The organism is Gryllotalpicola protaetiae (assembly GCF_003627055.1).
GTDB classification, from domain to species: Bacteria; Actinomycetota; Actinomycetes; order Actinomycetales; family Microbacteriaceae; genus Gryllotalpicola; species Gryllotalpicola protaetiae.
In genome coordinates this window covers 3,271,331-3,386,673 of record NZ_CP032624.1, presented here as the reverse complement: position 1 = coordinate 3,386,673, position 115,343 = coordinate 3,271,331, and the positions used below count along the sequence as shown (strand labels likewise).

Annotated in this window: 106 protein-coding genes and 1 tRNA gene (2 of these 107 running past the window's edge); 87 read left to right on the top strand and 20 right to left on the bottom strand. The window is 69.9% G+C overall.

Annotated features, from left to right (window positions below; all coding sequences use genetic code 11):
• The 3 genes in view from secD to D7I44_RS16465 are tightly spaced (at most 22 nt apart) and all read left to right on the top strand, a layout consistent with a single transcriptional unit that may run on beyond the window.
• Positions 1 to 1,673, top strand: partial view of a protein translocase subunit SecD gene (secD, locus tag D7I44_RS16475; RefSeq protein WP_120790489.1) — the 3' portion only. Its footprint begins 73 nt before the window's first position; the window shows 1,673 of its 1,746 coding nt (coding positions 74-1,746); its start codon lies beyond the left edge, outside the window; it ends in the stop codon at positions 1,671 to 1,673.
• Positions 1,673 to 2,686: a protein translocase subunit SecF gene (gene secF / locus D7I44_RS16470; RefSeq protein ID WP_120790488.1), complete on the top strand. Its 1,014-nt coding sequence runs from the start codon at positions 1,673 to 1,675 to the stop codon at positions 2,684 to 2,686. Before secD ends, secF begins: the two co-directional genes overlap by 1 nt.
• A gap of 22 nt (positions 2,687 to 2,708) precedes the next feature.
• Positions 2,709 to 4,958: a RelA/SpoT family protein gene (locus tag D7I44_RS16465; RefSeq protein WP_120790487.1), complete on the top strand. Its 2,250-nt coding sequence runs from the start codon at positions 2,709 to 2,711 to the stop codon at positions 4,956 to 4,958.
• A gap of 85 nt (positions 4,959 to 5,043) precedes the next feature.
• Here D7I44_RS16465 and D7I44_RS16460 read toward each other — a convergent pair whose 3' ends face one another.
• The 3 genes from D7I44_RS16460 to D7I44_RS16450 form a co-directional block, all read right to left on the bottom strand.
• A complete protein-coding gene (locus tag D7I44_RS16460; RefSeq protein ID WP_120790486.1) occupies positions 5,044 to 5,580 on the bottom strand; it encodes a hypothetical protein in 537 nt (178 codons plus the stop codon).
• Between the two features lie 64 nt (positions 5,581 to 5,644).
• On the bottom strand, positions 5,645 to 6,874 hold the full coding sequence (locus D7I44_RS16455) for a DUF349 domain-containing protein (RefSeq protein WP_120790485.1): 1,230 nt from the start codon (positions 6,872 to 6,874) through the stop codon (positions 5,645 to 5,647).
• Between the two features lie 93 nt (positions 6,875 to 6,967).
• Positions 6,968 to 7,789 (bottom strand): peptidylprolyl isomerase, encoded by an 822-nt coding sequence (locus D7I44_RS16450; protein WP_120790484.1) that lies wholly within the window; start codon positions 7,787 to 7,789, stop codon positions 6,968 to 6,970.
• Between the two features lie 63 nt (positions 7,790 to 7,852).
• On the opposite strand from D7I44_RS16450, the gene D7I44_RS16445 reads away from it, so the two are divergent.
• Entirely contained in the window at positions 7,853 to 9,175 is a 1,323-nt protein-coding gene (locus tag D7I44_RS16445; protein WP_120790483.1) for a replication-associated recombination protein A, read from the top strand.
• A gap of 5 nt (positions 9,176 to 9,180) precedes the next feature.
• Here D7I44_RS16445 and gap (D7I44_RS16440) read toward each other — a convergent pair whose 3' ends face one another.
• Entirely contained in the window at positions 9,181 to 10,179 is a 999-nt protein-coding gene (gene gap, locus D7I44_RS16440) for a type I glyceraldehyde-3-phosphate dehydrogenase (RefSeq protein ID WP_120790482.1), read from the bottom strand.
• A 113-nt stretch (positions 10,180 to 10,292) separates the two neighbouring features.
• The gene (locus D7I44_RS16435) at positions 10,293 to 11,246 is read right to left on the bottom strand and encodes a GlxA family transcriptional regulator (protein WP_120790481.1); all 954 of its coding nucleotides are present in this window, start codon (positions 11,244 to 11,246) and stop codon (positions 10,293 to 10,295) included.
• A gap of 146 nt (positions 11,247 to 11,392) precedes the next feature.
• Between D7I44_RS16435 and rpsD the strand changes: the two genes are divergently transcribed.
• The 33 genes from rpsD to D7I44_RS16270 all read left to right on the top strand — a co-directional run bounded on the left by rpsD (position 11,393) and on the right by D7I44_RS16270 (position 45,147).
• Entirely contained in the window at positions 11,393 to 12,016 is a 624-nt protein-coding gene (rpsD, locus tag D7I44_RS16430) for a 30S ribosomal protein S4 (RefSeq protein WP_120790480.1), read from the top strand.
• Positions 12,017 to 12,097: 81 nt separating this feature from the next.
• Positions 12,098 to 12,283, top strand: coding sequence for a hypothetical protein (locus D7I44_RS16425; protein WP_120790479.1), 186 nt, complete (start codon positions 12,098 to 12,100; stop codon positions 12,281 to 12,283).
• A gap of 54 nt (positions 12,284 to 12,337) precedes the next feature.
• Positions 12,338 to 14,992, top strand: coding sequence for an alanine--tRNA ligase (gene alaS, locus D7I44_RS16420; protein WP_120790478.1), 2,655 nt, complete (start codon positions 12,338 to 12,340; stop codon positions 14,990 to 14,992).
• Positions 14,993 to 14,999: 7 nt separating this feature from the next.
• Positions 15,000 to 15,464: a Holliday junction resolvase RuvX gene (ruvX, locus tag D7I44_RS16415; protein ID WP_120790477.1), complete on the top strand. Its 465-nt coding sequence runs from the start codon at positions 15,000 to 15,002 to the stop codon at positions 15,462 to 15,464.
• A gap of 23 nt (positions 15,465 to 15,487) precedes the next feature.
• Entirely contained in the window at positions 15,488 to 16,981 is a 1,494-nt protein-coding gene (gene mltG, locus D7I44_RS16410) for an endolytic transglycosylase MltG (RefSeq protein ID WP_162940334.1), read from the top strand.
• A complete protein-coding gene (locus D7I44_RS16405) occupies positions 16,978 to 17,859 on the top strand; it encodes a shikimate dehydrogenase (RefSeq protein ID WP_120790475.1) in 882 nt (293 codons plus the stop codon). Before mltG ends, D7I44_RS16405 begins: the two co-directional genes overlap by 4 nt.
• A 10-nt stretch (positions 17,860 to 17,869) precedes the next feature.
• Positions 17,870 to 19,084, top strand: coding sequence for a chorismate synthase (gene aroC / locus D7I44_RS16400; RefSeq protein WP_120790474.1), 1,215 nt, complete (start codon positions 17,870 to 17,872; stop codon positions 19,082 to 19,084).
• A gap of 2 nt (positions 19,085 to 19,086) precedes the next feature.
• Positions 19,087 to 19,590, top strand: a complete 504-nt coding sequence (locus tag D7I44_RS16395) for a shikimate kinase (RefSeq protein ID WP_120790473.1) — start codon at positions 19,087 to 19,089, stop codon at positions 19,588 to 19,590.
• Positions 19,587 to 20,663: a 3-dehydroquinate synthase gene (aroB, locus tag D7I44_RS16390; RefSeq protein ID WP_120790472.1), complete on the top strand. Its 1,077-nt coding sequence runs from the start codon at positions 19,587 to 19,589 to the stop codon at positions 20,661 to 20,663. Before D7I44_RS16395 ends, aroB begins: the two co-directional genes overlap by 4 nt.
• 26 nt (positions 20,664 to 20,689) lie before the next feature.
• Positions 20,690 to 21,343, top strand: coding sequence for a hypothetical protein (locus D7I44_RS16385; protein WP_162940333.1), 654 nt, complete (start codon positions 20,690 to 20,692; stop codon positions 21,341 to 21,343).
• Between the two features lie 71 nt (positions 21,344 to 21,414).
• Positions 21,415 to 22,065 (top strand): TetR/AcrR family transcriptional regulator, encoded by a 651-nt coding sequence (locus tag D7I44_RS16380; protein ID WP_120790470.1) that lies wholly within the window; start codon positions 21,415 to 21,417, stop codon positions 22,063 to 22,065.
• Complete coding sequence (locus tag D7I44_RS16375; RefSeq protein ID WP_120790469.1) at positions 22,062 to 22,562, top strand: hypothetical protein; 501 nt, start codon at positions 22,062 to 22,064, stop codon at positions 22,560 to 22,562. The genes D7I44_RS16380 and D7I44_RS16375 overlap by 4 nt, the downstream gene beginning before the upstream one ends.
• Positions 22,563 to 22,585: 23 nt before the next feature.
• Positions 22,586 to 22,984, top strand: coding sequence for a hypothetical protein (locus tag D7I44_RS16370; protein ID WP_120790468.1), 399 nt, complete (start codon positions 22,586 to 22,588; stop codon positions 22,982 to 22,984).
• Positions 22,981 to 23,415, top strand: coding sequence for a type II 3-dehydroquinate dehydratase (gene aroQ, locus D7I44_RS16365; protein WP_120790467.1), 435 nt, complete (start codon positions 22,981 to 22,983; stop codon positions 23,413 to 23,415). The genes D7I44_RS16370 and aroQ overlap by 4 nt, the downstream gene beginning before the upstream one ends.
• A gap of 97 nt (positions 23,416 to 23,512) precedes the next feature.
• Positions 23,513 to 24,076, top strand: a complete 564-nt coding sequence (gene efp, locus D7I44_RS16360) for an elongation factor P (RefSeq protein WP_120790466.1) — start codon at positions 23,513 to 23,515, stop codon at positions 24,074 to 24,076.
• Positions 24,076 to 24,534 carry a transcription antitermination factor NusB gene (gene nusB / locus D7I44_RS16355; protein WP_120790465.1) on the top strand — a complete coding sequence of 153 codons (459 nt, stop codon included), beginning with the start codon at positions 24,076 to 24,078 and terminating at the stop codon, positions 24,532 to 24,534. The genes efp and nusB overlap by 1 nt, the downstream gene beginning before the upstream one ends.
• Before the next feature lie 120 nt (positions 24,535 to 24,654).
• Positions 24,655 to 25,026: a VOC family protein gene (locus D7I44_RS16350; protein WP_120790464.1), complete on the top strand. Its 372-nt coding sequence runs from the start codon at positions 24,655 to 24,657 to the stop codon at positions 25,024 to 25,026.
• A gap of 150 nt (positions 25,027 to 25,176) precedes the next feature.
• Positions 25,177 to 27,096 (top strand): M3 family metallopeptidase, encoded by a 1,920-nt coding sequence (locus tag D7I44_RS16345; protein ID WP_120790463.1) that lies wholly within the window; start codon positions 25,177 to 25,179, stop codon positions 27,094 to 27,096.
• Between the two features lie 67 nt (positions 27,097 to 27,163).
• Complete coding sequence (gene pyrR, locus D7I44_RS16340; protein WP_120790462.1) at positions 27,164 to 27,715, top strand: bifunctional pyr operon transcriptional regulator/uracil phosphoribosyltransferase PyrR; 552 nt, start codon at positions 27,164 to 27,166, stop codon at positions 27,713 to 27,715.
• Entirely contained in the window at positions 27,712 to 28,659 is a 948-nt protein-coding gene (locus D7I44_RS16335; RefSeq protein ID WP_120790461.1) for an aspartate carbamoyltransferase catalytic subunit, read from the top strand. Before pyrR ends, D7I44_RS16335 begins: the two co-directional genes overlap by 4 nt.
• A complete protein-coding gene (locus tag D7I44_RS16330) occupies positions 28,656 to 29,966 on the top strand; it encodes a dihydroorotase (RefSeq protein ID WP_181445579.1) in 1,311 nt (436 codons plus the stop codon). Before D7I44_RS16335 ends, D7I44_RS16330 begins: the two co-directional genes overlap by 4 nt.
• The gene (locus tag D7I44_RS16325) at positions 29,959 to 30,486 is read left to right on the top strand and encodes a PH-like domain-containing protein (RefSeq protein WP_120790460.1); all 528 of its coding nucleotides are present in this window, start codon (positions 29,959 to 29,961) and stop codon (positions 30,484 to 30,486) included. Before D7I44_RS16330 ends, D7I44_RS16325 begins: the two co-directional genes overlap by 8 nt.
• A gap of 1 nt (position 30,487) precedes the next feature.
• Complete coding sequence (carA, locus tag D7I44_RS16320; RefSeq protein WP_120790459.1) at positions 30,488 to 31,636, top strand: glutamine-hydrolyzing carbamoyl-phosphate synthase small subunit; 1,149 nt, start codon at positions 30,488 to 30,490, stop codon at positions 31,634 to 31,636.
• Between the two features lie 3 nt (positions 31,637 to 31,639).
• A complete protein-coding gene (gene carB / locus D7I44_RS16315; RefSeq protein WP_120790458.1) occupies positions 31,640 to 34,939 on the top strand; it encodes a carbamoyl-phosphate synthase large subunit in 3,300 nt (1,099 codons plus the stop codon).
• The gene (gene pyrF / locus D7I44_RS16310; RefSeq protein WP_120790457.1) at positions 34,936 to 35,850 is read left to right on the top strand and encodes an orotidine-5'-phosphate decarboxylase; all 915 of its coding nucleotides are present in this window, start codon (positions 34,936 to 34,938) and stop codon (positions 35,848 to 35,850) included. Before carB ends, pyrF begins: the two co-directional genes overlap by 4 nt.
• Before the next feature lie 7 nt (positions 35,851 to 35,857).
• Positions 35,858 to 36,808, top strand: a complete 951-nt coding sequence (gene gmk, locus D7I44_RS16305; RefSeq protein WP_120791023.1) for a guanylate kinase — start codon at positions 35,858 to 35,860, stop codon at positions 36,806 to 36,808.
• Positions 36,809 to 36,861: 53 nt separating this feature from the next.
• Positions 36,862 to 37,125, top strand: coding sequence for a DNA-directed RNA polymerase subunit omega (rpoZ, locus tag D7I44_RS16300; RefSeq protein WP_120790456.1), 264 nt, complete (start codon positions 36,862 to 36,864; stop codon positions 37,123 to 37,125).
• A gap of 48 nt (positions 37,126 to 37,173) precedes the next feature.
• On the top strand, positions 37,174 to 38,457 hold the full coding sequence (locus D7I44_RS16295) for a bifunctional phosphopantothenoylcysteine decarboxylase/phosphopantothenate synthase (RefSeq protein WP_120791022.1): 1,284 nt from the start codon (positions 37,174 to 37,176) through the stop codon (positions 38,455 to 38,457).
• A 56-nt stretch (positions 38,458 to 38,513) separates the two neighbouring features.
• Positions 38,514 to 39,707 carry a methionine adenosyltransferase gene (gene metK / locus D7I44_RS16290; RefSeq protein WP_120790455.1) on the top strand — a complete coding sequence of 398 codons (1,194 nt, stop codon included), beginning with the start codon at positions 38,514 to 38,516 and terminating at the stop codon, positions 39,705 to 39,707.
• A gap of 15 nt (positions 39,708 to 39,722) precedes the next feature.
• Positions 39,723 to 41,795, top strand: coding sequence for a primosomal protein N' family DNA-binding protein (locus D7I44_RS16285; protein WP_162940332.1), 2,073 nt, complete (start codon positions 39,723 to 39,725; stop codon positions 41,793 to 41,795).
• A 43-nt stretch (positions 41,796 to 41,838) separates the two neighbouring features.
• Positions 41,839 to 42,759, top strand: coding sequence for a methionyl-tRNA formyltransferase (fmt, locus tag D7I44_RS16280; protein WP_120791020.1), 921 nt, complete (start codon positions 41,839 to 41,841; stop codon positions 42,757 to 42,759).
• A complete protein-coding gene (locus D7I44_RS16275; protein ID WP_120790454.1) occupies positions 42,756 to 44,138 on the top strand; it encodes an RsmB/NOP family class I SAM-dependent RNA methyltransferase in 1,383 nt (460 codons plus the stop codon). Before fmt ends, D7I44_RS16275 begins: the two co-directional genes overlap by 4 nt.
• A 7-nt stretch (positions 44,139 to 44,145) precedes the next feature.
• On the top strand, positions 44,146 to 45,147 hold the full coding sequence (locus D7I44_RS16270) for a phosphotransferase enzyme family protein (RefSeq protein ID WP_120791019.1): 1,002 nt from the start codon (positions 44,146 to 44,148) through the stop codon (positions 45,145 to 45,147).
• Positions 45,148 to 45,230: 83 nt separating this feature from the next.
• Here D7I44_RS16270 and D7I44_RS16265 read toward each other — a convergent pair whose 3' ends face one another.
• The gene (locus D7I44_RS16265) at positions 45,231 to 45,728 is read right to left on the bottom strand and encodes a DUF2087 domain-containing protein (RefSeq protein ID WP_120790453.1); all 498 of its coding nucleotides are present in this window, start codon (positions 45,726 to 45,728) and stop codon (positions 45,231 to 45,233) included.
• A gap of 23 nt (positions 45,729 to 45,751) precedes the next feature.
• On the opposite strand from D7I44_RS16265, the gene rpe reads away from it, so the two are divergent.
• From rpe to D7I44_RS16230, 7 genes are read left to right on the top strand one after another with little or no spacing between them, the layout of a single operon-like run.
• Positions 45,752 to 46,414 carry a ribulose-phosphate 3-epimerase gene (gene rpe / locus D7I44_RS16260; protein WP_120790452.1) on the top strand — a complete coding sequence of 221 codons (663 nt, stop codon included), beginning with the start codon at positions 45,752 to 45,754 and terminating at the stop codon, positions 46,412 to 46,414.
• A 13-nt stretch (positions 46,415 to 46,427) separates the two neighbouring features.
• On the top strand, positions 46,428 to 46,691 hold the full coding sequence (locus D7I44_RS16255) for a phosphoribosyl-ATP diphosphatase (protein ID WP_120790451.1): 264 nt from the start codon (positions 46,428 to 46,430) through the stop codon (positions 46,689 to 46,691).
• A 51-nt stretch (positions 46,692 to 46,742) separates the two neighbouring features.
• Complete coding sequence (gene hisG / locus D7I44_RS16250) at positions 46,743 to 47,582, top strand: ATP phosphoribosyltransferase (protein ID WP_120790450.1); 840 nt, start codon at positions 46,743 to 46,745, stop codon at positions 47,580 to 47,582.
• A gap of 1 nt (position 47,583) precedes the next feature.
• Complete coding sequence (gene hisF, locus D7I44_RS16245) at positions 47,584 to 48,348, top strand: imidazole glycerol phosphate synthase subunit HisF (RefSeq protein ID WP_120790449.1); 765 nt, start codon at positions 47,584 to 47,586, stop codon at positions 48,346 to 48,348.
• A complete protein-coding gene (hisI, locus tag D7I44_RS16240) occupies positions 48,345 to 48,728 on the top strand; it encodes a phosphoribosyl-AMP cyclohydrolase (protein WP_120790448.1) in 384 nt (127 codons plus the stop codon). Before hisF ends, hisI begins: the two co-directional genes overlap by 4 nt.
• Positions 48,725 to 50,251, top strand: a complete 1,527-nt coding sequence (locus D7I44_RS16235; protein WP_120790447.1) for an anthranilate synthase component I — start codon at positions 48,725 to 48,727, stop codon at positions 50,249 to 50,251. Before hisI ends, D7I44_RS16235 begins: the two co-directional genes overlap by 4 nt.
• Complete coding sequence (locus D7I44_RS16230; RefSeq protein WP_162940331.1) at positions 50,248 to 50,874, top strand: Trp biosynthesis-associated membrane protein; 627 nt, start codon at positions 50,248 to 50,250, stop codon at positions 50,872 to 50,874. Before D7I44_RS16235 ends, D7I44_RS16230 begins: the two co-directional genes overlap by 4 nt.
• 11 nt (positions 50,875 to 50,885) lie before the next feature.
• Here D7I44_RS16230 and D7I44_RS16225 read toward each other — a convergent pair whose 3' ends face one another.
• Positions 50,886 to 53,633, bottom strand: a complete 2,748-nt coding sequence (locus D7I44_RS16225) for an AAA family ATPase (protein WP_120790445.1) — start codon at positions 53,631 to 53,633, stop codon at positions 50,886 to 50,888.
• A gap of 165 nt (positions 53,634 to 53,798) precedes the next feature.
• Between D7I44_RS16225 and D7I44_RS16220 the strand changes: the two genes are divergently transcribed.
• The 10 genes from D7I44_RS16220 to pyk all read left to right on the top strand — a co-directional run bounded on the left by D7I44_RS16220 (position 53,799) and on the right by pyk (position 67,684).
• Complete coding sequence (locus D7I44_RS16220) at positions 53,799 to 54,827, top strand: DUF4331 family protein (RefSeq protein WP_120790444.1); 1,029 nt, start codon at positions 53,799 to 53,801, stop codon at positions 54,825 to 54,827.
• 70 nt (positions 54,828 to 54,897) lie between these two features.
• Positions 54,898 to 55,941, top strand: a complete 1,044-nt coding sequence (gene nicT, locus D7I44_RS16215; protein ID WP_220093791.1) for a Nickel transporter NicT — start codon at positions 54,898 to 54,900, stop codon at positions 55,939 to 55,941.
• Entirely contained in the window at positions 55,938 to 56,186 is a 249-nt protein-coding gene (locus D7I44_RS16210; protein WP_120790442.1) for an HGxxPAAW family protein, read from the top strand. Before nicT ends, D7I44_RS16210 begins: the two co-directional genes overlap by 4 nt.
• A complete protein-coding gene (gene trpC, locus D7I44_RS16205) occupies positions 56,186 to 56,965 on the top strand; it encodes an indole-3-glycerol phosphate synthase TrpC (RefSeq protein ID WP_120790441.1) in 780 nt (259 codons plus the stop codon). The genes D7I44_RS16210 and trpC overlap by 1 nt, the downstream gene beginning before the upstream one ends.
• Before the next feature lie 9 nt (positions 56,966 to 56,974).
• Positions 56,975 to 58,189, top strand: a complete 1,215-nt coding sequence (trpB, locus tag D7I44_RS16200) for a tryptophan synthase subunit beta (protein WP_120790440.1) — start codon at positions 56,975 to 56,977, stop codon at positions 58,187 to 58,189.
• The gene (trpA, locus tag D7I44_RS16195; RefSeq protein ID WP_120790439.1) at positions 58,186 to 58,983 is read left to right on the top strand and encodes a tryptophan synthase subunit alpha; all 798 of its coding nucleotides are present in this window, start codon (positions 58,186 to 58,188) and stop codon (positions 58,981 to 58,983) included. Before trpB ends, trpA begins: the two co-directional genes overlap by 4 nt.
• A 94-nt stretch (positions 58,984 to 59,077) precedes the next feature.
• Complete coding sequence (lgt, locus tag D7I44_RS16190) at positions 59,078 to 60,049, top strand: prolipoprotein diacylglyceryl transferase (RefSeq protein WP_120790438.1); 972 nt, start codon at positions 59,078 to 59,080, stop codon at positions 60,047 to 60,049.
• 109 nt (positions 60,050 to 60,158) lie between these two features.
• On the top strand, positions 60,159 to 64,715 hold the full coding sequence (gltB, locus tag D7I44_RS16185) for a glutamate synthase large subunit (protein WP_245979756.1): 4,557 nt from the start codon (positions 60,159 to 60,161) through the stop codon (positions 64,713 to 64,715).
• Complete coding sequence (locus tag D7I44_RS16180; protein ID WP_120790436.1) at positions 64,708 to 66,165, top strand: glutamate synthase subunit beta; 1,458 nt, start codon at positions 64,708 to 64,710, stop codon at positions 66,163 to 66,165. Before gltB ends, D7I44_RS16180 begins: the two co-directional genes overlap by 8 nt.
• Before the next feature lie 73 nt (positions 66,166 to 66,238).
• Complete coding sequence (gene pyk, locus D7I44_RS16175; RefSeq protein WP_120790435.1) at positions 66,239 to 67,684, top strand: pyruvate kinase; 1,446 nt, start codon at positions 66,239 to 66,241, stop codon at positions 67,682 to 67,684.
• Here pyk and D7I44_RS16170 read toward each other — a convergent pair.
• Positions 67,648 to 68,127: a phosphoribosyltransferase family protein gene (locus tag D7I44_RS16170; RefSeq protein WP_220093790.1), complete on the bottom strand. Its 480-nt coding sequence runs from the start codon at positions 68,125 to 68,127 to the stop codon at positions 67,648 to 67,650. The two genes, pyk and D7I44_RS16170, sit on opposite strands and share 37 nt — an antisense overlap.
• A gap of 9 nt (positions 68,128 to 68,136) precedes the next feature.
• Positions 68,137 to 69,024, bottom strand: a complete 888-nt coding sequence (locus D7I44_RS16165; RefSeq protein ID WP_120791017.1) for an EamA family transporter — start codon at positions 69,022 to 69,024, stop codon at positions 68,137 to 68,139.
• Positions 69,025 to 69,080: 56 nt separating this feature from the next.
• Between D7I44_RS16165 and D7I44_RS16160 the strand changes: the two genes are divergently transcribed.
• The 3 genes from D7I44_RS16160 (at position 69,081) to D7I44_RS16150 (ending at position 70,967) form a co-directional block, all read left to right on the top strand.
• Positions 69,081 to 69,740, top strand: a complete 660-nt coding sequence (locus D7I44_RS16160) for a histidine phosphatase family protein (RefSeq protein WP_120790434.1) — start codon at positions 69,081 to 69,083, stop codon at positions 69,738 to 69,740.
• Between the two features lie 87 nt (positions 69,741 to 69,827).
• Positions 69,828 to 70,217, top strand: coding sequence for a hypothetical protein (locus tag D7I44_RS16155; protein ID WP_120790433.1), 390 nt, complete (start codon positions 69,828 to 69,830; stop codon positions 70,215 to 70,217).
• Positions 70,218 to 70,253: 36 nt separating this feature from the next.
• The gene (locus D7I44_RS16150) at positions 70,254 to 70,967 is read left to right on the top strand and encodes an HAD family hydrolase (RefSeq protein WP_120790432.1); all 714 of its coding nucleotides are present in this window, start codon (positions 70,254 to 70,256) and stop codon (positions 70,965 to 70,967) included.
• On the opposite strand, the gene rlmN is transcribed toward D7I44_RS16150, so the two are convergent.
• Entirely contained in the window at positions 70,968 to 72,179 is a 1,212-nt protein-coding gene (rlmN, locus tag D7I44_RS16145; RefSeq protein WP_120790431.1) for a dual-specificity RNA methyltransferase RlmN, read from the bottom strand. It lies immediately after the preceding gene.
• A 144-nt stretch (positions 72,180 to 72,323) separates the two neighbouring features.
• Between rlmN and D7I44_RS16140 the strand changes: the two genes are divergently transcribed.
• Both D7I44_RS16140 and D7I44_RS18320 read left to right on the top strand, forming a co-directional pair.
• Entirely contained in the window at positions 72,324 to 72,524 is a 201-nt protein-coding gene (locus tag D7I44_RS16140; RefSeq protein WP_120790430.1) for a hypothetical protein, read from the top strand.
• A complete protein-coding gene (locus D7I44_RS18320) occupies positions 72,521 to 72,844 on the top strand; it encodes a hypothetical protein (RefSeq protein WP_162940330.1) in 324 nt (107 codons plus the stop codon). Before D7I44_RS16140 ends, D7I44_RS18320 begins: the two co-directional genes overlap by 4 nt.
• 215 nt (positions 72,845 to 73,059) lie before the next feature.
• Here D7I44_RS18320 and D7I44_RS16130 read toward each other — a convergent pair whose 3' ends face one another.
• Positions 73,060 to 73,944: an aldo/keto reductase gene (locus D7I44_RS16130; RefSeq protein WP_120790429.1), complete on the bottom strand. Its 885-nt coding sequence runs from the start codon at positions 73,942 to 73,944 to the stop codon at positions 73,060 to 73,062.
• Between the two features lie 152 nt (positions 73,945 to 74,096).
• Positions 74,097 to 74,179: transfer RNA gene (locus D7I44_RS16125), tRNA-Leu, on the bottom strand.
• A 65-nt stretch (positions 74,180 to 74,244) separates the two neighbouring features.
• On the opposite strand from D7I44_RS16125, the gene D7I44_RS16120 reads away from it, so the two are divergent.
• Positions 74,245 to 74,856: an ANTAR domain-containing response regulator gene (locus D7I44_RS16120; protein WP_120790428.1), complete on the top strand. Its 612-nt coding sequence runs from the start codon at positions 74,245 to 74,247 to the stop codon at positions 74,854 to 74,856.
• A 49-nt stretch (positions 74,857 to 74,905) separates the two neighbouring features.
• On the opposite strand, the gene D7I44_RS16115 is transcribed toward D7I44_RS16120, so the two are convergent.
• The 4 genes from D7I44_RS16115 to D7I44_RS16100 are packed head-to-tail and all read right to left on the bottom strand — an operon-like array spanning position 74,906 to position 77,415.
• Positions 74,906 to 75,823 (bottom strand): bifunctional methylenetetrahydrofolate dehydrogenase/methenyltetrahydrofolate cyclohydrolase, encoded by a 918-nt coding sequence (locus D7I44_RS16115; protein ID WP_120790427.1) that lies wholly within the window; start codon positions 75,821 to 75,823, stop codon positions 74,906 to 74,908.
• The gene (locus D7I44_RS16110) at positions 75,820 to 76,401 is read right to left on the bottom strand and encodes a cyclodeaminase/cyclohydrolase family protein (protein ID WP_120790426.1); all 582 of its coding nucleotides are present in this window, start codon (positions 76,399 to 76,401) and stop codon (positions 75,820 to 75,822) included. The genes D7I44_RS16115 and D7I44_RS16110 overlap by 4 nt, the downstream gene beginning before the upstream one ends.
• A 10-nt stretch (positions 76,402 to 76,411) precedes the next feature.
• Entirely contained in the window at positions 76,412 to 77,053 is a 642-nt protein-coding gene (locus D7I44_RS16105; RefSeq protein WP_245979755.1) for a YdcF family protein, read from the bottom strand.
• Positions 77,054 to 77,058: 5 nt separating this feature from the next.
• Positions 77,059 to 77,415, bottom strand: coding sequence for a PaaI family thioesterase (locus D7I44_RS16100; protein ID WP_120791016.1), 357 nt, complete (start codon positions 77,413 to 77,415; stop codon positions 77,059 to 77,061).
• A gap of 114 nt (positions 77,416 to 77,529) precedes the next feature.
• Between D7I44_RS16100 and polA the strand changes: the two genes are divergently transcribed.
• The 6 genes from polA (at position 77,530) to D7I44_RS16070 (ending at position 85,803) form a co-directional block, all read left to right on the top strand.
• Positions 77,530 to 80,217, top strand: a complete 2,688-nt coding sequence (gene polA, locus D7I44_RS16095; protein WP_120790424.1) for a DNA polymerase I — start codon at positions 77,530 to 77,532, stop codon at positions 80,215 to 80,217.
• Positions 80,218 to 80,226: 9 nt separating this feature from the next.
• Positions 80,227 to 81,900, top strand: coding sequence for a DUF885 domain-containing protein (locus tag D7I44_RS16090; RefSeq protein ID WP_120790423.1), 1,674 nt, complete (start codon positions 80,227 to 80,229; stop codon positions 81,898 to 81,900).
• A 17-nt stretch (positions 81,901 to 81,917) separates the two neighbouring features.
• Positions 81,918 to 82,892: an epimerase gene (locus D7I44_RS16085; RefSeq protein WP_120790422.1), complete on the top strand. Its 975-nt coding sequence runs from the start codon at positions 81,918 to 81,920 to the stop codon at positions 82,890 to 82,892.
• 148 nt (positions 82,893 to 83,040) lie between these two features.
• Positions 83,041 to 84,489 (top strand): 30S ribosomal protein S1, encoded by a 1,449-nt coding sequence (rpsA, locus tag D7I44_RS16080; RefSeq protein WP_120790421.1) that lies wholly within the window; start codon positions 83,041 to 83,043, stop codon positions 84,487 to 84,489.
• A 235-nt stretch (positions 84,490 to 84,724) separates the two neighbouring features.
• Complete coding sequence (gene coaE / locus D7I44_RS16075; protein ID WP_120791015.1) at positions 84,725 to 85,327, top strand: dephospho-CoA kinase; 603 nt, start codon at positions 84,725 to 84,727, stop codon at positions 85,325 to 85,327.
• The gene (locus D7I44_RS16070) at positions 85,324 to 85,803 is read left to right on the top strand and encodes an ASCH domain-containing protein (RefSeq protein WP_120790420.1); all 480 of its coding nucleotides are present in this window, start codon (positions 85,324 to 85,326) and stop codon (positions 85,801 to 85,803) included. Before coaE ends, D7I44_RS16070 begins: the two co-directional genes overlap by 4 nt.
• 105 nt (positions 85,804 to 85,908) lie before the next feature.
• Here D7I44_RS16070 and D7I44_RS16065 read toward each other — a convergent pair whose 3' ends face one another.
• Both D7I44_RS16065 and D7I44_RS16060 read right to left on the bottom strand, forming a co-directional pair.
• Complete coding sequence (locus D7I44_RS16065; protein ID WP_245979753.1) at positions 85,909 to 86,595, bottom strand: M56 family metallopeptidase; 687 nt, start codon at positions 86,593 to 86,595, stop codon at positions 85,909 to 85,911.
• 12 nt (positions 86,596 to 86,607) lie between these two features.
• Positions 86,608 to 86,949 (bottom strand): BlaI/MecI/CopY family transcriptional regulator, encoded by a 342-nt coding sequence (locus tag D7I44_RS16060; RefSeq protein WP_120790419.1) that lies wholly within the window; start codon positions 86,947 to 86,949, stop codon positions 86,608 to 86,610.
• 131 nt (positions 86,950 to 87,080) lie between these two features.
• Between D7I44_RS16060 and D7I44_RS16055 the strand changes: the two genes are divergently transcribed.
• Genes D7I44_RS16055 through D7I44_RS16015 form a run of 9 tightly spaced genes read left to right on the top strand, consistent with a single transcriptional unit; the run spans position 87,081 to position 99,207 of the window.
• Positions 87,081 to 88,631, top strand: coding sequence for a cytochrome ubiquinol oxidase subunit I (locus D7I44_RS16055; RefSeq protein WP_120791013.1), 1,551 nt, complete (start codon positions 87,081 to 87,083; stop codon positions 88,629 to 88,631).
• A gap of 17 nt (positions 88,632 to 88,648) precedes the next feature.
• Positions 88,649 to 89,722, top strand: coding sequence for a cytochrome d ubiquinol oxidase subunit II (gene cydB, locus D7I44_RS16050; RefSeq protein WP_120790418.1), 1,074 nt, complete (start codon positions 88,649 to 88,651; stop codon positions 89,720 to 89,722).
• A complete protein-coding gene (cydC, locus tag D7I44_RS16045; RefSeq protein WP_162940329.1) occupies positions 89,719 to 93,087 on the top strand; it encodes a thiol reductant ABC exporter subunit CydC in 3,369 nt (1,122 codons plus the stop codon). The genes cydB and cydC overlap by 4 nt, the downstream gene beginning before the upstream one ends.
• Positions 93,088 to 93,096: 9 nt before the next feature.
• Positions 93,097 to 95,169: an excinuclease ABC subunit UvrB gene (uvrB, locus tag D7I44_RS16040; RefSeq protein ID WP_120790416.1), complete on the top strand. Its 2,073-nt coding sequence runs from the start codon at positions 93,097 to 93,099 to the stop codon at positions 95,167 to 95,169.
• A 38-nt stretch (positions 95,170 to 95,207) separates the two neighbouring features.
• On the top strand, positions 95,208 to 95,894 hold the full coding sequence (locus tag D7I44_RS16035) for a DUF4129 domain-containing protein (RefSeq protein ID WP_120790415.1): 687 nt from the start codon (positions 95,208 to 95,210) through the stop codon (positions 95,892 to 95,894).
• Entirely contained in the window at positions 95,861 to 96,364 is a 504-nt protein-coding gene (locus D7I44_RS16030) for a hypothetical protein (RefSeq protein ID WP_120790414.1), read from the top strand. Before D7I44_RS16035 ends, D7I44_RS16030 begins: the two co-directional genes overlap by 34 nt.
• 10 nt (positions 96,365 to 96,374) lie before the next feature.
• Positions 96,375 to 97,355 (top strand): AAA family ATPase, encoded by a 981-nt coding sequence (locus tag D7I44_RS16025; protein WP_120790413.1) that lies wholly within the window; start codon positions 96,375 to 96,377, stop codon positions 97,353 to 97,355.
• Positions 97,352 to 98,719, top strand: a complete 1,368-nt coding sequence (locus D7I44_RS16020) for a DUF58 domain-containing protein (RefSeq protein ID WP_162940328.1) — start codon at positions 97,352 to 97,354, stop codon at positions 98,717 to 98,719. The genes D7I44_RS16025 and D7I44_RS16020 overlap by 4 nt, the downstream gene beginning before the upstream one ends.
• Complete coding sequence (locus tag D7I44_RS16015) at positions 98,716 to 99,207, top strand: hypothetical protein (protein ID WP_120790411.1); 492 nt, start codon at positions 98,716 to 98,718, stop codon at positions 99,205 to 99,207. The genes D7I44_RS16020 and D7I44_RS16015 overlap by 4 nt, the downstream gene beginning before the upstream one ends.
• 13 nt (positions 99,208 to 99,220) lie before the next feature.
• Here D7I44_RS16015 and D7I44_RS16010 read toward each other — a convergent pair whose 3' ends face one another.
• On the bottom strand, positions 99,221 to 100,789 hold the full coding sequence (locus tag D7I44_RS16010) for an ABC-F family ATP-binding cassette domain-containing protein (RefSeq protein ID WP_120790410.1): 1,569 nt from the start codon (positions 100,787 to 100,789) through the stop codon (positions 99,221 to 99,223).
• A gap of 186 nt (positions 100,790 to 100,975) precedes the next feature.
• Here D7I44_RS16010 and D7I44_RS16005 point away from each other — a divergent pair, with 186 nt between their 5' ends.
• Together D7I44_RS16005 and D7I44_RS16000 are read left to right on the top strand one after the other, a co-directional pair.
• Entirely contained in the window at positions 100,976 to 101,530 is a 555-nt protein-coding gene (locus D7I44_RS16005) for an adenylyl-sulfate kinase (protein WP_120790409.1), read from the top strand.
• Positions 101,531 to 101,586: 56 nt separating this feature from the next.
• The gene (locus tag D7I44_RS16000) at positions 101,587 to 103,122 is read left to right on the top strand and encodes an HNH endonuclease signature motif containing protein (RefSeq protein ID WP_120790408.1); all 1,536 of its coding nucleotides are present in this window, start codon (positions 101,587 to 101,589) and stop codon (positions 103,120 to 103,122) included.
• 17 nt (positions 103,123 to 103,139) lie between these two features.
• Here D7I44_RS16000 and add read toward each other — a convergent pair whose 3' ends face one another.
• The gene (gene add, locus D7I44_RS15995) at positions 103,140 to 104,180 is read right to left on the bottom strand and encodes an adenosine deaminase (protein WP_162940327.1); all 1,041 of its coding nucleotides are present in this window, start codon (positions 104,178 to 104,180) and stop codon (positions 103,140 to 103,142) included.
• A gap of 117 nt (positions 104,181 to 104,297) precedes the next feature.
• On the opposite strand from add, the gene uvrA reads away from it, so the two are divergent.
• The 10 genes from uvrA to D7I44_RS15945 all read left to right on the top strand — a co-directional run.
• On the top strand, positions 104,298 to 107,192 hold the full coding sequence (uvrA, locus tag D7I44_RS15990; RefSeq protein WP_120790406.1) for an excinuclease ABC subunit UvrA: 2,895 nt from the start codon (positions 104,298 to 104,300) through the stop codon (positions 107,190 to 107,192).
• A 2-nt stretch (positions 107,193 to 107,194) separates the two neighbouring features.
• A complete protein-coding gene (gene uvrC, locus D7I44_RS15985; protein ID WP_245979750.1) occupies positions 107,195 to 109,153 on the top strand; it encodes an excinuclease ABC subunit UvrC in 1,959 nt (652 codons plus the stop codon).
• The gene (rapZ, locus tag D7I44_RS15980; RefSeq protein ID WP_120790405.1) at positions 109,134 to 110,045 is read left to right on the top strand and encodes an RNase adapter RapZ; all 912 of its coding nucleotides are present in this window, start codon (positions 109,134 to 109,136) and stop codon (positions 110,043 to 110,045) included. The genes uvrC and rapZ overlap by 20 nt, the downstream gene beginning before the upstream one ends.
• 23 nt (positions 110,046 to 110,068) lie before the next feature.
• Positions 110,069 to 111,046 carry a DNA-binding protein WhiA gene (gene whiA / locus D7I44_RS15975; protein WP_120790404.1) on the top strand — a complete coding sequence of 326 codons (978 nt, stop codon included), beginning with the start codon at positions 110,069 to 110,071 and terminating at the stop codon, positions 111,044 to 111,046.
• A gap of 74 nt (positions 111,047 to 111,120) precedes the next feature.
• Positions 111,121 to 111,744: a superoxide dismutase gene (locus D7I44_RS15970; RefSeq protein ID WP_120790403.1), complete on the top strand. Its 624-nt coding sequence runs from the start codon at positions 111,121 to 111,123 to the stop codon at positions 111,742 to 111,744.
• A gap of 102 nt (positions 111,745 to 111,846) precedes the next feature.
• Positions 111,847 to 112,851 carry a type I glyceraldehyde-3-phosphate dehydrogenase gene (gene gap / locus D7I44_RS15965; protein WP_120790402.1) on the top strand — a complete coding sequence of 335 codons (1,005 nt, stop codon included), beginning with the start codon at positions 111,847 to 111,849 and terminating at the stop codon, positions 112,849 to 112,851.
• 27 nt (positions 112,852 to 112,878) lie between these two features.
• Positions 112,879 to 114,102 carry a phosphoglycerate kinase gene (locus D7I44_RS15960; protein WP_120790401.1) on the top strand — a complete coding sequence of 408 codons (1,224 nt, stop codon included), beginning with the start codon at positions 112,879 to 112,881 and terminating at the stop codon, positions 114,100 to 114,102.
• 38 nt (positions 114,103 to 114,140) lie between these two features.
• Positions 114,141 to 114,887: a triose-phosphate isomerase gene (gene tpiA, locus D7I44_RS15955; protein WP_245980339.1), complete on the top strand. Its 747-nt coding sequence runs from the start codon at positions 114,141 to 114,143 to the stop codon at positions 114,885 to 114,887.
• Between the two features lie 95 nt (positions 114,888 to 114,982).
• Positions 114,983 to 115,228, top strand: a complete 246-nt coding sequence (secG, locus tag D7I44_RS15950) for a preprotein translocase subunit SecG (RefSeq protein ID WP_120790399.1) — start codon at positions 114,983 to 114,985, stop codon at positions 115,226 to 115,228.
• A gap of 50 nt (positions 115,229 to 115,278) precedes the next feature.
• Positions 115,279 to 115,343 carry the 5' end (the start) of an RNA polymerase-binding protein RbpA gene (locus D7I44_RS15945; protein WP_120790398.1) on the top strand. The gene runs 298 nt beyond the window's last position, so 65 of the gene's 363 nt are visible here — the first part of the coding sequence; the start codon lies at positions 115,279 to 115,281; its stop codon lies off the right edge, out of view.

The window sequence follows — 115,343 nt, the reverse complement described above, 5'->3', positions numbered from 1 at the left end:
CCGCCGCGCTCACCAGCGGCGTGCTCTGGGGCAGCGCGACCGTCGCCCCCAAGCTCGGCCTCGACTTGCAGGGCGGCACCGAGGTCATCCTGACCCCGGCGCTCGCGGGCAACCAGCAGATCACGAGCGACGAGCTCGACCAGGCGGTCTCGATCATCCGCCAGCGCGTCAACGCCTCGGGTGTCTCGGAGGCCACCGTCTCGACTCAGGGCAACACGAACATCGTCGTCGACGTGCCCGGCCGCCTCGACGACGCCACGAAGCAGCGCATCGAGGCCTCGTCGAAGATGGAGCTGCGGCCGGTGCTGCTGGCCGAGAGCCCCGCGACGACCTCCTTCACCGGGCAGGACGGCAAGCAGACGCCGTACCCGACACCCGCGCCGACCCTCGCGAACACGCCGACGGCGAAGCCGACCGATGCGAGCGACCCCAGCTGGGTCACGCCGTACCTGCAGGCCAAGTACGACGCGTTCGACTGCGCGACCCTGAAGGACGCCACGACCAACGTCGCCCCCGCGGGCGAGCCGCTCGTCACCTGCGATGACGCGGGCCAGACCAAGTACCTGCTCGGCCCGGTCGAGGTGCAGGGCAGCGACATCACGAACGCCACGGCGGGCATGATCTCGAGCCAGCAGGGCGTCACCACCGGCCAGTGGGGCGTCAACCTGACGTTCAACTCGACGGGCGCGAAGGCGTTCGACAAGGTCAGTCAGCGCCTCAACGGCTACTACGTCGCCGCGCAGTCGGCCGGCACCAACGACCCTCGCTCGCAGTTCGCGTTCGTGCTCGACGGCCGGGTGCTCGAGGCGCCGCAGATGCAGGGCATCATCACCGGCAACACCTCGCAGATCACGGGCAGCTTCACCCAGGCGAGCGCTCAGACGCTCGCCAACCAGCTCAAGTTCGGCGCGCTGCCGGTGAGCTTCAAGGTGCAGAGCTCCAACACGATCTCGGCGACGCTCGGCTCCGCCCAGCTGCTCTCGGGCGTGATCGCCGGCGCGATCGGCCTGCTGCTGGTCTTCATCTACACGCTGTTCCAGTACCGCACGCTCGGCTTCGTGACGATCGCGTCGCTCGTGATCGCGGCGGCGCTCAGCTACCTGACGATCTCGCTGCTGTCGTGGCAGATGGGCTACCGGCTCTCGCTCGCCGGCGTCGCCGGCCTCATCGTCGCGATCGGCTTCACCGCCGACTCGTTCATCGTGTACTTCGAGCGAATACGCGACGAGCTGCGCGAGGGCAGGGGTCTCGAATCCGCCGTCGAGGCGGGCTGGAAGCGCGCCCGCCGCACGGTGTACGCCGCGAAGACCACGAACCTGCTCGCGGCCGTCGTGCTCTACATCTTCGCCGTCGGCGACGTGCAGGGCTTCGCCTTCACGCTCGGCCTCACGACGATCCTCGACGTGATCATCGTGGTGCTCTTCACGCACCCGATCATGCAGCTGTTCGCGCGCACCGAGTTCTTCGCCTCAGGGCACAAGCTCTCCGGCCTCGACCCGACGGCGCTCGGCGCCGTCTACCGTGGCGCCGGCCAGTTCCGGCCCTCCACGGCGGTCGGCGCGGGCAAGCTCGCCTCGAGCAGCCGTGAAGCCGCCAAGCGCCAGACCATCGCCGAGCGGAAGGCCGCGGAGCTCGCGGCCGCCGGCACCCGTCGTAACGGAAAGGACGACTGATGCCCTCCCCATTCCAGCGGTTCGGCAACGACCTCTTCACGGGCGCCCGTTCGGTCAAGTTCGTCCAGCGCAAGAATCTGTGGCTCGGCATCTCGGCCGTGCTCATGATCCTCTGCATCCTCATCCCCGTCGTGCGCGGGTTCAACTGGGGCATCGACTTCCGCGGCGGGTCGCAGTTCCAGATCTCCAACGTGCACACCACCGACCAGTCGGTCGCGACACAGGCGGTGCACGAGGTCAAGTCGGGCGCCGTTGTCCAGGTGTCGGTCGTCAACCGCACCGGCATCCGCGTCACCACCGACCAGCTGACCACCGGCCAGACCAAGCAGGTGACGAACAACCTCGCCGCGGCGTACGACGTCAGCGCCGACGAGATCACCTCGTCGTTCATCGGGCCGGCCTGGGGCCAGGACGTGTCGCGGAAGGCCCTCGAGGGCCTCGGCGTCTTCCTCGCCCTCGCGTTCATCGGCATGGCGCTGTACTTCCGCACCTGGAAGATGTCGCTGTCGGCGATCATCACGCTGTTCCACGACCTGATCTTCACGGCCGGCGTATACGCCCTCACCGGGTTCGAGATCACCCCGGCCACGGTGATCGGCTTCCTCACGATCCTCGGCTATTCGCTCTACGACACCGTCGTCGTCTTCGACAAGGTTCGCGAGAACACGACGGAGGACGTCGAGAAGCTCGCCCGCACCTTCGGCGAGTCGGTGAACCTCGCGGTCAACCAGACGCTCGTGCGCTCGATCAACACCGCGGTCATCGCGGCGCTGCCAGTCGCCGGCATCCTCTTCATCGGCGGTTTCGTGCTGAACGCGACCACCCTCGAAGACATCTCGCTCGCGCTCTTCACCGGCATCCTGATCGGCACCTACTCGACCGTCTTCGTGGCCGCACCGTTGTACGCGTGGCTGCGGCAGGGCGAGCCGGCGATCGCGAAACATGACAAGCGCGTGCTCGCTGCCCGTGCAAAGGCCCCCGTCGGCGCGGAGAACGTGGCAGTCACGCGATAATGGCCTAAAGGAGGCGGTGCTGATGGTCGATACCACGACGAGCAACCAGACCGCCTCACTGCGCCGTCTCGTGCCTCGCCTGTTCTCCCGTTCGGTGCAGAACGGCGCGCTCGACACGCTGCTGCGCACCGTGCGCCAGCACCACCCGCGCGCAGACATCGCGCTGATCGAGCGGGCGTATGCCACGGCGGAGAAGGCGCACGCCGGGCAGACCCGCCGCAGCGGGGAGCCGTACATCACGCATCCGCTTGCCGTCGCCCAGATCCTCGCCGATCTCGGCATCGGCTCGAAGACCGTCGCGGCGGCGCTGCTGCACGACACCGTCGAGGACACCGACTACGGCCTCGATCAGCTCACCGCGGATTTCGGCACCGAGATCGCGATGCTGGTCGACGGCGTCACGAAGCTCGACAAGGTCAAGTACGGCGACAGCGCCCAGGCCGAGACGGTGCGGAAGATGATCATCGCGATGTCGAAGGACATCCGCGTGCTGGTGATCAAGCTCGCCGACCGTCTGCACAACGCTCGCACCTGGGGCTTCATGCCGACCGCCAACGCCGAGCGGAAGGCGAAGGAGACCCTCGAGATCTACGCGCCGCTCGCGCACCGCCTCGGAATCCAGACCATCAAGTCCGAGCTCGAAGACCTGAGCTTCGCGGTGCTGCAGCCGAAGCTCTACGTCGAGATCGAGAACCTCGTGAAGCAGCGCTCGCCCGAGCGCGAGCGGGTCGTTCAGCAGGTGATCGACGCGATCGACGAGGACCTGCGCGGCGCGCGCATCCGCGGCAAGGTCGTCGGGCGGCCGAAGCAGTACTACTCGATCTACCAGAAGATGGTCGTGCGCGGGCGCGAGTTCGACGAGATCTACGACCTCGTCGGCATCCGCGTGCTCGTCAACACGGTGCGGGACTGCTACGCGGTGCTCGGCCAGATCCACGCCAGGTGGACCCCGATGCCGGGCCGCTTCAAGGACTACATCGCGACGCCGAAGTACAACCTGTACCAGTCGCTGCACACGACCGTGATCGGCCCGGGCGGCCGCGCCGTCGAGATCCAGATCCGCACGGAGGAGATGCACCAGCGCGCCGAGTACGGCGTCGCGGCGCACTTCAAGTACAAAGAGCGCGCGGCGGGCGGCAAAGACGACAAGACCAACGCGGATGCCGACCTGACCTGGCTCGCGCACATCACCGACTGGCAGGCCGAGACCGAGGACCCGAGCGAGTTCCTCGACTCGCTGCGCTACGAGATCGGTGCGAAAGAGGTCTACGTCTTCACCCCGAAGGGCAAGGTCATCGGTCTGCCGCAGGGTGCGACGCCGGTCGACTTCGCGTACGCGGTGCACACCGAGGTGGGCCACCGCACCATGGGCGCGAAGGTCAACGGGCGGCTCGTGCCGCTCGACTCCGGCCTGTCGACGGGCGACGTCGTCGAGGTGTTCACCTCGAAGAACCCGGACGCCGGCCCCAGTCAGGACTGGCTGAACTTCGTCCAGAGCCCGCGCGCGCGCAGCAAGATCAAGCAGTGGTTCACGAAAGAGCGCCGCGATGAGGCGATCGAGCAGGGCAAAGACGCGATCGCGCGCGCCATGCGCAAGCAGAACCTGCCGCTCACCAGGCTGATGAGCGCGGATTCTTTGGCCGACGTCGCCCAGACCCTGCACCTCGAGGGTGTCGAGGCGCTGTATGCGGCGGTCGGCGAGGGCCATGTGTCGACCCAGTCGGTGCTCGAGAAGCTCGTCAGCGGCCTGCAGACCGAGACCGAGAGCACGGTCGCCGAGGCCGCACCGATCGTCCGCGGCCGGCGGCCGCGCAGCTCGAGCGACTCCGGAGTGCTCGTGCGCGGTGCGCCCGACATCCTCGTCAAGCTCGCGAAATGCTGCACGCCGGTGCCCGGCGACGAGATCGTCGGCTTCATCACCCGAGGCGCGGGCGTCTCGGTGCACCAGGCCAGCTGCCAGAACGTCAAGAGCCTGATGGATCAGCCCGAGCGCATGATCGACGTCGAGTGGGCCGAAGAGAACAAGGGTGTCTTCCTGGTGCAGATCCAGGTCGAGGCGCTTGACCGCTCCGGGCTGCTGTCCGACATCACGCGGGTGCTGTCGGAGCACCACGTCAACATCCTGTCGGCGACGGTCTCGACTTCGCAGGACCGGCTCGCGCTCTCGCGATATGTGTTCGAGATGGGCGACACAACCCACCTCGACCGCGTGCTGAACGCCGTGCGCCGCATCGACGCCGTCTACGACGTCTATCGGGTCTCTGCTGGCTAGTCCCGCCGCTCCTCGCGCGGCGTGAGTCGTTGCGCGAGGCGCCATACACGCCGCCGCGTCGCTGTGGCCGAGCCATGCGCGGACGTCACGCACCCCACTCCCTAAGGCGTTCGAGGGCGCGGAGCTTGCCCGGAGTGTGGCCGAGGCCGAGCGCGATCGTGATGGACTCGGCCACCACCGCAGGGGAGCGCAGCAGCCCGCGCGCGGCCGCCTCGCGCTCGGCCGACACAGCGTCGAGCAGCGCGACATCGACCGCGGTACGGCCGCGCGAGGTGAGGCGGATGCCGGCGAGCGAGACGAGGTCCTCGTCGGGCACGGTCGTCTCGCGCAGAGTGATGCGCGTCGTCGACAGCAGACGACCTCGAGCGTCACGGCGGATCGAGCCGGTGTGGACGAGGGGTGGCCGGTCCAGGCATCCATACACCCAGAGCGCAGTGTCGAGCTCGGCCACCATGCGCGCGCTGAACAGGCCCGCGAGCGCGGCTGCGCGATTCACCGCGAGCTCGGGCTCGTCGACGGCGATCACGGCCTCGTCGAGCGCGAACGCCTCGCCGTCGAGCCGCAGTGCGGACAGCTCGGCGACAGGGAAGTCGAGGCGCGTGAGCACGGGGGAGTAGCGCATAGCGGCAAGCCTCCCAGGTGCAGAAAAGGCCCGGGCGAACCCGGGCCCTTCTGTGGAGAACTGCCTATCGAAGCGCGTTCAGCCACGCCTTGCGAGCGTCGATGGCCTCCTGCGCGTCGGCGATCGCCTTCGTGTCGCCTGAGGCCTGCGCGTCGGCGAGCTCCGACTCGAGCCGCTCGATCGCTTCGGTGAGCTGGGCCGCGAGGCCGGCGCTGCGCGCCTGCTTCTCTGGATTGTTCGCGCGCCAGTGCTCCTCGTCGAGCTTGCGCACGGCGGCCTCGACGCGGCGCAGGCGGTCTTCGATCGGGCGCACCTGCTCGCGCGGCACGCGGCCGATCTCGTCCCATCGGCGCTGGATGTCGAGCAGCTTCGCCTTCGCGACGTCGCGGTCGCTCTCGCCGGCGAGCGGCTCGGCCTCGGCGAGCAGCGCGAGCTTGGCGTCGAGGTTCGCGGAGTACTCCTCGTTCTCGATCGTGTCGGCCTCTGCCTTGGCCGCGTAGATCTGGTCGCCGGCTGCCTTGAAGCGGGCCCACAGCGCGTCGTCGTCGCGCTTGCCTGCGCGGCCCGCGCGCTTCCACTCGTCGAGCAGCTCCCGGTACTGCGGGATGCCGTCGATTCCGCGCGGCACGAGCGCCTCTGCGCGCTCGATCAGCGTCGCCTTGATGGTGCGCGCATCGCGGTGCTGCGAGTCGAGCTCTGCGAAGAACGCCTTGCGGTTGCGCTCGATCACCGAACGCGCGCCCCTGAAGCGCTTCCACAGCTCGTTGGCCTCGTTCTTGGGAAGACGGGGTCCGTCCTTCTGGTGCTGCTGCCAGCGCCCGAACAGCTCGTCGAGCTGTGCGCTGGTGCGCTTCCACTGGGTCTTCGCCGGGTCCTCTGCGGCCAGGGCCTCGACCTCGACGACGATCTGCTCGCGCACGGCGAGGGCGTCCGCGAGGGCCGCCTTGGCCTCTGCGCTCTGCTGCTCGGTGAGCTCTTCGACCGCGCCGCCCAGCTTGTCGAGCCGCGCCTCGAGCGAGGCCAGATCGCCGACGGCGCTCGCGCCGACGATGCTCGACTTCAGCGTCGCCACCGACTTCGCGACGTCCGCGGCTGGGGCGCCACGCCGCGCACGCTGCTCGAGGATCGACACCTGGCCGGCGAGGTCGGCGAACTTCCGCTCGTAATACGCCAGAGCCTCTTCTGCGGTTGCACCGGGGAACTCGCCGACGGCGCGCTCACCGTCGCCTTCGCGCACGTAGACGGTGCCGTCCTCGGCCACACGGCCCCAGGGCTGCTGTTGGGAATCGGACAAGATGCTCCACCTTGCTCACGGATCGGCCCAGGGGAAGGCCGATGCTGACACTCGCCCGCCAGCCTATTGCACCCCACCCCGGGGTGTCGCGGCCTACTTGATCGTGAACCCGGTGATGGTCGTCGGCACGGTCGGAACGCCGTCGCCCTGCCCGTTGCTGTTGTCCTGGCCCTTGTCGGCGATGTCGCTGATCAGCTTGTCGAGGCCGCTCGTGACCTGGCCCACGACCGTGTATCCGCCCGCGGAGTCCGCCGGGATCGTCGTGTCGCCGTAGACGATGAAGAACTGGCTGCCGTTGCTGTACGCATTGCCGCTCTGGCGAGCGAGCGCGATGACGCCCTTCTTGTAGACGTTGTCGCTCGGCGCGTTCTCGATCGGCCCGAAGCTGAAGCCGGGGCCGCCCGTCGGACCGTCTGCCACGGTCTTCGCGCCGCCGCACTGCAGCACTTTGAAGTCGTCGCCCGTGGTCAGGCGGTGACACACCGTGCCGGCGTAGAAGCCGTTCTGAATCAGGCTGATCACGGCCGACGCGCCCTGCGGCGCCGCCTTGCCGTCGAGCGTGACCCCCAACGGGATGTCGCTGTTGAGCGTCAGCGTCCCCGTCCAGTCGCGGCCGTCGGCGATCGACTTGTCAGGGACGTCGCCCTGGTTGGCGTTGGTGGCAGTCGGGGTGGGCGTAGGCGTCGCCGTGGCGGTCGATGCGGGCTTGGCCTCCGGCTTTCCGGGACCCACTCCGAAATAGGCGAGCTGCGCGCCGATCGCCGCAGCAGCCACGATGACGATCGCGATGCCGGCGATCAGGTTGTCGCGGCGGCGGCGCTTCCGGCCCGTCTCGTGAACGGTCTGCCTGGCCTGGTACGCACGCAGTCGCTCGCGGGCGATGCGGGCGTCGCGGTCGTTCTTCGAGGGTGCCACCCGCGCACTTTATCGGGTGTGGATATGTACGTCGAAATCGACGGACACTCGTAAGCTTGTTCTATGTCTGACACACGGGTGGGTCTGCGCAGCGGCGCCACCCCGCTCGCGGTGCGCATGCGGCCGAAGAGCCTCGACGAGGTCGCCGGTCAGCACCACCTGCTCACGCCCGGCTCGCCGCTCGTCGCGCTCGCCAACGACAAGACGGGCGAGCGCGGCTCGGTCTCCGTCATCCTCTGGGGGCCGCCCGGCACGGGCAAGACCACGCTGGCACAGGTCATCGCGCATTCGTCCGGCCGGCGATTCGTCGAGCTCTCTGCCGTGACGGCCGGCGTGCGCGACGTGCGCCAGGTGATGGACGAGGCGATGTCGAACCGCGACCTCTACGGCATCTCGACGGTCCTCTTCCTCGACGAGATCCACCGGTTCACGAAGGCCCAGCAGGACGCGCTGCTCCCCGGCGTCGAGAACGGCTGGGTCATCCTGGTCGCCGCCACCACCGAGAATCCGTCTTTCTCCGTCATCTCGCCGCTGCTGTCGCGCTCGCTGCTGCTCACCCTCGAGACGCTGACCGCCGACGATCTCGGCACGCTCGTCGACAGGGCCGTCGCCGACCCGCGCGGGCTCGCCGGCCGTTTCGAGCTCGAGCAGGAGGCCAGGGCTGCGATCGTCCAGCTGTCATCGGGCGACGCGCGGCGCGCGCTGACGGCGCTCGAGGCGGCGTCCATCACGGCCGACTCCGAACAGCAGACCGTCATCACAGCCGAGCAGGTGTCTCGGGCGGTCGACCGCGCCCTGCTGCGCTACGACCGCCAGGGCGACGAGCACTACGACGTCATCAGCGCGTTCATCAAGTCGATCAGGGGGTCCGACGCGGATGCCGCGCTGCACTACCTGGCGCGCATGATCGAGGCGGGGGAGGACCCGCGGTTCATCGCCCGCCGCCTCATCGTCTCGGCGTCAGAGGACATCGGCATGGCAGACCCGACGGCGCTCGGCGTGGCGGTCGCCGCGGCGGATGCCGTGCAGTACATCGGGATGCCCGAGGGGCGCATCCCGCTCGCGCAGGCCACGGTGCACCTGGCCACCGCGCCGAAGTCGAACGCCAGCTACATGGCGCTCGACGCCGCCATCGCCGACGTGCGGGCGGGCAAGGCCGGCCGCGTGCCCAAGCACCTCCGTGACGCGCATTATGCGGGCGCGAAGAAGCTCGGGCACGGCAAGGGGTATGTCTACCCGCACGACGACGAGCTGGGGGTGGTCACGCAGCAGTACCTGCCCGACACGCTGAAGAACGTCGAGTACTACCGGCCGACCGATCACGGCAACGAGCGCGACATCGCCTCCCGGTGGGAGAAGCTGAAGCGCATCATCCGACGGCGCTGAGTCGCTCAGTCGCGCGCGAGCAGCTCCAGCGTGTCGACGACGCGGTTGGAGAATCCCCACTCGTTGTCATACCAGGCGACGACCTTGACGTTGCGACCGTCGACGCGGGTGAGCGCAGAGTCGAAGACCGAGGATGCTGCGACGCCGACGATGTCGGACGACACCAGCGCGTCCTCCGAGTACTCGAGGATGCCGGCGAGCTTCCCGTCTGCCGCCGCCCGGTAGGCGGCGAGCACCTGGTCGCGCGTCACGTCGCGGGCGACCACGGTGTTGAGCTCGACGATCGAGCCGACGGGAACGGGCACGCGGATCGAGTCGCCCGACAGCCTGCCGTCGAGCTGCGGAAGCACGAGTCCGATGGCCTTGGCGGCGCCGGTGGTCGTCGGCACGATGTTGACGCCGGCGGCGCGGGCGCGACGGGCGTCGCGGTGCGGGCCATCCTGCAGGTTCTGCTCCTGCGTGTACGCGTGCACCGTCGTCATGAAGCCGTGCTCGATGCCGGCGAGCTCGTCGAGCACGGCCGCCAGCGGCGCGAGCGCATTCGTCGTGCAGGACGCGTTCGACACGATGGCGTGGGTCGCAGGGTCGTAGGCGTCGGTGTTGACGCCGTAGGCGAGCGTCACGTCGGCGCCGTCGGACGGGGCACTGACGAGAACGCGCTTCGCACCGGCCTCGAGATGGGCGCGCGCAGCCGCAGCCGAGGTGAAGCGGCCCGTCGACTCGAGCACGATGTCGACACCGAGCTCGGCCCACGGCAGCTTTGCCGGCTCACGTTCGGCGGTGACGCGGATGCGGCGGCCGTCGACGACGAGCACGTCGCCGTCCACGCTGACGGGACGGCCGAGCCGGCCTGCAGTGGAGTCGAAAGCGAGCAGGCGGGCGAGCGCCGCCGGCTCGGTGAGGTCGTTGACGGCGACGACCTCGAGTTCGCTGTCACGCGCGAGCAGCGCGCGCAGCACGTTGCGGCCGATGCGTCCGAAGCCGTTGATGGCGATGCGGGTCATGGGTGGTTTCCTTTCCGGAATCCACGATCACTCCGACTGCGCAGCCGTGGCATAGGCGCGGGCGCCATGGTCCGCAAGGATCGCGCCAAGCATCCGTATGCGTCGGACGCCGCCTACTCGCCCTTCGAGAACGTGCGCCGGTACTCGCTCGGCGTCGTGCCCAGAATGCGCTGGAAGTGCAGTCGGAGATTCGCCGCCGTGCCGAGCCCGACGCCCGCCGCGATCTGCTCGACGCTCTGCTCCGACCGCTCGAGCAGCTCGCGGGCCACGTCGACTCTGGCCCGCATCACCCACTGCATCGGCGTGTAGCCGGTGTCCTCGACGAAACGGCGCGAGAAGGTCCGCGGCGACACCGCGGCATGCCGCGCGAGCGCCTCGAGGGTCAGCGGGTCGCCGAGCCGCCGCAGCGCCCACTCGCGCGTCGCCGCGAACCGCTCGCCCAGCGGCTCGGGCACGCTGCGCGGCACGTACTGCGCTTGGCCGCCGCTGCGGTACGGCGCCGCGACAAGGCGACGCGCGGCGTGATTCGAGACGGCCACGCCCTGCTCGCCACGCAGGATATGGAGGCACAGGTCGATGCCCGATGCCGCGCCGGCCGAGGTCAGCACGGTTCCCTCGTCCACGAACAGCACGTTCTCATCGACGGTGACGAGCGGATGCCTCGCCGCCAGCGCCCGCGTGTAGTGCCAGTGCGTCGTCGCGCGCTTCCCGTCGAGCAGGCCGGTGGCCGCGAGAGCGAAGGCGCCTGTCGAGATCGCGGCCAGCTTCGCGCCGCGGTCGTGCGCGCGCTGCAGCGCCTCGACGGCCGCAGTCGGCGGGTCTTCGCGATCGGGGAAGCGGTACCCGGGCACGAACACCAGATCGGCCCACTCGAGCGCCTCGAGCCCGTGGGCGACGTGGTACGACAGACCGTCGCCACCCGCGACGAGACCGGGCGCCGGGCCGCAGACTCGCACCTCGTACGGCATGCTGGCACGCGTCGTGAACACCTGCGCCGGAATGCCGACGTCGAGCGGTTTCGCGCCCTCGAGCACGAGCACGGCGACGCGGCGCAACGGTTCGGGCACGTCTGGTAATCTAGTCAGGTTGCCTGAGGCGCCTAATGCGCTGCAACGAATCCCATTAGACGATGACCGCTCTCCGTTAGGGCGGTTCACGTGCGCTTCGAACGCACGCGCTCCGGTCAGGAGATCACAGAATCGAAAGGAAACACGTGTCCTCACAGTCACGTAGCAAGACCCGCCTCTCCCGTGCACTCGGCATCCCGCTCACTCCCAAGGCTGCGCGCTACCTCGAGAAGCGCCCCTACGCCCCCGGTGAGCATGGCCGCACCAAGCGCAAGGCCGACAGCGACTATGCCGTCCGTCTTCGCGAGAAGCAGCGCCTCCGCGCCCAGTACGGCCTCGGTGAGAAGCAGCTCCGCATCGCGTTCAACGACGCCCACCGCCGCGCCGGCATGACCGGTGACAACCTGGTCGAGGCCCTCGAGACGCGTCTCGACGCGCTGGTGCTCCGCGCCGGCTTCGCCCGCACCACCTCGCAGGCCCGCCAGTTCGTGACCCACCGCCACATCCTCGTCGACGGCAAGATCGTCGACCGCCCGTCGTTCAAGGTGAAGCCGGGTCAGCTCATCCACGTCAAGGCCAAGTCCGAGGGCACCGAGCCCTTCCAGGTCGCGGCCGCCGGCGGCCACCTCGATGTGCTGCCGAAGACCCCGGGCTACCTCGAGGTCGAGATCGACAAGCTGCAGGCCCGTCTGGTCCGCGCCCCGAAGCGCGCCGAGGTGCCGATCCAGTGCGAGACCCAGCTGGTGGTCGAGTACTACGCAGCTCGCTAAGCGGCACTGCCTATACGCTGGGGAGCGGGGTCCATTGTGGCCCCGCTCTTCCGCGTTAACGGGACCAATCGGAGCTTTGATATGAAGACCTTCCTCGCCCTCGTCGTCGGTGTCGTGCTCGGATTCGTGGCGGCGCACCAGTTCAACCGCACCGAGCAGGGTCAGCGCTTCTTCGGCGACCTCGACGCGAAGGCGCGTGAGTTCGGCGCGGCCGTGGCCGACGGCTACCACGCGCGCGAGGCCGAGCTGCGCTCGCCAGAAGCCTGAACCCCGCCCAGACCCACCCGCACGCCCTCGCACCCCAGGTAGAACCCCTCCTCGATGCTCACTTCTGAGATCCACCGCCGCTTCCTCGACTTCTTCGCGCAGCGCGACCACACGATCATGCCGTCCGCCTCGCTGATCAGCGACGACCCGTCGCTGCTGTTCACGATCGCCGGCATGGTGCCGTGGGTGCCGTATCTGACCGGCATCGTCCCTGCGCCGTACCCGCGCATCGCCGACGTGCAGAAGTGCATCCGCACGCTCGACATCGAAGAGGTCGGCAAGACTCCGCGGCACGGCACCTTCTTCCAGATGCTCGGCAACTGGTCGTTCGGCGACTACTTCAAGGCCGAGGCCATCACGTACGCCTGGGACCTTCTGCTGACGCCCGAGAACCAGGGCGGCCTGGGCTTCGACGAGAAGGACCTCTGGTTCACCGTCTACGAAGACGACGACGAGGCCTACAACGAGTGGCTGAAGGTCGGGGCATCCGCCAGCCGCATTCAACGGCTCGGCAAGGACACCAACTACTGGTCGACCGGGCAGCCCGGGCCGGCCGGCCCCTGCTCGGAGATCTTCTTCGACCGCGGGCCCGCGTACGGCATCGACGGCGGCCCGGCCACCGACGACGACCGCTATGTCGAGATCTGGAACCTCGTGTTCATGCAGTACCTCATCAAGGACGTGAAGTCGAAGTACGACTTCACCGTCGTGGGCGAGCTGCCGCAGAAGAACATCGACACGGGCGCCGGCCTCGAGCGCATCGCGTTCATCAAGCAGGGCGTCGGCAACTTCTACGAGATCGACCAGGTGCGCCCGGTGCTCGACCGCGCCGCCGCGATCGCGGGCAAGAGCTACGGAGCGAACCACGAGGACGATGTGCGGCTGCGCGTCGTCTCCGACCATGTGCGCTCCTCGCTCATGCTGATCAGCGACGGCGTCACGCCGTCGAACGACGGCCGCGGCTACATCCTGCGCCGCCTGCTGCGCCGCACGGTGCGCGCGATGCGCCTGATGGGCGTCGACACCGCGGTCTTCCCCGAGCTGTTCACGGCGAGCCGCGACGCGATGAAGGGCGCCTACCCCGAGGTCGAGACCGACTTCAGCCGCATCTCGCACACGGCGTACGCCGAAGAGGAGACCTTCCTGCGCACGCTCGCGGGCGGCACCACGATCCTCGACACGGCCGTCGCCGACACCAAGGCGGCGGGCAAGTCGCAGCTCTCCGGCGACACCGCGTTCCTCCTGCACGACACGTGGGGCTTCCCGATCGACCTGACGCTCGAGATCGCCGACGAGGCGGGCCTCGCGGTCGACCGCACCGCGTTCGACACGCTCATGAAGGAGCAGCGCGATCGCGCAAAGGCGGACGCCCGCGCGAAGAAGGGCCAGATCGCCGACCTCACGGTCTACAGCCCGTTCCGCACGCTCGGCGAGACCGTGTTCACCGGCTACTCCGACTTCACGACGGATTCCGAGGTGCTGGGCGTCATCGTCGACGGCAGGGCCGTCGACCGCGCTCGCGAGGGCGAGGTCGCCGAGGTGATCCTGAAGGAGACCGCCCTGTACGCGGAGTCCGGCGGCCAGGACGCCGACCAGGGCACCATCGTCGGCCCGGGCTACGAGCTCGAGGTGCTCGACGTGCAGCGCCCGGTCGCTGGCCTCATCAGCCACACCGTGCGTGTCAGCGTCGGCGAGGTCGGCGTGGGCGCCAAGGCGACCAGTGTCGTCGACCAGGAGTACCGCCGTGGCGCGAACCAGGCGCACTCGGGCACGCACATCGTGCACGCCGCGCTGCGTCAGCTGCTCGGCTCGAACGCGCACCAGTCCGGCTCGTACAACAAGGCCGGTTACCTGCGCCTCGACTTCTCATGGAACAAGCCGCTGTCGGCCGAGACGAAGAGCGAGCTCGAGGAGATCTCGAACAACGCGATCCGCGAGAACCTGCAGGTGACCACGCGCGTGCTGCCGCTTGCCGACGCCAAGGCGCTCGGCGCCATGGCGCTGTTCGGCGAGAAGTACGGCGATCGGGTGCGCATGGTCGAGATCGGCGGCGCGTGGAGCCGTGAGCTGTGCGGCGGCACCCACGTCGGCGGCTCCAGCGAGATCGGCATGATCAATCTCATCGGCGAGTCCTCCGTCGGCTCGACCAACCGCCGCGTCGAGTCCCTCGTCGGCATCGAGGCGTTCCGCGACCTGGCCGCCGAGCGCGCGATCGTCACCGAGCTCACCTCGAACCTCAAGACGCCCCGTGAGAAGCTGCCAGAGCGCATCTCCGAGCTCGTCGCGAATCTCAAGACCGCCGAGAAGAAGATCGCGCAGTTCGAGGCGAAGCAGTTGCTCGAGCGCGTGCCCGCCCTGGTCGAGACCGCGTCGCGTGTGGGCGCGGTGCGCCTCGTCGCGCAGGACGCAGGCGAGCTGCGCGGCGGCGACGAGCTGCGCCAGCTCGCGATGAGCGTGCGCGAGCGCCTCGGCAGCGATCCCGCCGTCGTCGCACTGACCGCGACGGTGTCCGAACGGCCGATCGTGCTCGTGGCGACCAACCAGGCCGCCAGGGATGCCGGCGCGAAGGCCGGCGCGCTCGTGTCCGTCGCCGCCGGCATGCTCGGCGGCCGCGGCGGTGGCAAGGACGACCTCGCCCAGGGCGGCGGCGCCGACGCGGCGGCGACCCCGGCCGCGCTCGCGGCGATCGCCGACGCGCTCGGCGCGTAGGGGCGGCGTGCGCACCGGCATCCGCCTCGGCATCGACGTCGGCACCGTGCGCATCGGCGTGAGCCGCTCCGACCCGTCCGGCTTCCTCGCCTCGCCCCTCGAGACCGTGGCGAGGGCGGATGACGGGTCGGACGTCGCCCGCATCGTGCAGCTCGTCACCGAGCATGAGGCGATCGAGCTCGTCGTCGGCCTTCCGCTCGCCCTGTCGGGTCGCCGCACGGCGAGCACCGAGGACGCCGTCGGATTCGCCGAACGGCTCGCGGGCGCGGTCGCGGTGCCCGTGCGGCTCGTCGACGAGCGACTCTCGACCGTGACCGCGACCGTGTCGCTGCGCCAGTCAGGCAAGAACTCAAGGAAGTCGCGTAGCGTGGTAGACCAGTCTGCGGCTGCGGTGATTCTGCAGCACGCGCTCGACGCCGAGCGGTCAAGTGGCCGGCCGGCGGGCAGCGACGTCTCGCCGCCGAGTGCCTGACCCCCGTAAGGAGCGCCCCCCACGTGACTTTCCGAGCCACGCCCGACCATCGACCTGACCCGAATCAGGCCGGCGGGCAGACCCGGCAGCCGCTGACGCGCCGAGAAGCACGGGAGATGGCGGCGCGCGCCGAGGCTGAGCAGGCGGCACAGACGGCGTCGGCCGAGACTGCGGCCGCCGCCGCGCCCGAGCCGGTCCGTGCGCCCGAGGAGCCCGCGCCGACGGGCGCCGCAGTCTGGGCCGCAGCGCCGGTGACCGCACAGACGCCGGTCGTTCCCGGGGCGGCGCGACCTGAGCCGCAGGCATCCGTCGCCCCCGAAACCGATCACGCGCACTCCGATTTCGCATGGCTGCACGCCGCCACTCATCATCATGACGACGACCACGGCGGGCGCCGCGGCGGCGGGAAGCCGCCAAAGCCGCCACGCTCGGGGCGCCGCGGCCGACGGGCCGCGACCTGGATCATCTCGATCATCGTGATCCTCGGCCTGATCGGCGGTGGCGCGCTGTACGCATGGAAGACCTTCCAGCCGCAGGTGAACGCCGCAATCTCGCGCTTCGACCCGCAGCCGACCGACTACAAGGGCGACGGCACCGGTTCGGCGCAGATCACGATCAAGCAGGGCGACACCGGCTCGACGATCGCGAAGACCCTCGCCGACGCGGGCGTCACGATGACGCCGCAGGCGTTCTACCAGCTGCTGCTCTCGACCAAGCCCGACCCGGTGTTCCAGCCGGGCGTCTATCAGTTGCGCAAGCACATGAGCGCGTCGGCGGCTCTGACGCTGCTGCAGGACCCGAAGTCGCACCTCGAGCACACCCTGCTGATCAGGGAGGGCGACCGCGAGGTCACCGTGCTCCAGAACGCTTCGACCGCGACCGGCATCCCGCTCGCCCAGCTGCAGGCATCGGCCGCGAATCTCGCACCGTACGGGCTTCCGCCCCAGGCGAAGACGCTCGAGGGCTTCCTGTTCCCGGCCACCTACACCTTCGACCCCGGGGTGACGCCCGACCAGGTGATCGCCGCCCTCGTGAACCGCGCGAAGCAGGCGTTCGCCGACGACGGCCTGCCGACCGACCCGACCAAGCTGTGGAACACCGTCATCCTCGCGTCGATCGTGCAGTCGGAGGCGGGGTCGAACCCCGACGACCTGCCCAAGATCGCGGGCGTCTTCCAGAACCGGCTCAACCAGAACATGGCGCTCGAATCCGACGCGACCGTGACGTACGGCCTCGGCAAGTTCGCCGTGTTCACGAGCGACGCGCAGCGCGCCGACGCCTCGAACCTCTACAACACCTATGCGCACAAGGGGCTCACGCCGGGGCCGATCGGGAACCCGGGCGACGCGGCGCTCGAGGCCGCGATGAACCCGCAGGGCGATTACCTGTTCTTCACGGTCGTCAACCTGCAGACCGGCGAGACCGCGTTCTCGGAGACGGCGGACGAGCAGAGCGCCAACGTCGCGAAACTGCACGCCTGGTGCCAGGACCCCGCGAACAAGAGCTACTGCCAGTGAGCGCGCCCGTCGCAGACACCCGGCTGGCCGTGCTCGGCAAGCCGATCGGTCATTCGAAGTCGCCTACGCTGCACGCCGCGGCCTACGAGGTACTCGGGCTGCAGTGGATCTACGAGCGCCACGAGGTCGACGAGTCGACGCTCGCGTCGTTCGTGAAGTCGCGGGATTCGTCATGGCGCGGGCTCTCGCTCACGATGCCGCTGAAGCAGACGATCCAGCCGCATCTCGACCAGGTCGACCGTATCGGCGAGCTCACCGGCGCCGTGAACACCGTGCTGTTCGAGTGGGGCGGCGACACAGTGCACCGCTCGGGCTTCAACACTGACGTGCCCGGCATCGTGCGCGCGCTCGGGGCCGCGAGTGTCGGCTCGGTGCGGCGGGTGCACGTGCTGGGCGGGGGAGCGACGGCGGCCTCCGCGATCGTCGCCGCGAGCGAGCTCGGCGCCGAGAGCGCTCTCGTGAGCGTCCGCGCGCCGGAGCGCGCCGCGGGGCTCGTGCCGCTTGCGGCATCCGTCGGCCTCACCATCGACCTCGCTCCGTTCGACGCGCCGCGCGACGACGAGGCGACCGAGCTGCTGGTCAGCACGTTGCCGGGCGGCGTCGAGGCGCCGCTCGACTTCTCCGCCGCATTCCGGGCGCGCGTGCCGCTCTTGGACGTCGCCTATGAGCCGTGGCCGACGACGCTCGGGCAGGCATGGGCGGATGCCGGGGGAGTCGTGCTCGGCGGGCTGGCCATGCTCGTGCACCAGGCGCTCCTTCAGGTGCGCATCTTCGTCGCGGGCGACCCGTTCGCGCCGCTTCCCGACGAGGAATCCGTGCTCGCCGCCATGCTCGCGGCGGTCGGTCTCGCGGCCGATGGGACTCCGCTCGCCCGGTAATCTTGTGCATATGCTTCGTTGGCTCACCGCAGGGGAATCGCACGGACCCGAACTGATCGCCATGCTCGAGGGTCTTCCCGCCGGGGTGCCGGTCAAGCTCGATGAGATCCAGGGCGACCTCGCCCGCCGCAAGCTCGGCTACGGCCGCGGGGCGCGCATGAAGTTCGAGCAGGACGAGCTGACGCTCTCCGGCGGCGTGCGCCACGGATTCAGCATGGGCGGCCCGATCGCGCTGCGCGTGGGCAACACCGAGTGGCCCAAATGGGTCGACGTGATGAACCCCGAGCCGGTCGACCCCGCCGTGCTCAGCGGCGGCCGCGGCGCGCCCCTCACCCGCCCGCGCCCGGGGCACGCCGACCTGGTCGGCATGCAGAAGTACGGCTTCGACGAGGCCCGGCCGGTGCTCGAGCGGGCAAGCGCCCGTGAGACGGCGGCCCGCGTCGCGCTCGGCGCGATCGCGAAGTCGTTCCTGCGCGAGCTCGGCATCCAGACCGTCGCACACACGCTCTCGATCGGCCCGGTGCGTGTGCCGGACGGTGCGGCGCTGCCGCTGCCCGGCGACGTCGAGGCGCTCGACGCCGACCCGCTGCGCTGCTTCGACGCCGCGACGAGCGCGCTGATGGTCGCCGAGGTCGACGCGGCCCACAAGGACGGCGACACGCTCGGGGGCATCGTCGAGGTGCTCGCCTACGGCGTGCCGGTCGGACTCGGCTCGCACGTGCAGTGGGACCGCAAGCTCGACGGCCGTCTCGCGCAGGCGATCATGAGCATCCAGGCGATCAAGGGCGTCGAGATCGGCGACGGCTTCGAGACCACCCGCCGCCGCGGCTCGCAGGCGCACGACGAGCTCGTCGTCGAAGACGGCCTTATCGAGCGCACGAGCGACAAGGCAGGCGGCACGGAGGGCGGCATGTCGACGGGCACCGTGCTGCGCGTCCGCGCCGGCATGAAGCCGATCGCGACGGTGCCGCACGCGCTGCGCTCGATCGACGTGTCGACCGGCGAGGCCGCCCCCGCCCACCACCAGCGCTCTGACGTCTCCGCCGTGCCGGCCGCCGGCGTGGTGGCCGAGGCGATGGTCGCGCTCGTGCTTGCCGACGCCGTGCTCGAGAAGTTCGGCGGCGACTCGCTCGCCGAGACGAAGCGCAACCTCGCCGCATACCTCACCGCGATCCCCGCGACGCTGCGCACGGCCGTGGCGAGCCCCAGCGGCGCCGAGGCGTAGGCGTGGCGATCGTCCTCATCGGACCGCCCGCGGCGGGCAAGTCGAAGGTCGGCAAGAAGCTCGCACGGCTGCTCGACAAGGACTTCGTCGACACCGACGCGATCGTCGTGCGCGACCACGGCCCGATCACCGAGATCTTCGCCGAGCATGGCGAGCCGTACTTCCGGCGCCTCGAGCGCGCCGCGGTGATCGAGGCGCTCGCGCAGGACGCGATCATCTCGTTCGGCGGCGGCGCGGTGCTCGACGAGGACACCCAGCGCGACCTCGAGGCCCACGTCGTGGTGCTGCTCGACGTCGACCCCGAGCACGTCGAGGGCCGCATCACGGCGGACGGCAAACGGCCGCTCGCCCCCGACCTCGAGTCGTGGAAGGCGCTGGTCGCCGCCCGCCGCCCGCTCTACGAGCGTCTCGCCGATCGGCGGGTCGAGACCGCGAATCGCCCGCGCGACCAGATCGCAGCAGACCTCGCCGTGTGGATTCGATCAGGAAAAGAGTTCAGCGAATGAGCGACATCACCGAGATCCACGTGCCGGGCCTCGACCCGTATACGGTGACGGTCGGCTACGGCATCCGCAACTCTCTCGCCGACAAGCTCGGCGACGACGTCTCGAAGGTGCTGATCGTGCATCCGCCGACGCTCGCGGCTGCGGCATCCGAGCTGCGCGAATCGCTCGCCGGGAAATACCAGGTGCTGCTCGCCGAGGTGCCCGACGGGGAGGCCGCCAAGCGCGTCGAGGTCGCCGCGTTCTGCTGGCAGATCATGGGGCAGGCCGACTTCACCCGCTCCGACGCCGTGATCGGCTTCGGCGGCGGCGCGGCCACCGACCTCGCCGGCTTCGTCGCGGCGACCTGGCTGCGCGGCGTCAAGCTGATCCAGGTGCCGACCACGGTGCTCGGCATGGTCGACGCAGCGGTCGGCGGCAAGACGGGCATCAACACGGCGGAGGGCAAGAACCTCGTCGGCTCGTTCTACGCGCCGGCCGCCGTCGTCGCCGACCTCGACACCATCTCGAGCCTGCCGCGCAACGACCTGCTCGCCGGCTTCGCCGAGATCGTGAAGTGCGGCTTCATCGCCGAGCCCGAGATCCTCGAGATCGTCGAGGCGGGCGTCGAGAGGGCGACGGATGCTTCGAGCGATGAATTCCGCCGCGTCGTCGAACTGTCGATCGCCCTCAAGGCGCGCGTCGTGGGGGAGGACTTCAAGGAATCCGGCCTGCGCGAGATCCTCAACTACGGCCACACCCTCGGCCACGCGATCGAGCACGCCGAGCGCTACCAGTGGCGGCACGGCGCGGCGATCTCGGTCGGCATGGTCTATGCGGCCGAGTTGTCGAGGCTGGCGGGCAGGCTGTCGGATGCCGCGGCCGACCGGCACCGCAGCATCCTCACGTCCTTGACCCTGCCGACCACCTACCCACTCGGCCGCTGGCAGATGCTGCTTGCGACCATGCGTCGCGACAAGAAGGCCCGAGGGGCGATGATGCGCTTCATCGTGCTCGACGACATCGCGCGGCCGACCGTGCTGCGCGGGCCTGACGAGTCGCTGCTGTTCGCCGCCTATCAGGAGGTCGGCGTCTAGCTGCCGCACGCGGGTAGCGTCGACGCATGACTGAAGCGCGCCGTCGCACCGGGGTGCTGCTGTGGTGCGCGGTTGCCGCTGCCGTGCTGGCCGTCGTCGCGCTGCTGCTGACCGGCCGGCTCAACGCACCCCTGCTGCCGCACACCGTCGCGAAGCCCGCGCCGCTGTCCGTGCAGTGCTTCGACACCGACGGCGAGCTGATCTCAGGGTGGACTGCGCACGCATCCGACCCCTCGAACGTGCCGCGCGTGGACCCACTCAGCGTCTGCACCGCGATCGAGGAGGACGCCCAGGCGGTGGCGCAGCTGGATCAGATCGCGGTGCAGCAGCGCACACTCGGCAACGGCTGCGTCACCTTCTCGGCGAGCGACGGCGGCCGGTGGGCCTTGACCGATGTGGTCTCCGCTAACGGCACCTACACGGCGAGCGGCGGCCCGGCCCCCGGCAGGCTGCCGAGCTTCGGCGAGGTCGAGCAGCCCGCGCCGATCGCGAAGCTCGCGCCGCTGCCCGCGCAGCTCGACGGGTGCGTCGAGCTGCCGAAGCTGACCTGGAAGCTCGCGCTGCCACCGCTCGCCGCCTGCACCGCCGACGGCCTCACCGTGTCGGTCTACCCGCGCAAGTCCGGCCAAAGCGCCGCCGCCGCGTGCGCCGCCAAGGACCTGGTCGTCGCCGCCGGCTGATCTCCGCTCTCTCTTGCCCGCGATGGCTTGTCGGACTAGTTTTTGAACATGTTCAAGAAACGGATGCGGCGATGAAGTCCGAACAGACACGCGAGCTGATCAGAGGAGTGGCGCTCCAGTCGTTCCGCGAGCAGGGCTTCGACGCGACGACCATGCGCTCCATCGCAACGCAGTCGGGCGTCTCGCTCGGGAACGCGTACTACTACTTCCCGACGAAGAACCACCTCGTGCAGGAGCTGTACCTCGAGGTACAGGAAGCCCATCGGGCCGCGGCCGTGCCGCTGCTCGCCGACGTCGGCGAGCTGACCGCGCGCCTCGGTGTCGTGCTGCGCACCGGGCTCGACCAGCTCGCTCCATTCCACGAGTACGCGGCCGGATTCCTGACCGCAATGGTCGCCCCAGCGTCGCCGCTCAACCCCATGTCGCCCGAGTCGGCACCCGCTCGGGCGATCGTCGTCGCGCTGTTCCGCGAGGCCGTCGACGGGGCGAAGCAAACGCTGCCGGCCGACTTCGCGTCGCGGCTGCCGAAGGCCCTCTGGCTCGCGTACCTGCTGCTGTGCCTGTTCTGGAGCTACGACCGCTCACCCGGGCAGCGCAACACCACCCGGCTGGTCGACCAGGGTCTCAAGCTGTTCAAGGCGGCCCTGCCGCTGCTGCGCGTTCCCGGCGTTCGCGCTCCGCTGCGCACCCTGCTCGACCTCGTCGGAGAGGTCGGCGCATGAGCGCGCTTGAGACCCGCTACGAGAAGAGGTCGGTGCGCGCCGTCGACTTGCCCCGCGCTTTCACCTTCGGCGAGTTCACCCGCGGGGCGGCGCTGGCGTGGGCGTGGTTCCAGCCGTGCGTCATTGCCACCGGCGCAATCATCGGCGCGTTCACCGAAGGACCTTCCGGTGTCACGCTCGGACTGCTGCCGGTGGTCATCGGCCTGCCGTTCACCGTCGTCACGACGGTCGTGGGGTCGCCGATCGCATACTTACTCGGTCGCGCACTCGAGCGACGGCGCGGCGACGTGATTCACCTGGCGGCTTTCGCTGCGTACGGCATGGTGCTCGGCGCCGTTGTGCCGATGATTGTCTTAGGGAGCCCTCTGGGTGGCGACGCCATTGCCTTGATGTGTGGAACCGCCGGGGCTTTCGCTCTGCCGCTGGGATGGTGGACCACCTCGCGGATAGCGCTGCGCGATGATCGCCGAGGCGCCATGAGTGACATGTCGGGGTGATGAGCCACGATAGGTTTCTGCGCATGGCCGACACCGTCGCTGAGCACCTCCAGGTCAAGAAGGGCGAGAGCATCGCCATCGTCGGGGCGACGGCCGAACAGCGGGCGCTGCTGCTCCCGCTGCCGGAGGGTTCGACCGAGGCATCCGTCGCCGACGCCGACGCGGTGTTCGCGTTCTCGCCCGATCTCGATCAGCTGCACCGCGATCTCGCCGACCTTCTGCCGCAGCTCGTCAACACCCGCGTGGTCTGGCTCGGTTATCTCAAGGGCGGGAAGGGGCCGCTGAACCGTGACATCATCGCGCGCGCCGTCCTCGAACACGGCTGGCGCGCCATAGGCAACCGGCCGCTCAACGACGAGTGGTCTGCCGTGCGCGTGCGCCCGTTGAAGAACGACGAAGACCCGCTAGCGTTGCGACCGTGACCCACGTCCTTGTCTTGAACGGCCCCAACCTCGGCACCCTCGGCACCCGTGAGCCCGAGATCTACGGAAGCGACACGCTCGACGACCTGCGCGCGCTGCTCGAGGCCGATGCCGTGACGCTCGGCGCCACCCTCGAGGTCAGGCAGACCGACCACGAGGGCGAGCTGCTCGGCTGGCTGCACGCAGCCGCGCAGTCGAAGACTCCGGTCGTGCTGAACGCCGGGGCGTGGACCCACTACTCGATCGCCCTGCACGACGCCGTGCAGTACGTCACCAGCTCCGGAGTGCCGCTGATCGAGGTGCACATCTCGAACCCGCACGCGCGCGAGGAGTTCCGCCACACGAGCGTCGTCACCGCCGTCGCCACCGGGGTCATCGCGGGCTTCGGCTTCGACTCCTACCGGCTGGCACTTGCGCAGCTCGCGCGCTGATCAGGGCCTGAAAGTGGCGCGCGGACCCGCTGATAGAATTCCCCTTGGCCCATTCGGGCCCCGCTGCTGACTTTTCGCAATATCGATCGGATTCCTCATGGCTTCAACCGCTGACATCAAGAACGGCGTCGTCCTCAACATCGACGGCCAGCTCTGGACCATCATCGAGTTCCAGCACGTCAAGCCGGGCAAGGGCGGCGCGTTCGTCCGCACGAAGATGAAGAACATCCTGACCGGCAAGGTCGTCGACAAGACGTACAACGCGGGCACCAAGATCGACATCGAGACCGTCGACCGCCGCGACTACCAGTACCTGTACAACGACGGCGAGTCCTTCGTCTTCATGGACCAGACGGACTACGACCAGATCAACGTGCCCGCCACCATCGTCGGCGACGCGGCCCACTTCATGCTCGAGAACCAGATCGCGACGATCGCGATGAACAACGGCAACCCGCTGTATGTCGAGCTTCCCGCCTCGGTCGTGCTCGAGGTCACCTACACCGAGCCCGGTCTTCAGGGCGACCGTTCGAGCGCCGGCACCAAGCCCGCGACGCTCGAGACGGGTTACGAGATCCAGGTGCCGCTCTTCCTGGAGAACAACACCAAGGTCAAGGTCGACACCCGCACGGGCGACTACCTCGGCCGTGTGAACGACTAGTGAGCGCACGCACGAAGGCCCGCAAGCGGGCTCTCGACATCCTCTACGTCGCCGACCTGCGGGGCATCCCGATCGCCCAGGCCCTGGCCACGGAGGCCGAGCGCGCGGCGAACGAACCGGCGCGCGAGGCATCCTGGCTGTACGCCCGCGACATCGTCGACGGCGTCAACGACCACCGCGCCGAGATCGACGAGCTGATCGAGACCTACGCGCACGGGTGGACGCTGGCGCGCATGCCCATCGTCGACCGCGCCATCGTGCGCATCGGCGTGTGGGAGCTCCTGTACAACCCGGAGGTGCCGACCGGCGTCGCGATCTCCGAGGCCGTCGAGGCGGCCACCGTGCTGTCGACGGAGGACTCGTCCGGCTTCATCAACGGCCTGCTCGCCAAGATCGCGCAGACAGCGGGCGATGACGATGCGACGGATGCCCCGGCCGAGGCGCCCGCAGGAGAGTAAGCCCTGCTTCCGTGAAGGTCCCACGCCGAGACGGCGACTATCTACGGCCAGCTCGTCTGTCGTGCTTCATATGAGGATCCTGCTGCGGGCCGGCGTCGCGGTGCGGCCTATTGTCGGAGCGTGGAGAGAGAGCACCCTTCGCTATCCATCGTCGCAATCTCTCTTGACTGCGCCGATCACGACGAGCTCGCTGGTTTCTATGCCGGCCTCCTTGACGGTGCGGTCATCTGGCGCACCGAATCGGCGGCGGCCGTTCGGATCGGGCCATTCGCATTGATCGCACAACGCGTCGATCCATATGCGAGGCCGACGTGGCCGGGCGCATCCGTCGTGCACCTGGATATCAGCTGCCCTGACATCCGGCTTGAAGATCAGACAGACTTCGCCGTCGCCCAGGGCGCGACCATTGCCGGATTCCAGCCGGATCCCCGCTGGGTCGTCATGCTCGATCCAGCCGGGCACCCGTTCTGCCTCACACCGTACACACCCTGAGCGGCGCCGCAAACCGGTCCCTCGCCGCGCGTTCTGGTCCGCGGTTCGGCTCCAGGCCGAACCTGTTTGCAGCGATGCACGACGCTGACCTCCGCTGCGCGGAGAGCCGGGGTCGAGGTCGTCGGCGCCTGACCCCGGTAGCTTGGCAGCATGCCCCTGTCTCCGCTTGAGCTGCCCGCGACCGACTCCGACTGGCTGGCATGGGGTGAGAGCTATACTGCGGGGCTGATCGACACGTTCCGGGCGAGCGTCGCCGCTCTCAAGGACGGCTCGACGTACGGTGCGGCCGAGGTACTCGCGCTGTGGAACGACGGTGACACGGCGATCGGCGACGTTGCCGCAGCATCCGAGCTGCTCAGCGAAGTGCACCCTGACGAAGCGGTGCGCAAGCTCTTCGAGGACCGCGCCCGCGAGGCCGACAAGCTCGCCACCGAGCGTCAGCAAGATGTCGAGCTGTACGCGCTCGTCACCGGTCTCGACGGCGCGGGGCTCTCGAGCGAGGCCGCGCGCCGCCTCGCTCGGCTGCTGCGCGACTTCCGGCTCGCCGGCGTGCATCTCGACACGGCTGCGCGCGCCGAGGTCGCCGCCCTGGAACACCGCATCACCGAGCTGTCGCAGGAGTTCAGCCGCAACATCCGCGACGACGTGCGCAGCGTTCGGCTCGCCCCCGAGCGACTCGAAGGCCTGCCCGCAGACTGGGTCGCCGCCCATCCCGTCGACGAAGACGGCCTGGTGACGGTCACCACCGACTACCCCGACGTCGTGCCGTTCCGCACCTACGCCGTCGACGCCGACGCGCGCCGAGAACTCACCGTCGCATCCCAGAACCGCGCCTGGCCCGCCAACGACGGCGTGCTCGCCGAGCTGCTCGAGCTGCGGGCGAAGAAGGCGGCGCTGCTCGGCTTCGACAGCTGGGCAGAGCTCGACGCGCAGACGAAGATGACCGGATCGGCGACCGCGATCGAGGAGTTCATCGCGCGGCTGCACGAGACGGTGGGGCCGCAGGCGCAGGCGGACTGCGGCGTGCTGCTGGCGGCCCTGCGGGCCGAGGACCCGGAGCAGACATCCGTCGATTTCTCGGCCAATATGCACGCACTCGAGCTCGTGCGCCGCGAGCGGTTCGACGTCGACACTCAGCTCGCGCGCCGCTATCTCGACATCGCGAAGGTGCGACAGGGGCTGCTCGACGTGACAGCGCGGCTGTTCGGGCTGCAGTACCGCGAGGTGGCCGACGCCCCGCGCTGGCACCCCGAGGTGCACGTCTACGACGTCGCGCTCGACGGTGCAGAGCTCGGCCGCATCTACCTCGACCTGCACCCGCGCGACGGCAAGTTCAAGCATGCGGCGGCGTTCGTGCTGCGGCACGGCGTCGCGGGTCGCCAGCTCGGCTCCGCCGCGCTCGCCTGCAACTTCAACCGAGGTCCGCTGCTGCACTCCGAGGCGGTGACGCTGTTCCACGAGTTCGGGCATCTGGTGCACCAGCTCGTCGCCTCCCGCCACGAGTTCGCCGCGCTCTCGGGCATCGCAACCGAATGGGACTTCGTCGAGGCGCCCAGCCAGCTGCTCGAAGAGTGGGCGTGGGATGCCGCCGTGCTGCAGACCTTCGCGACGGATGACGACGGTCTGCCGATCCCCACAGACCTCGTCGAGCGGATGCGGGCGGCCAACGCGTTCGGCCGCGGGCAGTGGGCCGCACGGCAGCTCTACTACACGGCCGCCTCCTACTTCCTGCACCGCGACCGACCCGCAGACCGCACGGCACGCGCCGCGGAGCTGCAGGCCGAGTACGACGTGCTCGCGCCGCTGCCCGACGATCACGGGCACACGTCCTTCGGGCATCTGACCGGCTATTCGAGCGCGTACTACACCTACCTCTGGAGCAAGGTCATCGCCGCCGACCTCTTCACCGCGTTCGATCGCGGCGATCTGTTCGAGGAATCCGTCGCACACCGCTACCGCGACCTGGTGCTCGCACCGGGCGGCGCGAAGGATGCCGCGCAGCTCGTCGAGGACTTCCTGGGCCGGCCTTACTCGTTCGGCGCGTTCGGAGATTGGCTCGCCGGCCGCTGATAAGGTTGGCTCTTGTAAGTAGGCACTCTTTAAGACCGTCCCGTGAGGCGGAGAAGGGAGTCGGCGGATGAGCACGAGAATCGTGCTGAGTGAGGCTGACATCGCCCGTGCGTTGACGCGGATCTCTCACGAGATCCTCGAGTCGAACCGGGGAACGGAAGGTCTCGTCGTCCTCGGCATCCCGACCCGCGGTGTGGCGCTGGCGCAGCGCATCGCCGCGAACATCGCCCGCATCGAGCCGGGCAGCGAGGTCTTCGCCGGCAGCCTCGACGTGACCATGTACCGCGACGATCTCGCCCACACCCGCACCCGCACGCCGGGGCGCACGAGCGTTCCTGCCTCGATCGACGGCGCGACCGTGGTGCTCGTCGACGACGTGCTGTTCTCGGGCCGCACGATCAGGGCTGCGCTGGACGCACTGAATGACCTGGGACGCCCCCGCATCGTGCGCTTGGCCGCCCTCGTCGACCGCGGGCACCGTGAGCTGCCGATCAGGGCCGATTTCGTCGGCAAGAACCTGCCGTCGGCGTACGACGAGCGGATCAACGTGCACCTCGTCGAGAACGACGGCGACGAGTTCGTCGCGATCGAGAGCAAGCGAGAGGAGAGCGCGGAATGAGGCACCTGCTCTCCACCAAGGATCTCTCGCGGGAATCCGCGATCCGCCTCCTCGACATTGCCGAGGACATGGCCGAGGTGCAGAACCGCGAGGTCAAGAAGCTGCCGACACTGCGCGGCAAGACCGTCGTCAACCTGTTCTTCGAGGATTCGACCCGCACCCGGATCAGCTTCGAGGCCGCGGCGAAGCGCCTCTCGGCCGACGTCATCAACTTCAGCGCGAAGGGCTCGAGCGTCTCCAAGGGCGAGAGCCTCAAGGACACCGCGCAGACCCTGCAGGCGATGGGCGCCGACGGCGTCGTGATCCGCCACCAGTCCTCCGGCGCGCCGTTCACCCTGGCGACCAGCGGGTGGATCGACGCGGGCGTCATCAATGCGGGCGACGGCATGCACGAGCATCCGACCCAGGCGCTGCTCGACGCCTTCACGATGCGCCGCCGACTGCACGGCGAGGCGAGCCGCGGCAAGGCGCTCGACGGCGTCGCGGTGACGATCGTCGGCGACATCCTGCACTCCCGCGTCGCGCGCTCCAACGTGTGGCTGCTCGACACTCTCGGCGCGGAGGTCACCCTGGTCGCGCCGCCGACCCTTGTGCCCGTCGACGTCTCGGGCTGGCCGGTCGCGGTCGGCTACGACCTCGACGAGGCGATCGACGACGGTGTGCCCGACGTGCTCATGATGCTGCGCATCCAGGGCGAGCGGATGCATGCCGCGTTCTTCCCGAACGAGCGCGAGTACTCGCGCACCTGGGGTCTCGACGACGAGCGCCTCGCGCGCCTCGCGGGCGACACCATCGTCATGCATCCCGGCCCGATGAACCGCGGGCTCGAGATCTCGGCGGCCGCCGCCGACTCGCCCCGCTCGACCGTGCGCGAGCAGGTCGCCAACGGGGTATCGGTTCGCATGGCGGCGCTGTATCTGCTTCTGGCCGGAGAGGAATCATGAGCTCGTATCTGATCGAAGGCGCCACGCTGCCCGGCGGCGAGCGCGCCGACCTGCTCATCGAGGACGGTGTCATCGTCGAGTCGGGCACGAACGTCAGCGCGACGGATGCCGAGGTGATCGACGCCGACGGCCTGATCGCCCTGCCGGGCCTGGTCGACCTGCACACGCACCTGCGCGAGCCGGGCTACGAGCAGTCCGAGACGGTGCTCACGGGAACCCGTGCGGCGGCGGCCGGCGGCTACACGGCCGTGTTCGCGATGGCGAACACCTCGCCCGTCTCCGACACCGCGGGCGTCGTCGAGCAGGTGCTGTCGCTCGGCGAGGCCGCCGGCTTCGCGACGGTGCGGCCCATCGGCGCGGTCACCGTCGGCCTCAAGGGCGAGCGGCTCGCGGAGCTCGGCGCCATGGCCCGCAGCCGCGCGCGGGTGCGCGTGTTCAGCGACGACGGATTCTGCGTCGCAGACCCGTTGCTGATGCGTCGCGCACTCGAGTACGTGAAGGCGTTCGGCGGCGTCATCGCCCAGCACGCGCAGGAACCGCGCCTGACACAGGGTGCCCAGATGAACGAGGGCGCGCTCTCGGGCGAGCTGGGGCTGGCGGGCTGGCCGGCGGTGGCCGAGGAATCCGTCATCGCCCGCGATGTGCTGCTCGCCGAGCACGTCGGCAGCCGCCTGCATGTCTGCCACGTCTCGACGGCGGGCTCTGTCGAGGTGATCCGCTGGGCGAAGTCGCGCGGCATCGACGTGACCGCCGAGGTCACCCCGCACCACCTGCTGCTCACGGAGGACCTGGTGCGCGGCTACGACGCCCGCTACAAGGTGAACCCGCCGCTGCGGACCCGCGACGACGTGGAGGCGCTGCGCGCGGCGCTCGTCGACGGCACCATCGACATCGTCGCCACCGACCACGCCCCGCACCCCGTCGAGGCGAAGGACACCGAGTGGGATGCCGCGGCGAACGGCATGGTCGGGCTCGAGTCGGCTCTCTCGGTCGTTCATGCGGCGCTCGTCGCCGACGGCCGCCTCGACTGGGCAGACGTCGCCCGCGTCATGAGTGCGAAGCCCGCCGAGATCGGCGCGCTCGCGGGGTACTCCGACGGGCTCGCCGTCGGCGCGGCCGCCAATGTCACGCTCTACGACCCCGAGGCGTCGCGCTCGTTCTCGACGGCCGACCTCGCCGGCAAGGGCGTCAACTCGCCGTATCTGGGGCTCGAGCTGCCGGGGCGGGTGCTGCACACCTTCCACAACGGCCGGCGCACCGTCGCCGACGGGGCCGTGCTCGACAGTGCGGAGGTGGCGAATGCCTGAGTGGGCCTCGACGATCATCGTCGCCCTCGTTCTGCTGCTGGTCCTGTTCGGGATGTGGCAGGGCTGGCGTGCGATGGTGCGCCGGGCGGCGCACCTCACCCCGTCGCACGACGTGCCGACGGGGCTCGGGCAGCCGATCGCTGCGACCACGACGTTCTATGTCGCGACGACAACGCACGAGAAGCCCCTCGAGCGGCTTGCGATCGCAGGGCTCGGATTCCGCGCGCACGGCGCCGTCGCCGTGTATGACGCCGGCCTCGTGCTGACCGTCACCGGCACGGAGGACGTCTGGGTACCGGCATCCGCCGTCATCGCCGTGCACCCTGCGACCGTCGCGATCGACAAGGTGGTCGAGAAGGACGGGCTGCTCGCCCTGTCCTGGAACCTCGGCGACACGCTCGTCGACAGCTACTTCCGCGTCACCGAGCCCGAGAAGACGGGCGCGCTGTTCGACGCCATCGAATCCATCGCTGTTTCAGCACACCCTGCAACCAGCGCCAACGCAGAAAGCGAGGTCTGACGTGCCTGTTCCTTCCCCCGCCGTCCTGGTACTTGAGGACGGGACCCGCTACGAGGGCCGCGCCTACGGCGCGGAGGGCCGCACGCTCGGCGAGCTCGTCTTCGCGACGGGCATGACCGGCTACCAGGAGACCCTGACCGACCCGTCGTACGCGGGCCAGATCGTCATCCAGACGGCGCCGCACATCGGCAACACCGGCATGAACGACGAGGACATGGAGTCGCGGCGCATCTGGGTCGCCGGCTACGTGGTGCGGGACCCTAGCCGCGTTGTCTCGAACTTCCGAAGCATCCGCAGCCTCGACGACGAGCTCGTCTCGACCGACATCGTGGGCATCTCAGGCATCGACACGCGCGCGGTGACCAGGCACATCCGCGACCTCGGCGCCATGCGCGCCGGGATCTTCTCGGGCGGCGACGCGACGCTGTCGCAGTACGAGCAGCTCGAGCTGGTGCGCGCCGGCGACGAGATGGCAGGCCTCAACCTGTCGGCGCAGGTGTCGGTCACCGAGAACACCGTGACCCCGGCCGTGGGCGAGAAGATCGGCAACCTCGCGGTGCTCGACCTCGGCGTCAAGCAGTCGACGATCGTGAACCTCGCGAACCGCGGCTTCGAGGTGCACGTCCTTCCGCAGGACTCGACCCTCGAGCAGATCCTCGCCATCGAGCCGGTTGCGGCCTTCTACTCGAACGGCCCCGGCGACCCGTCCGCCTCAGAAGGCCAAGTGCAGGTGCTGCGCGGGGTGCTGGACGCAGGCCTGCCGTTCTTCGGCATCTGCTTCGGCAACCAGCTGCTCGGCCGCGCGCTCGGCCTCGACACGTACAAGCTGCCGTTCGGCCACCGCGGCATCAACCAGCCGGTCGTCGACAAGTCCACCGGCCGCGTCGAGATCACGGCGCACAACCACGGCTTCGCAGTGAAGGCGCCGTCGAACGATGAGCCGTTCGACTCGCCGAACGGCTACGGCCGCGTCGAGGTGAGCCACGTCGATCTCAACGACGACGTGGTCGAGGGCCTCAACGCCCTCGACATCCCGGCGTTCTCGGTGCAGTACCACCCTGAGGCGGCGGCCGGCCCGCACGACGCCAACTACCTCTTCGACCGCTTCCGCGAGCTCGTGCTCGACCAGACCAAGAAGGACGCCGAGTAAGACATGCCCAAGCGCCCCGACATCAACAGCGTCCTCGTCATCGGCTCAGGGCCGATCGTCATCGGCCAGGCGGTCGAGTTCGACTACTCGGGCACCCAGGCGTGCCGCGTGCTGCGGGCAGAGGGGGTGCGCGTCATCCTCGTCAACTCGAACCCCGCGACGATCATGACCGATCCCGACTTCGCCGACGCGACCTACGTCGAGCCCATCACGCCCGAGGTGATCGAGACGATCATCCAGAAGGAGAAGCCGGACGCGATCCTGCCGACCCTCGGCGGGCAGACCGCGCTCAATGCCGCGATGGCACTGCACGAGCAGGGCATCCTCGAGAAGTACGGCGTCGAGCTGATCGGCGCCAAGGTCGACGCGATCCGCAAGGGTGAGGACCGGCAGGTCTTCAAGGAGCTCGTTCTCGAAGCGGGGGCCGACGTCGCGGCATCCGTCATCTGCCACACCGTGGACGACCTGCTGGCCGGCGCCGAGAAGCTCGGCTACCCGCTCGTCGTGCGCCCCTCGTTCACGATGGGCGGCCTGGGCTCCGGCTTCGCCTACAACGAAGAGGACCTGCGTCGCATCGGCGGCGCGGGCCTGCACGACTCGCCCACGCACGAGGTGCTGCTCGAGGAGTCGATCCTCGGGTGGAAGGAGTACGAGCTCGAGCTCATGCGCGACACGGCCGACAACACCGTCGTCGTCTGCTCGATCGAGAACGTCGACCCCGTCGGCGTGCACACAGGCGACTCGATCACCGTCGCGCCGGCGCTCACGCTGACCGACCGCGAGTTCCAGAACCTTCGCAACATCGGCATCGAGATCATCCGCCGCGTCGGCGTCGACACCGGCGGCTGCAACATCCAGTTCGCGATCGACCCGGCGAACGGCCGGGTCATCGTGATCGAGATGAACCCGCGCGTCTCGCGGTCTTCCGCACTGGCATCGAAGGCGACCGGATTCCCCATCGCGAAGATCGCCGCCAAGCTCGCGATCGGCTACCGACTCGACGAGATCCCCAACGACATCACCCGCGTCACCCCGGCGAGCTTCGAGCCGACGCTCGACTACATCGTCGTCAAGGTGCCGCGCTTCGCGTTCGAGAAGTTCCCTGCGGCGGACCCGACGCTCACCACGACCATGAAGTCGGTCGGGGAGGCGATGGCGATCGGCCGCAACTTCTCGACCGCGCTGCAGAAGGCGCTGCGCAGCCTCGAGAAGCGCGGCTCGTCGTTCCACTGGGACGAGGAGGAGCGCACGGTCGACGAACTGCTCGAGCTCGCCGCGACCCCGACCGACGGCCGCATCGTGCTCGTGCAGCAGGCGCTGCGCAAGGGCGCGACGGTCGAGCAGGCGTTCGACGCGACCAAGATCGACCCGTGGTTCCTCGACCAGATCGCGCTGATCAACGAGGTCGCCGAGGATGTGCGCAGCGCGCCGACCCTCGACACCGCGACGATGGTGTGGGCGAAGGAGCACGGCTTCTCCGACGCGCAGATCGGGCAGCTGCGCGGCTTCCGCGAGGCCGACGTGCGCGAGGTGCGCCACATCCTCGGCGTACGCCCCGTCTACAAGACGGTCGACACCTGCGCGGGCGAGTTCCCGGCGCTCACCCCGTACCACTACTCGAGCTACGACCTCGAGACCGAGGTCGAGCCGTCGAGCAAGCGCAAGGTCGTCATCCTCGGATCCGGCCCGAACCGCATCGGCCAGGGCGTCGAATTCGACTACTCGTGCGTGCACGCCTCGTTCGCGCTGCACGACGCCGGCTTCGAGACGATCATGATCAACTGCAACCCGGAGACCGTGTCGACCGACTACGACACCTCGGACCGCCTGTACTTCGAGCCGCTGACGCTCGAGGACGTCCTCGAGGTGATCCACGCCGAGTCGAAGTCCGGTGAGCTCGTCGGCGTCGTCGTCCAGCTCGGCGGCCAGACCGCGCTCGGTCTCGCGACCGGCCTCAAGGAGGCGGGGGTCACGATCCTCGGCACGAGCCCCGAGGCGATCGACCTCGCCGAGGAGCGCGGGCTGTTCGCCGGCATCCTCGAAGACGCGGGGCTCCTCGCGCCGCGCAACGGCATCGCCTACGAGCTCGACGGCGCCAAGCAGGTCGCCGGCGAGATCGGTTACCCGGTGCTCGTGCGCCCGAGCTACGTGCTCGGCGGCCGCGGCATGGAGATCGTGTTCGGCGAGGACCAGCTGGTCGACTACTTCGACCGCATCGAGGGGCAGGGCATCGTCGGCCCCGGCCATCCGCTGCTCGTCGACCGCTTCCTCGACGACGCGACCGAGATCGACGTCGACGCGCTCTACGACGGCGAGCGGCTCTACATCGGCGGCGTCATGGAGCACATCGAAGAGGCCGGCGTGCACTCCGGCGACTCGAGCTGCACCCTGCCGCCCGTGACCCTCGGCCGCTCCGACATCGCGAAGGTGATCGACGCCACCGGCAAGATCGCCGAAGGAATCGGGGTGCGCGGGCTGCTCAACGTGCAGTTCGCGATCAGCGCGGGCGTGCTCTACGTGCTCGAGGCGAACCCGCGCGCCAGCCGCACCGTGCCGTTCGTGAGCAAGGCGCTGGGGATTCCGCTCGCGAAGGCCGCCAGCCGCGTGATGGCGGGCGCGACCATCGCCGAGCTCATCGCGGAGGGCCTGCTGCCCGCCGCCGACGGGTCGGCGGTGCCGCTCGACGCGCCCGTCGCCGTGAAGGAGGCCGTGCTGCCGTTCAAGCGCTTCCGCAACAAGGCGGGACAGGTCGTCGACTCGCTGCTCGGGCCCGAGATGCGCTCGACCGGCGAGGTCATGGGCATCGACCGCGACTTCCCGCGCGCGTTCGCGAAGAGCCAAGCGGCGGCATACGGTGGCATCCCGTCCTCCGGCACCGTCTTCGTCTCGGTGGCGGACCGCGACAAGCGCAACATCATCCTGCCGATCCTCCGGCTCACCGAGCTCGGCTACCGCGTGGTCGCCACGGAAGGCACCGGTGAGGTGCTCGCCCGCAACGGCATCGCGAGCGAGACCGTGCGGAAGTTCTCGGAGAGCGAGCTCGCCGGCGAGTCGGTCGTCGACATGCTGAACCGCGGCGAGGTCGACATGGTCGTGAACACCCCGACCGGCGGCTCGACCCGGCACGACGGCTACGAGATCCGTGCCGCCGCGGTCGCCGCCGACAAGCCGCTGTTCACCACGATCAGCGAGCTGTCGGCCGCCGTCGCCTCGATCGAGGCGGTGCGCGCCGGGTTCGAGGTGAAGAGCCTGCAGGACTACCAGCGCGAGCGCGACGCCAGGCTCGAGGGGAGCCTCGCATGAGCGACACCGGGTTCGGACTGGGGTTCGGCTTCGGGGGAGTGCTGCAGTCGGCCCTCGAGGCCTTCGGGCCGCTGTGCGTCGGCATCGACCCGCACGACTTCCTGCTCGACGAGTGGGGCCTGCCGTCCTCGGCGGCCGGCGTGCGCGAATTCGGGCTGAAGGCGGTGGATGCCGCGGCCGGCCGCGCCGGCATCGTGAAGCCGCAGGTGGCGTTCTTCGAGCGTTTCGGCTCTGCCGGGTATGCCGCACTGGAAGAGGTACTGGCCGCGGCGCGCTCGGCCGGCCTCATCACCATCGCCGATGCGAAGCGCGGCGACATCGACACCTCGCTCGCGGGCTACGCCGAGGCGTGGCTCACCCCCGGCGCGCCGCTCGAAGCGGACGCCGTCACGATCAACCCGTTCCAGGGCGTCGGCTCCCTCGCCTCCGCGATGGAGTACGCGACGGCGAACGGCAAGGGGATGTTCGTGCTGGCCGCGACCTCGAACCCCGAGGCCGCGCGGCTGCAGAGCGCACGCGTGCAGCAGGCGAACACGACGAGTTCCGGCTCTGATCAGGCATCCCTTGCCATCCCGACCGTCTCTCGTGCCATCATCGATGATGTGAGCGCATTCAATGCGGGTCGCGTCGGAGAAGGGCCGGTCGGCTCGATCGGCGTCGTCATCGGTGCCACCATCGACTTCGCCGCGCTCGGGGTCGACGTGCACACGGCGCACTCGCCCGCTCTGCCCGTGCTCGCGCCGGGCTTCGGGCACCAGGGGGCTCTGGGGACCGACGTGCGGAGGCTGTTCGGGTCGCTCGCGCCGTACACGCTCGTCTCGGAATCCCGCAGCCTGCTGCAGGCGGGCCCACGCGGCCTCGCGACTGCGATCGACGCCCGCGCCGCCGAGTTGCGAGCCGCCCTTGTCTGAGCTCGAGGTGAGCGAGTCGGCCGAGGGCACGCGCGGGGCCGCGCGTCCCACGCCACCCGACGTCGACCGCGCCGCGGCATCCCGCGCAGCCGTCGCCGCGCGGCGCGCCCGTGCCGACCTCAAGGCTCAGATCGCCTCAGGCAAGCGCAGCGCGGAATCCGTCCTCGACGAGGGCGCGCGCGACCCCAACGGGCCGGCGGGCACGCTGCGGGTCACGGACTTCCTGCTCGCGATCCCCGCGATCGGCGTGACGAAGATGAAGGCGACGCTCGATCGGCTCGAGATCTCGCAGGTGAAACGCGTCGGCGGCCTCGGCCGGCACCAGCGCGAGCGGCTGCGCGAGTTCCTGCGCGAGCGGGCGCGGCTGTCTGCGCGCGGGCACGGGGCCGGCCGTCTCGTCGTGCTCGCCGGGCCCACGGCGGTCGGCAAGGGCAGCGTGTCGTCCTACATCCGCGAGAACTACCCGGAGGTGATGTTCTCGGTCTCTGCAACGACGCGGAAGCCGCGACCCGGCGAGGTCGACGGCGTGCACTACTACTTCGTCGACGACGCCGAGTTCGACCGCATGATCGCGGCCGGCGAGTTCCTCGAGTGGGCGACGGTTCACAACCTGAGCCGCTACGGAACACCCCGCGGGCCCGTCGACGGTGCGCTCGCGGCCGGCCGCAACGTGCTGCTCGAGATCGACCTGCAGGGCGCCCGCCAGGTGCGGGCCAACGATCCGGCTGCGCTGCTCGTGTTCCTCGCACCGCCCACCTGGGACGAGCTCGTGCGCCGTCTCGTCGGACGCGGCACCGAGACTCCCGAAGAGCAGCGGCGCAGGCTCGAGACCGCCAAGGTCGAGCTCGCCTCTGAAGACGAGTTCGACCGCACCGTCGTCAACACCACCGTGCCGGAGGCCGCGCGCGAAGTCGTAGACTTGATGTCTGTGCCGATTCGCGCGCAAACGCGCGACTGACCGCGGCACCCCCGACCAATCCCTGGTCGACACAGACCCGTTAGGAGCACCCCATGGCGACGTCCCAGAAGGGCATCATCGACCCGCCGATCGACGAGCTGCTGAGCAAGGTCGAGTCGAAGTACGCGCTGGTCATCTTCGCGAGCAAGCGCGCTCGCCAGATCAACGACTACTACGCCGACCTGCACGAGGGCAGCCTGTTCGACAACGTCGGCCCGCTGGTCGACTCGTCCGTCGACGACAAGCCGCTGTCGGTCGCCCTTCACGAGATCAACGAGGACAAGCTCGTCGTGAAGCCGATCGCCGAGCAGGCCTAGTCCTCGAACGCCGCGCACGTGACCTCCGATGCCGCCGAGGCGCCCCGTCTGACCATCGTCGTCGGGGTGACCGGCGGCATCGCCGCATACAAGACCGTCTCGCTGGTGCGCGGCTTCGTGCTCGCGGGCCACGACGTGCACGTGGTGCCGACCGAGGCGGCGCTGAGATTCGTCGGCACGCCGACGTGGGAGGCGGTCAGCCGCAACCCGGTCACCGCCGACCTATACGACGGCGTCGACGAGGTGCGCCACGTGGCCCTCGGCCAGAAAGCCGACCTGATCGTCATCGCCCCTGCGACCGCGAATACCATCGCGAAGCTCGCGCACGGAATCGCCGACGACCTGCTCACCAACACCGTGCTCGCCTCGAAGGCCCCCGTCGTGATCGCCCCCGCGATGCACACCGGAATGTGGCAGGCGCCCGCGACGCAGGCGAATGTGCGCACGCTGCGCGAGCGCGGAGTCGTCGTGGTCGGGCCTGCCTCCGGTCAGCTCACCGGCAGCGACTCCGGCCCCGGCCGGATGGAGGAGCCCGACGACATCGCACGGGCAGCGCTCACGCACGTCCTCGGCCAAGCGCCCGCGACGCAAGGAAGCGCCGCCCCGGCATCCGCCGCCCGTTCGCGCCGCGCCCGTGTCGACAGCGCGAGCGCCGGCACCCGACTCGACCTCGACGGCCTGCGCGTCGTCGTGACCGCGGGCGGCACGCGCGAGCCATTCGACCCGGTGCGCTTCATGGGCAACCGCTCGAGCGGGAAGCAGGGCATGGCGATCGCCGCTGCCGCCGCTGCTCGCGGCGCCGTCGTCACGCTGATCGCGGCGAACGTCGGGACCGATGCGGTGCCGGACGGGATCGCTGTGGAATCCGTCAGCACCACGCTCGAGCTCGAGAAGGCCGTGACGGATGCCGCGGGCGATGCCGACGTCGTCATCATGGCGGCCGCCGTGGCCGACTACCGGCCTGCGCAGGTGCAGCAGGGGAAGATCAAGAAGGAGCACACGGGCGACCGGCTCACGGTCGAGTTCGTCGTGAACCCCGACATCCTCGCCGAGCTGTCGGCCGCGCGCCCCGAAGGGCAGCTGGTCATCGGCTTCGCCGCCGAGACCGAGAAGGACCCTGCGACGCTGCTCGAGCTGGGCCGGTCGAAGATCGCGCGAAAGGGCTGCGACTTCCTGGTCGTCAACAACGTGGGCTGGAACCACGGATTCGCAACAGATGACAACGACGTCATCGTGTTGAACAGGGCGGGCGATATCGTGATGGAGGCCTCGGGAACGAAGTTGTCGGTGGCCGATCGTATTCTCGACGCGACGCTGTCCCGCGTCCCGTAGAGAATCAACCGCCTGACGCGAACCAGACGCATACGGCCCCGAAACTAGGGAGACTCATGTCCGCTTTGCGCCTTTTCACCTCGGAGTCCGTGACCGAGGGCCACCCCGACAAGATCTGCGACCAGATCTCCGACGCGATCCTCGACGCGCTGCTCGCCGTCGACCCGAACGCCCGCGTCGCGGTCGAGACGCTGGTCACCACCGGTCAGGTCCACGTCGCCGGCGAGGTCACGACCTCGGGCTACGTCGAGATCCCGGCGATCGTGCGAGAGAAGATCACCTCCATCGGCTACACGTCCTCCGACGTGTGGTTCGACGGCCGCTCGTGCGGCGTGTCGATCTCGATCGGTGCGCAGTCGCCCGACATCGCCCAGGGCGTCGACGACGCATTCGAGACGCGCGAGGGCACCAGCGTCGACGCACTCGACCACCAGGGCGCGGGCGACCAGGGCATCATGTTCGGCTTCGCGACGACCGAGACCCCGCAGCTCATGCCCCTCCCGGTGTGGCTCGCCCACCGCCTCTCCGAGCGACTCACGGCGGTGCGCAAGTCAGGCGAGCTCGACTTCCTGCGCCCCGACGGCAAGACCCAGGTGACCATCGGCTACGAGGGATTCACCCCGAAGACCATCGACACCGTCGTGCTCTCGACCCAGCATTCGCCGGCGATCGGCCTCGCCGAGCTGCGCGAGGCCGTCGAGCGCGTCGTGATCCGCCCCGTCCTCGAGACGGTCGACCTCGACACCTCGGAGCTCAAGCTGCTGATCAATCCCACCGGGAAGTTCGAGATCGGCGGACCGCATGGCGACGCCGGCCTGACCGGCCGCAAGATCATCGTCGACACCTACGGCGGCGCGAGCCGGCACGGCGGCGGCGCGTTCAGCGGCAAGGACCCGTCGAAGGTCGACCGCTCTGCCGCCTACGCCATGCGCTGGGTTGCGAAGAACGCGGTCGCGGCAGGGCTCGCCGACCGACTCGAGGTGCAGGTCGCCTACGCCATCGGCGCCGCGCACCCCGTCGGCCTCTACGTCGAGGCCTTCGGCACTGAGAAGGTGCCGGTCGAGACCATCACGAGCGCCATCCAGCAGGTCTTCGACCTGCGCCCGGCCGCGATCATCCGCGATCTCGATCTCCTGCGACCGATCTATTCGCAGACCGCCGCCTACGGCCACTTCGGCCGCGAGCTGCCCGACTTCACGTGGGAGCGGCTCGACCGCGTCGACGCGCTGCGCGCCGCCGCCGGCCTGTAGAGGGAAGGCGCGGCTATGACCGGACCGAGCGGCGAGACGCCGCTCGGCGGCAGCGGCGCGCAGCCGGAAACGGCTGCGCGGTCTGCGGGCGCCCCGCGCGTGGCGCGCGTCGTCCTCGACACGCCGCTGCCGCAGCTCGACCGACTGTTCGACTACGCGATCCCGCCTGCGATCGCCGAGCAGGTCGTTCCCGGCGTCCGCGTGACGGCTCCTCTACGCGCAGAGGGGCGGCTCGCCGACGGGCTCGTCGTCGACGTCGGTGACACGACGGAGTTCGACGGGGCGCTGACGCCCCTGGAATCCGTCGTGTCGCCCGCGCGCGTGCTCGCGCCCGAGGTGTGGTCGCTCGCACGACGCGTGAGCGACCGGCAGGCAGGCAGCGCGAACGACGTGCTGCGCCTCGCGATCCCGCGGCGCTCGGTCGCGGTCGAGCGCAAGTGGCTCGCGCAGGGCTCGCCGCGCGACGTGCCGCAGCTGGCGCACCCGGTCGCCGGCTATGAGGGCGGCCTCATCGAGTCGGCCGTCGACGGCGGCGGCCGACTCGCCCTGCGATCGCTGCCCGGCGTGGTGGAGCTGTCCGACGGCGCGTGGGTCGGCCGATGGGCGGTGACGCTCGCACAGGCGGCTGTCCGTGCGGTGATCTCTGGGCGCAGCGCGATCATCGCCGTGCCCGACTACCGCGACCAGGAGCAGCTCGAGGCGGTGCTGCGCACCGTCGCGCCGGCCGGCTCTGTCGCGTCGCTCGACGCGCGCCGCACTAACGCGCAGCGCTACGCCGCTTTCCTGTCCTGCCTGCCGCAGCCCGATGACGGCGTGAGCACGCCGCGCATCATCGTCGGCAACCGGTCGGTGCTCTACGCTCCTGCGGCGAAGCTCGGGCTGATCGCCCTCTACGACGACGGCGATCCTCTGTTCGCCGAGCCGCTCGCCCCATACGCGCACGCCCGAGACGTCGCACTGGTGCGCCAGCAGCAGCAGGAGTGCGCCGTCATCTTCGCCGGCCATACCCGCACGGTCGAGGTGCAGCGCCTCGTCGAGCTCGGCTACCTGAGCGACGTCGCCCCGGTGCCGCTCGTCACACCGAAGGTGGTGCCGACGGCGGCGCAGCAGAGGCAGCAGGCGGGCGACGGCGGCCGCGTGCCGTCCGCGGCGTTCCGCACCGCGGCCGAGGCGCTGCTCGCCGGCCCCGTTCTGGTGCAGGTCGCGCGCCCCGGCTACGTCTCGCTGCTGGCCTGCCGCCGCTGCGGCCAGGCAGCGCGGTGCACGAACTGTGCAGGCCCCTTGCAGCTCGCCTCGTCGCACGCCGTGCCGAGCTGCGCATGGTGCGGCCGGCTCGTGGGGGACTGGGCCTGCAGCGAATGCAACAACACGACGTACCGCATGGTGACACGCGGCTCGGGCCGCACGGCTGAAGAGCTCGGGCGCGCCTTCCCCGGCACGCGGGTCGTGGTGAGCGACGGCGAGCGGCCGCTCACCCGGGTCGACGACGAGCCCCGCACGCTGGTGGTCGCGACCCGGGGGGCTGAGCCGATCGCGGCGGGCGGCTATGCGGCGATCATCCTGCTCGACGGCGAGCGGATGCTTCAGCGCGAGAGCCTGCACGTCGGTGACGACTGCCTGCGCTGGTGGTCGAACGCGGCGGCTCTCGCGGCCCCCGGCGCGCCGACCGTGCTCGCCGGAGTCGGCGGCCCGCTCGCGCAAGCGCTCACGCTCTGGCAGCAGCACAGCTACGCGGCCGCGCAGCTGCAGGACCGGCGCGCGCTCGGCTTTCCGCCCGCGCTACGCGTGGCATCCGTCACCGGGCGGCCGGCCGCGGTGCAGGCGGCTCTCGATGCGGCCGAGCACGTGCCGATCCGCGACGTGCTCGGCCCTGCGCCGGTGCCGGCCGACGGGCCGCGCACCCTCGACGACGACCAGGTGCGCGCCATCGTGCGCTTCGAGTACGCCCACGGCGATGCGGTCGCCGCCGCGCTGCGCGGCGTGATCGTGCGGCAGGCGACCGGCGCGCGCAGGCCGCCTGCCGGACGCAGACGGGGCCGTCCCGCTCCTACACTGAGGGTCAAGCTGGACGACCCCGAGATCCTCTAGATACGTAGGAAAACCGCACGACATGCCGAGCAACGCACCTTCCCTGCGCATCGTTTTCGCAGGCACCCCGCCCGTGGCCGTTCCCACCCTCGACGCGCTCACGGAGAGCAGGCACGACGTCGTCGGCGTCGTCACCCGCGCCGACGCGCCACTCGGCCGCAAGCGCGAACTGACCCCTTCGCCGGTCGCTGCGCGTGCAGCAGAGCTCGCGCTGCCGACCATCAAGGCGAACCGGCTGCGCGACGCCGAGACCGACGCGGTCGCCGCCCTCGAACCCGACCTCGGGGTCATCGTCGCCTACGGCGGCCTGCTGCGCGCTCCGATGCTCGCAGCTCCGCGACTCGGCTGGATCAACCTGCACTTCTCTCTGCTTCCGCGCTGGCGCGGCGCCGCCCCGGTGCAGCGGGCCGTCATGGCGGGCGACTCAGAGACCGGCTCGGCCGTCTTCCAGCTCGTCGAAGAGCTCGACGCGGGCGACGTCTTCTCGCTCGAACGGCGGCCGATCGGCGGCGACGAGACCTCGGGCGACGTGCTCGAGGCGCTCTCGGTGAGCGGCGCCGCTCAACTGGCATCCGTCGTCGATCAGATCGCCGACGGGCGCGCGGTCGCGACCGCGCAGACCGGCACCCCAACGCTGGCAGCCAAGCTCACGCTCGACGACGCGCGACTGGTGCTGACGGATGCCGGTGACGAGGTGTACGCCCGCCTGCGCGGCGTCACGCCCGAGCCGGGCGCCTTCGTGCTCGTCGGCGGCGAGCGGTTCAAGATCCACGCCGCGCGCCTCGCCCGCGGCGCCGAGCGGCTCGCGCCCGGGGGGTTCGGCGCGCGTGCCGGGCGCGTCTATCTCGGCACGGCGACCCACCCGCTCGAGCTGCTCACCGTGCAGCCCGCCGGCAAGAAGGCCATGGCCGCGGCCGACTGGTGGCGCGGCCAGAAGCTCACGGAAGGACTGGTGGCGGAATGAACGACCTGCCTCGCACTCCGAGCCCTCGGCGTATCGCGTACGACGTGCTGGCCGCAGTGCGTGAATCGGATGCCTACGCGAACCTGCTTCTGCCAGTGAGGCTCGAGCGCTCCGGCCTCTCATCGGCCGATGCGGCGCTCGCGACCGAGCTCACCTATGGCACGCTGCGCATGCAGGGGTACTACGACGCCGTCATCCGCATCGCCGCGCACCGAGAGATCGACCAGATCGAGCCAGCCGTGCGCGATGTGCTGCGCCTCGGCGCGCATCAGCTGCTCTCGATGCGCGTCCCGTCGCACGCGGCCGTCAACGAGACCGTCAGCGTCGCCGCGCAGGCGCTCGGCCGGGGCCGTGTCGGCTTCGTCAACGGCGTCCTGCGCGGCATCGCACGCACCAAGCCCGACACGTGGCGCGAGCGGGTGCTCGCCGATGCTGGCACCCGCGACGAGGCGATCGCCGAGCTCGGCTCCCACCCGGTGTGGATCGTGCGGGCGCTGCGCCAGTCGCTCACGGCCGAGCGCCGGCCAGGGACCGACGTCGAGGCCGAGCTCGAGGCGCTGCTCGAGGCCGACAATGCGGCCCCGCGGGTGAACCTCGTAGCGCTGCCGGGCGGCGAAGGCGTGCCCGAGGGCGCCGAGCCCGACCCGTACTCCCCGTACGGCTTCACGCTTTCCGGCGACCCGTTCAGGCACGTCCGCGACTCGGGCGGCTGGGTCCGTGTGCAGGACGAGGGATCGCAGCTCGCCGCCCTCGCTCTCATCGCCGCCCGACCCGTGCGCTCGGGGGAGCGCTGGCTCGACCTGTGCGCCGGCCCCGGCGGGAAGGCGGCGCTGCTCGGTGCGGAGGCGCGGCGCGGCGGCGCGACCCTGGTCGCGAACGAGATCGTCCCGACGAGAGCGGGACTCGTGCGCAACGCCGTCGCCCCGCTCGGTGACGCGGTCGAGGTCGTCGAGGGCGACGGGCGCGGCATCCCCGCCGAGCACTCTGGAGAGTTCGACCGGGTCCTGCTCGACGCTCCGTGCACCGGCCTCGGCGCACTGCGCCGCCGCCCAGAGTCGCGCTGGCGGAAGCACCCGCGCGACGTCGCGGAACTCACCCGCCTGCAGGCCTCGCTGATCGACGCTGCCGTCGACGCGCTGCGCTCAGGTGGCATCCTGGCGTACGTCACCTGCTCTCCCCACCTCGGCGAGACGCGCATCGCCGTCGCCGAGGCGCTGAAGCGCCACCCCGGCGTGCTCGAAGAGCTGCCGACGCAGGAGATCCTGCAGGGCGCCGTCAAGACGCCCCTCGACCTCGCGGGCGACCCCGCCCAGGTGCAGCTGTGGCCGCACCGCCACAACACCGATGCGATGTTCATCGCGCTGCTTCGGAAAGCCTGAGGTGCGCATGGCCGAGCCGAACGCCACCGCGGTGAAGATGCTGTGGGAGGCGGACAGCCCTCACGAAGTCCTCGAGTCCCGGTTCGGCTTCGCAAACCCTGGGGCGGCCTCCCGATGGGTGATCGATGCGCTGAACGACAACTGGGGCATACGAGCGGATGCCTGCGAACGGATCGTCATGAGCGGCCGCAACGCCCTCGCGTGGGTCAGTTCGGAATCTGGGCCACTGCTGCTCAAGTGGTCGGTCGCGCCGGAGCGCTTCGCGCGCCTCGCCGCGGTGGCCCAGCTCACGAACGGGCTGGCGTCGCGCGGCATCCCGGTCTCTGCACTGGTGCCGGCACTCGACGGAGAGATCCAGCTCGAGCTCGGCGGGGCCTCGCTTGGCCTGCAACGCAAGGCGCCCGGGGAGCTGCTCGACGTGGACGATCCGGAGCAGGTTTTTGCCGCGGGCGCCGCGCTTGCACGGCTGCACGAGTCGCTCGGCTCAGTCCCGGCGGACTCGCTGCCGAGCATCGAGGCGCCGACGCAGCCACTCGCGAAGCGGGTGTCGGACTGGCTCGCGTCCAGCCCCGGCCACCTGCCTGCCGACGGCCGCGAGACCTTGCAGCGTCTCATCGCCGCGGCGGGCGCCGAGCCACTGCCGCTCCAACTCGTGCACGGCGACTACCGTGCGGCCAACATCCTCGTCGAAGGCGGTGAGATCAGCGCGATCCTCGATTTCGAAGAGGCCTGGCTCGACCATCGTATCGTCGAGCTCGCGCGCTCGTCCGTCTTGCTGGGCACGCTCTTCCACGACTGGGGCCCGGTCTCGGGCGAGGTGCGCAGGCAGTATCGCGCCGGCTACGAGTCCGTGCGCGAGCTCACCGAGACGGAGGCCGGCTGGTGGGACGCGCTCGTGCTGTGGATCTCGCTGGCGATGATCCCTGCGGGCGACGACCCGCAAGGCTGGCGCGACGCCGCGCTGGCTCAACTAGCCCGGCTCGACGAGAGCGCCCGCCGGGAGCCCTGACCGCAAGACACCGATTCTGTCGCAGAGGCGCGCCCGTGCGGCGTGTCAGGCACGCGAGGACCGAATCGGTGTCGCTCGGAACGTCACTCGACGGATTCGTCCGCCAGCGCGTAGGACGAGCCGGAGCGGGTGCGCACTAGCAGGCCGAAGTCGACCAGGTAGCGGCGCAGCACTGCGACGTCATCGTGGAACCGCGCCAGCCGCTCGTTGACCTCGCGCTCGTCGAGCACCTCGCTTGAGCCGAACGCGCGGGAAGCGACCAGCGCGAGAAGTTCGGCGCGCTCGCTCTGCGACGCGGGGTACTGCGTGATGCGCCCGTCGCGCAGGAACCTCTCGGGCCCCTTCGGCTGCACGGGCACCGGGGCTGCGGCGAGCGCCTCGGCGAACACAGTGGCACGCGGAGCGAACGACTCGTCGACGAGCCCTGCGCCGCGCAATCCGTCGAGCACCTTGCGCCGCCGCGCGGGGGAGAGGCCGGCCGTGGCATCCGCCTCGCCTGCCCCCAAGACGAGCCGCGCCCACGTGAGCCGCAGATCAGGGTTCGCGAGCGCGGCGATCACGCGCCGCCATTCGTCAGCCATGGCCCAAGGCTAGGCTCGAGGTCATGGCCGCCCGCATCAACCCGAGCATCCTCTCCGCTGATTTCGCCAACATGCAGCGCGACCTCGAGCGCATCAGCACGGCCGACTACGTGCACGTCGACGTGATGGACAACCACTTCGTGCCGAACCTCACCTTCGGGCCGCAGATGGTCGAGCGGGTGCAGGCGACGAGCCCGGTGCCGCTCGATGTGCACCTGATGATCGAAGACCCCGACCGGTGGGCGCCGCAGTACGCCGAGCTCGGCTGCTTCTCGGTCACGTTCCATGCGGAGGCCGCGACCGCGCCGATCACCCTCGCGCGCACCCTGCGGAAGCTCGGCGCGCGCGCGGGCATCGCGCTGAGCCCGAAGACCGACGTCGGCGCCTATCTCGAGCTGCTGCCCGAATTCGACCAGGTGCTCGTCATGACGGTCGAGCCGGGCTTCGGCGGCCAATCGTTCCTGCCGCATGTGATGCCGAAGCTCACCGCCCTGCGGCAGGCTGCGACGAGGCAGGGCACGGATGTCTGGCTGCAGGTCGACGGCGGCGTCACGCTCGACACGATCACCATCGCGGCGGATGCCGGCGCCGACACCTTCGTCGCAGGCTCGAGCGTCTTCGGGGCAGACGACGCGGGGGCTGCCATCGCGGGGCTGCGGTCTGCGGCATCCGCTCACCTCCACTAGCTAGGCTGAGAGGGTGAAGACCTTCGACGACCTTTTCGCCGAGCTGAGCGAGAAGGCCAAGACCCGCCCTGAGGGCTCCCGCACGGTGGCAGAGCTCGACGCGGGCATCCATCAGATCGGGAAGAAGATCGTCGAAGAGGCCGCCGAGGTGTGGATGGCAGCCGAGTACCAGAGCGACGACGAGTTCGCCGAAGAGGCGAGCCAGCTGCTCTATCACCTGCAGGTCGCGCTGATCGCGAAGGGCCTGACCCTCGAGGACGTCTACCGACATCTGTGAATCGGATGCCTGACCTGACCTCACCTCGACCCTGAAAGCGAACCCCACCCCATGCTCAGAATCGCCGTGCCCAACAAGGGCGCCCTCGCCGAGACCGCTGCGGAATACCTCAAGGAAGCCGGCTACAACGGCCGCCGCGACCCCAAAGAGCTGATCGTCTCCGACCCGAAGAACGACGTCGAGTTCTTCTATCTGCGCCCGCGCGACATCGCGACCTACGTCGGAAGCGGCGCGCTCGACGTCGGCATCACCGGCCGCGACTTGCTGATCGACTCGGGCTCCGACGCCCACGAGGACGAGCCCCTCGGCTTCGCCGTCTCCACCTTCCGCTTCGCGGGCCCCGCCGGGCAGTTCGCCGCGCTCGACGACCTGCGCGGCAAGCGGCTGGCCACCAGCTACCCGGTGCTCGTCGGCGGCTACCTCGCTGAGCGCGGCATCGATGTGCACCTCGTGAAGCTCGACGGCGCGGTCGAATCCGCGATCCGCCTCGGCGTCGCCGACGTGATCGCCGACGTCGTCGAGACGGGAACCACGCTGCGCAAGCAGGGCCTTGAGATCTTCGGCGAGCCGATCCTGCGCTCGGAGGCCGTGCTCATCGCCGGCCCGAACGAGGCGCCGGGCCTCGACACGCTGCACCGCCGCCTCGAGGGCGTCATGGTCGCCCGCCGCTACGTGCTGATGGACTACGACCTGCCGAGCGAGCTGATCGAGCAGGCGACAGCGATCGCCTCCGGCATGGAGTCGCCGACGATCTCGCCGACCCGCGACGCGGCCTGGGTCGCGGTACGCGTCATGATCCCCCGCGAGGAGATCAACCACATCATGGACGCGCTCTACGAGCTCGGCGCCCGAGCGATCCTCGTCACGCCGATCCACGCGGCGAGGCTCTGACGTGGGCGTCGCAGTCCGCGTCATCCCGTGTCTCGACGTGGCAGACGGTCGCGTCGTCAAAGGTGTCAACTTCCTGAATCTGGCGGATGCCGGCGATCCCGTCGAGCTCGCCAGGAAGTACTACGAGCAGGGCGCAGACGAAGTCACCTTCCTCGACGTCACCGCGACCGTCGAGGGCCGAGCCACGACGTACGACATGGTGCGCCGCACCGCGGAGCAGGTGTTCGTGCCGCTGACCGTCGGCGGGGGAGTCCGCTCACCCGAGGACGTCGCCAAGCTGCTCGCGCACGGCGCCGACAAGGTCGGCGTGAACTCGGCCGCCATCGCACGCCCCGAGCTGATCGGCGAGATCGCCGACCGCTTCGGCGCGCAGGTGCTCGTGCTCTCCCTCGACATCACACGTAGCCCGCGCACACCGTCCGGCTTCGTTGTGACCACGCACGGCGGCCGCACCGAGACAGACCTCGACGCCCTCGCCTGGGCGCGCGAGGCCATCGAGCGGGGGGCGGGCGAGTTGCTCGTCAACTCGATCGACGCCGACGGCACCAAGGCCGGATACGACCTCGAGCTCACCCAGCTCATGCGCGAACTGTCGCGCGTCCCCGTGATCGCGAGCGGCGGCGCCGGCAAGCTCGCCGACTTCGCCCCGGCGATCCAGGCGGGAGCCGACGCCGTGCTCGCCGCCTCGGTGTTCCACTACGGCGAGCTCACCATCGGCGATGTGAAGGGCGAGCTGCGCGCCGCCGGGCTGGAGGTACGGCCATGACGACCCCCGACGTGACCAAGATCCCTGATGTCGACAGCATCCTGACCCGTGTGCGATTCGGCGCCGACGGGCTGATGCCGGCGATCATCCAGCAGCACGACACCCGCGAGGTGCTCATGCTCGGCTACATGGACGCCGAGGCGCTGCGCCGCACGCTCACCGAGGGCCGCGTGACGTTCTGGTCGCGCTCTCGGCAGGAGTACTGGCGCAAGGGCGATACCAGCGGCCACGTGCAGTACGTGCACCAGGCTGCGCTCGACTGCGACGGCGACACGCTGCTCGTCGAGGTCGACCAGATCGGCGCGGCCTGCCACACGGGCGACCGCACCTGCTTCGACGCCGACCAGCTCGACCCGGTCGAAGGCGCGGCCGCCGAATGACGGGCACCTCGCGCTCGGCGTTCAACGCGCTGCTTGACGGCCATCGCGTCGTCCCCGTCGTGCGCGAGCTCTTCGCCGACGGCGAGACCCCGGTCGGCATCTACCGCAAGCTCGCGACCGGCCGGCCGGGCACCTTCCTGCTGGAATCCGCAGAGCAGGGAGGCATCTGGTCGCGCTACTCGTTCGTCGGCGCCAACGCGTTCGGGGTGCTCACGCAGACGGGCGAATCGGCGCAGTGGCAGAGCAACGGTCTGTCCGCGCAGCGCGCGCTCGGGGCATCCGTCGATTCCAGTGCCGCGCCGCTCGACGTGCTCGCCGCGCTCTACGCGCGCTGGCAGACACCGCGCATCCCCGGTCTGCCACCTCTCACGGGCGGCCTGGTCGGCTTCATCGGGTGGGAGGCCGTCCGTCAGCTCGAGCGCCTGCCTCACCAGCCGCCCGCCGATTTCGACGTGCCGGGCCTCGCCTTCAGCTTCGTCGCCGAGCTGGTCGTGATCGACCACCGCACGGGTGTGGTGCAGCTGATCGCGAATGCGTTGAACGACGGCGAGGCGGATGCCGACGGGCTGTGGTCTGACGCGCAGGCACGTCTCGACCGCCTGCAGTCGCAGCTCGCCCAGCCGCTCGACGCGCAGCTCGCGGTCGTCGACCTGGCGGCCGAGCCGAACGCCGAGAACCGCACGCCGCGTGACGACTACCTCGCCGCTGTCGAGCGCTCGAAGGACTTCATCACCGCGGGCGACGTGTTCCAGGTCGTCATCTCGCAGCGGTTCCAGCAGCCGGTCACCGCCGACCCGGTCGACGTCTACCGGGTGCTGCGCAGCCTCAACCCGAGCCCGTACATGTATCTGCTGCAGCTCGCGACCCCGGCCGGCGAGCCGTACACGGTCGTCGGCTCGAGTCCCGAGGCGCTCGTCAAGGTCGAGGACGGCCGGGCATACTCGCACCCGATCGCCGGCAGCCGCCCGCGCGGCGCGGCGCCCGAGGCCGACGCCGAGCTCGAGGCGAGCCTCATCGCCGACCCGAAGGAGCGCGCGGAGCACCTGATGCTCGTCGATCTCGCCCGCAACGACCTCGCCAAGGTCTGCCGCGCCGGCTCGGTCGAGGTCACCGAGTTCATGCGGGTCGAGCGGTTCAGCCACATCATGCACCTCGTCTCGAGCGTCGAGGGCGATGTGCGGCCGGATGCCTCGGCCGTCGACGTCTTCCGCGCGACCTTCCCGGCAGGCACGCTCTCGGGCGCTCCGAAGCCGCGCGCACTCGAGATCATCGACGAGCTCGAGCCGGCGCAGCGCGGCGTCTACGGGGGAGTGGTCGGCTACTTCGGCTTCGCCGGCGACGCCGACCTCGCGATCGCGATCCGCACCGCGACGCTCATCGGCGGCATGGCCTATGTGCAGGCCGGCGCCGGCCTCGTCGCCGACTCGGATCCCGCGAGCGAGTACGAGGAGTGCCGCAACAAAGCCGCAGCACCGCTGCGCGCCGTCGCGGTCGCCAACGCCATGCGAAGGGTCACGGCGTGACCGGCGGCCGTCTCAAGCTCCTGACGATCCTCGTGGTCGTGATCGGCGCGGGCCTCGGCCTCGCCGGTGCGACGCAGACCTGGTTCACCGTCACGCTCACGCATGCCGCAGGGCACCCTGCACCCGTCGTCGTCACGGGATCTGATGCTTCGCCCGCCCTCACCGCGCTGTCGCTGGCCGCCCTTGCGCTCGCCCTCGCATTCGCCATCGCGGGCCGGGTGGCCCGCATCATCGTGGGCGTCATCGGCGTGATCCTCGGCGCGACGGTGATCTTCGCCTCGGCGGGAGACCCGAAGACCTCGCTCGGGGTGCGCAACGCGGTCTCGACGGCCACGGGCATCACCGGCGACTCGTCCGTGCACGCGCTCATCGCCACCGTCGCCGCGAGTGCCTGGCCGACGCTGGCGCTCATCGGCGGCATCCTCATCGCCCTCGGCTCTCTCGCGGCCCTCGTCACCGGCGGCCGCTGGCCGGGCGGGTCGCGCCGCTACAACGCGGTCCGTTTCGAAGAAGCCGACGGCAAGGCGTCCGCGACCTCGAAGAGGCCGGAAGAGCGACCTGGTGACAGCGCCGTCGACGACTGGGACGAGCTGACCCGCGGCGACGACCCGACTGCGGACTGAGACGCCGCCCCCTAGTCCTTGCGCTCCTTCGTCAGGGCGTCGCGCAGGCCGGCGCGCGCGGTCACACCGAGCTTCGGGAACAGCCGATAGAGGTGCGTACTCACCGTGCGGTGGGAGAGGTGCAGCCGCGCCCCGATCTCCTTGTTGCTGTACCCCTGCGCGGCGAGCTGGGCGATCTGGAGCTCTTGTGCGGTGAGACCGGCGACCGCGTCGGGCCCTGGCGCCGAGGGGCCGGATCGCACCACGCGCAGCTCGCGAAGCGCAAGCGCCACCCACGGCCGCGCGCCGAGCTTATCGAAGGTCGCGTGAGCAGCTTGCAAGACGGCACGTGCCTCGAGGCGCGCCCCGGCGCGCGCGAGACGCCGACCGTAGGCCAGCTGGACCCGGGCCTTCTCGAACGGCCAGCGGTCGGCCGCACCGACCGCAAGAGCGCGCTCGAACGCTGCGCGCGCGGCGCCTTCGTCGGATGCCGCGACTCCGGCTGCGCCGCATGCCAACAGCATCAGGCGGGGTGAGAGCTCGCCGAGCCTCGCGGCCTCGATCGCAGCCACGTGCGCCTTCGCCGCATCGAGGCGCCCGGAGAGAGCTGCGGCGACCACGAGGTCGAAGCACACCCAGAGCGCAGTCGCTTCATAAGGAGGGAAAGTACCGGGCGCGCTGATCGCGGCCGCGTACTGATACGCCTCTTCGACGTCGCCTCTGCCCAGCGCATCCACGGTCCGAGCATGCCAGGCGAAGACCTGGCCGAGTCGCGCGCCGCGCGCCGAGCCCCACGCGATCAGCTCGTCGGTCAGGCGCGCCGTCTCGGAGTGGTCTCCGCGCGCCGCGGCGAGCATGGCCAGCTGGAAGCCGCTGATCTGCGCGTACAGGCCGGCGCCGGCCGCGATGCACTCGTCCAACCCGTCTTGCGCGAGTTGCTGCGCCTCATCCCAGCGCCCGCTTCCGAACGCGTCGACCCAGAGGTTCATGCGGGCCACGGCGATGCGCGCGGTCGCGCCGCTGCCGCCGGTGTCGGCGATCTGACGGCGCAGAGCATCACGGCAGCCCGCCAGACGGTCGACGTACACGGCCGCCGTGGGGATGCGCAGCAGCTCTTCCGGGTCGACCTGGTCGTTCAGCGCGACGATGGCCCGATCCAGCTCGTCGAGTGCCGCATGTGCCGTGCGCGCGGGGTCGAACTGCGTCATGGCCTGAAGGCGCAGGCCGAGGGGCGGCTCTGGCGACATACGGCCGAGTGCAGCGACGCACGCCGGCCACAGATTCGGCTTGCCGGCGAAGATGCACAGCATGGTCAGCGAGCCGACCGCGGCCCGCAACCCCTCACTCGACGTGTCGTAGTCGCCGGCGTGCGCCTCGATCGCGGCGACGAGCAGGCGGTGGGTGGCTTCGAAGTCGTAGTCGCCGTTCGCCATGATGACGGCAGCAGCCGCAGCGAGCAGAAGCGCGGAACCCGGATCGAGCTGGGTGTCCCTGGTCTGATCCAGCAATTCGGCCATGGCGTTGAACTGCCAGGCCATGTCACTGCCGATGAACGCCGCCCGAGCAAGGCGTCTGCTGCGATCTGCGGCGTGAGGACTGAGGTCGGCCGCCCTGGTCAGCGCCGTCACCGCCGAGGTCGCCTCACCGCGGTGCGCGAGATGCTGCGCACAGCTCTCGAGCTGCCCGGCCACTTCCTCGTCAGGCTTGTCGACCGAAGCGGCGAGGTGCGGTGCCCGTCGGAGAGGCTGTTCTGCCAAAGCGCGCGCCAGTGCGGCATGGGCCGCCCGGCGCTGAGCCGCCGTCGAGAGCTCTATGACCGCGGATCGCGTGAGCGGGTGTCTGAAATCGATGCGGTGGCGTTCGTTGTCGACCTGGACGAGCCGGTCGCGTTCGGCGGGGCCGAGATCTTTGAGCACATCGGCACTCGTTGAGGCGGCGGCCAGGACCATCAGGTCAGAGGTGCCGTCGAGAGCCGCGAGCAGCAGGAGCTCCCTCGTCTGCTCAGGGAGCTGTGCGATCCGTGACGCGAACACCGCCTGCAGCCGTTCGCTCATGGGGAGGATGCTCGGCAGAGCCTCGACTGCCGCGCGCTGGGGGCCGCTCAGCGCCGGCGGCAGCTCGAGGAGGGCGAGTGGGTTCCCCTGCGCCTCGATCACGACGCGGCGCACGACACGGTCTGCGAGGTTGGGGAAACGGGAGCGGATGAGCGACTCCGCCGCCTCCGTGTTCAGGGCCGCGATGTCAAGACGGGGGATGCCGGGCAGGTTGACGCTCTCCACGGCGGGCGTTCTCGCTGCCGCGACGATACCCACCCGGCCACCGCCCACACGCTGCGCAAGGAATCGCAGGACTTCGCCACTGTACGGGTCCAGCCACTGCGCATCATCGACGAGGAAGAGAACCTGCGAGTCCGTGGCGGCCGCCATCAGCAGCATGAGCAGAGCTTGGCCGACGACCGCCGGGCGGGCGAGCCGGCCGTCCGTCAAACCGGCCGCGATGGAGATCGCTTCACGGTGCGCGTCCGCCAGCTCGCCCGCGTACGCCATCAGCGGCATGACGGCCGGCGTCAGACTGGACAGGCTGATATCGGAGACCTCAGAGCCGACTCCGCGGACGACACGAGCCCCGCTGGTGCGCGCTTCGCGCGCGACCTCCTGCAGAAGCGCCGTCTTCCCCACGCCGGGGTCACCGGCGAGGACCAGTGCCTCTCCGGCCGCAGACGATCGCCTGAGCAGGTCGAATACGAACGCCAGCTCGGCGTCCCTGCCGACGAGGACCATGCGCAACACCTCCACCGCCGCGTGCGAGCGCGCAGTGTTCTGGCAGGAGGCTACCGCCGTGAGTCGAATCACGTAATGCGCCCAGAGACGTCATTTGACGCTGGCTCGGGCCGCTCGGGCTGCGCGACCGTGAGGACATCCACCTCCACGGAAGAAGGAGCCGAAATGTCCCACCACCTCGCCGCAGCCCGCGCCGGCACGATCGGGCAGCTCTACATCGACGACATGTACGTGTTCCCCGGCCGCGACAGCACGGTCTTCATCATGAACGTCAACTCCAATGTCACTCAGGAGCGGGCGGAGCCGTCGTTCCTTCCGGAGACGCGCTACGAGTTCAAGATCCATCTCGCGGACGCGCCCCACGAGTCGCTCGCGTACCGCTTCGTATTCGGCCAGGCGGCGGAAGACGGTGCGCAGGACTTCGAGCTGAGCGTGCTCACCGACGACGACGCCGCCAGCGACGAGGCCACAGGAGCTGTGGCGGTCACAGGGCGCACAGGGCAGCTCGCTGAGGCGAACGGTCTCAGAGTGTGGGCCGGACGCAGCGCGGACTCGTTCTACATCGACCTCTCGCTGCTCGGGCTGGTCAACGGCGCCGTACGCAGCGGGACCGCGCTCGACCTGTCGACGTGGCATCCCGACGCCGCGACCAACAGCTTCGCGAACACCACGGTCGACACCATCGTGCTCGAAGTGCCGAACATCTCGGCTCCACTTCAGCCGGGCACCGAGATCGCCGTGTGGTGCTCGACGAAGATCGACGAGGGCGACGGCTGGCACCAGATCAATCGCTTCGGGCACCCGATGCTGTGGCCGATCTTCTGGCCGGACGACATCCAGTTCACCCATCCGGCCAACAGCCGTCATCCCTCGGTGGATTTCGAGCAGGACGGAGAGGAGCTGGCCGGCCTGATCTCCCAGACCGTCGCCGCGTCCGGGACCGCCGGCGACCCTGACGCCTACGGCCGCGCCGTCGCGCACATCCTGCTGCCCGACGTCATGCGCTACGTCGTCGGCACGCCCGCCGGATACGGCTTCGCCGGACGCAACGGCCGGTCCATGGCGGACAACGCCCCTGAGGCGATGCTCAGCCTCGTCACCGGCACCGCCGTCGCCTCGGGGCTCAAGGCCTCGGTCTCCGAGCATCTGCGTGCGGCCCAGTTCCCCTACGTCGTCCCCGTGCCCGGCCTCTAGGCGCCGGCCTGGTCTCGCGATGAAGTTCTGGCGCTCCCTCACCGGTGCCGAACGGCGCAGAGTCGGCCGCATGGCCGGTCTCGTCGTCCTTCTGCATGTGATCGGCTTCGGCTTGCTCATCATCGCCGTCGCACCGGAGCACTACCGGCTCGGCGACGCTCATCAGGCGTTCACCGTCGGAGTCGGCGTGCTGGCCTACAGCTTCGGGCTCAGGCATGCCTTCGACGTCGATCACATCGCCGCCATCGACAACACGACCCGCAAGCTGCTCGCAGACGGCCAGAGACCGCTCTCGGTGGGGTTCTGGTTCTCCCTCGGCCACTCGACCGTCGTGTTCGCGCTGGCGCTGCTCCTCGCGGTCGGGGTGAAGTCGATCGTCGGCCCCCTGGAGGACGGCGGTTCGAGGCTGCACGCCATGGCCGATGTGATCGGGCCGTCCGTCTCCGGCGGATTCCTCTGGCTGCTGGGAGCCCTCAACCTGGCGGTACTCATCGGCATCGTCCGCGCCCTCCGCAAGCTGCGCGCGGGGACGTTCGACGACGCCGAGTTCGACAGGCGGCTCGCGTCGCGGGGACTCCTCAACCGAATCCTCGGCGGTCTCACCCGGCGGGCGGCGAAGCCGTGGCAGATCTATCCGGTCGGCGTGCTCTTCGGTCTCGGCTTCGACACCGCGACGGAGGTCGGGCTCCTCGTCCTCGCCGGAGGCGCGGCGACCTTCGCGGTTCCGTCATACGCGATCCTCGTGCTCCCGACTCTCTTCGCCGCAGGCATGTGCCTCATGGACACGGCGGACGGGATGCTGATGATGGGGGCGTACGGCTGGACCGCCGCCAAGCCGGTGCGCAAGATCGTGTACAACCTCACGGTCACGTCGATCTCCGTCGCGACCGCGCTGCTGATCGGAAGCATCGAGCTGCTCGGAGTGCTCGTGGACGGCCACGTGATCACCGCGGCGCCCCTCGCGGCGGTCGCCCGCATCGATCTCGACTATGCCGGATATGCGCTCGCGGGCGTGTTCGCGGCGGCATGGCTGATCGCGCTCGCCGTAGGGCGGTTCGCGCGGTGGCGGCCCGGTAGACTCTCAGCCAGTAGTTCGAGACCAGGAGAGACATGAGCGGCACCACGAACGCCCCCGAACACGAGGAACTCGGCGAAGGCCACTCGCCGGCTGCGTGGACGGCGGTGATCATCATGCTGCTCGGGTTCACCCTCGGCACCCTGTTCTTCTGGTTCGACCAGCCGTGGTTGGTCGCCATCGTCGGCGGCGGCCTCGTGGTCGTCGGCCTGATCGTCGGCTGGATCCTGAAGCGGGCCGGCTACGGCGTGGGCGGGGAGAAATACCAGCCCAAGGGCCACTAGTGTCCCATCTCGCCGAGCTGACCGCCGGGTCGGTCGCCGACGCGAACGCCCGGAAAGCGAAGCGCCCGAAGGCCGCCGTCGAGAAGGCCGCGCTGAAGCAGAAGCCTGCCCTCGACGCGCTCGAGCTGCTGCAGCCGGCAGAGCAGATCAAGATCATCGCCGAGGTCAAGCGCGCGAGCCCGTCGCGCGGCCACCTCTCCGAGATCCCCGACCCCGCGCAGCTCGCCGTGACGTACCAGACCGGTGGCGCGAGCGCGATCTCGGTGCTCACCGAGGAGCGCAAGTTCAAGGGCTCGCTCGCCGACCTCGAGGCGGTGCGCTCCGCCGTCACCATCCCGGTGCTTCGGAAGGACTTCGTCGCCACCGAGTATCAGGTGTTCGAGGCGCGCGCCGCGGGCGCCGACCTCGTGCTGCTCATCGTCGCGGCGCTCGACCAGAAGAAGCTCGCGAGCCTGCACGAGCTCGTGCGCGAGCTCGGCATGACCGCGCTCGTCGAGACGCACTCTGCGGAGGAGATCGACCGCGCGCTCGACGTCGGCGCCGGCCTCATCGGCGTCAACGCGCGCGACCTCACCACTCTCGAGCTCGACAAGGAGCTGTTCGGGCGCGTCGCCGACCGCATCCCCTCCGGCGTCGTCCGGGTCGCGGAATCCGCCGTTCTCAAGCGCAAAGATGTCGCGCGCTACCGCGATGCGGGCGCCGACGTCGTGCTGGTCGGCGAGGCGCTCGTCACCGACGGCGACCCGATCCGCACGCTCGAGAAGTTCTTGTCTGTTTAGGAACCACTGATGACACTCCGCGAAGTCGCCGGCCCTGATTTCGGCGCGTTCGGCGGGCGCTTCATGCCCGAGTCCCTGATCGCAGCGCTCGACGAGCTGACGGATGCCTGGCACGCCTCGCAGCAGGACCCCGGCTTCGCCGCCGAGCTCGCCGCGCTGCACAAGACGTACTCCGGCCGGCCGTCGATCATCACCGAGGTGCCGCGCTTCGCCGCTCACGCGGGCGGCGCGCGCATCATCCTGAAGCGCGAAGACCTGAACCACACGGGCTCGCACAAGATCAACAACGTGCTCGGCCAGGCGCTTCTCGTGAAGCGGCTGCTGGGCAAGACGCGCCTCATCGCCGAGACCGGCGCGGGCCAGCACGGCGTCGCGACCGCCACCGCCGCGGCCCTGTTCGGCATGGAGTGCACGATCTACATGGGCGAGGTCGACACCGAGCGCCAGGCGCTCAACGTCGCGCGCATGCGCCTGCTCGGCGCAGAGGTCGTGCCCGTGAAGACGGGCTCGCGCACCCTGAAGGACGCGATCAACGAGGCGTTCCGCGACTGGGTGGCCAACGTCGAGACGACGCACTATCTGCTCGGCACGGTCGCAGGCCCGCACCCGTTCCCGACGATGGTGCGCGACTTCCACAAGATCATCGGCGAGGAGGCCCGCGCGCAGGTGCTCGAGCTGACCGGCCGGCTGCCCGACGCCATCGCGGCCTGCGTCGGAGGCGGCTCGAACGCGATCGGCATCTTCCACGCATTCCTCGACGACGCCGACGTGAAGCTCTACGGCTTCGAGCCCGGCGGCTACGGAATCGACTCGGGGAAGCACGGCGCGACGCTCGAAGAGGGCCGCCCCGGCATCCTGCACGGGAACAAGACCTACGTCCTGCAGGACGAAGACGGCCAGACGCTCGAGTCGCACTCCATCTCTGCGGGCCTCGACTACCCGGGCGTCGGGCCGGAGCATGCGTGGCTCAAGGACCTCGGCCGCGCTGAGTACCGCAACATCACCGACGACGAGGCGATGCAGGCGTTCCGGCTACTGTGCCGCACCGAGGGCATCATCCCGGCCATCGAGTCGGCGCACGCGCTCGCGGGTGCGATCAAGCTCGGGCAGGAGCTGGGGCCCGACGCGCTGATCCTCGTCAACCTGTCCGGCCGCGGCGACAAGGACGTGGCCACAGCCGGCACCTACTTCGGCGTTCTCGATGAAGGAGCGGCCCAGCAGTGACCGACACCACCACCTCGCCGGTGGCCGCAGCCGTCGCAGCCGCCCGCGAGACCCGCACGGGTGCGCTCGTCGGCTACCTGCCGATCGGATTCCCCGACCTCAGCACCTCGATCGATGCGGCCGTCGCCCTGGTCGAGGCCGGCGTCGACGTGCTCGAGCTCGGCCTGCCCTACTCGGACCCCGTCATGGACGGCACGGTCATCCAGGCGGCGACGCAGCAGGCGCTGGCGAACGGATTCCGGGTCACGCACGTCTTCGAAGCCGTGAAGCAGATCCGTGCGCAGGTCGACGCGCCCGCCCTCGTCATGACCTACTGGAACCCGGTCGTGCAGTTCGGGCTCGACCGCTTCGCCGACCAGCTCGCCGAGGCGGGGGGCGCGGGGCTCATCACGCCCGACATCACGCCGGACTCCGCAGCCGACTGGATCGCCACGAGCGAGCGCACCGGGCTCGACCGCGTGTTCCTCGCCGCGCCGACCTCGACCGACGAGCGTTTGCGCCAGGCCACGGCGGCCTCGCGGGGCTTCGTGTACGCCGTCTCGACCATGGGGGTGACGAGCGCCCGGGCATCCGTCGATGACGCCGCACGGGTGCTCGTCGGCCGCCTGCGCGATGCCGGCGCCGACTCGGTCTGCGTCGGCATCGGCATCTCGACGGGCGAGCAGGTCGGCGAGGTGCTGTCGTACGCCGACGGCGCGATCGTCGGCTCGATGCTCGTCAAGTCGCTCGCCGACGGGGGAGTGGCGGGAGTTCGCGCCGCCGCCGAGTCCCTCGCAGCCGGCACCCGCCGCTGACGCCGCTGCGTAACAGATCACATAGGGTCGCGCCCTAGACTTCTCCCGGCCCCGCACCACGGCCGGGTCGACCCCTAAGGAAGGCACCATCACCTTGCAGGAAGCGCTTGTCTCGAGCATCCCGAGCCCGCCCGCCTCATGGCAGTCGTTCCCGATCGGTCCGATCACGATCCACATCTATGCGCTGCTGATCCTGGCCGGCATCATCGCGGCGGCCTGGTGGACGCACGCCCGCCTCACGAAGCGCGGCGGTGAGCCGGGCATCGTGCTCGACGTCGTGCTGTGGACGGTGCCGCTCGGCATCATCGGCGCCCGTGCGTACCACGTCGTCACGCACCCGCACGACTACTTCGCCGCGGGCGACAACTTCTGGAACGTCTTCGCGATCTGGGACGGCGGCAACGCGATCTTCGGCTCGCTGATCGGCGGCGCCGTCGGCCTGTGGCTTGCGTGCGCGCTGCCCAAGCACAAGCTGCGCTTCTGGTCGTTCGCCGACGCGCTGGTCCCCGGCCTGCTGCTCGCCCAGTCGATCGGCCGCCTCGGCAACTACGTCAACAACGAGCTGTTCGGACTGCCGACGAAGCTGCCGTGGGGCCTCGAGATCCCGAGCTCCAACAAGGCGTACCCGGCCGGCCTGCCCGACGGCACCGTGTTCCACCCGCTGTTCCTGTACGAGATCATCTGGAACGTCATCGGCATCATCGTGCTGCTCGCCATCGAGCGGAAGTTCAAACCGCGCTGGGGGATCTTCTTCGGCATGTACCTGATCTGGTACGGCCTCGGCCGCAGCTGGCTCGAGTCGATCCGCATCGACCCGAGCGAGTTCGGCTTCGCCGGCATCGCGAGCAACGTCTGGGCGGCGTTCGCCGCGGTCGTGCTGGGCATCGTGATCATCGCCGTGCAGCACCACCGGCACCCCGGGGCGGAGCCGAGCGTGTACCGCCGCGGCTTCGAGTGGACGCCCGGCGACGACGCCCAGGGCGACGAGAGCGGCCAGAGCGATGACGTAGACTCGAAAGACCCCATCGAGGGGGAAGCCGAGGCCACAAGCCGCTCCGGCTCGTAACGCACAGTCGGCACGGCACCCGCACCACTCAGCCCGACTACTTGAGGGCCGATGGCGTCCCAATAGTCACTCTCCCCAACTCATGTGAGGACGGTTGAAAATGGCGCCTATGCCTTTCAGTTCTGTGCCTGCCGCGCAGGGCATGTACGACCCGCGCTTCGAGAAGGACGCGTGCGGTCTCGCCATGGTGGCGACGCTGCGCGGCACAGCCGGCCACGACATCATCGACAACGCGCTGAACGCCCTGCGTCACCTGGAGCACCGCGGCGCGGTCGGCTCTGACGCGGGCACCGGCGACGGCGCCGGCATCATCACGCAGATCCCCGACGAGTTCCTGCGCGCGGTCGCCGGATTCCCTCTGCCCGAGGGCGGGCAGTACGCCGTCGGCAACGCCTTCCTTCCGCTCGACGAGGCCGAGCGCGAGGCCGTGAAGACGGCGATCGAGAAGATCGCCGCCGAAGAGCAGCTCACAGCGCTCGGGTGGCGCGAGGTGCCCACCCGCCCTGATGAGATCGGCACCCTCGCGCGCGGCGCCATGCCCGCGATCGAGCAGCTGTACGTCGCGGCGACGCACGCCGCCGCCGACGGAACGCCGCGCACCGGCATCCAGGTCGACCGTCTCTCGTTCCGCCTGCGCAAGCGCGCAGAGCGCGAGCTCAACACCTACTTCGCCTCGCTGTCGGCGCGCACGCTCGTCTACAAGGGCATGGTCACGACGCTGCAGCTCGAGCCGTTCTACCCCGACCTGTCCGACGAACGCTTCGCGTCCAAGCTGGCGCTCGTGCACTCGCGGTACTCGACGAACACCTTCCCGTCGTGGCCGCTCGCGCAGCCGTTCCGCATGCTCGCGCACAACGGCGAGATCAACACGGTGCAGGGCAACCGCAACTGGATGCGCGCGCGCCAGTCGCAGCTCGAGTCGGAGCTGCTCGGCGACCTGCGCCCGCTATTCCCGATCGTCACCGAGGGGGCGAGCGACTCGGCGAGCTTCGACGAGGTGCTCGAGCTGCTCAACCTTGCGGGCCGCTCACTGCCGCACTCCGTCATGATGATGGTGCCCGAGGCGTGGGAGAACGCGACCGAGATCGACCCTGCGCGGAAGGCGTTCTATGAGTACCACGGCGCCCTCATGGAGCCGTGGGACGGTCCGGCGGCTCTCGTCTTCACCGACGGCTCTCTCGTCGGCGGCACGCTCGACCGCAACGGCCTGCGCCCTGCCCGCTATCTGGTGACCGACGACGGGCTGATCGTGCTCGGCAGCGAGACGGGTGTGCTCGACATCGACCCGGCCAAGGTGGTGCGCAAGGGCCGCCTGCGCCCCGGTCGCATGTTCCTCGTCGACACCGAGGCCGGCCGCATCATCGAGGACGACGAGATCAAGGCGCAGCTCGCCGCCGAGCAGCCGTATGCCGAGTGGCTCCAGAACTCGATCAACCTCGCCGACCTGCCCGAGCGCGAGCACATCGTGCACACTCCGGCCTCCGTCCGCCGCCGCCAGCGCACCTTCGGCTACACCGAGGAAGAGGTCCGCATCCTGCTGACCCCGATGGCGAAGAACGGGGCGGAGCCGCTCGGCGCCATGGGCTCCGACACCCCGATCGCAGTGCTGTCGAAGCGGCCGCGGCTGCTGTTCGACTACTTCACGCAGCAGTTCGCGCAGGTGACGAACCCGCCGCTCGACTCGATCCGCGAAGAGGTCGTCACCTCGATGCGCCTCGGCCTCGGCCCGGAGCTCAACCTTCTCAGCGCGACGCCGCAGCACGCCCGCCAGGTCGTGCTCGACTTCCCGGTGATCGACAACGATGAGCTCGCGAAGATCCAGCACATCGACCCGCGGCCCGGCGCGCGGCTCACGCGGGTGATCAAGGGCCTGTATCGACCGGATGCCGGCGAGAAGGCGCTCGAAGACCGACTCGCCGAGATGTGCGACGAGGTCGACCAGGCGATCGAAGACGGCGCGGCGTTCATCGTGCTCTCCGACCGCGACTCGAACAAGGACCTGGCTCCGATCCCGTCGCTGCTCATGGTCTCCGCCGTCCACCACCACCTGATCCGCACCGAGAACCGCATGCGCGTCGGCATGGTCGTCGAGGCCGGCGACGTGCGCGAGGTGCACCACGTGGCGCTGCTCGTCGGGTACGGCGCCTCCGCGGTGAATCCGTATCTCGCCATGGAGACCGTCGAAGAGCTCGTCAACGCGGGCATGATCACGGGCCTCACCACCGAAAAGGCCGTCAAGAACCTGATCAAGGCGCTCGGCAAGGGCGTGCTCAAGATCATGTCGAAGATGGGCATCTCGACGGTCGGCTCGTATGCCGGCGCACAGGCGTTCGAGGCCGTCGGTCTCTCGCAGGAGCTCGTCGACACCTACTTCACGGGCACCGTCAGCAAGCTCGGCGGCGTCGGCATCGACGTCATCGCCGCCGAGAACCTGTCGCGCCACCAGCAGGCGTACCCGGAAGAGGGCGCCGTGCGCGTGCACGAGCGGCTCAACACGGGCGGCGAGTACCAGTGGCGCCGCGACGGCAGCCCGCACCTGTTCAACCCCGAGACGGTGTTCCGTCTGCAGCACTCGACGCGCACGCGCCGCTACGACGTGTTCCGCGACTACACGAAGCTCGTCGACGACCAGGCGGAGCAGCTCATGACGCTGCGCGGCATGTTCAAGTTCAAGCAGGGGCTTCGCCCCGCCGTGCCGCTCGACGAGGTCGAGTCGGTCGAGTCGATCGTGAAGCGGTTCTCCACCGGCGCGATGAGCTACGGCTCGATCTCGCGGGAGGCGCACGAGACGCTCGCGATCGCGATGAACCGCCTCGGCGCGAAGTCGAACACGGGCGAGGGCGGCGAAGACAACGACCGCCTGCTCGACCCCGAGCGCCGCAGCGCGATCAAGCAGGTGGCCTCCGGCCGTTTCGGCGTCACGAGCATGTACCTGACGCACGCCACGGACCTGCAGATCAAGCTCGCCCAGGGCGCGAAGCCGGGCGAGGGCGGTCAGCTGATGGCGCAGAAGGTGTACCCGTGGGTCGCGCGCACCCGGCACGCGACCGCGGGCGTCGGGCTCATCTCGCCGCCGCCGCACCACGACATCTACTCGATCGAAGACCTGAAGCAGCTGATCTTCGACCTGAAGCGCTCGAACCCGAACGCCCGCATCCACACCAAGCTGGTGTCCGAGAACGGCATCGGCGCGGTCGCGGCCGGGGTCGCGAAGGCGCTGTCCGACGTGATCCTCGTCTCCGGCCACGACGGCGGCACGGGTGCATCGCCCCTCAACTCGCTGAAGCACGCCGGCACCCCGTGGGAGCTCGGCCTCGCCGAGACCCAGCAGACGCTCATGCTGAACGGCATGCGCGACCGCGTCGTCGTGCAGGTCGACGGGCAGCTCAAGACCGGCCGCGACGTCATCATCGGCGCTCTGCTCGGTGCCGAGGAGTTCGGCTTCGCGACGGCCCCGCTCGTCGTCGAGGGCTGCGTCATGATGCGCGTGTGCCACCTCGACACCTGCCCGGTCGGCGTCGCGACGCAGAACCCCGTTCTGCGTCAGCGCTTCTCGGGCAAGCCCGAGTTCGTCGTGAACTTCTTCGAGTTCATCGCACAGGAGGTGCGTGAGTACCTCGCCGAGCTCGGCTTCCGCTCGATCGACGAGGCCATCGGCCACGCCGAGGTGCTCGACGTCGACCGTGCCGTCGAGCACTGGAAGGCGGAGGGTCTCGACCTCACGCCGATCCTGCACGGCCCGAAGTTCTCGGACGACGAGCCGCGCAAGAACGCGCGCCAGCAGAACCACGAGCTCGAGAAGCACTTCGACGTGCACCTGATCGAGGCCGCGGCGGATGCCTTGGCGAACGCCACCCCGGTGAAGCTCGACCTGCCGATCCGGAACACGGAGCGGGCTGTCGGCACGATGCTCGGCCACGAGGTCACGCTGCGCCACGGCGAGAACGGCCTGCCCTCAGGAACGATCGACGTCACGCTGACCGGCTCCGCCGGCCAGTCGTTCGGCGCGTTCCTGCCGGCCGGCATCACGCTGCGCCTCATCGGCGACTCGAACGACTACGTCGGCAAGGGCCTCTCCGGCGGCCAGATCGTGGTGCGCCCCGGCACCACCGCCGGTTTCGCCGCCGAAGAGAACGTCATCGCCGGCAACGTCATCGGCTACGGCGCCACCCAGGGCACCATGTTCATCCGCGGCATCGTGGGCGAGCGGTTCCTGGTGCGCAACTCGGGCGCGACCGCCGTCGTCGAGGGCGTGGGCGACCATGCGCTCGAGTACATGACCGGCGGCCTCGCCGTGATCCTCGGCGAGACGGGCCGCAACCTCGGCGCGGGCATGTCGGGCGGCACCGCCTACGTGTATGGGCTGCACGAGGGCCGGGTGAACGCGCAGTCGCTCGCCTCGGGCGAGCTGCGGCTGCTCCCGCTCGAGAGCGTCGACGCCGAGATCCTGCGCGACCTGCTCGAGAAGCACGCGAGCGAGACGGGCTCACCGCTCGCCGCCGCGCACCTGGCGGATTTCGAAGCATCCGCCGCCAAATTCGTGAAGGTGCTGCCCCGCGACTACGCCGCCGTCCTCGAGACACGGCAGCAGGCGGTCAGCGAGGGTCTCGACCCCGACGGCGACGTCGTCTGGACCCGCATTCTGGAGGCGACGACCAATGGCTGACCCCAAGGGATTCCTGAAGACCACCGAGCGCGAGCTGCCCAAGCGGCGGCCCGTGTCGGTGCGCCTCATGGACTGGAAAGAGGTCTACGAACAGGGCGACCCGACCCAGCTGCGCCGCCAGGCCGGCCGCTGCATGGACTGCGGTGTGCCCTTCTGCCATCGCGGCTGCCCGCTCGGGAACCTGATCCCCGAGTGGAACGACCTCACCTGGCGCGGCGAGGGCCACCAGGCCATCGAGCGGCTGCACGCGACCAACAACTTCCCCGAGTTCACGGGGACCCTGTGCCCTGCGCCCTGCGAGTCGTCATGCGTGCTCGGCATCAACCAGCCCGCCGTGACCATCAAGCAGGTCGAGATCTCGATCATCGACGAGGCGTGGAGCAAAGGGTGGGTCGAGCCGAACCCGCCGCAGCGCCTGACCGGCAAGACCGTCGCGGTCGTCGGCTCCGGCCCCGCGGGCCTCGCCGCCGCGCAGCAGCTCACCCGTGCCGGCCACACCGTGGCCGTGTACGAGCGCGACGACCGCATCGGCGGCCTGCTGCGCTACGGCATCCCCGACTTCAAGTTCGAGAAGAAGCGCCTCGACCAGCGCCTCGCCCAGATGACGGCGGAGGGCACACGCTTCCGCGCCGGCATCGACATCGGCACCGACATCACGTGGGACGAGCTGCGCACCCGCTACGACGCGATCGTCGTCGCCACCGGCGCGATGGTGCCGCGCGACCTGCCGATCCCCGGCCGCGACCTGCCCGGCGTGCACTTCGCCATGGAGTACCTCACCCAGCAGAACCGCGCGGGCGCGGGCGACACCGTCGCGAACCAGATCACCGCCGAGGGCAAGCACGTCATCGTGATCGGCGGCGGCGACACCGGCGCGGACTGCATCGGCACGGCGCACCGGCAGGGTGCGGCATCCGTCACCAATCTCGCCATCGGCACCCGCCCGCCGCTCGAGCGCGCAGAGCACGAGCCGTGGCCGATGGACCCGCGCCTGTTCGAGGTCTCGAGCGCGCACGAAGAGGGCGGCAAGCGGGAGTTCCTCGCCTCGACCGTCGAGTTCCTGCGCAACGACGCCGGCGAGGTGCGCGCGATCCGCGTCGCCGAGACCGAGTTCGTCGACGGCCGCCGCGTGCCGAAGTCGGGCACCGAGCGCGAGATCCCCGCGGACCTCGTGCTGCTCGCCCTCGGCTTCACCGGCCCCGAGCAGCAGTTCCTCGCCGACCAGCTCGGCCTGCGCTTCGACGGTCGTGGCAACACCGTGCGCGACGCCGACTACGCGACCGCGGAGCCTGGCGTGTTCGTCGCAGGCGACGCCGGCCGCGGCCAGTCGCTCATCGTCTGGGCGATCGCCGAGGGCCGCGCGGCGGCGGCGGCCGTCGACCGGTACCTCGAGGGCGACACCGAGCTCCCTTCGCCTATCAAGGCGACGGAGCGAGGCATTAGCCTGTAAATGCGCTGAAGGCGATCGCCCCGCCCTCCGCACGCAATCCGACACGAGTCCAGAAAGCTGAACACGGTAGATCATGAGACGCGCCAAGATCGTCGCAACACTCGGCCCCGCAACTTCGAGCTACGAGGCGATCCGCGCCATCATCGAGGCCGGCGTCGACGTGGCCCGCATGAACCTGAGCCACGGCAGCTACGACGTGCATGAGGGCGTCTACGCCAACGTGCGCAAGGCGGCGGACGACCTGGGCAAGCCGGTCGCGGTGATGGTCGACCTGCAGGGTCCGAAGATCCGCCTCGGCAAGTTCGAGGCGGGCCCGTACGACCTGCGCGAGGGCGACACCTTCACGATCACCACCGAGGACATCGTCGGCAACCAGGAGATCTCCGGAACGACGTTCAAGGGTCTCCCGCAGGACGTGAAGCCGGGCGACCCGCTGCTCATCGACGATGGCAAGGTCGGCCTGCGGGTCGTCTCTGTCGACGGCCCGCGCGTCGTCACCGAGGTCACCGTCCCCGGCGCCGTGTCGAACAACAAGGGCATCAACCTGCCCGGCGTCGCGGTCAACGTGCCCGCGCTCAGCGAGAAGGACGAGGCCGATCTGCGCTGGGGCCTGCGCCTCGGCGCCGACTACATCGCGCTGTCCTTCGTGCGCAACGCGAAGGACATCGACCGCGTTCACGAGATCATGGCCGAAGAGGGCCGCAAGGTCCCCGTGATCGCCAAAATCGAGAAGCCGCAGGCGGTGGATGCCCTCGAGGAGATCATCGACGCCTTCGACGCGATCATGGTCGCCCGCGGCGACCTCGGCGTCGAGCTGCCGCTCGAGCAGGTCCCGATCGTGCAGAAGCGCGCCATCGAGCTGGCGCGCCGCATGGCGAAGCCCGTCATCGTCGCCACCCAGGTGCTTGAGTCGATGATCTCGAGCCCGCGGCCGACGCGCGCCGAGGCATCCGACTGCGCCAATGCGATCCTCGACGGCGCAGACGCCGTCATGCTCTCCGGCGAGACGAGCGTCGGCGAGTTCCCGACCATCACCGTGCAGACCATGGCCCGCATCATCGAGTCGACGGAGGAGCACGGCCTTGAGCGCGTGCCCCCGCTCGGCACGAAGCCGCGCACCCAGGGCGGTGCGATCACGCTCGCTGCCGCCGAAGTGGCCGAGTTCGTCGATGCCAAGTTCGTGTGCATCTTCACCGAGTCCGGCGACACCGCGCGCCGCATGTCGCGATTGCGCCACCGCATCCCGATGCACGCCTTCTCGACCGATCCCGCCATCCAGCGCCGCATGGCGCTCGTGTGGGGCGTCCAGTCGTCGCTCGTCCAGCACGTGACCTACACCGACGAGTACTTCCGCCAGGTCGACGACGTGCTGCTCGGCGAGGGCATCGCGAGCTACGGCGAGAAGGTCGTTGTGATCTCCGGTTCGCCCCCCGGCCTGCCCGGCACCACCAACGACATGCGTGTCTACACGGTGGGTCACGCTCACAACGAGGTCGCGCCGGCGTACGCCCAGTCCTGACCCGCGAGCACGGCCCGCACCTCGGCCTCTGTGACGTCCGGCAGCTGCGAATACCAGCGGCGGATGCTTGACACGGGGTCGGGCCGCGCGACCGCATAGAGGTCAGCCGCAAGTCGACCGAGGCTGTGCCGCTGCGGCGCCACGGGCACGGCGGCCACGACCCGCGCCGGGTGCGCGGCGGCGATCGCCTCGAGCGCAGCGTGCATCGTCGCGCCCGTGCAGATGCCCTCGTCGACCACGACGACGGTGCGGCCGGCGAGGGCGTCGGCCGTGACAAATCCCTCGGCCACGGCGCCCAGCGGCGCACCGAGCCGGCCGGCGACGACGCGGGCGATCAGCACCCCACCGGCGGGGATGCCGAGAACGACCGGCCGCGCGCCCCTCAGGTTGAGGAGCACGTCGGCGAGCATCTCTCCCGCCTCATCGCGATCGCGGAACAGCACGCTCGCAGGCTACGCCGGGCCCGCCTGCTGCGGCATGGTGCGCGGCTGTGAATCGGGTTCGCGATGGCTCAAGATCGCGACGGACGCGCTCGCGACGACGAGCGCGATGCCCGCGATCATCGAGAGTGTGAAGCGCTCGTGCAGCACCAGCCAGCCGAACACGGCGGCGACCGCCGGCCCGAACGCGGTGACGACCGCGTAGATGCGCGGTGTCAGCCGCCGCAGCACGAACGCGTCGAGGCTGTACGGCACGGCACTCGACAGCACACCGAGGGCGAGCAACAGCAGCCACTCGCGCACACTGACCTGCTGCCAGGCGATCGTGGCGAGCGCCACCGGAACGGAGAGCACGGTGGTCACGATGCTCGCGACCGTGATGCCCTCGAGCCCCGGCAGCGCGAGTGCGACACGGCGGCTGAAGAGGATGTACGCGGCCCAGAACGCGGCGGCGAGCAGCGCGCACACGACACCGAGGGGATTCAGGTGGCCGGATGCCTCGGACAGCAGCACCACGCCCGCAGCCGCCGCGACGGCGCACAGCCCGTCGACCAGCCGGCGCGAGCCGAGCACCGCGAGCGCGAACGGGCCGAGGTACTCGAGGACGGCGGCGATGCCGAGTCCGAGCAGGTGCACCGCGAGGTAGAAGGTCAGGTTCATGCCGACCAGGGCGAGGCCGAGCACAACGGCCGGCCACAGGCGCCTCCAGCTGAGGCCTGCTCGTGTGGGACGCCAGAAGGGCACCAGGGTCGCGACCGTGACGAGCTGGCGCGCGGCCACGACGGGGACGACGCCGACGGCGGGGATCAGCAGACCCGCGACGGCCGACCCGAAGTTGACGCTGATGAGGCTGCCGAGCTGCACCACGGAGCCGCTCCACAGGCGGCGGGGTGCACTCACCGTCACAGCCTATTTGCGGTCAACGACATGCATCTTCGTCGGCTAGCGTCGAGAGGGTGCGTCTCCTCCTCATCCGTCATGGTCAGACCCCCGCCAACGTCGCCGGCGCGCTCGACACGGCGGCGCCCGGCCCGGGACTGACAGAGCTGGGGGAGCAGCAGTCTCTGGCCGTCCCGCACGCGCTGCGCGACGAGAACGTGCAGGGCATCTACGCGTCGCGTCTCGTGCGCACTCAGCTGACCGCCGCGCCTCTGTCGCGATCGCTCGCGCTCGACGTCGTCGTGCACGATGGCCTGCACGAGATCGAGGCGGGCGCGCTTGAGGCCAGGACCGACGACGACTCGGTGAAGGCGTATCTCGGAACGATCATCAAGTGGGGCACCGGCGAGCTCGACGCGCGCATGCCGGGCGCCTTCGACGGCCACGAGTTCTTCGGCCGCTTCGACGCGGCCATCACCCAGGTCGCCGAGACTCATGACGATACGGCGGCCGTGTTCAGCCACGGCGCTGCGATCCGCGCCTGGGTCGGCGCGCGGGCGCTGAACGTCAGCGGCGAGTTCACCCTCAAGAATCCGATCGACAACACGGGCGTCGCCGTGCTCGAGGGCTCGCTCACGCACGGATGGGAGCTGGTCAGCTGGGCCGGCACGCCCGTTGGCGGTGAACAGCTCGCCGACCAGTTCGCCGTCGACCCGACCGGCGAGCGGGTCGAGTAGGCTGCGCGGCCTCTCCAGCGGAAGGGATCTTGGCGCCCCACCGGCGTGTCGCGTCGCCCGGTCGGCATGTCGAGCAGAATCCCTTCCGTGAGCGATTTCGACCAGGCTGACCCCGACGTCGAGGGCCGACGCGTCGGCCGCGAGCTATGGCCGGCGGGCGCCAGCTGGGTGCCGGAGGAGGTGCTCGATGCGTGGCGCGAGATCGCGGCCAGGCATCCGGTCATCGATACGGATGCCGCGCGCACGGCCTTCCTCAACGCCGCGCGGTCCGCGCGCAAGTCGGCTCCCACGACGGCAGAGTCGCGGGGCAGAGGCGAACTGCTCGCCCGTCTCGCCGCGGCGAACGCGGCCCGCACCGCCGCCGCGCACGAGGCGAACGACGAGGCAGGAGCCGAGCGCGACCCCGAGGCGGCTGTCATCGCGCGCCGTCGCCGCGATTCTTTCGAGCGACGCCGGGCGCGACACGAGAACGGGTGACGACCGCAGGCTCGCTCGCAGCGTTACAGTCAGCGCATGGCCGGGATCGTCCTGTTCGACTTCGACGGCACCCTTGCGCGGCGGCCCTGGATCAGCTTCGGCCGCATCCTGCTCGACGCGATCAGGAAGGCGCAGCCAGAGACCGTCGTGACCGCGAGCGACCTGTGGGCCGGACTCGAGGACGGCTTCCCCTGGCATCACCCCGACCAGGCGCACCCTGAGCTCAACGGCGACGCGGATGCCTGGTGGCAGCGTCTCGAGCAGGTGCTGCTGATGGCGTGCGTGTACGCGGGCGTCGATGCCGAGCTGGCGCGGGCGGCGGTCGCCGAGGTGCGGCCGCGCTTCTCCGACCCGGCCGAGTGGGAGCTGTACCCCGAGACCCTCGATGCTCTCGAGGCCCTGCAGGAAGAGGGCTGGCGGCTCGCCATCGTGAGCAACGCCGTCCCCGAGCTGCGGCGCACGGTGAAGGGCCTCGGCATCGCCGGCTACTTCGACGCGATCATCGCGAGCGCCGACGTCGGCTACGAGAAGGGCCACCCCGAGATCTTCCGCATCGCGCTGCGCGCGCTCGGCGAGCCCGACCCGCCCGGCCCCGTCTGGATGGTGGGCGACAACTTCGAGGCCGACATCGAGGCCGCGACCCGGCTCGGCTTCGGCACGGTGCTCGTGCACTCGCCGGCATCCAACGGCATCGCCCATGATCTGCGCGACGCGGCCTACATCATCCTGATGGCGGCAGAGCGAGCGTAGCTATTCGGCAGCAGCCAGCTGCCCGCACGCCCCGTCGATCTCCTTGCCGCGGGTGTCGCGCAGCGTCGTCGGAATGCCCGCGGCCTCCAGGCGCCGGATGAACTCGTTCGTCACCGCCGGCTCGGAAGAGGTCCAGATCGACCCGGGCGTCGGGTTCAGCGGAATCGGATTCACGTGCACCCAGCCTCGCCCGCGCGCGTTGAGCTTCTCCGCCAGCAGGTCGGCGCGCCAGGCGTGGTCGTTCATGTCCTTGATGAGCGCGTACTCGATCGAGACGCGGCGGCCGGTCTTCTCGAAGTAGTACCGCGCGGCATCCAGCGCCTCATCGACCTTCCACCGGTCGTTGACGGGGATGAGCTCGTCGCGCAGCGTGTCGTCCGGTGCGTGCAGCGAGAGCGCGAACGTGAGCGGCAGACCCTCGTCGGCGAGCTTGCGGATGGCGGGCACGAGCCCCACCGACGACACGGTGATGTGCCGGGCGCTCATGCCGAGTCCCTCCGGCGCTGGCGCGACCATGCGGTTCAGGGCGGTCATGAGGCGCTTGTAGTTGGCGAGCGGCTCGCCCATTCCCATGAACACGATGTTGGTGACACGCGGCGAGTCGAAGCCGCCGTCCTTCCGCAGGCCGCCCAGCTCGCCGTTGGCGATGGCGCGGTTGGCGGCGACGACCTGGTCGACGATCTCTGCCGCCGACAGGTTGCGGGTAAGCCCGGCCTGCCCGGTCGCGCAGAACGGGCAGTTCATGCCGCAGCCGGCCTGGCTCGACACGCACAGGGTCACGCGGCCGGGGTAGCGCATGAGCACCGACTCGACGAGCGCGCCGTCGAACAGGCGCCACAGGAATTTGATCGTCTCGCCCTTGTCGGTGCGCAGCCGGCGCACCTCGGTGAGCAGGGGCGGCAGCAGTTTCTCGACGATTTCATGGCGGGCGGATGCCGGCAGATCCGTCATCTCGTCGGGGTCCACCGTGTAGTGCTCGAAGTAGTGCGTGCTGAGCTGGGTCGCGCGGAAGGCCGGGTGGCCCAGCTCGACGAGCTTCGCCTTGCGCTCATCGAGGCTCAGATCGGCGAGGTGGGTCTCTGGCTGTGTGCGGCGGGGGCTCTGGAACTGCAGCAGCGGCCGGCCGCCGGCATCCGTCGCCTGCGTCCAGCCCTCGGCCTTGGGGCGGATCTGCGGGCGCGTGCGGTGCGCGGCCGTCGTGTGCTCAGTCATGGCTCCATTGTCTCAGGCGCCCCTGAAGAACCCCGCGCGCATTCGAGCGGCAATCCTTCGGTCGATTGCGCCTCTCGTTGTCTCTCAGACGGCGTGTCGCCGAAAATCGCCGCTCGTACGCGCGGCGCCGTTAGGGTCAGCCCCATGGACAACGCCACCGCCGGAATAGGCCTGGTCTGGATCTGGCTCGCGCTGCTCTCGGGCGGCTACGCACGCACCCGCGGCCGGGGCGCCTGGGCCTGGTTCGTGTGGACCCTGGTCTTCGGCCCGTTCGCGGCCCTCCTGCTCGTCACTTGGCCGCCCGTGGAGAAGAAGGAACCGGAGAAGGAGCCGGTCGCCCGGTGATCGAAGATGAGGTCGAACGGGGCGCGCTGCTCGCGCGCATCCGCCCGTGGAGCGTCGGCGTCAACCTCGCGGGCCTGCCCGTCACCGCGGGCTTCCCGGCGCCGCGACGCCTCGAGGTGTACGAGAACGGCCTGCTCGTCCGGGCGCTCACCGTGGAGGAGTTCATCGAGCGCGGCGAGCTCATGCTCATCACGCGCGTGCCGCTCGGGGTGCGCATCCACTGGGAGTACGGCGCGGGCGAGGCGATCGCCTTCGTCTCCTCGTTTCGACGAGGGCGCATAATCCGCGCGCTGGAGAGCGCCGGCTACGCCGTGTCGTAGCGCAATGCCGGCGGCGACATCCTCGGCGGCCACGATCACGGCGGGCACCTCCAGCCCTGCGGCCTCCATGCGCCGCACGGCGAGCTCGCGCGGGGCCGAGGTGACGACAGCGCGTCCCGTCCATATCGAACAGGACTCCGTCGGCGACGTGCTCGATCTCGGTGGTCGTGGGCTCGGGGCTCATGCTCGGAACGCCACCCGGGCCCCGCAGCAGCTCAGGGCTCGGAGATCACCATCGCGAAGCGCTCGGGCCGCGGCGTGTCCGGGTCGGGGCCGCTGCGCACCCCGGTGTCGAGCCCGTCGATGCGTGCGAGCTCGTCCGCCGACAGCTCGAAGTCGAAGACGTCGAGGTTCTCAGCGATGCGCGCGGGGTTGGTGGACTTCGGGATCGCCGAGCGCCCCTCTTGCAGATGCCAGCGCAGCATCGCCTGAGCCGCGCTCTTGCCGTGGGCGGCGGCGATCTCTGTGAGCACCGGCTCGTCCATGACGCTGCGGCGCTCGTCGCCGAAACCGGGGTAGAAGGTGATCCCGCCGATCGGCGACCACGCCTGTGTGAGGATGCCGTGCTCGGCATCCGCCTGCTGCACGGCGGGCTGGGTGAAGTACGGATGCAATTCGATCTGGTTCACGGCGGGCACGACGGAGGTCTCGGCCAGCAGCCGCTCGAGGTGGTGCGGCATGAAGTTGCTGACGCCGATCGCGCGCACCCGTCCGTCGGCGAGAAGCGTCTCGAGCGCTCGGTACGCCGCGATGGTCTTCTCGAACCGGTCGGTGGCGGGCTGGTGCAGGATCAGCAGGTCGAGCTGCTCGACGCCCAGCTTCCCGATCGCCTTGTCGAACGCGTGCAGCGTCTCGTCATAGCCGTAGTCGGAGACCCACACCTTGGTCTCGATGAACACCTCGTCGCGGGGGGTTCCGGAGCGACGGATGCCTTCGCCGACCTCGCGCTCGTTGCCGTAGGCGGCCGCCGTGTCGATGTGCCGATAGCCGGTCTGCAACGCGACCTCGACGGCGCGAACCGTCTCCTCAGGCGGTGTCTGGAAGACGCCGAAGCCGAGGGCCGGCAGTTCGACGCCGTTGTTCAGGTTCAGGGTGATCATTTTTCTCCTCAGGAATCTCCGCCCAGTCAACACAGCGGCGGCCTTCCGCGGGAGCTCTTCGCGCTGATCCTGACCTGGAAACGATCAGTTGGTCGCCAGGCGCTTCTTGATCTCAGCTGGAAGGCCGACAAAGACGGCTCGAACCCAAACAGTGCCGGCAGAGGGACTCGAACCCTCACGCCCTCTCGGACAAAGCATTTTGAGTGCTCCGCGTCTGCCATTCCGCCATGCCGGCCGACACTGCCCGTCAACGATATCGCAGCGAAGCATCCGCACCGGCGCGCCGTATACGCTTGAACCGTGACTGACCAGCCGGAGAACAACGCGCCTCGCCGCGTCGTCGTCGCCGAAGACGAATCCCTCATCCGCCTCGACATCGTCGAGATCCTGCGCGACAACGGCTACGAGGTCGTCGGTGAGGCGGGCGACGGCGAGACCGCCGTGGCGCTCGCGACCGAGCTGCGCCCCGACCTGGTCGTGATGGACGTGCGGATGCCCAAGATGGACGGCATCGAGGCCGCCGACCGTCTCAACAAGAACCACATCGCGCCCGTCGTGCTGCTGACCGCGTTCAGCCAGAAGGAACTGGTCGAGCGGGCTTCAGAGGCCGGCGCCCTCGCCTACGTCGTGAAGCCGTTCACACCCAACGACCTGCTGCCCGCGATCGAGATCGCGCTGGCGCGCTACGCGCAGATCATCCAGCTCGAGGCTGAGGTCAGCGACCTCGCCGAGCGCTTCGAGACCCGCAAGCTCGTCGACCGCGCCAAGGGCCTGCTCAACGAGAAGATGGGCCTCACCGAGCCCGAGGCGTTCCGCTGGATCCAGAAGGCCTCGATGGACCGCCGCCTCACCATGCACGACGTCGCGAAGGCGATCATCGACCAGCTCGCGCCCGGCACGGCCAAGAAGTAGGGCATACCGAGCGAGAGAGCGGATGCCTGAGGCATCCGCTCTTCGCATTTCAGCGGCCGCTGACCGCCGCGAGTCTCGTCAGGTTGCGCGCCGCCATCGCGATCGTGAGCGGACCGACACGCGGCACGAAGACACTCGCGCGCTCCATGACGGATTCGTCGAAGTTCGTGAACTCGGCCACGTCGACGCAGATCGCGCCCTCGCGGATCTCATCGCCCCGCACCAGCTCGAACGACTTCGACGGCACCGCCGAGATGACGACGTCGGCGGCCGCGAGCGCGCTCGCCCGGTCGATTCCCGAGTCGCGCACGTCGTGCGCGTGCCGGCCGATCGCGGGCTCGAAGGTCACGGCGCCCGAGATGTCCAGCGAGTGCACGCGCGCGCCGTCGTTGGCGAGCATCGCGGCCAGGGGGCGGCCGACGAGCTCGCTGCGGTTGATGATGCAGGCGGTGACACCCTCGAGAGGCGCGTCGCCGCCATCACCGCGCATGCCCGCATGCTGCAGCAGTTTCAGGATCGCGAGCGGCGTGCACGGCAGGATCGCGCGGATCGTGTGCGCCTCGTCGAGGTAGCGGTGGTTCTCGTAGAGCTGGCGGCTCCAGAAGGAGTGCAGGCCCTCGACGTCCTTACGGGGGTCGACGAGCTCGCGCAGCCAGCGGTCGCCTGCCCGGTCCATCAAGGGGTAGTAGAGGAAGATGCCGTCGACCTCGGCGTCGACGTTCGCGGCGGCGATGGCGGCTTCGACCGAATCGGGTTCGACGTGGCGCACCTCGAGCTCGATGCCGACGGCCTCGCAGCCGCGGCGTGCGTAGCGGGCGTAGGTCGCGGCCGGTCCATGCTCCTCGCCGAGCAGGCCGAGGATGCGGGGGCGACGCCCGCCCTCCTCGGTGAGCCGTGCGACATCGACGCGCACCTGCGCCTGATACTCGGCGGCGACGGGCGACGGGTCGAGGACGACGGCGGTCATGCGAGCTCCTCCAGCTGGGTCTCGATGGCGATGCGACGGCCGCGCAGGCCGGCCGCCGCGGGGGAGGAGAGACGCTCGAGCTGCGCGATGTTGATGTCGGCGGTGCGGATCGCGGCCCGCGCCGCGCCGATGACGAGGTCGCGGCCGGCGAGCACGTCGCTCACGATCGACGCCTTCACGAGCGGCTCGACCTCGCGCGAGAGCGCGATCGCGTCGACGAACGCCGCGGCGAGTGCGAGCGGCCGCTCGGTCGCCCCGATGCTCGCCGCCTCGATCGCGGCGGCCCGAACGGCGCGAGCGGCGTCGTCGGCCCGCGGCAGCTTGTAGGCGGACATCACGGCGCTGAAGTCGGCGACGTCGCCGTCGGCAGCGGGGCGGATGCCCTCCTGCAGCGCTGCCAGTCGTGCGGCCTGCGCATCGAGCGCCGCGTCGCCGGTGACGGCGAGCGCCATCTGCACGAGCCCGACGCCGAACGCCCCGCAGATCGCGGCGATCGAACCGCCCCCGGGGGTCGGGTCCGCCGAGGCGGTCCTGTTCAGCAGATCCTCGGCGCGCGCCGCCCACAGACTGTCATTCATCACCTCAAGATTACGGAACCGGGCGGGCGCCTCGGCGCGAGCGCAGCGAATGACGCAGGTCGATGACCACTGCGATCGGCCTGAGCCACAGCTGTTCGCCGAAGCGGTAGTCGGCGCCCCGTACGAGGCGGGCGGCGAGGTCGGGGCGCTGCTGCCGCAGGAATCCGCGCGCCTTCGCGGCGTGCAGCGAGTTGGAGACGACCTTGATGGTCGCCGCATCCTCGATCAGCGGGATCGCGTTCGTGACGTTCTCCCACGTCGTGCGGCTCGCGCCATCCCGTCCGATCGCACCCGCGTAGCCCCGCTCGCGCGCATACGCGGCCATCAGCTCGGCCTCGGGGACCGGGCCGCCGACGGCGCCGCCGCACAGCACGAGCAGGCTCTCCTCCGCCCTGGGATCGAAAGAGCGGATGCCTGCGCGCACCCGCCACCGATTCATCCAGTTGGCCCGGCCGCCCGCATTGCGGTAGCCGAGCACGACGACGGCTTCCCTGCCGCCCCGGGAGCCCTCGGCGCCGAGCTCGCTCCAGCTCGCGCGCCAGTGCAGGAATTCAGCCGTTCCCAGCACCGCCCCGACGAGCACCAGCGACGTCATCGCCAGTTCTCGCGACCACACGGGCGACGCCGCACGAGACGACGACCTGCGGGCCATGCGCCCTACTTCGGCTCGCGGATGACGTTCGTGATGCGCAGCGTCGAGCAGCGCCGCCCCGTCTCGTCGGTGACGACGATCTCGTGCACCGTCAGCGTGCGCCCGGCATGGATCACTCGCGCCGTGCCGGTCACCCACCCAGAGGTCGCCGAGCCCGTGTGGGTCGCGTTGATGTCGACGCCGACGGCGAAGCGGCCCTCGCCGCCCTGCTGCGCGAGGTAGTTCGCGTGCATCGAGCCGAGTGACTCGCCGAGCACGCAGTAGGCGCCGCCGTGCAGGAGTCCGAGGGGCTGCGTGTTGCCCTCGACGGGCATCCGCGCGACCGCGTGCTCACTGTCGAATTCGAGGATCTCGATGCCCATGCGATCGGCCAGGGCGCCCTGCCCGCGGGAGGTGTACCAGGCGGTGTCGTCGTTGCTCACCCAGCGACACTATCGCCGGAACCGATGTCGGGGGCGCTGGCTAGGCTGGCATCCGTGACCGACGCCCGCAAGCCAACCCTGATGATCATCGACGGCCATTCGCTGGCGTTCCGGGCGTTCTTCGCCCTGCTGCCGGCCGGCCGGTTCATCACCGACGACGGGCAGCACACCGAGGCGATCCACGGCTTCATCTCGATGCTGCTGAAGCTTCTCAAGGACTACGAGCCGACCCACCTCGGCGTCGCCTTCGACATCAGCCGGTACTCGTTCCGCACGCGCGAGTACCCCGAGTACAAGGGCGGCCGCGGCGAGACGCCGCCCGAGTTCATCGGGCAGGTGCCGCTGCTGCAAGAGGCGCTGACGGCGATGAACGTGCAGTGGCTCCAGAAGGAGGACTTCGAGGCCGACGACATCCTCGCGACGCTCGCCGCGCAAGGGTCGCAGCAGGGCTTCGAGGTGCTCGTCGTCTCGGGCGACCGCGACAGCTTCCAGCTCGTGAACGACAGCACTACCGTGCTCTACCCGAGCGTGCTCGGCGTCAGCGAGCTGAAGCGCTACGACGCTCAGGCCGTGTTCGACAAGTACGAGGTGTGGCCCCACCAGTACCCCGAGCTCGCGGCGCTCACGGGCGAGAAGGCCGACAACCTGCCCGGCGTCGACAAGGTCGGCCCGAAGACGGCTGCCAAGTGGATCGCCCAGTGGGGCACCGTCGACGAGATCGTCGCCCACGCCGACGAGATCAAGGGCGTCGTCGGCGAGAAGTTGCGCGAGCAGAAGGAGAACGCGCTGCGCAACCGGCGCCTCAACCGCCTGCTGACCGACGTCGAGCTGCCCGTCGGCCCCGCCGATCTCGAGCGTCGCGCCGTCAACGAGCAGGCGGTGCGCGACGTGTTCGGCCGCCTGCAGTTCCGCACCCTCCTCGACCGGGTGCTGAAGAGTGCGCCGGCGGATGCCGCAGCCGGGGGCGTGTCGACGGAGCCGGTCGCCGAGCCACAGATCGAGACCGCGCCGCCGGTGAAGACGCTGGTCGACGAAGAGCTCGCGCACTGGCTCGCGAAGACGTCGGGGAAGCCGGTCGCGGTGCAGCTCGACTACGGCCCGGCCGGCATCGCCGGCTATGGCCTCTCGGTCAGCGACGACAGCGTCTACGTCCCGTTCAAGCAGGGAACGGGGGATTACGAGGCGTTCGCCGGGTGGCTCGCCGCCGCGACCCAGCCGAAGCTGTTCTTCAACGCGAAGGCGCAGATCGAGGCGTCCGCCCGCGTCGGCCTGCCGGTGCGCGGCGTCGCGGGCGACACGCGCGTCGCCGGGGCGATCCTCAACCCGGCGAAGGCGCCGGCGAGCCTCGCCGACCAGGTCTACGAGGTGCTCGGCGAGAACCTGCCGACGCCCGACCCGAACCAGCTCGTCCCAGACTCCGAGCCGATCAGCGTCGCGAGCCAGGCGTGGTACGTGCTGCGCATCGCCGACGACCTCGCCCTCGCCTTCGCCGAGGGCACCAAGCGGGTCTACGAGACGATCGAGGTGCCGCTCGTCGAGGTGCTCGCCCAGATGGAGCTGACGGGCATCACCGTCGACGGCGAGGTGCTGAAGGGCCAGCGCGAGGCGCTCACGGCGCAGGCCGACGAGTACCAGCAGGCCGCGTATCTCGCGATCGGCCGCGAGGTGAACATGGGCAGCCCCAAGCAGCTGCAGACGGTGCTGTTCGAAGACCTGCACCTGCCGTTCACACGCAAGACCAAGACGGGCTATTCGACGGATGCCGAGTCGCTCGCCGACCTGAAGGACCAGGTCAGCTCGGACACCGAGGGCTACGTGTTCCTCGACGCGCTGCTGCGGCACCGCGATGCGACGAAGCTCAAGCAGATGATCGAGACGCTCGAGAAGGCGATCGACGCGAACGGGCGCATCCACACCACCTACGACCAGGTGGGCGCCGCGACGGGCCGCATCTCGTCGAACGACCCGAATCTGCAGAACATCCCGGTTCGCTCCGACACCGGCCGCCGCGTGCGGTCGGCGTTCGTGGCGGGCGAGGGCTTCGAGTGCCTGCTCACGGCCGACTACTCGCAGATCGAGATGCGCATCATGGCGCACCTCTCGGGCGACGCCGGCCTCATCGCCGCCTTCAACGAGGGCGAGGACCTGCACCGCTTCGTCGGATCGCACGTCTTCGGCGTCGCACCGGAGGATGTCACGCCGCTGATGCGCTCGAAGGTGAAGGCCATGTCGTACGGTCTGGCGTACGGCCTCGGCCCGTTCGGCCTCGCGAAGCAGCTGCGCATCTCGCAGGGTGAGGCGAAGCAGCTCATGGCCGACTACTTCGAGCGCTTCGGCGGGGTGCGCGACTACCTGCGCAACGTCGTCGCGCAGGCCAAGGTCGACGGCTACACCGAGACGATCTTCGGCCGCCGCCGCCCGTTCCCCGACCTCAACAGCCTGAACCGGGTGCTGCGCGACAACGCCGAGCGGGCGGCGCTCAACTCGCCGATCCAGGGCTCGGCGGCCGACGTCATGAAGATCGCGATGCTGGGGGTGGCGAGCGACATGGCGAGTGCTTCGCTGGGCTCCCGCATGCTGCTGCAGGTGCACGACGAGCTCATCTTCGAGGTCGCTCCGGGGGAGTGGGACACGCTCGAAGAGATCGTTCGCCGTCGTATGGCGGGTGCCGCGGATCTGAGCGTGCCGCTCACAGTGCAGGTCGGCCGAGGCGCCGACTGGCAGTCCGCCGCGCACGATTAGGCTCGAACCATGACGGACGCCGAACGCACTCCGACCGAGATCGATCGCATCGCCGAGCGCTGGCTCGACACCGAGCTCGACCTGTACCCGGAGGGCAGGGTGTACATCGGCCGTCCCGGTCGCGAGGGCGAGTACGGCGACACCTCGCCGGCAGGCCACCAGGCCGCCGCCGACGCCGCACGCGCGGCTCTCTCCGAGATCCGGGCGGCGGAGCCTTTCGACGAGACCGACGCGATCACGAAGCTCGACCTCACCCGCGACCTCGAGCTCCAGCTCGAGAAGCACGACGCCGGCTTCTGGCAGCGCGACCTCAACAACATCGCGTCCCCCCTGCAGAATCTGCGCGACATCTTCGACCTGTCGGCCACGGCGACGGCCGACGACTGGTCCGTCATCGCGAAGCGGATGGGGAACGTCCCGGCCGCGATCCGCGGGTACATCGAGTCGCTGCGCGTCGGCATGTCGAGCGGCAACGCCCCCGCAGTCCGCCAGGTGCGCATCGGCATCCAGCAGGCCGACGAGCTGAACGCCCGCGACGGCTTCTTCTTCAAACTCGCGGGCGACGCCAAGACGGCCGACGGCAGCGAGCTGCCCGAGTCCGTCAAGGCCGACCTGGCGCGCGGCGCGCAGGCGGCCGCGGCGGCCTACGGCGAGCTCAGCTACTTCCTCGACGACGAGCTGCAGCACGAGGCGCCCGAGCGCGACGCGGTCGGCCGTGACATCTACGCGCTCGCGAGCCGCGGCTTCATCGGCGCGAAGATCGACCTCGACGAGACCTACGAGTGGGGCATCGAAGAGCTCGCGCGCATGGTCGCCGAGCAAGAGGCGATCGCGCACGAGATCAAGCCGGGCGCCTCCGTTCGCGAGGCGATCGAATTCCTCGACAAGGACCCGTCGCGCAAGCTGAAGGGCACCGACGCCCTCAAGGCGTGGATGCAGGAGACGGCCGACCAGGCCATCGCCGACCTCGCCGCGACCCAGTTCGACATTCCCGAGCCGCTGCGCCGCATCGAGTGCATGATCGCGCCGACGCAGAACGGCGGCATCTACTACACGAGCCCCTCAGAGGACTTCTCACGCCCCGGCCGCATGTGGTGGAGCGTTCCGCCGGGCGTCACCGAGTTCGACACCTGGCGCGAGATGACAACCGTCTACCACGAGGGCGTCCCGGGCCACCACCTGCAGCTCGGCATCGGGGTCTACAACACCGCGAAGCTGAACGCGTGGCGCCGCAACCAGTTCGTCTCGGGCCATGGCGAGGGCTGGGCGCTCTACGCCGAGCGCCTGATGGACGAGCTCGGCTACCTCAGCGACCCCGCCGACCGCCTCGGCATGCTCGACGGCCAGCGCATGCGCGCCGCGCGCGTTGTGCTCGACCTCGGCGTGCACCTCGAGAAGCCGCTGCCCGACGGAAGCGGCATCTGGACCGGCGACTACGCCTTCAGTTTCATGGGCCGCAACGTCAACATGGACCAGGGCTTCGTCGACTTCGAGGTGAACCGCTACCTCGGCTGGCCGGGCCAGGCGCCCGCCTACAAGGTCGGCCAGCGCGTGTGGCAGCAGCTGCGCGACGAGCTCAAGGCGCGCGAGGGCGACGCCTTCGACGTGAAGGCGTTCCACAAGAAGGCGCTCGACCTGGGCGGCATCGGCCTCGACACCCTGCGCACCGCCCTGCTCGGCTGAGCGGCGAGATCGAGCGGATGTCTCAGCGCGTCGTCATCGGAGGCGCCTCCGGCTTCATCGGGCAGCGCCTCGCCGCCGCCTACCGCGCCGACGGCGCGGACGTGGTGACGGTCGGGCGCGCCCCGGGTGAGATCCCATGGGACGACGCGGCGGCGATCACGGATGCCGTGGACGGGGCAGCCCTCGTCGTCGGCCTCTCCGGCAAGAGCGTCAACAGCCGCTACACGGCGGCGAACCGCGCCGAGCTGGTGCGCTCGCGGGTCGACACGACCCGGGCGTTGGGGGCCGCGATCGCGGCATCCGCCCGCTCGACCCCGCTGTGGGTGAACGCGTCGACCGCGACGATCTACCGGCACGCCGACGATCGCCCGCAGACCGAGTCGACCGGCGAGTACGGCACCGAGCTGTTCAGCGAGGACATCGCCAAAGCATGGGAGGCGGCGCTCTTCGAGGCCGAGCTGCCCGCGACGAGGCGCATCCCGCTGCGCATCACGATCGCGCTCGGCGACGGCAGCGCGCTCGGCCCGCTCAGCCTGCTCGCGCGCGTCGGCCTCGGCGGCGCGAACCACGACGGCTGGTGGCCGGCGACCCACAGCCGCATCGCCGCGCGCACCTACCTGCCGCCGCGCACGCGCGCCGGCCGCCAGAAGTTCAGCTGGATCCACGTCGACGACATCGTCGGCATCATCCGCTTCGCCCAGGATCACCCCGAGCTCGACGGCCCCGTCATCGCCGGCTCGCCGAACCCCACCGACAACGCCGGGTTCATGCGCGAGCTGCGGCGCACGCTCGGCGTTCCGATCGGGCTGCCATCGGCGCGCTGGATGCTGGAGTCCGCGTCCTTCGCGCTCAGAACCGAGGCCGAGCTGATGCTCAAGAGCCGATGGGTGCTGCCCGAGAAGCTGCTCGCGGCCGGCTATGAGTTCCGGTTCCCCGAGCTGCCTGGCGCGCTGGCCGATGCCGTGGGGAAGCACCGAGAAAACGCCGATTGACGCGGGAATGCCGACGTTGAGGCATCCGTTTCAAATCAGGTAAACTTGAACGTCACATTCGTGACTTCTCTATCCGCTCGCCTGATGCGGAACAAACCAAAGAGTTCGTATCGGGCCTGATTCATGTCCATCCCGGAGTAACCACTCAATGACTACCACTACGACCGAAAAGGCAGCCAAGCAGGTCGCCATCAACGACATCGGCTCTGCTGAAGACTTTCTTGCCGCGGTCGAGAAGACTCTGAAGTTCTTCAACGACGGTGACCTCATCGAAGGCACCGTTGTGAAGATCGACCGCGACGAGGTGCTCCTCGACGTCGGCTACAAGACCGAGGGTGTCATCCCCTCCCGTGAGCTTTCCATCAAGCACGACGTCGACCCCAGCGAGGTCGTCGGCGTCGGCGACACCGTCGAGGCCCTCGTTCTCCAGAAGGAGGACAAGGAAGGCCGCCTGATCCTGTCGAAGAAGCGGGCTCAGTACGAGCGCGCCTGGGGCGACGTGGAGAAGATCAAGGAAGCCGACGGCGTCGTGACCGGCCAGGTCATCGAGGTCGTCAAGGGCGGCCTGATCGTCGACATCGGCCTTCGCGGCTTCCTGCCCGCGTCGCTGATCGAGCTGCGCCGCGTGCGCGACCTCACGCCGTACCTCGGCCAGGAGATCGAGGCGAAGATCCTCGAGCTCGACAAGAACCGCAACAACGTGGTCCTCTCGCGCCGCGCCCTGCTCGAGCAGACGCAGTCCGAGTCGCGCACCACCTTCCTCAACAACCTCCACAAGGGCCAGGTCCGCAAGGGCGTCGTCTCGTCGATCGTCAACTTCGGTGCGTTCGTCGACCTCGGCGGCGTCGACGGCCTCGTCCACGTCTCCGAGCTCAGCTGGAAGCACATCGAGCATGCCAGCGAGGTCGTCGAGGTCGGCCAGGAGGTCACGGTCGAGATCCTCGAGGTGGACCTCGACCGCGAGCGCGTCTCGCTGTCGCTCAAGGCCACCCAGGAGGACCCGTGGCAGGTCTTCGCCCGCACTCACGCGATCGGCCAGGTCGCCCCGGGTAAGGTCACGAAGCTCGTTCCGTTCGGTGCGTTCGTCCGCGTCGCCGACGGCATCGAGGGTCTCGTCCACATCTCCGAGCTGTCGGGCAAGCACGTCGAGCTCGCCGAGCAGGTCGTGTCGGTCGGCGAAGAGGTCTTCGTCAAGGTCATCGACATCGACCTCGAGCGTCGCCGCATCAGCCTCTCGCTGAAGCAGGCCAACGACGGCGTCGACCCCGAGGGCACCGAGTTCGACCCGGCGCTCTACGGCATGCCGACCGAGTACGACGAGCAGGGAAACTACAAGTACCCCGAGGGCTTCGACTCGGAGACCGGCGAGTGGAAGGAAGGCTTCGACGAGCAGCGCGCCAAGTGGGAGGCCGACTACGCGGCCGCTCAGGCCCGCTGGGAGGCCCACAAGAAGCAGGTCGCGCGCCAGCTCGAGGAAGAGGCGAACACGACTGGCCAGTCCAGCTCGTCGTCGTTCTCGACCGAGTCGGCTGCGACCGGAACCCTCGCCGATGACGAGTCGCTCGCGGCTCTGCGCGAGAAGCTCTCGAGCAACTGAGCTGAATAGCTGACAGGGGCCGGATCCTTCGGGGTCCGGCCCCTTTTGCGTTGGGCCTCGGGCGGCGGCCGACCGGGTCGTCACTAAGTCGTCCAATGCCGCGTCGTCAGGCGACTTTGTGACGACCCGATCTGCGAAGTCCGCCCCGGTCGTCACTAAGTCGGCGAACTGAGGCTGTTCGAGCGACCTTGTGACGACCCGGCGCCCTCCCGACGCGCCGAGTAGCGTGGGTTCCGTGCAGATCATCGCGCTCACCGGCGGCATCGCCTCTGGCAAATCCACCGTGTCGGCCCGCCTCGCCGAGCACGGCGCCGTCGTCGTCGACGCCGACAAGCTCGCCCGCGAGGTCGTCGAGCCGGGGCGGCCGGCGCTCGCGCAGATCGCCGCGGAGTTCGGCGACGGTGTGCTGCTGCCCGATGGCTCGCTCAATCGGCCGGCGCTCGGCGCGATCGTCTTCAACGACGAGGCGGCGCGCCTCAAGCTCAACGCCATCACGCACCCGGCGGTGTGGAAGCGCGGCAACGAGCTGTTCGCGGCGACCGAGGCCGAGAACCCTGACGCGATCGTGGTCTACGACGTGCCGCTGCTGGTCGAAGCATCCGCCGATCGCCCCATGCACTTCGAGAAGGTGATCGTCGTCAGCGCGAGCCGTGACGAGCGCATCAGGCGGCTCGTCGCGGACCGGGGGATGAGTCAGGCCGAGGCGGAGGCGCGCGTGGGGTCGCAGGCGACGGATGCCGAGCGCCTCGCGGTCGCCGACGTGGTCCTCGACAACGACGGAACTCGCGAAGAGCTCCTCGCCGCGGTCGACGAGCTCTGGGCGACGCTGTCGGCATGACGGATGCCGCGATCCGGCGCTTCTGGGACGAGGCGCGCGCCGCGGTTCCTGCCCTGCCCGCCGAGCCGCCCGATTCCTGGGCCTTCGGAGCTGAAGGCGACCGAAGTCAAGCCGACGAGCTGCTGACGCTGGTCCTCCGCGGCGGGAAGACCGCGACAGCGTCGTCGCTGTGGGACTACGAGGCGGCGCGCGAGCCGCTGCCCGTCGTCGGCACGCGCAGTATCGTGCTCGACGGCGCCGGCGCGCCTCGCGCCGTTCTTGAAACCACGCAGGTCTCGGTCGTGTCGTTTGATTGCGTCGACGCGGCCCATGCGGCGGCCGAAGGAGAGGGCGATCGCACGCTGGACTCCTGGCGCAGATTTCACGAGTCCTTCTGGCGGCTGCATTCGGAGAACGAACGAGGGTTCGCTCCTGATATGCCGGTCGTGTGCGAGCGATTCCGGGTCGTTTACGCCAGCTGGCGCGCCGACTTCTGAACCGCTGACACGGAAACGGGCCGATCGGGCACACCGTTCAACGCAGAGGGGCTGCCCGATCGACCCGATTGCGCCCGATCGGCCCACCCGGCCGACGACGGCCCGCTACGCGCCGCGGAGGCGGGCTACGCGCGGGGCGACCGCCGCCGCATCCGTTCCTGCCACCGCGGTGACCGCTGACGCGAGCACGCTGTCGGGCACGACCTGACGCGCGTCATCGTCGGCGAGCAGCTCGACGAGCAGAGCCACGGCGTCTTCCGCGCGGCTCGCGATCGGGAACCACGGCAGCGCGGTCCGCCAGGCCTTGAACGCCATCAGCACGATGTGGTGGTGCTGGGTCATGTGCGCGCGCTCGTGGGCGACGACCGCGGCGAGCTCATCGTCCGAGAGGAGGCGCAGCAGGCCGTCGGACAGCACGGTGACCGAACGCGGCGCGCCAGGCAGGCAGTAGGCGACCGGTGCTTCGTTCTCGATGAGGCGCGTGCCCGGCCGGTCGGGCATGGGCGTCGACAGCAGATCGACGAGCTGCCGGTGACGGCGACGCTGACGCGAGGTGCCGACCGCTGTGAGCCCGAGGTTCAGCAGCAGGTGCAGGGCGAGCAGGGCCGCTGCGCCGATCGACACGAACCACAGCGCGCCGATCATCGACAGGCCGCCGGCCACGGCGACGGCCTGCCAGCAGAGCATGGCCACGGCAGGCATCCGCATCGTCCATCGTGCCCGCGCGAGCAGCACGGGCACCGGCCAGGCCAGCAGAACGGCAACCAGGCCGAGGATCAGGACTTTGGTCACGGCGTGAGCGCCCTATGACCCGAGAAGCTTACGGAGATGATCCGTCTCGCTCTTGCTCGCACGGCCGACGAACCGCGCCAGCACCGCCTCTCGATCGGGCGACGAGCCCAGCACCTCGTGCATCAGCTCGGCCATGTAGTCGTCGCGCGTGAGGGTCGCGCCGAACAGGTGTGGGCGGCGGCTGCGGTCGCGCGAGACGAAACCCTTGGCCTCGAGGCGGGTGAGAACCGTGAGCACGGTGGTGATCGCGGGGGAGCCCGGCAGGGTCTCGCGCACCTCCGCCGCCGCGAGCGCGGTCGGGGACTGCCAGAGCAGATCCATCACCGCGCGTTCCAGTTCCCCTAGCGACGCCACGGCGCTATTCTACGCGTGGTAGAAAGTAACAAGTTCTACGTCATGTAGAAGTCGGCGCGAGTCGACACCTTTCTCATCCATCGCCCCTTGAGGCGAAACGTCCGAGAGGACACGCAGTGCATCTGACCGCGCTGGACCCCGTACTGGTCGCCCGCTGGCAGTTCGGCATCACGACCGTCTACCACTTCTGGATGGTGCCGCTCACGATCGGCCTCGGGCCGCTGGTGGCCTACTTCCAGATCCGCTGGCACCGCTCGGGGGACGACCGCTTCTACCGGGCGACGAAGTTCTGGGGGAAGCTCTACCTGATCAACTTCATCATGGGTGTCGCCACCGGCATCGTGCAGGAGTTCCAGTTCGGCCTCGCCTGGGCGCAGTACTCGCGCTTCGTCGGCAACATCTTCGGCGCGCCGCTCGCGATGGAGGCGCTGCTCGCCTTCTTCCTCGAGTCGACCTTCCTCGGCCTGTGGATCTTCGGCTGGGGCCGCCTGCCCAAGGCGCTGCACACCGCGACCCTGTGCATCGCGGTAGCCGGGTCGATCGTCTCGGCGTACTTCATCATCGTCGCGAACTCGTGGATGCAGCATCCGGTCGGCGTCGTGCTCGAGCACGGGCAGCCGGTCATGAACGACATCTGGGCGGTCCTCGGCAACAACACCGCGATCTGGTCGTTCCTGCACACGATCCTCGGGTCGCTGATGGTCGGCGGCATGTTCCTGCTCGGCATCAGCTGGTACCAGCTCTGGCAGCGCCGCAAGGACGGCATCGACATCATGGCGGCCGACGGCCGGGTCATCGCAGGCGAGAACGCCGCTATCGCCGGCCGCGACAAGGAGGACCACCGCCTCTGGCTCGGCTCGCTGCGCGCCGGCGCCTGGGTCGCGATCGTCGCCTTCGTGTTCGTGTTCCTGACGGGCGACCAGCAGGGCAAGCTCATGTTCGTGCAGCAGCCGATGAAGATGGCTGCCGCCGAGGCCGCGTGCGACACCACCACCGACTTCTCGCTGCTGTCGTTCGGCGCCTGGAACGCCGAGAGCTGCCACAGCGTGCGCGACGTGATCACCGTGCCCGGCGTGCTCTCGTTCCTCGCGAACGGCAACTTCGACACCCCGGTCAAGGGCGTCAACCAGCTCATCCCCATCTACCAGGAGCGCTACGGCACGCACGCCTCCAACGGCAACGAGATCAACTACGTGCCGCTGATGCCGGTCACGTACTGGGGATTCCGCGTGATGATCACCCTCGGCGCGCTCTCGGCGTTCGCCGCCCTCGTCGCGCTGTGGCTGACGCGCAAGGGCACCGTGCCGAGGAACCCGTGGATCATGCGGCTCGCCCTGCTCGGCATCCTTGCGCCTTTCGCCGCCAACTCTGCAGGCTGGGTCTTCACCGAGATGGGGCGGCAGCCGTTCGTGGTCGCGCCGAACCCGACGGGGAACGACAAGATCTTCCTGCTCACGCAGGTCGCGAACTCGCCGAGCGTCACCGCGGGCGAGCTGGTGTTCTCGCTGGCATCCCTCGGCGGCCTGTACCTGATCCTGATGATCGTCGAGGTCTGGCTGATCACGAAGTACGTGCGCGGCGGCGCGGCCAGCGCGATCCCCGAGCTCGGCAAGAAACCCGACGATACGGATGCCTCGGGCGGCACCAAATCGCCCGATGACGTACTGGCGTTCGCGTACTAGGCGAGAGGAATCCGATCATGGTTGATTTCCTGCCCACCCTCTGGTTCATCCTCATCGCCGTGCTGTGGACCGGCTACCTGTTCCTCGAGGGCTTCGACCTCGGCGTCGCGATGCACATGCTGCTGCTCGCCCGCAACGAGCGCGAGCGCCGCGTGATGCTGAACACCATCGGCCCGGTCTGGGACGGCAACGAGGTGTGGCTGCTGACGGCGGGCGGCGCGACCTTCGCGGCATTCCCGTTCTGGTACGCGTCACTGTTCTCGGCCCTGTACATTCCGCTGATCCTCGTGCTGCTCGGCCTGATCCTGCGCGCCGTCGCCATCGAGTACCGGGGCAAAGGCAACTCGCAGCGCTGGGTCGACGTGTGGACCTGGTGCCTCGGCCTCGGCTCGTTCGTCGCCGCGTTCGGCATCGGCGCGGGCCTCGCCCTCACCTCGACCGGCCTGCCGCTCAACCACAACGGCGACCTGACCGGCGGCCCGTTCGCGTGGTTCAACGGCTACGCCGTCCTCGGCGGACTCGCCGTCGTCGGCTTCGCGCTCGTGCACTCCGCGGACTTCCTCGCACTCAAGACGGACGGGCCGGTGCGCGAACGCGCGGCGGCGTTCGCCTGGCCGTGGGGCATCATCTGCCTCGTGCCGATCGCGCTCTGGGCGATCTGGGTGACGGTGCGCAGCGGGCACCCGGTCGCCTGGGTCACCCTCCTCATCGGTGTCGCGGCCGTCGTGTGGTGGGCGATCGAAGCGCGGGCACGGAAGGAAGGGCTCGCATTCCTCGGCCTCGGCATCTTCATCGTGGCGGGCACCGCGACGATCTTCGAGGCCATGTATCCCGTCGTGCTGCCGTCGTCGACGAATCACGCCTGGGACCTCACGGTGTCGAACGCCTCGGCCGCGCCGTACACGCTCGAGGTGATGTCGTGGGTCGCGCTGATCGGCGTGCCACTCGTGCTCGCGTACCAGGCGTGGACGTACTGGGTGTTCCGCAAGCGGCTCACCAGCGACTCGATCCCCGACGCGACGCCGTTCCAGGCCGCGGTCGCGGCAGCGGCCGGGCGGTCGGACGCCGCGAGCCAGCCGTTCGCCAAGTGAAGCCCGTTCGGGGCGACCTCGGGCGGCCCGCCCTCTATCTTCTGGGGCTGCTCGGGGCCGTCAAGGCCGCCGGGCTGGTGCTCGTGGCGCAGGGGGTCGCCAGCGGGCTGGCGTCGTTGTTCAGCCACACGGACGCCTGGCGATCCGCCCTCTGGATCGGACTGCTCGGAGCAGCGCTGCGCGGCCTCTCGACGTGGGCACTGCAGGCGGCATCCGCTCGGATCTCTCTCGGCGTGAAGGAGAAGTTGCGCGCGCGCGTGCTGGATCGTGCGGTGACGGATGCCAGAGGCTCCGTCGGCGCGACGACGACCGTCGCCACGGCCGGCCTCGACGAGCTCGACCGCTACTACACGGTGTTCCTGCCGACGCTGGTCGGTGCCGTGGCGGTGCCGTTGCTCGTGGGCCTGCGCATCCTCGCGGCCGACTGGGTCTCGGCGCTGATCGTGGTGCTGACGATCCCGCTGATCCCGGTGTTCATGGCGCTCATCGGGCTGCACACGCGCGACTCGGTGGCGCAGGCGACGAGCGCGCTCGCGCGGCTCTCCGACCACCTGGTCGAACTCGCGCGCGGGCTGCCCGTGCTGATCGGGCTCGGTCGTGAGCGCGAGCAGAGCGCCGCGCTGCGGAAGCTCTCCGACGACTGGCGGGTCACCTCGCTCGGCACGCTGCGCACGGCCTTCCAGTCGGCGCTCGCGCTCGAGCTGATCGCGACCCTGTCGGTGGCCCTCGTCGCGGTGTTCGTCGGCGTGCGGCTCGTCTCAGGCACCATGACGCTCGAGGCGGGCTTGCTCGCGCTTGTGCTGGCGCCGGAGTGCTACGCGCCGTTCCGCGACATCGGCTCGGCGTTCCACGCCTCGCAGACCGGGCTCGACGCGCGGCGGCGGGTGCAGGAGGTGCTCGATCAGGCATCCGGCGGGGCTGATCTGGCTCGCACCGCCGCCGAGGACGGCATCGCCGTGACCGGGCTCACGGTGCGGCATGCTGGGCGGGCCTCCGACGCCGTCTCGCGGCTGTCGTTCACCGCGCGGCCCGGCACCGTGGTCGCCATCGACGGGCCGAGCGGCGCCGGAAAATCGACCGCGCTGCGCGTTCTCGCAGGACGCGGGGCAGAGCTCGACGACGACGCTCTCGTGTCGGGGGCGATCGCGGCGCCGACCGAGCTCGCGTGGCTGCCGCAGCACCCGCAGTTCGCCCGCGAGGGCGCCGTCGCCGAGTTGATCGCGTACGGGGCGACGGATGCCGTAGCCCGCACCCTGCTCGAACGGCTCGGCCTCCCCGACGCTGACCCCGCGCGGCTGTCGCCGGGGGAGCAGCGCCGCCTCGCCTTCGCTCGCGTGCTCGCGCGCGTCGACGACGGCGTGCGCGTCGCGCTGCTCGACGAGCCGACGGCTCACCTCGACCCGGCCTCGGCCGCGCTGGTGCGCGCCGAGATCGGTGGGCTGCGCGCGCGAGGCGTCGCCGTCGTGGTCGCCTCGCACGACCCCGAGCTGCGCGCGCTGGCCGACGAGCGCGTCACCCTCGGCGAGCCCACGACCGCCGCGGTCGTCACTTTCTCACCGAGTTCCGCCCCTCATGGCCGACTTTCTGACGACCGAGCCGAGGGGGCGGCCGCTCGATCGTCAGAAAGTGCGCGCAACGACCCGGCGCAGCGCGACTTCGTGACGACCGGGGGAACGGGCGATGGGGGCGGCGCGCTGCGCGAGCTCGCGCGCGTACTGGCGCCGGCCGGCTGGAAGCTCGCCGGAGCGATCGGGCTCGGCACGCTCGCGGCGCTCTTCGCCACCGCGCTCACCGCACTGTCGGGCTGGCTGATCGTGCGCGCGGCCGAGCATCCGCCGATCCTGTTCCTCGAGGTCGCCATCGTCGGCGTGCGCTTCTTCGGCTTGGGGCGCGCGGCACTGCGCTACGCCGAGCGGCTCGTCACACATGACGCCGTATTCGCGTCGCTCACCGAGTTGCGGATGCGGCTGTGGAGCGGCCTCGCAGCCCAGGGCCCTGCCGGCCGCGTGGAGCTCACCGCCGCGAACACCCTCGACCGGCTGATCGGCGACGGCGACCGAGTGCGCGACCTCGCGCCGCGCGTCGTCGTCCCGCTCGCGTCGGGCGTCATCGCGCTCCTCGCCGCGGTCGTCGCCCTCTGGGTGCTGTGGGCGCCGGCCGGCGTACTGCTGCTCGCGTGCTGCGTCGTCGCCCTCGGCGGGGGAGCAGCCGTCGCCGTCGCCGCCGACGCGCGCGCGTCGCGCGGCCGCGACCTCGACCGCTCGGCCATCGTGCGCCGCGTCGCGGCGCTGCTCGCCGCGCGCGACGACCTCGCCGCGAACGGCGCGGCGGCGGGCGAGCTCGAGGCGGTGTCGCGGGCGGGTGCGCGCGCCGCGGCATCCGCCCGGCATTCGGCGACCGCGCTGGGCGCGGGCGCCGCCCTCGCCACGCTCGCCTGCGCGGCCACCGCGATGGGCATGCTGCTGATCGCCGTGCCCGCGCATGCGGCCGGCACGCTGCCCGTGCCGCTCATCGCCGTGTTCGTGCTGACGCCGCTTGCGCTCATCGAGCCGGTGCTCGAGGCGATCGGCGCCGCCCAGCACTGGCCTGAGCTCGCGCAGGTGCTGCGTCGCGTCGCTCCCGTCACGGCAGCCGCCGACACGGCCGAGCACGAGGAGCCGGGCCTTCCGGTGGCGCCGGTGCGCGGCATCCGGCTCGCCGATCTCGCCTACCGCTACCCACAGGCTGAGCGCGACGTGTTCGCGCACGTCTCGGCGCGCGCGGCGGCGGGTGAGACGCTCGTCGTCACCGGGCCGTCCGGCAGCGGCAAGACGACGCTGCTCGGCGTGCTGCTGCGCTATCTCGCACCGACGGCCGGCCGCTACCTGCTCGGCGAGGCGGATGCCGCGCTTCTCGACCCCGATGGCCTGCGCCGCCGCGTCGCCTGGTGCCCTCAGGAAGGGCACCTGTTCGACTCGACGCTGCGCGGCAATCTGCAGATCGCGCGCGGGCGCGACGATCAGGCGACGGATGCCGAGCTGATCGACGTCATCGAGCAGGTCGGCCTCGGGCCGCTGCTCGCAACGCTGCCGCTGGGGCTGGACACCCCGATCGGCTCGGGCGGCGCCTTCCTCTCCGGCGGGCAGCGGCAGCGCGTCGCGGTCGCGCGCACGCTGCTCGCCGATGCCGACGTGGTGCTGCTCGACGAGCCCACCGCTCACCTCGACAGTGAGGCCGCCGAGGCGCTCATCGTCGATCTCGGCGTCGCCCTGCGCCAGAAGACGCAGGTGCTCGTGACGCACGACGCGCGCTTCCGGGGCGCGGGCACCGTGCTGGAGCTGGGCGGGCAGGCATCCGCCCGCCTCAATGTCACACCCTCTTCCTAGACTGATTGCATGGCTCAACCGACTCGCGCTGTGCGCCCCTTCGAGGTGATCAGCGAATACGAGCCCAGCGGCGACCAGCCGCAGGCGATCAAGGAACTCGCGGGCCGCATCAACGCGGGCGAGACCGACGTCGTACTGCTCGGCGCGACCGGAACGGGCAAGTCGGCGACGACCGCGTGGCTCATCGAGCAGGTGCAGCGGCCGACGCTCGTGCTCGCGCACAACAAGACCCTCGCGGCGCAGCTCGCCAACGAGTTCCGCGAGCTGATGCCGAACAACGCCGTCGAATACTTCGTCTCGTACTACGACTATTACCAGCCAGAGGCCTACGTTCCCCAGACCGACACCTTCATCGAGAAGGACTCGTCGGTGAACGCCGAGGTCGAGCGGCTGCGTCACTCGACGACGAACGCACTGCTGTCGCGGCGCGACGTGGTCGTCGTCTCGACCGTGTCGTGCATCTACGGCCTGGGCGCGGTCGACGAGTACCTCGGCGCGATGACCGTGCTGCAGGTCGGCGACACCGTCGGGCGCGACCGTCTGATCCGCACCTTCGTCGACGCGCAGTACGAGCGCAACGACATCGACTTCTCGCGCGGCAAGTTCCGGGTGCGGGGCGACACGATCGAGATCATCCCGATCTACGACGAGAACGCGGTGCGCATCGAGCTGTTCGGCGACGAGGTCGAGGCGATCTCGCTGCTGCACCCGCTGACCGGCCAGGTGCTGCAGCAGCTCGACTCCGTGTCGATCGCGCCCGCCACGCAATACGCGGCGAGCCAGGCGGCGGTGCACCGGGCGATCGGCACGATCCGCGAGGAACTGGCCGTGCGGCTGGAGGAGCTCGAGCGGCAGGGCAAGCTGCTCGAGGCGCAGCGGCTGCGCATGCGCACCACCTTCGACCTCGAGATGCTCGAGCAGATCGGCTTCTGCTCGGGTATCGAGAACTACTCGCGGCACCTCGACGGGCGCAACCCGGGCGAGCCGCCGACGTGCCTGCTCGACTACTTCCCCGACGACTTCCTCGTCGTCATCGACGAGTCGCACCAGACCGTGCCGCAGATCGGCGCGATGTATGAGGGCGACGCGAGCCGCAAGCGCACGCTGGTCGAGCACGGATTCCGGCTGCCGAGCGCCCTCGACAACAGGCCGCTCACGTGGGACGAGTTCAAGGGCCGCGTCGGGCAGACGGTCTATCTGTCGGCGACGCCCGGCCGCTATGAGATGGGCATCGCAGACGGAATCGTCCAGCAGATCATCCGCCCGACGGGCCTCGTCGATCCGAAGGTCGTCGTGAAGCCGACGAAGGGGCAGATCGACGATCTGCTGGAGGAGATCCACACGCGCGTCGACCGCGACGAACGCGTGCTCGTCACGACGCTCACCAAGAAGATGGCGGAAGAGCTCACCGACTTCCTCACGGAAGCCGGGGTGCGGGTGCGCTATCTGCACTCCGACGTCGATACGCTGCGACGCGTCGAGCTGCTCACCGAGCTGCGTCAGGGTGTGTTCGACGTGCTGGTCGGCATCAACCTGCTGCGCGAGGGCCTCGACCTGCCCGAGGTGTCGCTCGTCGCGATCCTCGATGCCGACAAAGAGGGGTTCCTGCGTTCGGGCACCTCGCTCATCCAGACGATCGGCCGCGCGGCGCGCAACGTCTCGGGCGAGGTGCACATGTACGCCGACACGATGACGGACTCGATGAAGGCCGCCATCGAAGAGACCGACCGGCGCCGCGACATCCAGATCGCCTACAACGCCGAGCACGGCATCGACCCGCAGCCGCTGCGCAAGCGCATCGCCGACATCACCGAGGTGCTCGCCCGCGAAGAGGCCGACACCGCCAAGTTGATGGCTGACCGCGACGGCGGGAAGCTCGGCAAGGGGAAAGGCGCGAAGGCCCAGCGCGTGGGCATCGCCGCGCAGGGCGCGATGGAGCTCGAGCAGCTCATCGCGGACCTGAACGGGCAGATGCTCGAGGCGGCGGCCGAGCTGAAGTTCGAGCTGGCCGCCCGCTTGCGTGACGAGCTGTCCGATCTCAAGAAGGAGCTTCGCCAGATGGAGAAGGCGGGGCACGCCTGAACCGCGCAGCCGGCTTCCGCACGCTGATCGGCTGCGCCATGCTCGGCGCCGTGCTGTTCGCGGCGGTGGCGTTCGCGCGCGGCCTACATTTCGGCGGGCCGATCTGGAACCCCGGGCTCTTCGGCACCGAGCCGCCGCCCGCGGTCACGAGCGCGCCGACGCTGCCGCCGGAGCAGCACCCCGATCATGCGCAGACGTCGCCGCTGGCGCCCATCGTTCTGGGGGTCGTCGTCGCGGCAGCGGCGGTCCTGGTCGGCTGGCTGGTGGTGCGCGTGCTGCTGCGCCTGTGGGCGACGCGCACTGCGCAACCCGTGATCGGCGCCGTCGCAGACGACGAGCCGCCGCTCGCCCCCGACGAGAGCGCCGAGCCAGAGGCCGAACCGGACGCGCCGATCGTGCACCGGGGCCTGCGGCTCGCGCTCGACGAGCTCGCGGGTGACCGCGAGCCCGCCGACGCGGTAGTGCGTGCCTGGCTCGGGCTGCAGGCCGCCGCCGAGGACTCGGGCGTCGAGCGGCGCGCGGCCGAGACGCCGACGGAGTTCACGACGCGGGTGATCACCCGCGTGCAGGCCGATGGAGCGGCCGCCGCACAGCTCGTCGAGGTCTACCAGAGTGTGCGCTTCGGCGCGCACGAGATCACCTCGGCAGAGGTGCGCAGGGCGCGCGCTGCGATCGAGAAGCTGCTCGACTCGTGGCACGAGCCGGTCCTGCGGGCGCGGCGATGAGCGCCCTCGTGCGCGGGCGTGTGCTCGGCCCCGCCGTTCTCGTGGGTGTCATCGCGGGCGCGGCGATCTGGTTCTTCGGCGCCGGTCCGTGGTGGGGCTTCACGATCGGCATGGTGGCCGCCGCCTTGGTAGCGGTGTGGCGTGCAGCACCCTCGCTCGAAGAGCCGATCTGGCCGAAGCACCGGCCGGAACCCGCCGACGGTTCGCGCGACGACGTGCACGTGCTCGGCTGGGCGGTCGCCGATCTGCACGGGCACGTGCAGCAGCGCGCCTTCCACCGCGTGCGCGAGGTGGCCCGCAACCGGCTGGCGCAGCGCGGGCTCGACCTCGACGCGGCATCCGATCGCAGTGAGATCGAGGCCCTGATCGGGAAGCGCGCATACGCGACGTTGCACGCTAACGTGTCGAGCATGCCCAGCCAGTCCGCGGTGCTGGCCTGCCTCGATGCGCTTGACGGCATCACCGCGTAAAGGAGCACCGATGACCGACCAAGCCCTGCCCGTCGCCGAGATCTCTCGCCTCGCGAACGAGGTGCTCGACCGCGTCGGCACCGTCGTGGTCGGCATGCGCGCACCGTTGACGACGGCGCTCGCGGCGATCCTCGCGGGCGGTCATGTGCTGTTCGAAGACGTCCCGGGGCTCGGCAAGACGCTCGCGGCCCGCAGCATCGCATCGGCTCTCGGCCTCGACTTCCGCCGGCTGCAGTGCACGCCCGACCTGCTGCCCTCCGACATCACGGGCTCGTACATCTACCAGCCGGGCACCGCCGAGTTCGTGTTCCGGCCGGGGCCGGTGTTCACCGGCCTCTTCCTCGCCGACGAGATCAACCGCACCGCGCCGAAGACCCAATCGGCGCTGCTCGAGGCGATGGCGGAAGGACAGGTGACCGTCGAGGGCAGCAGCTTCCCGCTGCCGAAGCCGTTCCACGTCATCGCGACGAGCAATCCGATCGAGTTCGAGGGCACCTACCAGTTGCCCGAGGCGCAGCTCGACCGCTTCATGGTGCGCCTGTCGGTCGGCTACCCCGACCGCGCGGGGGAGCAGCAGGTCCTGCTCGCCCGAGTCGCGCGCCGACACGAGGTCGCGACGGTCGAGCCCGTCGTCTCTGTCGGCACGCTCGCCGCGATGCAGGCGGGCGTCGAGACGGTGCACGTCGACCCCGACATCGCGGCGTACTGTGTCGACCTCGCGACGGCGACCCGCCGCCACGCAGCCGTTCAGGTCGGCGCCTCGCCGCGCGGTTCGCAGGGCCTCATGCTCGTCGCCCGTGCCCGTGCCGTGATCGCCGGCCGCGACTTCGTGACGCCCGACGACATCAAGGCGATCGCGATCCCGGTGCTCGCGCACCGCCTGTCGCTCACCGCGCAGGCCTGGGCCACCGGAGTGAACCCGCTCGACGTCGTCACCGAGCTGGTCGGCGTCGTCGCAGGGCCGCCCGCGGTCGGCGCGCCGAGCGTATGAGCGCAGGCTCGGGGCCGGCAGCACCGCACCCGCGCTGGCGGTTGACCGTCGGGCAGACCGGCGCGGTCATCGTCGGCATCGTCACGGTCGCCGCCGGCATCGTCAGCGGGCACGCCGACGCGGTCGTCATGGGGCTGCCGCTGCTCATTCTCGCGGCCTGGGCATGGGACAGGCGGCCGCGCGCGGCGTCAGGCGAGCAGGCGATGGATGCCGCACCGAGCGCTCCCACAACGGTCGAGCTCATCGGCGACCGCACCCCGCGCGACGGGGCGCTCGGTTATCGCCTGCGGCTCGACGCCGCGCCCGGCGTCGAAGCCGTGCAGCTGCGCGTGCTCGAACTGGGCGTGCGCCCGCGTGTGCACGTGGTGGCCTCTTCGCCCGGCCGTCCCGTCGAGTTCCGCGGGCGGGTGCGCACACCGCACTCCGGCCCGCAGCGCGTCGTCGCGATCGAGTGGCGGCTCGTCGCGAGCGGTGGGGCGTTCCTCAGCGACATCGACGGACCGGTCTCGTTCGATCGCACGATCACCCCCGCGTTCGCGCCGATCGGCGCGCTGCCGCTGCCGCGGCGTCTCACCGGCATGACCGGCAGCCACGACTCTTCCCGCCCCGGCGACGGCGGCGACTTCCACGACATCGACCGCTTCCGCCCCGGCGACCGGCTGCGCCGCATCGACTGGAAGACGACCGCCAGGCTCGCCCGCGACCCTGGTGAGCTGTATGTACGCCGCACGCGCGCGCAGGCCGACGCGACCGTGTTCGTCATCATCGACAGCGCAGACGACGTCGGTGAGAACGTCGACACCTGGGCGGTCTTCAACCCCGTGGAGAGCGGAACGACGTCGCTCGACGTCACGCGCTCGGCCGCCTCCTCGATCGCGGCGGGCTACCTGCGCCAGGGCGACCGCGTCGCGCTCACCGACCTGGCCGTGCCCGGCCGCGTCGTCCGACCGGGTGCCGGCACGCGGCACCTCGACCGCCTGCTGCGCTCGATCGCGGCGACGGCGCCGTCCGGGGCGCAGCGCACGACGCGGCGTGCGCCGCTCGTGACGCCAGGGGCCGCGGTGTTCCTGCTCTCGACGTTCCTCGACGACCACCCCGCTGTCGCTGCGCTGCAGTTCGCGGCATCCGGCCACCGCGTCATCGCCGTCGACGTATTGCCGCCCGCCCGAACCGACACGCTCACGACTGAGCGCCGCATCGCGCACCGGCTCATCATGATGGACCGTGCGAACCGGCTTACGGCGCTCGCCCGTGGCGGCGTCGAGCTGCTGCCGTGGGGGCTCGACGTCATCGACGCCGAGCGCGAGGCGATGCTGCTCTCTCTGTCGAGGCCGCGGCAGCAGCGAGCCGGAGCCGTGCGGTGAGCACGGAGATCCCTGCATGGGCCGCGCGCGCAGGGCTCGGTGTGCTGCTGCTCGTGCTCGCCGGTGTGCATGCGGGGGATGCCTGGGGCTGGATCGCGGCCGTCGCCGCCCTCGTGGCGGTGGCGACCCCCTGGGTGCAGCTCGCGTGGGTGGCGATGCTGAGCCTCGCCCTGAGCGAGATCGTCGCCCCGGCCGACCCGGCGAACTGGCGCCCCTACGTGATCCTCGCCGGTGTCGCGCTCGCACAGCTGCTCGCAGCACGCGTCGCACTGATCCCTCCACGCGCCCGGGTCGCGGTCGGCGTCTTCGTCAGGCCGTTGCGCGTCATCGCTGCCGCTGTCGTGCCATGCGAGGGCCTGCTCGCGCTTGCGCTCTGGCTGCGCGCGACGCCCCACGCCACCTGGCAGCCCGCCGTGCTGGTCGCCGCCCTCGCCCTGCTCGCACTCGGCGCTCTGCTGTTCGTGAGGCTGCTGCCTCGGCGGTCGTAGCATTGGCGGCGCATCACACGCGGGTGATGATGCCGGATGCCTCCAGCCGCAGCTCTGCGTCCAGACCGAGCCGCTCGAGGAACCCACGGTCGTGGCTCACCACCAGCAGCGCCCCGCGATAGGCCGAGAGCGCCTCGACCAGCCGGTCGATCGAGTCGAGGTCGAGATTGTTCGTCGGCTCGTCGAGGATCAGGAGCTGCGCGGGCGGGTCGGCGAGCAGCAGCCGTGCGAGCGCGACCCGGAACCGCTCGCCGCCTGACAGCGATGAGATCGGGCGGGCGATCGCGTCACCGCGGATCAGGAAGCGCGCGAGCCGGTTGCGCAGCTCGGCCGTGGTCGTGTTCGGGGCCGCGGCGGCGACGGTGTCGAGCACGGTCGCCGTCTCGTCGAGCGTGTCGATGCGCTGCGGCAGGTAGGCGACGCGGTCGGCGAGCATCCCGTCGCCGCTCACCAGCCGTTCGAGCATGGTGGTCTTGCCCGCGCCGTTCGGCCCGGTGAGCGCCACCCGCTCGGGTCCCTGCATGACGAACTCGCGCCCGTCGGCGCCGCGCAGCACGGCGATGCGCCTGCCGCGAGCGACGCCGGGGTCCGGCAGGTCGACGGAGATGCGGTCGTCGTCGCGCACGAGCAGGTCGGCTTCGAGGACGGCGGCCCGCGCCTCGGCCTCGCGCCCGGCGTGCATCCCGCGGATCTTCGCCGCCGACTTCTCGCCCGAGTTCTTGAGCCCGTCGAACATCGCCTTGCCGAAGTCGCCGTTGGCGCGCTTCTTGCGGCCGTCGGCTGCGCTGCGGGCGACCTTCGCCTCGGCTCTGATGCGGTCGCGCTGCTCGACGCGCAGCTTCTGCTTCGCGGTCGCGAGCACCTGGCGCGCGGCGGCCTGCTGCTCGTCGAGCCACGAGCGGTAGGCGCTGAACGGGCCGCCGAAGACGGTCAGGGCGCCGCCGCGCAGCTCTGCGGTGTCGTCCATCAGCTCGAGCAGCGCGGTGTCGTGGCTCACGACGATGAGCGCGCCCCGCCAGCCGCGCACCAGGTCGTAGAGCCGCTCGCGCGCGTCGCCGTCCAGGTTGTTGGTGGGCTCGTCGAGCAGGGCGACGGATGCCCCGCGCAGCCGGATCCCGACGACGCCCGCGAGCATCGCCTCGCCGCCGGAGAGCTCGCCGACGCGGCGGTCGAGGTCGCTGGGGAGTCCCGTGGCGGCGAGCTCGGCGCTTGCGCGCTCTTCGAGGTCCCAGCCGTCGGCGCCGATGACGTCGAAGAGCTCGGGGGAGGCGTCGCCCGCGGTGACCGCGCGCACGGCGTCGACGACGGACCGCACACCGAGGAGGTCGGCGAGCGAGGCATCCGTCTCGACCGTCAGCTGCTGCGGCAGGTAGTCGACCGTGCCGGTGATCGCGACCGAGCCGCGGGTCGGTCTCAGTCTGCCGGCGATCAGGCGCAGCAGGGTGGACTTGCCCGCGCCGTTGGCGCCGATGAGGCCGGTGCGGCCGCGGCCGAAGGCGCCGCTCAACGACGTCATCGCCCGCTCGCCGTCAGGCCAGGTGAAGGTGAGGTCGTTCAGGACGACGGAGGGTGCAGAAGGCATGGAAAAGGCTCCGGTTCGTGTCGAAAGTGATACGCCGACACGGCGGAGCCCCGGGTGCTTTGCGAAGCGTGTTGGGCAGGCGGTGTCAGCGAGTGGTCGCGAAACCGGTGCTGTCCGTCATTCCCTGTCCTTCTGCGTGTTCCCTGGCATTGCGGGTGATCCGCGGGAACAGGCCATCATCTTATCGTGCGCCCACTCGAATTCGATGCCGTCTGGATCAACGGCAGCGTCGGCACCGGCAAGACCACCACGGCCGAGGCAGTGGGGGCCGAGCTCGAGCGGCTCGGCGTGCCCGGTGCCGTGATCGACGTCGACTGGCTGCGCCGTGCGTGGCCCGCACCGGCCGGCGACCGGTTCAACGAAGCTCTGGCGCGAGCGAACATCCGCGCGATCGCGGCGAATTTCCGCGAGCACGGAGCGCGGGTGATCGTGTCGGCTGGCGTGATCGAAGCGGCTGCCGAGCTTGGTCTCGTCTCTGACGCACTTGCGGCACGGCGGATGCTTCACGTGCTGCTGACTCTCGACCCTGTGGTCGCCGCGGCGCGGCTTCAGGCCAGGCATGGCGAGGATGCCGGGCTGGAGTGGCATCTGCGGCGTCACCCCGAGCTCGCCGGAATCCTGGACCGCGCGGGCTTCAAGGACGAGGTCGTCGTCGACACCACCCGGTTGTCGCCGGATGCGGCCGCCAGGGCGATCGTTGCGCGGGTCTTTCCGCCCACAGGTACCCGCATCACCGAATAGTACACATATTCGTCTATACCGCCCTCAATGTCGATGGCGGGTCGTAGCCTGCTGGCATGTCTTCGGTACTCGCCTCGCTTGAGAGCCTCGCCGCCACGGTGGCCGGGGCGCTGCCGTGCGCCGACGACCTCGCGACCCTGACACCCGAAGATGAAGCGCGCGCGACGCAGGTGCTGGGCGGCATCCGCTCGAGCGTCGTCGCGACGATTTCACTGCTGGCCGCCGACATCGAGCGGAAGTCCGCGCGCGAGCTGGGCACCGAGGGTCTTGCACAGAAGCGCGGGTTCAAAGACGGGGTCGGGCTGGTCCAGAACCTCACGGGGGTCGGGCGCGACGAGGCCGTGCGGCTCGTCCGCGTCGGCGGGCTGCTCGAGACGGCGCAGGCCGTCGCGCCGGTGCACAAGGGTGACGATCCGCCGTTCGACGCGGGCGAGCGGTCGATCGCGGCCCTGGCCGCGCTTCCTGGCGCGTGGGACGTGCCGGTGGCGGTCGCCGTGCGGAATCGTTGGCTCAGCGCCGCTCAGGGCGATGCCCTCAGGCAGTCGCTGGGCCCGCCCCAGCTGACCGAGCTCGCGCCCGCGTGGCGCGCGGCGGCGCTGGAGCTGATCGGCGACTGCTGGTCAGGGCAATGGACTCCCGAAGATCTCGCGCGTGCCGCGAAGCGCGTTCGCGCCTCGCTCGACACGCTTGCCGCCGTGCGCGAGGCCGAGCACTGCAAGGAACTCCGATCCTTCAAGCGGTTCGTGCGTGCGAGCGGCATGGTCCACTACGACATCGAGCTCGATCCGGAATCCGACGCGCGCTTCTACGGCCCGATCCGCACGATGCTGTCGCCGCGACTCGGCGGCCCGCGCTTCCGCGACGCCGCCGAGATCGCACGCGCCCGTGAACTCGATGAAGACCCGCGCAGCAACGAGCAGCTCATGGCCGACACGGTCGTCGACCTGGTGGAGTGCGGCGGCCAGTCGGAGAGCAACGTGCTGCTGGCGAGGCATCGGCCCCAGGTGATGGTCGCGCTGACCGCTGCGGACCTCAAGAAGGCGCGCGCGGCACAGGCCGTGTTTCGGGCGCATCACGCGGGCGACCATTCGCACTGCCCGGGCGCCGCATTGGGGCTGAACTGTGCAGGGCCCGACCAGGGAATCGCCTGGATCGACGGGTCAGACACCCCGATCACTGCAACGGATGCCGTGCGGATGCTGTGCGGCGGCGGTTTCACCCCCGTGCTGTTCGACGAGACGGGTCAGGCCATCGATGTCGGGAAAGACCAGCGGCTGTTCACGCTGAGACAGCGGCGCGCGATGGCGAAACGTGACGGCGGCTGCCTCTGGCCCGATTGCCCGATGCCTCCCGATGCGTGCGAGGGCCACCACGACAATCCCTGGGCCGAGAGCTCTGCGAACCACAAGACCGAGACCCGAGACGGCACGCTGTTCTGCAGACGACATCACCTGATGCTCCACAACCACGGTGCGCGCATCGAGAGACGCGGATCGCAGTACTGGCTGCTGTGGCCCGGGCGGGATCCCGTCCTGCTGCACGCGAAGTCGGGCATCCGCGCACAGCTGAGAGCACAGGGAGGGACGCGATGACTGCCGCCGCTGTCCGGTCAGTGCTCGAGCAGCGCGTCGAGCGCGAGGAACTCCGCCGCGAACCGCGCACGCAGCCGCGCCTTCTCGTCATCGTCGCAGAACGCGCCGTCGATTCCGGCGAGCGCGATCGCCTGCGCGCCCGCCGCGTCGATGCCGAAGTCGAGCAGGCCCTCGCTGTACTCGCGGCCGATGTCCGTGCGGAAGAAGACGCCGTCGTCCGTCGAGACCGAGACGTTGAGCCCCGCGCGGATCATGTGCGCGATGCGATGGTCGGCATCGAGCTCCCATTTCGACAGCACCCGCGTCGAGAGCGGGGTCGTCGCGAAGGGCAGGTGCCGATCGCGCAGGCGCGCGGTCAGCTCTGCGTCGTCGAGGACCCGGTAGCCATGGTCGATGCGATCGACACCCAGCACATCGACCGCGATCCGGACATCTTCGGCGGAGGCGGTCGCCGTCTCGCCGGCGTGCGCCGTCGTCTTGAAGCCGTGCCGTTTCGCGAGCGCGTACGCCTCGGCGAAGCGCCCAGGGTCCTCCGTGTTCTCGGGTGTGAGATCGTCCTGGCCGAGCGCGACGACCTCGGCATACGGATGCCTGACCATCTGCTCGACGAGCTCGACGGCGCTGCGCGCCGACTCGCGGCGGTTGATCGCCACGACGATCCGGAAGCCGACGCCGAGGTCGCGTTCCGCGGCCCGCAACCCGTCGATCACGGGGTCGAGGAGCTCGGTGTAGCCGATGCCGCGCGTGGCGAAGTACTGCGGGTTGACGCCGTACTCGCGATAGCGCAGGTTGCCGGCGATCACCGCGGCGCGAACGCCGTCGTAGGCGGTCGTCGCAAGATCATCTGGGGAGCGCAGCACGTCGGTCGCCGCCCGGAAGGCGACGAGGAAGTCTGCGAGGTCGGAGTAGTCGAAGAGCTCGTCGGGGTCGGTCGTCGGAAGCTCTACTCCGTACCGATCCGCGAGCGAGATGAGCCGGGCCGCACTCAGGGTGGAGACGAAGTGGCAGTGCAGCTCGGTCTTGGGGAGCAGCCGAAGGTAGTCCGGGTAGGCCAGCACCTGACCATCGTGACATGCCGGGCCGGGCCGGCCGACAGCCGCGCCCAGCGCAATGTCGGTAGTCGAATCTAGACTCGACGAGTGACGTCCCCCACCTCCTCCGCAGCGTTCGGGCACGTGCATCCGGTCGACTCGCGCGCCAAACTCAGCGTGCGCGGGGCCCGCGTGCACAACCTGCACAACGTCGACCTCGAGATCCCGCGCGACGCACTCGTCGTCTTCACCGGGCTGTCCGGCTCCGGCAAGTCGTCGCTCGCCTTCGACACGATCTTCGCCGAGGGGCAGCGACGCTACGTCGAGTCGCTCTCTGCCTACGCGCGCCAGTTCCTCGGCCAAGTCGACCGGCCCGACGTCGACTTCATCGAGGGCCTCAGCCCCGCCGTGTCGATCGACCAGAAGTCGACGAACCGCAACCCGCGCTCGACCGTCGGCACGATCACCGAGATCTACGACTACATGCGCCTGCTCTGGGCGCGCATCGGCGTCGCCCACTGCCCGGTCTGCGGCGAGAAGATCCAGCGGCAGACCGTGCAGCAGATCGCCGACCAGCTGATGGAGCTGGAAGAGCGCACCCGCTATCAGGTGCTCGCACCGGTCGTGAAGCAGAAGAAGGGCGAGTTCGTCGACCTCTTCAAAGAGCTCGCGGCGAAGGGCTTCGCACGTGTGCTCGTCGACGGCGAGCAGCACGCGCTGACCGAGCCGCCGACCCTCAAGAAGTCGTACAAGCACGACATCTCCGTGATCGTCGACCGTCTCGTCGCCGGGCCCGAGATCCTCGGCCGCCTCACGGACTCCATCGAGACCGCACTGGGTCTCACCGATGGCCTCATCGACGTGAACTTCGTCGACGAGCCCGCGGACTCGCCTGATGCCTGGGTGACCTTCAGCGAGAAGCTGGCGTGCCCCAACGGGCACCCGATCCAGCTGACCGAGATCGAGCCGCGCACCTTCTCGTTCAACGCCCCGTTCGGCGCCTGCCCCGAGTGCTCCGGCCTCGGCGTGCGCATGGCCGTCGACGACGAACTGCTGCTCGGCGATCCCGAGTCGAGCCTCGCCGAGGGCGTCATCATCCCGTGGACCAGCCAGGGGAAGAGCCTCTACCAGTACTACGAGAAGCTGCTCGCCGGCCTCGCACGTGACCTCGACTTCGACCTCGACACCCCGTGGAACAAGCTGCCCGAGCGGGTGCGCAGCGCTGTGCTGCACGGCGAGGACTTCGAGGTGAAGGTCCGCTGGAAGAACCGCTTCGGGCGTGAGATGAGCTACACCAGCGGTTTCGAGGGCGTCGTGCCCTACATCGAACGGCAGTACGCGCAGGCCGAGACCGACACCCAGCGCCAGCGCTGGGCAGAGTTCCTGCGCGAGGTGCCGTGCCCCGTGTGCGGCGGGAAGCGCCTCAAGCCCGAGGTGCTCGCGGTGCTGGTGCACGAGCACTCCATCGCCGACGTCGCCGAGCTGAGCCTCACCGACTCGCGCGAGTTCATGAACAAGCTCAAGCTCACCGAGCGCGAGGCCGTCATCGCCGCCCAGGTGCTGCGCGAGATCAAGCTTCGGCTCGACTTCCTCATCCAGGTCGGGCTCGGCTACCTCAACATGGCACGCGCCGCAGGCACGCTGTCGGGCGGCGAGGCGCAGCGCATCCGCCTCGCGACGCAGATCGGCTCGGGCCTCACCGGCGTGCTGTACGTGCTCGACGAGCCGTCGATCGGTCTGCACCAGCGCGACAACCGCCGGCTCATCGACACGCTCGTCGCGTTGCGCGATCTCGGCAACACGCTCATCGTGGTCGAGCACGACGAAGACACGATCCGAACCGCCGACTGGGTCGTCGACATCGGCCCGGGCGCCGGCGTCAACGGCGGCCGTGTCGTGCACTCCGGCTCCTACGACGAGCTCGTCGACAACCGCGACTCGCTCACCGGCGACTACCTCGCCGGTCGCAAGGCGATCGTCACGCCGTCGAAGCGACGCAAGATCGACAAGAAGCGGATGCTGCAGGTGGTCGGCGCCAACGCCAACAACCTCAAGGACCTGACGGTCGAGTTCCCGCTCGGCGTCTTCACCGCAGTCACGGGTGTGAGCGGCTCCGGCAAGTCGACGCTCGTGAACGACATCCTCTACCGGGTGCTCGCGCAGCGGCTCAACGGCGCCCGCAAGGTCGCCGCCAAGCACACGCGTGTGACGGGCGTCGACAACCTCGACAAGGTCGTGCACGTCGACCAGGCGCCGATCGGCCGCACCCCGCGGTCGAACCCGGCGACCTACACGGGCGTGTTCGACAAGATCCGCACGCTGTTCAGCGAGACGGTCGAGGCGAAGTCGCGCGGCTACCAGCCGGGCCGGTTCAGCTTCAACGTCAAGGGCGGCCGCTGCGAGAACTGCCAGGGCGACGGCACGATCAAGATCGAGATGAACTTCCTGCCCGACGTCTACGTCGACTGCGAGGTGTGCCATGGTGCCCGCTACAACCGCGACACCCTGCAGGTGCACTACAAGGGCAAGAACATCGCCGAGGTGCTCGACATGCCCATCGCCGAGGCTGCGGAGTTCTTCGAGCCGATCAGCGCGATCCATCGCTTCCTCAAGACGCTCGTCGATGTCGGCCTCGGCTACGTGCGCCTCGGCCAGTCCGCGACGACGCTCTCCGGCGGCGAGGCACAGCGCGTGAAGCTCGCCACCGAGCTGCAGCGCCGCACCAACGGCCGCAGCATCTACGTCCTCGACGAGCCGACGACCGGTCTGCACTTCGAAGACGTCCGCAAGCTGCTGCTGGTGCTGTCGAGCCTCGTCGACAAGGGGAACACCGTCATCGTCATCGAGCACAACCTCGACGTCATCAAGAGCGCCGACCACATCATCGACCTCGGCCCCGAGGGCGGCGCGGGCGGCGGCCAGGTGATCGCGACGGGTACACCCGAGCAGGTCGCCCAGGTCGAGGCCAGCTTCACCGGCCAGTTCCTGCGCGAGGTGCTCGGGCTCGACGAGCCGGCGCGTGCGAAGGCATCCGCCTGACCGTGGCACCCAGCGCAGAGACCGCACGCGGAATCACCAACGGTCACGTGCCGTCGCAGACCGTGGCGTACAAGCCGAAGACGGGCGAGATCCCGACATCCCCTGGCGTGTACCGCTTCCGCGACGCGACCCAACGGGTGCTCTACGTCGGCAAGGCGAAGAACCTGCGCGCGCGGCTGTCGAACTACTTCCAGCCGTTACGCAACCTGCACGAGCGCACGCGGCGCATGGTGACGACGGCGGCGAGCGTCGAGTGGACGGTCGTCGGCAACGAGTTCGAGGCGCTGCAGCTCGAGTACACCTGGATCAAAGAGTTCAACCCGCCGTTCAACGTCGTCTTCAAAGACGACAAGTCCTACCCGTATCTGGCGGTGACCCTCGGCGAGAACGTGCCGCGTGCGCTCGTCACGCGCAACCGGAAGGACAAGACGAGCCGCTACTTCGGCCCGTACACGAAGGTCTGGGCGATCCGCGAGACGCTCGACCTGATGCTGAAGGCCTTTCCGATGCGCTCCTGCTCAGACGGGGTGTTCCGTCGCGCCGAGCAGACCGGCCGTCCGTGCCTGCTCGCGGACATCGGCAAGTGCGCTGCGCCGTGCGTCGGCCGCATCACGCGCGAGGAGCACCGCGAGCTCGCGAACGAGTTCGTCGACTTCATGTCGGGCAGCGACCAGCGCTACCTGCGCACGCTGACGAAAGAGATGACGGATGCCTCGGCCGAGCTGAACTTCGAGCTGGCGGCCCGCTACCGCGACCGCATCCAGGCGCTCACCGCCGTGATGGAGAAGACGGCCGTGGTGCTCTCCGACAACGTCGACGCCGACGTCTTCGGAATCGCCCACGACGAGCTCGCAGCGGCGGTGCAGCAGTTCATCGTGCGCGGCGGGCGCATCCGCGGAACGCGCAGCTGGGTCGTCGACAAGGAGCTCGACCTCGAGCTCGCCGACCTGGTCGACACCGTGCTGCAGAACGCGTACGACGGCGACTTCGCGCCGCCGCGCGAGGTCATCGTGCCCGAGGTGCCCGAAGACAGCGAGGTGCTCGAGCAGTGGCTCACAGATCGTCGAACGAAGACCGACGACGCGAGCCGCGGGGGAGCGGTGGCGCTGCGCACAGCCCAGCGCGGCGACAAGGCCCAGCTCGCGCAGACCGCCGAGCTCAATGCCAAGGGCGCGCTCGCGCTCTACAAGACGCGCCGCAGCGCCGACTTCACGGCACGCTCGCAGGCGCTGAACGTCATCCAAGACGCGCTCGGCATGGCCGACGCGCCGCTGCGCATCGAGTGCTACGACGTCTCGCATCTCTCCGGCACGAACGTCGTGGCGTCCATGGTCGTCATGGAGGACGGGCTGCCGCGCAAAGACCAGTACCGCCGGTTCTCGATCCCCGAGACGACGGACGACACCGACTCGATCTACCAGGTGCTCACCCGCCGCCTCGCCTACCTCAAAGAAGAAGCCGCGACCCCGGTCGCCGAACGCGACGACGAGACCGGCGAGACCCGCCGCAAGAAGTTCGCGTACGCCCCGCAGCTGCTGCTCGTCGACGGCGGCCAGCCGCAGGTGAGCGCGGCGAAGCGCGCACTCGACGAGTCGGGGGTGCAGGGCATCCAGCTCGCCGGCATCGCCAAGCGCCTCGAAGAGGTCTGGCTGCCGAACTCCGACTTCCCGGTGATCCTGCCGCGCAACTCGGACGCACTGTTCCTCATCCAGCGCATCCGCGACGAGGCGCACCGCTTCGCGATCACCTACCAGCGCGCCACTCGTAAGCGCGACATCTCGAGCGTGCTCGGCACCGTGCCCGGGCTCGGGCCGGCCCGCGTGAAAGAGCTGCTCGGCCACTTCGGATCGGTGAAGCGCCTGCGCGAGGCATCCGTCGAAGCCATCGCCGAGAGCCGCGGAATCGGCCCCGCCCTCGCACAGGCGGTGCACGAGACCCTGCATGCCGCCGACGGCGAATAGGCTTACGGATGTGACGGCAGCGCCACCACCACCGCAGCAGGAAGTCCTGATCGTCACCGGCATGTCCGGCGCCGGCCGCTCGACGGTGGCGAAAGCCCTCGAAGACCTCGACTGGTTCGTCGTCGACAACCTGCCGCCGCAGATGCTGCGGCCTCTGCTCGACCTCGCCGGCCGAGCCGAGCAGGACACCCCGCGCATCGCCGCCGTGCTCGACGTGCGCGGACGCGACTTCTTCACGGAGCTGCAGGATCTGCTGCCGTCGCTGCGCGACAACGTACGGCTCTCCGTGCTTTTCCTCGACGCGTCGGATTCCGCGCTCGTGCGCCGCTACGAGGCGGTCCGCCGGCCCCACCCGCTGCAGGGCAACGGCACGATCCTCGACGGCATCATGGAGGAGCGCACGCGGGTCAAGCAGCTGCGCGAGTTCGCCGACCAGCTGATCGACACCTCCGAGCTGAACGTCCACCAGCTCACCAACCGCATCCACGACGCGTACAAGACCGAGACGACGCCGGGTGTGCAGGTCACGATGACGAGCTTCGGCTTCAAGTACGGGCTGCCGAGCGACGCCGACATGATCGCCGATGTGCGCTTCCTGCCGAACCCGTTCTGGGTGCCGGAGCTGCGCGCGCTCGATGGAACAGACGAGGCGGTGCGCGACTACGTCTTCGCGCAGGACGGTGCCGAGGAGTTCGTCGAGCTGTGGTCGCGGATGCTTGCGGTCGCGCTTGCCGGCTACCAGCGCGAGAACAAGCGGCACGCCCTGATCGCGATAGGCTGTACCGGCGGCAAACACCGCTCCGTCGCGATCGTCGAGGAGCTGGCGCGGCGGGCTTCTGACCTGCCCGGGGTCGCCGTCAACGTCAAGCACCGTGACCTTGGCCGCGAGTGACGCGGCAGATTGGACGTAACTCAGTGGCACTGACCGCGGACGTCAAGGACGAGCTTCTCTCGGCCCCGGCGGGCAAGACCACGGTACGTGCGGCTGAGCTCGCCACCATCCTCCGGCTCGCCGGCGGCCTGCACGTCATCTCGGGCCGCATCGCGATCGAGAGCGAGCTCGACAGCCCGCAGCTCGCCCGCCACGTCGCCCGCGCCCTCGCCGAGCTCTACGGAGTGCGCTCGGAGGGCACCGTGATCGCCGCGTCCGGCACACGCCGCGCCGACCAGTTCGTCGTGCGCGTCGTCGACGGCGGCGAGACGCTCGCCCGCCAGACCGGCCTGCTCGACGCGCGCCGCCGGCCCATCCGCGGCCTGCCCAACAAGCTCACCACCGGCGCCCGCGACGAGCTCGCGGCCGTGTGGCGCGGCGCCTTCCTGGCCGCAGGCACCCTCACCGACCCCGGCCGCTCCGCGTCGCTCGAGATCACGACGCCCGGGAACGAGACCGCCATGGCGCTCGTCGGCGCTGCCGGCCGCCTCGGCATCGCGGCGAAGGCCCGCGAGGTCCGCGGCGTGCACCGGGTGGTCATCCGCGACGGCGAGGCGATCAGCGGGATGCTTGCGGCGATGGGCGCCGTGGGCACCGTGCGCAGCTGGGAAGAGCTGCGCCAGCGCCGCGAGGTGCGCGCGACCGCGAACCGGCTCGTCAACTTCGACGACGCCAACCTGCGCCGCAGCGCGCAGGCCGCCGTCGCCGCGTGCGCACGCGTCGAGCGGGCGCTCGAGATCCTCGGCCCCGACCTTCCCGACCACCTCAAGTACGCCGGGCAGCTGCGCCTCGCGCACCGTGATGCCAGCCTCGACGAGCTGGGGCACCACGCCGACCCGCCCATGACCAAGGACGCGGTCGCCGGGCGCATCCGCCGCCTGCTCGCGATGGCCGACAAGAAGGCGACCGACCTGGGCATTCCGGGGACAGAGGCGAACCTTCCGCCTGATCTCGAAGAGTGACCTCGAGCCTTATCGGGGCGCTCTCGCGTCACTAGAGTTGAGATCGTCTGTAGAAGATACGAGGAGAAGAGTGAATGGCTGACTACACGCTCGCAGAGCTGCCCTACGACTACTCGGCACTCGAGCCGAACATTTCGGGCCGCATCATGGAGCTGCATCACGACAAGCACCACGCCGCCTACGTGACGGGCGCGAACACCGCCATCGCGAAGCTGGCCGAGGCCCGTGACGCCGGCGACCTCACCAACGTCAACAAGCTTCAGAAGGACCTGGCCTTCAACCTGGCCGGCCATGTGAACCACACCGTGTTCTGGAACAACCTCTCGCCGGACGGCGGTGACAAGCCCGAGGGTGAGCTTGCCGCTGCTGTCGACGAGTTCTTCGGGTCGTTCGACAAGTTCCAGGCGCACTTCACCGCCTCGGCGCTCGGCATCCAGGGCTCCGGCTGGTCGATTCTCGCGTGGGATTCCCTCGGGCAGAAGCTCATCATCGAGCAGCTGTACGACCACCAGGGCAACCTGGCCACCGCGACCGTTCCGCTGCTGCTCCTCGACATGTGGGAGCACGCGTTCTACCTCGACTACGTCAACGTGAAGGCCGACTACGTCAAGGCGTTCTGGAACATCGCGAACTGGGCCGACGTGAATGCCCGCTTCGAGAAGGCGCGCACCACCACCTCAGGTCTGCTGCTTCCGTAGGAATCTTCCGGCGCCCGGCACACGATGCCGGGCGCCGGTTCCGCAACTCCCCACCCTCACCTGCCGGCATCCGCTCGGCATTCAACACACCTGGAGATCCCCGTGTCCGTAAAGATCGGAATCAACGGCTTCGGCCGCATCGGTCGCAACTTCTTCCGCGCCGCGCTCGAGAAGGGCACCGAGCTCGAGGTCGTCGCCGTCAACGACCTCACCGATGCCAAGACCCTCGCGCACCTCCTCAAGTACGACTCGATCCTCGGCACGCTGAAGCACGACGTGAGCGTCGACGGCGACAGCATCGTGGTCGACGGCCACCGCATCAAGGTCCTCGCCGACCGCGACCCCGCGAACCTGCCGTGGGGCGAGCTCGGCGTCGAGATCGTCGTCGAGTCGACGGGCTTCTTCACCAACGGCGAGAAGGCGAAGGCGCACATCGCCGCCGGCGCCAAGAAGGTCATCATCTCGGCCCCCGCGACCAACGAGGACGGCACCTTCGTCATCGGCGTCAACGAGCACCTCTACGAGCCCGAGAACCATCACATCATCTCGAACGCGTCCTGCACGACGAACTGCCTCGCGCCGCTCGCGAAGGTGTTCAACGACAAGTTCGGCATCGAGCGCGGCCTCATGACCACCGTTCACGCGTACACCGCGGACCAGAACCTGCAGGACGGCCCCCACAAGGACCTGCGCCGTGCCCGCGCGGCCGGCCTCTCGATTATCCCGACCTCGACCGGCGCGGCGAAGGCCATCGGCCTCGTGCTGCCCGAGCTGAAGGGCAAGCTCGACGGCTTCGCGCTGCGCGTTCCGACCCCCACCGGCTCGATCACCGACCTCACGGTCACGACGAAGTCGCCGGTCACGGTCGACGAGATCAAGGCCGCTTACAAGGAGGCCGCGGAGGGCCCGCTCAAGGGCATCCTCGAGTACACCGAGGACGAGATCGTCTCGCGCGACATCGTCGGCAACCCGCACTCGTCGATCTTCGACGCGGGCCTCGTGCGCGTCATCGGCGACCAGGTCAAGCTGTCCGCGTGGTACGACAACGAGTGGGGCTACTCGCGCCGCCTCGTCGACCTCGCCGACTACGTGGCCGAGCGCCTCTAGGCGCGGCAGAAAGACCGAGGAAGAGCAGTGGCGCTTCGCACCCTGGACTCCCTGGGCTCGCTCGCAGGCAAGACGGTCGTGGTGCGCCTCGACCTGAACGTGCCGTTGAAAGACGGCGTCATCACCGATGACGGCCGTGTGCGAGCGTCCCTGCCCACCCTCAACGCGCTGCTGTCGCAGGGCGCCCGCGTCGTGGCGATCAGCCACCTCGGGCGCCCCGACGGCGCGCCGGACCCCAAATACTCGCTCGCGCCCGTCGCCGTGCGGCTCTCCGAATTGCTGGGCACGCCCGTCGCGTTCGCGTCCGACACAATCGGGGCGGATGCCGAGGCGAAGGTGGCCGCACTCGCCGACGGCGACGTGCTCGTCCTCGAGAACCTGCGCTTCAACGCGGAGGAGACCTCGAAGGACGAGACGACCCGCGCCGCGTTCGCCGCGAAGCTCGCCGCGTTCGGCGACGTCTTCGTCTCGGACGGCTTCGGCGTGGTGCACCGCAAGCAGGCATCCGTCTACGAGCTCGCGCAAGCGCTGCCGAGCGCAGCCGGCCTGCTGATCGCCGCCGAGCTCGACGTGCTCGACCGCCTCACCGAGAACCCCGAGCGGCCGTACACGGTCGTGCTCGGCGGCTCGAAGGTCAGCGACAAGCTCGGCGTCATCGGGCACCTGCTGCCGCGCGTCGACGCGCTCGCGATCGGCGGCGGCATGCTGTTCACGTTCCTCGCGGCTCAGGGCCACAAGGTCGGCTCGAGCCTGCTCGAGGCGGACCAGATCGACACCGTGAAGGGCTATCTCGCCAAGGCCGAGGAGCTCGGCGTCGAGATCGTGCTGCCCACCGACGTCGTGGTCGCCGAGAAGTTCGGCGCCGACGCCGCGCACGAGGTGCGCGCCGCCGACGACATCGAGGGCTCGCCGTGGGGTTCCGCGGGGCTCGGCCTCGACATCGGGCCCGAGACCTCCGCAGCGTTCGCCGCCAAGATCACCTCGGCGAAGACCGTGTTCTGGAACGGCCCGATGGGCGTCTTCGAGCTCGCGCCGTTCGCGGCAGGCACGAAGGCCGTCGCGCAGGCGCTCACCGAGGTCGACGGCCTCGCGGTGGTCGGCGGCGGCGACTCGGCGGCCGCCGTGCGCGCGCTCGGCTTCGACGACGACCAGTTCGGCCACATCTCCACCGGCGGCGGCGCGAGCCTCGAGTTCCTCGAAGGCAAGAGGCTTCCCGGCCTCGAAGTCCTCGGCTGGGAGGCCTCGCAGTGAGCGACGCGCGCACCCCGCTCATCGCGGGCAACTGGAAGATGAACTTCGACCACCTGCAGGCGATCGCGTTCGTGCAGAAGCTCGCATGGAGCCTGCGGGACGCCCGGCACGACTTCGATGACGTCGAGGTCGCGGTGTTCCCGCCGTTCACCGACCTGCGCAGCGTGCAGACGCTCGTGCAGGCCGACAAGCTCGAGCTGAAATACGGCGGCCAGGACGTGTCGACGCACGTCTCCGGCGCGTTCACGGGCGAGATCTCGGCGACGTTCCTGAAGAAGCTCGACGCCGAGTACGTCATCGTGGGCCACTCAGAGCGTCGCTACCGGCACGTCGAGTCCGATGAGACCATCGCGGCGAAGGCGAAGGCCGCGCGCGACGGCGGCATCGTGCCGCTCATCTGCGTCGGCGAGACCGCGAAGGACCTCGAACGGCACGAGCCGAGCGCGGTGCCAGCGAACCAGCTGCGCGGCGCGCTCATCGACTTCAAGCCCGGCGACGAGTTCGTCGTCGCGTACGAGCCCGTATGGGCGATCGGCGCAGGGTCGCCCGCGACCCCCGAGCAGGCCCAGAACGTGGCATCAGTTCTGCGTGAGGTCGTGCGTCAGGCGGTCGGTGACGAGACGGCCGCGAAGACCCGCATCCTCTACGGCGGCTCGGTCAAGTCCGACAACATCGTCGGGTTCATGAAGTGCCCGGACGTCGACGGGGTCCTGGTCGGCGGAGCGAGCCTCGACGTCGACGAGTTCTCGGCGATCGCGCGCTACAAGAAGCACGCGACGTACTAGCAGACAGGGCGGGTGACGAACCGGCGCTCGCTTATACTGGCAGACGGTGCCGCGCACCCGTATCGCGCGCGCACGCTCACGAAAGGTCCCACACCGTGCAAATCCTCCAGGTCGTCCTGCAGGTGCTCCTCGGCATCACCAGCCTGCTGCTGACCCTCCTGATCCTGCTCCACAAGGGGCGCGGCGGCGGCCTCTCCGACATGTTCGGCGGCGGCATGACCTCGAACCTCGGCGCCTCGGGCGTCGCAGAGCGCAACCTGAACCGCATCACGGTCATCCTCGGCCTGGTCTGGATCGTCTGCATCGTGGTCCTCGGCCTCATCACGCGCTTCACGTCGTAGCCCGCACAGCCGCGACACGCACACGCACACCAGAACATCTAGGAGGAGCAATGGTTTCCGGAGGCAGCGCCATCCGCGGTTCCCGCGTCGGGGCGGGTCCGATGGGCGAGCAGGA

What these genes read in the sequence shown, in the direction of transcription:
- D7I44_RS16345 (WP_120790463.1), top strand. Translation starts at nt 25,177, where the DNA reads ATGCCCCTGTCTCCGCTTGAGCTGCCCGCGACCGACTCCGACTGGCTG.
- cydB (WP_120790418.1), top strand. Translation starts at nt 88,649, where the DNA reads ATGGTTGATTTCCTGCCCACCCTCTGGTTCATCCTCATCGCCGTGCTG.
- uvrB (WP_120790416.1), top strand. Translation starts at nt 93,097, where the DNA reads ATGGCTCAACCGACTCGCGCTGTGCGCCCCTTCGAGGTGATCAGCGAA.
- alaS (WP_120790478.1), top strand. Translation starts at nt 12,338, where the DNA reads ATGCTCACTTCTGAGATCCACCGCCGCTTCCTCGACTTCTTCGCGCAG.
- D7I44_RS16020 (WP_162940328.1), top strand. Translation starts at nt 97,352, where the DNA reads ATGAGCGCAGGCTCGGGGCCGGCAGCACCGCACCCGCGCTGGCGGTTG.
- D7I44_RS16000 (WP_120790408.1), top strand. Translation starts at nt 101,587, where the DNA reads ATGTCTTCGGTACTCGCCTCGCTTGAGAGCCTCGCCGCCACGGTGGCC.
- D7I44_RS16110 (WP_120790426.1), bottom strand. Translation starts at nt 76,401, where the DNA reads ATGAATGACAGTCTGTGGGCGGCGCGCGCCGAGGATCTGCTGAACAGG.
- D7I44_RS16370 (WP_120790468.1), top strand. Translation starts at nt 22,586, where the DNA reads ATGGCCGACACCGTCGCTGAGCACCTCCAGGTCAAGAAGGGCGAGAGC.
- D7I44_RS16140 (WP_120790430.1), top strand. Translation starts at nt 72,324, where the DNA reads ATGGACAACGCCACCGCCGGAATAGGCCTGGTCTGGATCTGGCTCGCG.
- D7I44_RS16275 (WP_120790454.1), top strand. Translation starts at nt 42,756, where the DNA reads ATGAACGACCTGCCTCGCACTCCGAGCCCTCGGCGTATCGCGTACGAC.
- gap (WP_120790482.1), bottom strand. Translation starts at nt 10,179, where the DNA reads ATGACCCGCATCGCCATCAACGGCTTCGGACGCATCGGCCGCAACGTG.
- D7I44_RS16025 (WP_120790413.1), top strand. Translation starts at nt 96,375, where the DNA reads ATGACCGACCAAGCCCTGCCCGTCGCCGAGATCTCTCGCCTCGCGAAC.
- D7I44_RS16325 (WP_120790460.1), top strand. Translation starts at nt 29,959, where the DNA reads ATGCCTGAGTGGGCCTCGACGATCATCGTCGCCCTCGTTCTGCTGCTG.
- secF (WP_120790488.1), top strand. Translation starts at nt 1,673, where the DNA reads ATGCCCTCCCCATTCCAGCGGTTCGGCAACGACCTCTTCACGGGCGCC.
- D7I44_RS16130 (WP_120790429.1), bottom strand. Translation starts at nt 73,944, where the DNA reads ATGATCACCCTGAACCTGAACAACGGCGTCGAACTGCCGGCCCTCGGC.
- aroB (WP_120790472.1), top strand. Translation starts at nt 19,587, where the DNA reads ATGAGCGACATCACCGAGATCCACGTGCCGGGCCTCGACCCGTATACG.
- D7I44_RS16425 (WP_120790479.1), top strand. Translation starts at nt 12,098, where the DNA reads ATGAAGACCTTCCTCGCCCTCGTCGTCGGTGTCGTGCTCGGATTCGTG.
- D7I44_RS16235 (WP_120790447.1), top strand. Translation starts at nt 48,725, where the DNA reads ATGACGGGCACCTCGCGCTCGGCGTTCAACGCGCTGCTTGACGGCCAT.
- D7I44_RS16180 (WP_120790436.1), top strand. Translation starts at nt 64,708, where the DNA reads ATGGCTGACCCCAAGGGATTCCTGAAGACCACCGAGCGCGAGCTGCCC.
- rpoZ (WP_120790456.1), top strand. Translation starts at nt 36,862, where the DNA reads ATGGCGACGTCCCAGAAGGGCATCATCGACCCGCCGATCGACGAGCTG.
- trpB (WP_120790440.1), top strand. Translation starts at nt 56,975, where the DNA reads ATGACACTCCGCGAAGTCGCCGGCCCTGATTTCGGCGCGTTCGGCGGG.
- rlmN (WP_120790431.1), bottom strand. Translation starts at nt 72,179, where the DNA reads ATGACTGAGCACACGACGGCCGCGCACCGCACGCGCCCGCAGATCCGC.
- D7I44_RS16010 (WP_120790410.1), bottom strand. Translation starts at nt 100,789, where the DNA reads ATGCCTTCTGCACCCTCCGTCGTCCTGAACGACCTCACCTTCACCTGG.
- metK (WP_120790455.1), top strand. Translation starts at nt 38,514, where the DNA reads ATGTCCGCTTTGCGCCTTTTCACCTCGGAGTCCGTGACCGAGGGCCAC.
- D7I44_RS15970 (WP_120790403.1), top strand. Translation starts at nt 111,121, where the DNA reads ATGGCTGACTACACGCTCGCAGAGCTGCCCTACGACTACTCGGCACTC.
- D7I44_RS16265 (WP_120790453.1), bottom strand. Translation starts at nt 45,728, where the DNA reads ATGGCTGACGAATGGCGGCGCGTGATCGCCGCGCTCGCGAACCCTGAT.
- D7I44_RS16105 (WP_245979755.1), bottom strand. Translation starts at nt 77,053, where the DNA reads ATGGCCCGCAGGTCGTCGTCTCGTGCGGCGTCGCCCGTGTGGTCGCGA.
- D7I44_RS16460 (WP_120790486.1), bottom strand. Translation starts at nt 5,580, where the DNA reads ATGCGCTACTCCCCCGTGCTCACGCGCCTCGACTTCCCTGTCGCCGAG.
- D7I44_RS16115 (WP_120790427.1), bottom strand. Translation starts at nt 75,823, where the DNA reads ATGACCGCCGTCGTCCTCGACCCGTCGCCCGTCGCCGCCGAGTATCAG.
- D7I44_RS16035 (WP_120790415.1), top strand. Translation starts at nt 95,208, where the DNA reads ATGCTCGGCGCCGTGCTGTTCGCGGCGGTGGCGTTCGCGCGCGGCCTA.
- D7I44_RS16085 (WP_120790422.1), top strand. Translation starts at nt 81,918, where the DNA reads ATGTCTCAGCGCGTCGTCATCGGAGGCGCCTCCGGCTTCATCGGGCAG.
- aroC (WP_120790474.1), top strand. Translation starts at nt 17,870, where the DNA reads ATGCTTCGTTGGCTCACCGCAGGGGAATCGCACGGACCCGAACTGATC.
- D7I44_RS16225 (WP_120790445.1), bottom strand. Translation starts at nt 53,633, where the DNA reads ATGGTCCTCGTCGGCAGGGACGCCGAGCTGGCGTTCGTATTCGACCTG.
- hisG (WP_120790450.1), top strand. Translation starts at nt 46,743, where the DNA reads ATGCTCAGAATCGCCGTGCCCAACAAGGGCGCCCTCGCCGAGACCGCT.
- gltB (WP_245979756.1), top strand. Translation starts at nt 60,159, where the DNA reads ATGCCTTTCAGTTCTGTGCCTGCCGCGCAGGGCATGTACGACCCGCGC.
- pyrF (WP_120790457.1), top strand. Translation starts at nt 34,936, where the DNA reads ATGAGCGACACCGGGTTCGGACTGGGGTTCGGCTTCGGGGGAGTGCTG.
- D7I44_RS16100 (WP_120791016.1), bottom strand. Translation starts at nt 77,415, where the DNA reads ATGGGCATCGAGATCCTCGAATTCGACAGTGAGCACGCGGTCGCGCGG.
- hisI (WP_120790448.1), top strand. Translation starts at nt 48,345, where the DNA reads ATGACGACCCCCGACGTGACCAAGATCCCTGATGTCGACAGCATCCTG.
- pyrR (WP_120790462.1), top strand. Translation starts at nt 27,164, where the DNA reads ATGAGCACGAGAATCGTGCTGAGTGAGGCTGACATCGCCCGTGCGTTG.
- D7I44_RS16445 (WP_120790483.1), top strand. Translation starts at nt 7,853, where the DNA reads ATGTCTGACACACGGGTGGGTCTGCGCAGCGGCGCCACCCCGCTCGCG.
- D7I44_RS16375 (WP_120790469.1), top strand. Translation starts at nt 22,062, where the DNA reads ATGAGCGCGCTTGAGACCCGCTACGAGAAGAGGTCGGTGCGCGCCGTC.
- D7I44_RS16220 (WP_120790444.1), top strand. Translation starts at nt 53,799, where the DNA reads ATGTCCCACCACCTCGCCGCAGCCCGCGCCGGCACGATCGGGCAGCTC.
- D7I44_RS16380 (WP_120790470.1), top strand. Translation starts at nt 21,415, where the DNA reads ATGAAGTCCGAACAGACACGCGAGCTGATCAGAGGAGTGGCGCTCCAG.
- tpiA (WP_245980339.1), top strand. Translation starts at nt 114,141, where the DNA reads ATGAACTTCGACCACCTGCAGGCGATCGCGTTCGTGCAGAAGCTCGCA.
- rapZ (WP_120790405.1), top strand. Translation starts at nt 109,134, where the DNA reads ATGCCGCCGACGGCGAATAGGCTTACGGATGTGACGGCAGCGCCACCA.
- D7I44_RS16285 (WP_162940332.1), top strand. Translation starts at nt 39,723, where the DNA reads ATGACCGGACCGAGCGGCGAGACGCCGCTCGGCGGCAGCGGCGCGCAG.
- D7I44_RS16070 (WP_120790420.1), top strand. Translation starts at nt 85,324, where the DNA reads ATGACGGATGCCGCGATCCGGCGCTTCTGGGACGAGGCGCGCGCCGCG.
- D7I44_RS16090 (WP_120790423.1), top strand. Translation starts at nt 80,227, where the DNA reads ATGACGGACGCCGAACGCACTCCGACCGAGATCGATCGCATCGCCGAG.
- nicT (WP_220093791.1), top strand. Translation starts at nt 54,898, where the DNA reads ATGGCCGGTCTCGTCGTCCTTCTGCATGTGATCGGCTTCGGCTTGCTC.
- D7I44_RS16335 (WP_120790461.1), top strand. Translation starts at nt 27,712, where the DNA reads ATGAGGCACCTGCTCTCCACCAAGGATCTCTCGCGGGAATCCGCGATC.
- carB (WP_120790458.1), top strand. Translation starts at nt 31,640, where the DNA reads ATGCCCAAGCGCCCCGACATCAACAGCGTCCTCGTCATCGGCTCAGGG.
- efp (WP_120790466.1), top strand. Translation starts at nt 23,513, where the DNA reads ATGGCTTCAACCGCTGACATCAAGAACGGCGTCGTCCTCAACATCGAC.
- D7I44_RS16465 (WP_120790487.1), top strand. Translation starts at nt 2,709, where the DNA reads ATGGTCGATACCACGACGAGCAACCAGACCGCCTCACTGCGCCGTCTC.
- rpsA (WP_120790421.1), top strand. Translation starts at nt 83,041, where the DNA reads ATGACTACCACTACGACCGAAAAGGCAGCCAAGCAGGTCGCCATCAAC.
- D7I44_RS16270 (WP_120791019.1), top strand. Translation starts at nt 44,146, where the DNA reads ATGGCCGAGCCGAACGCCACCGCGGTGAAGATGCTGTGGGAGGCGGAC.
- D7I44_RS16385 (WP_162940333.1), top strand. Translation starts at nt 20,690, where the DNA reads ATGACTGAAGCGCGCCGTCGCACCGGGGTGCTGCTGTGGTGCGCGGTT.
- D7I44_RS16330 (WP_181445579.1), top strand. Translation starts at nt 28,656, where the DNA reads ATGAGCTCGTATCTGATCGAAGGCGCCACGCTGCCCGGCGGCGAGCGC.
- D7I44_RS16210 (WP_120790442.1), top strand. Translation starts at nt 55,938, where the DNA reads ATGAGCGGCACCACGAACGCCCCCGAACACGAGGAACTCGGCGAAGGC.
- D7I44_RS16150 (WP_120790432.1), top strand. Translation starts at nt 70,254, where the DNA reads ATGGCCGGGATCGTCCTGTTCGACTTCGACGGCACCCTTGCGCGGCGG.
- pyk (WP_120790435.1), top strand. Translation starts at nt 66,239, where the DNA reads ATGAGACGCGCCAAGATCGTCGCAACACTCGGCCCCGCAACTTCGAGC.
- rpe (WP_120790452.1), top strand. Translation starts at nt 45,752, where the DNA reads ATGGCCGCCCGCATCAACCCGAGCATCCTCTCCGCTGATTTCGCCAAC.